Origin of the sequence: Haloterrigena sp. KLK7 (genome assembly GCF_037914945.1) — an archaeon.
Taxonomy (GTDB): Archaea; Halobacteriota; Halobacteria; order Halobacteriales; family Natrialbaceae; genus Haloterrigena; species Haloterrigena salinisoli.
Genome location: NZ_CP149788.1, coordinates 114,424 through 229,766, shown reverse-complemented (window position 1 = coordinate 229,766; position 115,343 = coordinate 114,424). Strand labels below are relative to the sequence as shown.

The following is a 115,343-nucleotide window of genomic DNA, read 5'->3' as shown; positions in this document are numbered from 1 at the left end:
GGCTACGATCCGAAAGACGACGGGAGCGAATGGGACTCCCCGCCGGAATGAGCTGACGAATATTTCCGGAACCGGTATCTTTTTACCTTGCAACGCTAAGTTACGATGTATGCCAGATTCGGGAGAATTAGAGATATTTCGGCACTCACTCAAGAGTATCGTCGAAGAAATGGGCACGACGCTCCAACGAACGGCCTACTCAACGAACATCAAGATCCGCCGCGATCACACGTGTGCGCTTTTCGATTCGGAGCTCCGTCACATTTCTCAGCACGATATCGCTCCGCAGCATATCGGCTCGCTGGTTTCGGTCGTTCCGAAGAACATCCCTGACTGGGAAGACGAACTTTCGCCCGGGGACGGGATCCTCATCAACGATCCGTACAAGGGAGCCGTTCATCTCCCAGACGTGATGCTGATCTCACCGCTCTTTCACGACGACGAGATCATCGGGTACGCCGCTAACTCAGCACACCACGTCGATATCGGTGGCGGAACTCCCGGCGGTATTCCGAACGACAATACCGAACTGTACGGAGAGGGAATGGTCATTCCGGGCGTCCACGCGGTCGAAGACTGGGAGTACGACGAAAACGTCCTCTCGTTCATCCTCCGAAACGTCCGCGAACCGAAAATGCGACGCGGGGACTATCAGGCGCAGCTCGGGGCGAACCGCATCGGTGAAAAGCGGTTCGTCGATTTACACGAAACGTACGGACGGGAGCGAACCAACGACTATCTCGACGAACTCCTCGATTACACGGAACGACGTGTTCGCGCAGCGATCGAGAAGTTGCCGGACGGATCCTTCTCAGCGTCGGACGAAATGGACGGAGACGGGATCGTCGATGAACCCGTCCAGTTGACGCTGACAGTCACGATCGAAGGCGACGAGATGACCGTCGACTTCACCGGAACGGCGGAGGAGAACAGGGGTCCGCTCAACTGTACCCCCGCAATGGCGTTCGCAGGAGTGATGTCCGTTGCGATGGCGTTCATCGGTGAAGATCTACCGAAGAACGACGGTTTCTATCGTCCGTTCGAAGTCATCACGCCGGAAGGGACGATGGTGAATCCGACCCAGAACCGTCCCGTCGCAGCGGGCTGGGAAATCCCGATGCGTGCAGCGGACCTGATGACGAAGGCCATGGCCGAGCCGGTTCCCGAACAGACGATCGGCGCCACGAAGGGGATCGTCTGTAATACCGCATTCGGCGGACGTGATCCGCGAGACGACGAAGAGTACGTCTATTACGAGACGGTGGCCGGTGGCTACGGCGGTCGGGCCGAAAAAGACGGGATGGACGCAGTTCAGACTCACTTCCAGAACACGGCGAATAGCCCGATAGAGGAACTCGAAACCGAACTGCCCGTCTATGTTCGAAAATACGCCCTCATTCAGGACTCCGAGGGTGCCGGGCGCCAGCGCGGCGGCCTGGGCGTTCGGCGAGACCTCGAGTTCTATGACCACGAGGCGTCGTTCTCGTTGCTGACGGACCGGACGAAGTCACAGCCCTGGGGCGTGTTCGGCGGTAATCCGGCACGAGCGGCACGGTTCTACCGGAATCCGGAGACAGACGAGGAAGAACCGCTACCGTCGAAGTCGACGACGAAGTTAGAACCGAACGATGTCGTGAGTATTCAGACTCCCGGCGGTGGCGGATACGGAGATCCGCTGGAGCGCGATCCGGACGCGGTACTCGAAGACGTCCAAAATGACAAAGTATCGGAAGAGAAAGCCCGAACCGAGTATGGTGTTGTCATCACACAGAACGATGTCGACTACGAAGCGACCGAAGAACGACGCAGAGAGTTGTCTGAAAACGGACCGGCGAACGGAGGTGACCACGAATGACTATTCGTATCGGCGTTGACACCGGTGGGACGTTCACGGACGTCGTTCTCTACGACGACGAAACGGGAGAGATTCACACCACAAAGACTCCGTCAACGCCCCCGGAGTTCGACCGAGGCGTGCTCAACGGAATCGACAAAATACTAGAAATAACGGACACCGACGGGGAACGGACGTCATATCTCAGCCACGGAACGACGGTCGGAACGAACGCCGTCCTCGAAAGCGAGATCCCCGACCTCGGTCTCATTACGAACAGCGGACTCCGTGACGTGCTCGAGATCGGTGATCAAACGCGGCCGGAGCTCTACAATCTGCAAGCGGACAAGCCGCCGGGCCTCATTCCGCGCAAACACCGCTTCGGTGTCGAGGGCCGTCTGAACGCCGACGGTGACGTCGTAGACGAACTCGACGAAGACGACGTTCGAGACGCCGTCACGGAACTCGAGGATGAGGGAGTAGACTCCGTCGTCGTCTCGATGTTGTTCTCGTATCTGAACGACGAACACGAACGGCGTATCGGTGAGATTATCGAGACCGAGACGGATCTCGATTACGCGCTTTCGTCCGCGGTGTATCCCGAAACCCGCGAGTACGACCGCACGGTCACGACGGTGTTGAACGAGGCCGTGAAGATCACTATTCAGGACTATCTCGGACGGTTAGACGCCGGGATCGAAGAGCGGGGCATCGACGTCCCGCTGAACGTGATGCACTCGGGCGGCGGTATCTTCGGAACGGAGCAGGCGACGGACTTCGCACTCCGAACGGTCCTATCAGGGCCGGCCGCAGGTGCGGTCGCGTGTCAAGACGTGAGCGTGAACGAAGGGTTCTCCAACGCGATCGGTCTGGACATGGGCGGAACGAGCGCAGACGTGAGCATCGTCGAGGACGGGTCCATCGTTCGGTCGACGGAGGGAGAGATCAACGATCTCCCGATCAACACTCCGCTCGTAGACATTAGCACGGTTGGGGCCGGAGGGGGAAGCATCGCGTGGATCGACAATGGCGGTGGACTTCGAGTCGGACCGAAATCCGCTGGTGCCGATCCCGGACCGATCTGCTACGGGCGAGGCGGTACCGAGCCGACGGTCACTGATGCGAACCTGATCCTCAAACGAATCGACCCGGACGCCTTCCTCGACGGCGATATGCAGCCCGCGATGGAGCGTGCCCGAGATCTCTTCGAAGACAAAATCGCCGAGCCCCTCGGTCTATCGATCGAAGAGGCCGCCCTGGACGTCCTTCGAGTGGCGAACGCCAAGATGGCCCGTGAGATTCGTCGGGTAACCATCGAGCGGGGACGTGACCCCGCAGACTATACCCTCGTCCCGTTCGGGGGTGCCGGTCCGCTACAGGCACCGTCGGTCGCTCAGAATATGGACATGGACTCGATCTTGCTACCGCGGACGCCCGGCGTACTCTCTGCGCGTGGGCTTCTCTTAGCCGACGTCCGCATGGACGAGTCGCAGGCATACACCGGAAAGGAGATCGAGGCCGGAAACGTTCGCGAAGAGTTCAGTTCGCTCGAAGGAGACCTCCTGTCTCGGTTCGCTGAGCAAGGGTTCGAGGAGACCGAGGTCGAACTGACCCACCAGCTCGACTTGCGGTATTCCGGTCAGGCGTACGAGCTTACCGTGTCACTCCCCGGCGAAGCCGATAGCAGAGAAAACCTGGAGGCCGGAATCGACCGGTTCCACGAGCAACACCGTGAACTCTACGGATACGCGATGCCCGAGGAACCGGTCGAACTCGTCACGCTTCGATTGACGGGGACGGTCTCGACGGAGAAGATCACCGACGAAGTATCGATAGAGGAGCGAGATCCCGTGAAGTCATCTCGTGACGTATACTTCGAAGAACCGGGATTCGTTGAAACGCCGGTCGTCGATCGAGCGGCGCTGCTGATCGGAGAAACGCTCGAAGGACCCGCGATTATCGAGGAATCCGGTTGCACGTCGATTATTCCCCCGGAGACGACCGCAACCGTCACCGAACGTGGGAACCTTCAGATTCAGCTGTAACCGGTCAACGATCCGTTTCCCGGACAGAACGAACACTAGCGCGAAACGGCCTACTTCTTTCGTGTTGATCGACCCGTCTAGTCGAGCCCGTTTGAGAAGGAGAGGGCTACTCGTCGCAAGTGTCTCTGTGGGCCAACGAGCTCCTCAGCGGGAGCGGAGACGGGAACGGAGAAGAATCTCGAGAGAGCGAGCGGACGGTGACGGTCACCAGAGCGTTCACTGACCGACTCCTCGAGACAGGTCGTTCAACAGAGAGAGCACGTTCACAGGCGGTCTAGAACGGGGTGCATCGGCTAGCTGCCAGCGGATGTGCCCATCGACGGTCACGAGAGCAACGCTCTCGTACGGCTCGTCAGAACTCCGTGAGTTCTGCAGCCGGACCACCAATCGCGGATCGCTATCGACGAGACCGCTGCCGAGAGTAGAGCGGTCCGAGGTGTGCGCTGCGGGAGACACCGAGCCAGCGTTGCTTCTCGACGTCGCGCTGTTTGGGCGCCATGGCGCTGGACCGGCCGCTGCCTTTCTCCATCGAGTCCGTATCAAAACGTAGTGGTCGAGAGCGAGTTCCGTGTCGGCGAAACCACCGCTATCTCACGGAGTCCGTTCAATAACTGATCGCGCTCTATGCAACGTTTTTCTCTTCTATTAGCATCCCCTTCTTGAACCGATCGCTATGTAGCGGGGAGATATCGACGAGGTCCGTCTCGCCCGTCACCACGAGGTCAGTGACGATTTGGCCAGTTGCAGGGGCATGTTGGAATCCGTGGCCGGAGAACCCTACCGCGTTAATGAATCCGGGGATCGTCTCTTCGATTATCGGATGGTGGTCCGGCGTGACAGCATACAGACCGGCCCACCCGCGCTTTATTTCCGAATCAAGTCCGAAATAGGTGGAATATTCAGACACGTGCTCGATCACGGTCGCCATCCACTCGAGGTCGACTTGCTTCGAGTAGGTGTTGGGATCGACATCGGGGTCGTGGCTCTCGAAGTGCCCACCGGCTACTGCTGCACCCTCGCGTTCAGGCCGGAAATATGCGCCCGTATCTAAGTCGATCGCGTAGGGATCTGACTCCGGAACGGGCGTTTCCGGATTGATGATAGAGCACTGACGTCGACGGGGCGCAACCGGAAGAGACACGTCAGCGAATTCGGCGATACGGCCGGCCCACGCGCCGGCAGTGTTTACGACGAAGTCTGCGTTCAGCGTGGCATCTTCCGTCTCGACACCGACTACAGCGCCGTCTTCGCGAAGGACGTCTGTGACGGCTGTTTTCGTTTGTATTTCGACTCCGACCTCTTGTGCTGCCTGTGCGTAGCCTTGTAACGCGAGGTGTGGATCCGCAAAGCCGTCCGTCGGACAGTACGTCCCTAGCTTAAACAGGCTCGGTTTCAGTCCGGCACAGTAGTCGGTCATCTCTTCCGGCTCGACGATTTTGCTCTCTACTCCGAGCTCGTTTTGCATCGCGACGTCTTCTTTGAAGCCGATCGCTGTTTCTTCCTCGCGAGCGAGGAAGAGGTATCCTATCTTCCGGTACTGAATATCGACGCCGAATTCTTCTTCAAACTGGTTCCAGACATCAGCACTGATTTTCGAAAGCTCCACGTTCACCGGGGTGGAGAATTGCTTTCGAATTCCGCCCGCTGAACGTTCTGTGTTTCCACTCCCGATATTTCCTTTTTCTACCACGGTGACGTCAATTCCTTGTTTAGCGAGATAGTATGCGCTTGACAATCCGATTATTCCACCGCCAACTATCACAACATCCATAGAAGAAGGTCACGCGCTTACCATATATATTTTTTTGAAAAATACTTGTAGGATTTGGATGGAATAACTAACTCTTCTGTGCTCAGGTAGCAGACCGTATGGAGATTGTCCTAGAGGAACATTTGCATTTATCAAATTCATAGTGCGATCTGAGAACGATTCACAGCATACAGCTCAGACAGAAGAGTAAATAATTGTATGTGAACTCCTAGGCGGTTGCTGATAGTTCCCTATATTACAACTGTACATCTGTAATATCATGCCTACGTTTTGCTATGCGGTCCTGTCAATAGTATAATGGTACTGCGGTGGATTTGATATATACTATGCGTGCCTAACTCTAACACCCAGGTGTTGTCCTTACAACGTTTAAACTCGAAACGGGAGCGGATCTTCTTCATCCGAAAATCTCTCGATTCGAAGGCTATAGTTCCAATTCTAGCGTCGCCCGAACGGCGAATCTCCGCCCTGTGGGCAATCAGAAAGCCATCAAACTGTTACCGGCACTACTCTCGCGAGATGCGTCAATGACGACACGCCCCCTCAAACACTACCAATAACCTCCTCGAATAGCATACATCGGGGGTCCTCCACCGCTATAGTCCATGTGAAAACCGGCACTGAAGGCCGGAAGCGGGACCAGCCGCTGTGTCATGTGCGCGCTCGGGTGGGACAATCGCGATACCAGTACACTATGTTTTGGCGACGAGGGTTATCGGCGAATCAACGATGCCGTTCAGACTGGCCGACAGTCAGCGAGAACCGCTTCTACTGATCGGTCTTGGCCTACGAATAGGGACGAACGAGAGTTTTCTCGGAAATACGTCGGCTGTACAAGGACGAACACGTCGCTGGGAACGTGTCTGCCAATACTTTCGAGAACCACACATCACTGATGCAACGATGGTTCGTCCCACATCAAGGCGTCTGATGGCAATTTCACAGTGTATCACTGACCGATTCGACACCCTATGTTTCTGAAATTCTAATATCAGAGATTGAAACGTACGAAAGTAAAATGATAGACCGTTATCTTTATAGGGCATGGTATGGACTAACTGACTGCATGGCAAAAGACCAGTACTCACGCTGGAAAGCAATCCTAATACCAGCCATTGTAGCACAGTCAGTAACTATCGCAGGTGGCCTCGCCACGGGCCGTGAAGTTATGGAGTACGCGGGGCAGTACGGCGCATACGGAAGTATAGTCATCGCTGTCTTCGCAGTGGGAATGATAACGATGAGCGTTATCATCTATGAGTTTGCACGTATCTTCAAGACATACGATTACGGCTCATTCATGCAGAGATTGATCGGAAAGGGGTGGATCCTTTTCGAGTTCGTCTATGTCATCATCGCTCTGGTGATTTTGGCTGCCGTTGCGTCGGCAGCAGGGAGTATTTCCGCTGATATCCTAGGGGTCCCGAGTTTCCTCGCAGTCACAGCCCTGCTCGCGGTTTCAGGCGTTGTTATGTATCGCGGGCGAGAAGCGATAGAGCGATTCAAAACGGTCGGCTCAGCCCTGCTCTACGTCGGGTATATAGTGGTCGCAATCGTATCGCTATCGTATGCTCCCGGCAATGTAACGGCTGTCTTCACCTCAATGAATACCTCAGCGGTTGACGCTAGCTTAACTGATGCCGTGGTGAGCGGCTTAGTTTACACGGGCCTATTATTAACAATATTCCCGCCCGTGCTTCACACGCTCGATTACCAGCAGACGAGAAGTGAAGCAGTACTCTCGGGAGTCGTTACGGGAGTTATGGTGGTCGTCCCGTTCCTACTAGTCTATATCTCGATGATGGCGTTCTACCCCAGCAGTGAGATCGTCGGGGCTGAAGTTCCCCTGTTCAATATGCTTCAGGAAGCTAGTGGGTTTTACATTATTGTCGGCTACAGTCTCCTAATCGGTTGGACGCTTATTGAATCGGCCGTTGGCCATTCTTACGCTGTAATGGATCGTGTGGACAAAAATATAAAAGAGATCAACATTGGAAGTCTCGAGAAGATAGATGGGATCAGTCAACAACAGAAGGGGGCTCTCGGTCTCGGCTTCCTGTTGACTGCTCTCTTACTGTCTCGTGTCGGAATTATCACTCTGGTCGGTACCTACTATCGGATTTTGGCGTATATGCTCATCGCACTATTCGGATTGCCGCTACTCACAGTCGGAATATATAATATCGTCAATACCGATCCGAAAAAACAACCGGTTCCTACCAGTGATTGATGAGTAGAAATGAAACTACCTAATCGAGATTTGAGCTTTGTAAACCTCCAGGGTTACAATTAATCCGGACCTCGCTCGAGTGACGTCGTTGAACGAACGGAGGGAACGAAACCACCCATCGTTCCAGGGGAACAAATACCGACATCGGCGTACCGGCGAGTTCGGTGACACCGATGCCACAGAAGGTGACTCAAACCATCCGAGAGACGATGTCTATCCGTTGCTCTCCGCAGTGACCGAAATCGTATCTACCATCTCGTCTCAGTTGAGTTGAGCGTCGCTTCCGGTTCTGCCTTGCGGATCGATTCGGTATTTGGCTCCGTTGTTTCCGACTCGTCAAACGAGGAACCGGACGACCAGTTGCTGTATAGTGATTAGGAAGATACTTTGCTGATTACAGTGTTATACGGTAACAGAGATGTCCGTACTCTGGTTAGATGAGATTAGTGCTGGTGATCTCGAGAAGGTCGGCGGCAAAGGAGCCTCCCTGGGTGAGCTGACGGGTGCTGGGCTGCCCGTACCCCCGGGATTCGTCGTAACCGCCGGGACCTATCGATCGTTCATCGAAGAAGCCGAAATCGACGAGGAACTGTTCGCCGCGGTCGACGTCGACGTCGACGACTCGTCGGCGCTGGCCGACGCCGCCGACCGCGCCCAGGAACTCATCCTCGAGACGCCGTTCCCCGACGAACTGCGCGAGGAAATCCTCGAGTCCTACCGACAGGTCGGCGACGGGGAGGCGTTCGTCGCGGTGCGGTCGTCGGCGACGGCCGAGGACCTGCCCGACGCCTCCTTCGCCGGACAGCAGGAGACGTTCCTCAACGTCACCGAGGAGGCGCTGCTCGATCGCGTCCGGGAGTGCTGGGCCTCGCTGTTCACCCAGCGGGCGATCTACTACCGCCAGGAGCAGGGCTTCGACCACTCAGCCGTGAACATCGCGGTCGTCGTCCAACAGATGGTCGACGCCGAGAAGTCCGGCGTGATGTTCACGAGCCATCCCTCGACGGGCGATCCGACGATGATCATCGAGGCCGCCTGGGGACTGGGCGAGGCTGTCGTCTCCGGAGCCGTCTCCCCGGACAACTACGTCGTCGAGCGCGAGGACCGAGCGATCGACGTCACCGTCGCCGAGAAGAAGGTGATGCACGAAAAGGACGAAGAGACCGGCGAGACCGTCGAGAGCGAGGTCCCACAGGACAAGCGCAACCAGCGAGTGCTCAGCGACGACGAGATCGGCGCCCTGATGGATCTCGGCGAGCGCGTCGAGGACCACTACGACGAACCCCAGGACGTCGAGTGGGCCATCGTCGAGGGCGACGTCTACATGCTCCAGTCCCGCCCGATCACCACCATCGACGAGGACTCCAGCGACGGTGGGGCTACCACCACCGAGGCGACCAGCGGCGTCGATACCTCGAAGGGACTGACCGACGGCAGCGGCGGCGTCCAGGCTACCGAAGGCGGCAGCAGCGCCGGCTCGAGCGGGAGTTCGGGTGCCTCCGGCGAGGTCATCGTCGACGGCCTGGGCTCGAGTCCGGGCACCGTCAGCGGTCCGGCCCGAATCGTCACGAAACTCGACGATCTGGCCAAGGTCGGCGAGGGAGACGTCATCGTCACCGAGATGACGATGCCAGATATGGTGCCTGCGATGAAGCGGGCGTCGGGAATCATCACCGACGAGGGCGGCATGACCAGCCACGCCGCCATCGTCTCGCGCGAACTGGGCGTTCCCGCCATCGTCGGGACGACCAACGCGACGTCCGTCTTAGAGGACGGGCAGGTCGTCACGCTCGACGGCGACAAGGGCGCCGTGTTGGAGGGCTCTGCGGTCGAACCCGACGAGGAGACCGAGCCCGTCGAGGAGGTCCGCCCGCAGTCGCCGGTCAAGCCCATGACCGCGACCGAAGTCAAGGTCAACGTCTCGATCCCCGAGGCTGCCGAACGCGCGGCGGCGACCGGCGCCGACGGCGTCGGTCTCCTCCGGACCGAGCACATGATCCTCTCGCTGAACCAGACGCCCGCGAAGTTCATCGACGAGAACGGCGAGGATTCCTACATCACGGAGCTCGTCCAGGGAATCCGTGGGGTCGCTGACGAATTCTACCCCCGTCCCGTCCGCGTCCGAACGCTGGACGCCCCTACTGACGAGTTCCGCCAGCTCGAGGGCGGCGAGAACGAACCGAAAGAGCACAACCCGATGCTGGGTTACCGCGGCATCCGGCGCTCGCTCGACCGCCCCGACGTCTTCGCCCACGAACTCGAGGCGTTTCGGCGGCTCTACGAACTGGGCTACGATAACGTCGAAATCATGCTCCCGCTGGTCAATGACGCCGAAGACGTCTATCAGGCCAAGGGACTCATGAGAGAGGCCGGTATCGATCCCGAGAAGCGCCGCTGGGGTGCAATGATCGAGACGCCGGCGTCGGCGCTGTCGGTCGAGGAGATGGCCGAGGCGGGTATCGACTTCGCTTCGTTCGGCACCAACGACCTCACCCAGTACACGCTCGCAGTCGACCGCAACAACGAGAACGTTGCTGACCGCTTCGACGAACTCCACCCCGCCGTCCTGCGGCTGCTCGGCGACGTCATCGAGACCTGCCGCGAACACGACGTCGACACGAGCATCTGCGGGCAGGCCGGCTCCAAGCCCGAGATGGTTCAGTACCTCGTCAACGAGGGTATCAGTTCGATCTCGGCCAACATCGACGCCGTCCGCGACGTCCAACACGAGGTCAAGCGCGTCGAACAGAAGCTCCTGCTCGATTCACGTCTGAACGAATAGCGCGCTACGCGGGAAGCGGGGAAGTGCGTCTTTCACTGGATCGGTATCGGTGGCTACGACTCACCCCGTGTTCTTCATGCCGGCGGCGACGCCTTTGACCGTCAGCCGGAGGGTTCGTTCCTCGACGTCGGTGCGGTGGTTCTGATCGAGGAGATGGACCTGTAGCAGGTTCAGCGGGTCGACGTAGGGGTTGCGCCGCTCGAGATTCTCGCCGAGCCAGTCGCGGGTGTGGAGATCCTCGCGCCGGGCGATCTCGGTCACCAACTCCGTCGCCCGCTGGTACTCGTCACAGACACGCGGGAAGAACCGCTCGCGGAGGTCGGACTCCGCCAGACCGGCGTACTGTTCGGCGATCTCGAGTTCGGTGCGAGAGAGCGAGAGGGCGGCGTTATCGAGCGTCGTCCGGAAGAACGGCCACTCGTCGTACATCTCCTGGAGGGTCTCCATCGAGCCGCCGTCGTCCAAGTACGCGTCGATGCCGGCGGCGAGGGCGTACCAGCCCGGCAGAATACACCGTGACTGGGTCCAAGAGAACACCCACGGGATCGCCCGGAGGTCCTCGACGGTTCGTTCCCCGCTGCGGGAAGCTGGACGCGAGCCCAAATCGAGGTCCTCGATAACGGTGATCGGTGTCGCCTGCTCGAAGTACCGAACGAACCCCTCGCTCTCGAGGAGGTCGCGGTACTCCCGCCGGGCGACGTCGGCCATGGTCTCCATCGCCTCGAACCACTCCGTGGGGATGTCCTCTTCGGGCCGGTCTATCGCCTGCTTTCGCGCCCGGAGCTGGGCGTTGAGCATCTGCTCGATGTTGCGCTCGGCGATACGGGGATTACCGTACTTCTCGGCGATCGCTTCGCCCTGTTCGGTGAACTTGACCTGACCGGTGATCGTGTTGTTGGGCAGCGCGAGCAGCGCCTCGTTCATCGGGCCGCCGCCGCGGGAGATCGAGCCGCCGCGGCCGTGGAACAGCCGCATCTGGACGTCGTAATCGTCGCAGATCTCGCCCAGCCGGCGCTGGTTCTTGAACAGCGACCAGTTAGCCGCCAGATAGCCGTTCTCCTTGTTCGAGTCCGAGTAGCCCAGCATGATCTCCTGGGTCTGCCCGCGGGCCTCGAGCGCTTGGCTGTAGGCTTCGTTCTCGAAGAGCGTGCCCATGATTCGACGGGCTCCCGAGAGGGCGTACTCGGTCTCGAGCAGGGGGACGATGTCGATTCCGGAGTGTTCGGGCAGGGAGACGACGCCGGCCTGATCCGCGAGGAACAGCACCTCGAGGACGTGGCTGGGCTCGTCAGTCATCGAGATGGCGTAGGTGTCGATGGCCTCGACGCCGTACTCGGTCTGCCAGTCTCCGAGGCTGTCGAACAACTCGAGCACTCGCGCCGAGTCGTCGGACAGTCCCTCGGTCTCGCTGAGGTCGATGAGGGGATCGTCCTGCAGGACTGCGTCAGTCAGCAGTTCGACGCGTTCGTCCTCCGAGAGCGACGTGTAGTCAATTCCCTCGCGCTCGAGGGCTTCGGCGATGGCGTCGGTGTGTTTCTGCTGGTGTTCGCGCAGATCGAGGCTGGCCAGCGAGAAGCCGAAGGTGGCGACCTGTCGGCGGATCGGATCGACGTGGGCCTCGACGACGCTCTCACTGCCGTTGTTCTGTAGGCTCTGGGCGATGACCGCGAGGTCATCGAGCAGTTCCTCGACGTCGTCGTAGCCGCCGGGCCGAACGTCGCCGACGCGGTCGAGGCGCTCGCGCATGAGTTTGAGTTTCTGACGGTAGGGCTCTCCCGGGTATCGCTCCTCGGCCGTGCGGGCGCTTCCCGGCAGCCGCTCGCGATCCTCTTCGAGGGACGCCTCGAACTCGGTGCCCGTGTTAATACGGTTGCCGTCCTGACTCAACACGCCCGAGAGCCGTTTGAGCTCGTCGCGGTACTTCTCGAGGATGATCTCGCGCTGGCGTTCGAGCGTGGTGGCGGTCACCTCGGGCGTGACGTAGGGATTCCCGTCGCGGTCACTGCCCGCCCACGAACGGAACTCGAACAGTTTCGGAATCTCGAGGTCGCCGTCGATCTCCGCGTCGATTGCATCGTCGAGTTCGTCGTAGACCTCGCCGACCACGTCGAACAGCGTGTTCTCAAGGTACCACTGGACGTTGCGCGCCTCGTCTTCGGGTTCGGGCTGACGGTTGCGCACCTGCGGCGTCTGCCAGAGACTCGTCACTTCCGCGTCGATGTCCCGCCAGACCTGTTCCTCCTCCTTCTCGGTCAACAGCCGTTCGTCTAAGGTCTCGAGGGACGTCGCGATAGAGCGAAGTTTGGACTTCACGGTCTTGCGCCGGGCTTCAGTCGGATGGGCCGTAAACGTCGGCTCGATAAGGACGTCGTCGAGGATCCGCTCGACGGTCTCAGCGTCGCTCTCGCTGAGTTCGGCGGCCGCCGTCTCGAGACTGTCCTCGAGCGTTCCCTCGTCGGATTCCGTGCGGATCGTCCGGACCCGCTCGCGCTTCTCCGCGAGGTTGATCAGTTCGAAGTAGGTCGTAAACGCCCGCGCGACGATCCGCTGTTGGTGGGGCGAAAGCCCCTCGAGTCGCGAGATCAGCGGCTCTCGCGACTCGAGATCGGCCGTTCGGTACTCGATCGCCGCTTGTCGGCAGGACTCAACGGTCTCGAACGCCTGGTCCGAAGTCTGGTCGGTCAGAACATCGCCCAGTAGTGCACCGAGCTCTCTGACATCGCGCTGGATTGATCTATTATGCGGACTCATGGCACGTCTTTACACATAGATCGAAACTACGGATAAATTCATCGGTTAGTTATCGAATCACACAGCTGTCTTCTCTTCCCTGGACACAGTGCCGATAACGTCGGTCTAGTCGGGAACAGGACTTCCGCTCGAGAGAGACGAACGTACACACTGTCTGGGAACATCGACGGAGTCGCCGTAAGCGATGGTCTCGAACCCATCGGGAGTGAGAGAAAGTAGCTATATCGTGAATCCGATAAGCGGATCATGTGGGTCTTTGTAGAACGTATGTTCCGCAACGATATATGCAGACCCGGTTACCTGGGGTGTCACCATCTCGACTCCGTTGCTGGTTTCCGTTTCTAAAAGCGTTCCTTCGAATTCAGTTCCAATAACACTTTGATATGGATATGATTCGTCGAGGTCGAGATCGCCATTTTCGTATAGATAGGTCATCTTCGCACATGTTCCGGATCCACAGGGAGACCGATCAATTTGATCTCGGTTACCGTAGATAACGATATTCCGATCCGGATCACCATGTTCATAGAATTCGACTACTGAGACGTCGTGTACTGTCCCCTCGACTGGGTGCTCGATACTCGGCTGCTCGTTCAATTTCCGGCGGATAGCTCCGCCGTATTGTTGAAAGTTGTCGGCTCTTTCGGGAATGATTGGCAAGCCAATATCACTGGCATCGACGAGTGCGAAGAGATTTCCCGAATAGACAAGGTCTACTGGTATTAGTTCCCGTTCAGCTCCTATTTCTACCGGCACTTCTCGTTCTTCAACGTAGAAAGAGTCAACGTTTTCAACGGCGACCTGAGAAACCCGATCGTTTTCCAGGGTCGGACGAGCACGCACAATTCCACAAGGAGTCTCTATCTTGAATACCTCCTGTGGTTCGAGTCGACCGGTCTCAATGAATGCCGTGACGATTCCGATGGTCGCGTGACCACACATATCTACATATCCACCACCGTCCATAAAGAACGTGCCAAAGTCGGCGTCAGGATGGGAGGAATCTACGATAGCCGCCCCGTACATGTCAGCGTGCCCGCGCGGCTCTTGCATAAGAAGCTGGCGTATCTCATCGTGATTTTCAGCGAAGTCTGCACGCTTCTCGCGGATATCGCCATCGTTCACGATCGGCTCGATCTCGTCCGTGATGATGCGAGTCGGTTCCCCGGCAGTGTGTGTCTCGAGAACAGTTATCTCACGCTCAGTATGCATGCTGTGTAAACACATGACGTGCTCATATATATCGTTTGCTCTGGAGGGCTGCTGGACAGAAACCAGGCAATTACCCCGAAGGGGAAGAAGACATTCGCGCAGTACGTCACCAATGGAATCGGTGTTATCGATATGCTCGGTGAGAGTAGGAGGCTGTCCCTCCCCATGGAATCCCGAAGGTCGAAATGAATAGCAAATAAAGTGGTAGTACCACTAATCCTGTGCTGTTGAAGCGCTGACCGGCCGCTCTGTCGGCCCATCTGGCGGCCAGACAAGTGATCCGATAATTCCTGCGGCGAATCCGAGCGGCGGCGCAACGAGCCGAACAGTAACGATAGAGGTCATCCCGAGTGAGATCCACGCGATCGTTGCAGCAGGACCGACAATAAGTGCACAGATGATACCTGCTTTAGAGACGTTATCTCTCCAGAAGAACAGTAGGGTGAACGCCGGACCGAATGCCGAGAACAGCCCGGTTCCGGAGTAGCTAACTAGCATGTACACCAAGTCCTCGGCGGTCAATGCGATAGCCAATCCAGCGGCGCCGACGAAAAGCGTCGCTATCCGGGATATTCGAAGTCGAACTTTCTCGCTGAACTCCCGTTCCTTTGCGATAACCTTGTTGTAGACGTCTTGGGCAGCGGCCGAACTGGCCACGACGAGTTGCGAATCAGCAGTCGACATCATCGCGGCGAGTGCGCCAGCGAGTAGTACACCACCAAGCAGCGCTGGCATATTATTCAAAATCATAAATGGTAATACCATCTCTCGATCCGCCTGCAGAGCTTGTGGCGCACCATAGAGGGCTCGTGCTAGGAGACCGATCAGAACCGCACCGGAAGCGGCCAGCACTGTCCAGAAAGACGCAATGACGACTCCTAATCGGCGGTCCTTCTCATCCCGTAGCGCCATCATCCTCGCAGCGAGATGAGGATAGCCGCCGAGGTAAGTGAAGAACCAGCTCAGGTTCGCACCGAGTAGAACCAAGACTGCTGCACCGCTCGTACCACCGAACCACGACGCTCGATTACCGCCAGAGGCCGCGAGACGCCCCATGAGCGAGAAAGAAGGGTCAGCGGCCACCTGAGCAAATAGTGTTATAGGTAAGATAACGAGCGTGAACACCATAAGTAACGCTTGCAAGGCGTCAGTCCAGACGACTGCGAGAAATCCGCCTGCGAGCGAATATGCGATAATCAGACCTGCGATGATTACTAACCCGGTACGCGGTGCAATTCCGAAGACCTGTTGAAGAATCTTCCCACCAGCGAGGAACTGCGAGCCAACGTACCCCATGTAGAATACGAATGTGATCAACGCCGGAAGAAGGCGTAGAACTGGTGTGTCACCGGGGAATTTCTCGGCCAGTAGACCGGTCGGTGTAACCGCACCCGTTTCTTTTCGTCCCTCCATGAACGGCCGTGAATAGAAGATCCATTGAACAATTGCTCCGATCGCTGAACCAGCCAATACCCAAACAGCTGAGAGTCCCACAGACCACGCCAATCCTGGCATGCCAAGGAGAAGCCACCCTGACATCGCAGAACTTCGTTCCGAGAGCGCCAGTGCCCACCCTGGGAGCTGATCACCCCCCAGGTAGAAGTCTTCCTCTGAATCGACACGCCTTGAGCCCCAATAGCCGATAGCTGCGACTATCAGTAGGTATCCGACTAGTCCGATCGCTGTGTTTGTGCCAGCTTGCACCATGAATCTACGTCTCACAGAGTGGCTTTCTGTGTATTAAAACTAGGCATATTTCAGATTAAATGGTGGAAATACCGTTGGACAGATGCGATTTTGCAACTGGAATGCTGCTAATGGAGTGGGAGTGAAAACACGATACGGAACACCACCAGTAGGCAATTGGTCTTCCTGTCCCCACCCGAGGAACTTGTATATATCAAACTGTCCCGGGAGAATCTCGCTCCGAATTAGCGGAGTGAAACTACCTCCGTTACAATAGTACGGTTGTAATTTCCAATATCGCTCTCAAGATACGATATAGATTCAGGTGGGCTCGCTATTAGACTGACAAATTTCCTCGCAGGACCTTTGACATATACAAATGAAAATGGTATCGAACATGTGGTTCCTCATAGGTAATCTGGAGACTATGAATTAATATCTCTTCTTGGGATATGCTCACACCAGTTTATCAGAATGGATAGAACAGCAAGACGGTCAGTATCCACGGTTTCGGCGCCACGTTTACTGAGAGTTTAAATATTATCGACCATAGGTGACTAGGTATTCTCTAGTCGGGTCAGTTTGAGAAGATGAGGTATCCTTATCGAAATTATCTATGTCACTCGAAGACTTCCTCAGCAAACCGGTCTATACGGTTTAGAGAGATCACGAGCGAAGAAGCGAATAGCGACACCGATATTTTTGCTAAGGGTTCAACAGAGCGTTGCGATGAGAGACGCTTTCCGCAGCAGACAGGAACAGCCGAAGCCACGGATATAGCTGTCAAGCGGCCTCTCGGCTGGCTATACACGTGTGTAGGTGACGTGCGGCGGTTCGGCACAGCCGATTAGATACATATATATATGTGGTTGTAGCTAGCATGCACCTGTAATGAGAGTCCTCGTTACAGCGAAAGAGGTCCTGACTGTTGAAGATAAGTTCGAGGTCGAGGAGACGACAATCGCTGACCAATACCTCAATCGTGATTTGAACGAGTGGGATAGCTACGCCGTCGAAGAGGCTGTCCAGCTCCAAGAAGCTGGAATCGTCGACGAAGTCGTGGCGGTGACGATCGGACCTGAAGAGTGCGAGGAAACGATCCGTCAAGTACTCGCAAAGGGCGCTGACCGCGCCGTCCGCATCTGGGACGACTCGCTCGAGGACGTCGATCTGCTGGACGTCGGCGCGAAGACGGAGATCCTCAGCGCCGTTATCGAGGAGGAAGATCCCGACCTCGTTCTGACAGGCGTTCAGGCCGGCGACGACAGCTTCGGTGCGACGGGCGTCTCCGTCGCTGAGGAAATCGGCTACCAGTGGGGTGCCGTCGTCAACCACCTCGAGCACGACCTCGAGGACGCCGCCTCGGTGCGACGCGAACTCGAGGGCGGGGTCGAGGAGCTGACTGACATCGAGCTCCCGGCCGTGCTGACGATCCAGACGGGGATCAACGAGCCGCGTTACGCCAGCCTGCGGGGTATCCGTCAGGCCCAGCGCAAGGAACTCGACGTCAAGGCGCTCGCCGACCTCGACGTCGACGAGAGCGTCATCGAATCCGAACTCGAGCTGACCGACATGTACGAACCCGAAAGCGAGAGCGACGTGACGACCTGGGAGGGCAGTCCCGAGGAGACCGCAGCCGAATTAGGTGACCTGCTTCGCGACAAGGGGGTGGCACCATGACGGACGTCCTGGCAGTCACGGACCACCGCCGCGGCGAGCTGCGCGACGTCAGCTACGAGATCATCACGGCGGGCCGCCAACTGGCCGACGAGACCGGCGGCGACCTGCATCTGGCGGTCGTCAGCGGCACTGTCAACGAGTTCGCGGAGGAACTCAACCGCGAGGGCGTCGACGCCATCCACACCGTCGACCACGGCAAGGAGTTCAACCACGACGTCTACACGCAGGCGATCACGCAGCTCTACGACGAGCTCGCACCTCAGTACGTGCTGGCGCCCAACAGCGTCAACGGCCTCGACTACGCCCCCGCCGTCGCCACCGAACTCGAATTGCCGATCGTCACCGACACGATCGACCTCGAGACCGACGGTGACACCCTCATCGCCACCCGCGAGATGTACGGTGGGAAGGTCGAAACCACCAACGAACTCGAGGGCAGTGCGGTGGTCACGATCCGCGGTGCCGAGTGGCCCGCTGCGGAGGGCACCGGCGACGCTTCGATCGAGACCTTCGACGCGACGATCGACGAAGACGCGATCGGCTCGACCGTCAACGGCTTCGAGGAGGTCGGCGGCGGCGACGTCGATATCAGCGAAGCGGACGTCCTCGTGAGCGTCGGTCGCGGGATCGAAGAGGAAGAGAACCTCCCGATCATCGAGGAACTCGCGGACGCGCTCGACGCGACAGTATCGTCCTCACGGCCGATCGTCGACAACGGCTGGCTGCCCAAGAACCGGCAGGTCGGCCAGTCCGGAAAGGTCGTCACGCCCGACGTCTACATCGCGATCGGTATCTCCGGCGCGGTTCAGCACGTCGCCGGCATGAAGGGCTCCGATACGATCGTCGCGATTAACACCGACCCCAACGCACCGATCATGGACATCGCTGATTACGCCATCGTCGACGACCTCTTCGACGTCGTCCCCGCGCTCACCGAAGAGTTCCAGTAGGTGAACAGGGGCATCGAACGGTCTGACGTGCACGAGAGCCGCGAAAAACCGCCTGAACGAAGTCCCACGGGTAGCGAGAGTGGGAGAAACGATTTTCGCGATTTGAAACGCAAACCGTTTCATAGTATTTTTGAAATAGCCGTTCTATATGCTATTGGAACACTGATACCGGTCCACTAACGGAATGTAAGCCCTACGACATCTGTAATAAGAGTTAAATTATCCGGCCATGTGCAATAGCATATGAGTGATGTGGCAGTAGCGGCATCAGTTACTCGTGAGACCTATGAGCCGATCGGAAGTACCGAATATGTGATGTTCTACTTACTCGTATCGATCGCGGTTGCTATCTTCGCGATCGGTGTCTACCGTCGGATCGCCCGTTACAGGAAGGGTGACGACGATGAGTTTCCCCGGCTGAACGAGTTAGGCGGACGAATCATCAGTGGGACGAAGGTCGTTCTGACGAACGAGAAGCAGTTCGATCGAGACCTCTACGGGGGACTGATGCACACGTTCGTTTTCTGGGGCTTCCTGACGCTGTTCATTGCGACGTCGATCCTCATGGTCGACGAATACGGCACCCAGCTACTTCTCGGAGAGTCGTTCTGGGTCGGTGACTTCTACCTCGTCTATCAGTTTATGGTCGATGCGATGGGGCTACTGTTCATCGTCGGACTCGGGATGGCGGTGTACCGGCGGTACTGGGTCCAGAATCGGCACCTGATCGGTCGACACACCTCGCTCGAGGACGACCTCTTCATCTGGACGCTCTTCTTGCTGGGCGTCGGTGGGTTCTTCCTCGAGGGCGTCCGCATCCTGGTGAACGAGTTCCCACAACATGAAGTCGTGAGCTTCGTCGGGTGGGGAACGGCACTGGCGCTCGAAGCACTGGGCGTACCGGCCGGTGAGAGCGCTCTCGGAGGCGCCCTCCACTGGATGGCCTGGTGGGGTCACTCGCTGCTCGCGCTCTTTTTCATCGCGTGGATCCCCTACGCCAAGCCGTTCCATATGCTCTCCTCGTTCGTCAACATCGTCGCCCGCGATGAGAAGGCCGGCAAACGGCTACCGAACGTTCCGTCCGATCTCGACGCCACCAACGCCGAATCCATCGACGACTTCACCTGGAAAGAGATCCTCGATCAGGACGCCTGTACCAAGTGCGGTCGCTGTTCGTCGGTCTGTCCCGCTAACGCCGCCGATCGGCCGCTAGATCCGCGTAATGTCATCCTCGATCTGAAGTCGTATCGAGAGAGTCTCGAGGCCGACGGCGAAGAACGACCCATCATCGCCGACGGCGGTGGCGCGAGCGCAGCGAGAGGTACGTCATCGGGCGGTCCGTCCGACGGAAGTACGAGCGTCATCGACACCGAGACGATGGAATCATGTATGGCCTGCATGGCCTGTATGGACGCCTGTCCCGTCGAAATCGAGCATCTCAAAAGTTTCACTCGGCTCAATCGGCAGATGACTGATCAGGGAGACATCGACGCAAGCATGCAGGACGTCTTCCAGAACGTCATGCAAAACGGCAACACGTTCGGAAACTCGCCGCGTAATCGGGGCGACTGGGCCGACGAACTCGCGTTCGACGTGCCCGACGCTCGCGAGGAAGAAGTCGATTACCTCTGGTACGTCGGCGACTTCCCGAGTTACGACGAACGGAACAAGCAGGTCGCCCGCTCGCTGGCGACGATTCTGCAGGAAGCCGACGTCAGCTTCGGGATCCTCTTCGACGACGAGAAATACGATGGCAACGATATCCGACGGGTCGGCGAGGAGTTCCTCTACATCGAACTCGCCGGTCACCACGTCGAGACCTGGGAGGAGTGTGAGTTCGATACGATCATCTGTACCGATCCACACTCCTACAACACGTTCGAGAACGAGTATCCGGAGCTCAACTTCGACGAGTTCGCCGACGATCCGATGATGCCCTTCGAGTACGACGAGCAGTGGAACGAAGACGGCGAGATCGACGTCTACCACTGGACCCAAGCTGTCGAGGAACTCGTGACTGAGGGCAAACTCGAGCTTTCGGGTACCGAACTCGACTACACGGTCACCTACCACGACCCCTGTCATCTCGGCCGATACAACGACGAGTACGAGGCTCCGCGCGAACTTATCAAGGCCACGGGCTGTGAACTCGACGAGATGCCGCGCAACCGCGCGGATTCCTTCTGTTGTGGCGGCGGCGGTGGCGGCCTCTGGATGGACTTCGAGGAAGACCCGAAACCCAGCGAGGAGCGGCTTCGAGAGGCTCTCGAGGACACGGATAACGGTCCCGACGTGGAGAAGTTCGTCGTCGCCTGTCCGATGTGCATGACGATGTACGAGGACGGCCGCAAGACCGGTGGCTACGAGGACGAGATCGAGATCGTCGACGTCGCTGAACTCATCGTTGAGGCCATCAGCAAAGAAGAGAAGACGAAGTCTCCTCTGCAGGTCCGTTAGGAACACCGACTCAATCGCAGTGAACTGCCTCGGTGTCAAGTGGTTCGAGAGAGCAAAGCTCTCTCATCATCACGGAAGACGGTTGGTCTTCCGAACAACCCCGAGGCACTCGGCTGGCTCCGGCTGCAGATTAATACTCAATAGCATCTCGGTAACCTGTCTCTTTCGAATACTAGTCGAGAGTGAAATAGTTCAGTACTGAGTTCAATGGAAAACGGGTCCACGATTGGGTCGACGAATGCGATCGACAGTCAGTGATTGATGAAGATCGAAACCACATCACGCACAACAAAATAGTAGTTCTAGTTGATAAATGCCGCTATTGGCGCGTGATGTCGTTGATCCTCAGACGGGAAAATCCCAATATACGAGGCCATTCGACGACTACAACCGCTTTGATAGAGCGGTTCTTAGAAGTACTCACTGAGAGATATGATTGAGACGGCACTATATTTTCGTCGGTGAAGCAAGATATTTCCGGACTATACTCTCTCGAGTAGGATTCTGATCCCAGTGCGAAATAGGGAGGGTTGAAACGAATACCAACACATAATATATGGAATGATAATCTGAACAACTCATTTTAAAATCATTTCAGAACTCAGAACACTCGATGGACAAATCGAGACACGGAGCCAGTACTGCAGTCCAAAAGACTGAACACGATATCGATGGATAGAGAACCTCCGCAATCACACTCTTGATCCGCAATCTCACCACAGTGATCGAAGGGTATTGACCAGCTACGAGGAATAGCGAAGGCACTAGCAGTTTCTGGTTCCGTGATTCACTGTTCAAAACGAGGCAAGGGACTATTATAGTGGCGCTCGAAGTCGAACGTAATGAGTGAAACTGTCGACGTCTCGCAGCAGTGTGCGTTTCCGTCGGCGATCGACGTCACCGCCGTCTTAGACCGCCTCGAGATCCAGTTTCTGGACGTTCACGAACGTCGCGTAATCGTCATCTTTGCCGGCGCGATTCTCAACCTCGAGTGCCAAGAAGGCGAACTAACTGCGCTCGAGCGGGCAGAAATAACTGTTTACGATCTTCCAGTCAACAGCGGTAGTACGTCCGAAAGCGAGTACGATACAGCGATGGAACTCATCGATGATTTCGTCGATCAACTCCACACAACGTCTCAGTCGATGTAGGCAGTCCTCTCGACTACAGTACTACAGTAGCGCTACTCGGATTCACGCTTCTCGACGTCTACCTACCCCTGAGGCCCGCTAGGCCTGTGTCATTGCAGCTCGTTCTTCGCTCTCCGATTAAGGGCGGAACTTGAAGAGGAGGGGGCATTGAGATCGAACGACACGGGATACACCCACCCCACGTTTCCGACGTATCGAGGCAAGATTCGAACAGTTCCGAGACCGAGACAACGGTAGATGACAGCGGTGAACCCACACCCCCCACGTTTCCGTCGTTTCTTCAAGAGAGAGGGTGGGGGTGTCAGATGTCGGTTTTTCTTGCCGGTTCCAGATTGCGTTTCCTCGTTTTAGATAGCTAGATTAAAGAGGCTAGGTTGACTATAGTCCACTAAGCTAATTTCGTTTATTGGCAAAACGAATGTGTTTCGTTTTGTCGGCTGAAACGGAGGCTGTCTAGAATCCTCCTCTAACTGTTCTAGTTAGTTCGCATAGCCGGATTTCTCGTCCAATAGGTCTGGCTTCTGCGGATTCTCTCTGACAATTCCTCTCAGCACCCTTCCTTCAACTGCACCCAACCCCTCTCATCGAATTACGACGGAAACGTGGGGTGTGGGGGTGACGAAGAGAATCTTCCTCGATCGTCTCTATCGTCCCGCTATCGCCGGTATTCCGATTTACGTCGGAAACTTGGTAATCCTATCATATATCTTATTTCCCCTCTTCAATCTCTATAACCCCCTCTTGCGACTGAATTACGACGGAAACACGGGGTGTGCCCTCCCACTAGTTTTATACCCCCGCCGCTCACATTATGGTCTATCAAATGACGCCTGACTCCTCGTCCGGTTCCGTCGACGATCCACTCTTCGAGTCGGGGCATCGAATCTTCTCGAACAAGGATCTCCTGAAGATCGGTCACGTTCCCGACGCCGACCGGATCGTCGGTCGCGATGAAGAAATCTCGAAGTTGGCGAAGCGTCTGAACGGCGCCGTTCACGGGTACTCTCCGGAAAACGTGATGATTTACGGAAAGACGGGAACGGGAAAATCGTTGGTCTCGAGGCACGTCTGTCAACGCGCGCAAAGTGCGGCTCAAGAGGGGATTACGATCGGAACGGCGTATATCGACTGCGCTGAGGATAACACGGAAACACAGGCGATATCCTCTCTCGCCGCGAAATTAAACGACGAGTCCGTCACCGATATAACCGTCCCGCACACCGGTCTCAGTACGTCGAAATACTATAAACTGCTCTGGAACACGCTCGATGCGCAGTTCGACTCCGCCATCATCATCCTCGACGAGATCGATCTGATGAACGACGATAGTCTTCTCATGAAACTCTCACGAGCCGAGGAGGCGGGGAAAATCGACTGTAGCATCGGTGTCATCGCGATCAGTAACAAAATCCAGTACGTCGACAACACGAACGAACGCGTCAAGAGCAGCTTCCAGCACAAGGAGTTGTTCTTCAAACCCTACGATGCGAACCAGCTTCGAGAGATCATGCTCAACCGCGCGGACGCGTTTCAGGAGGGAGTTCTTTCCGACGATGTGATTCCGCTTTCCGCCGCATTCGCCGCACAAGAGCACGGCGACGCTCGGAAGGCGATCGATATCCTGCGACACGCCGGCGAGGTCGCCTACGAGGACGGCGCCGAGAAAGTTCAGGAGAAACACGTTCGACAGGCCCAGCAACACGCCGAAAAGGATCGCTTTCGGGAACTCGTCAACGGCGCACCGACACAGGCGAAAGCCGCACTGCTCGCGTTGACTGAACTCAGCGTTCATTCCGATGACGACGCCTTCCTCACGAGTCGCGTGTACGACCAGTACGAGCAAATCTGTGACCACCTCGATATGGACGTGCTCTCGGTTCGCCGGTTCCGAGACATTCTGAAGGAGCAGGCGTTCCTCGGTGTCGTCGAAATCGAGAAGATCAACAAGGGGAGCGCAGGCGGGATCCACCTCCAGAATCGATTGATCGAAGACCCGCAAGTCGTTCGCGAGACCATCCTGGAGGATAGCCGAATGCAGAACTGGGAGCAAGACTAAGTTTTCAGATCATCGAACCCAAATATACGACGGAAATCCGGGGTGGGCGTCCGGAAACGACGGAAACGTGGGGGGTCGGAATTTACGACGGAAACGAGGGGTGCGACGAGGGTATCGTTCACTCGGACACGCCGGAAACGACGGAAGCCAGGGGTGGGGGTCCGGGAGGGTCGGAAGTCAGATGGAGGGTGCTCGGAAACGATGGAAGTCTGGGGTGGGGTGTCCGGAAACGACGGAAACGTGGGGGGTGGGGTGGAAACTACGACGGAAGCCAGGGGTGGGGTGCTGCGAGAAACGGGGAACTTCGAACGATCCCGGGGTACTCGGCCTTCTCCGCCTGTAGAATAGCAGCTTCGTCTCTCTGAACGAATGGTTCGGGAGTGACGATACCTCTTCCGTCACTCTTCGAGGAATTGGCGCGTTAGCGCACTGATCTCGGAGCGGAACGTCTTCATGTCGACCGGTTCGTCGGTGTGGTAGAGCTGTCTGTGCTCTTCGCGAACGATATCCTCGAGGACGCGCTCGTAGAGCGTCTCGAACGTTACGGGACGGTCCCGCGCTTCGAGTTCGCTCGAGAGTTTTTCGAACCGCCCTCGGGTCGCATACTCCGCGGCTAGCTCCGCTGCGGATGCGTCGACCGGAACCGTCTCCTCGACCTCGCGAAACGACGGATGCAGGAACTTCGCTCGCTGGCCCCGTTTGTTTCGGACGATAACCCCTTCGGCGGGTCCGTCGTACCACGCAGACCGAGGCACGGAGTACGTGTCGGGATCGAAGTCTCGAGCGCGACGTTCTCGGTCGAACACGTTCACCGATTGGAGACCGAGTCGATCGAAGATTCGCTCGACGGTATCTACCGGATAGAAACGATCCTTTTGAGCGGACCAGACGTCGAAGCCGAGAAACGACGGCGTGCGGTCCCAGTCGTAGTCGATCGTATGCCGGTGCATCGCCTCGCCGAAGAAGACGAGCGCTTCGACGTCGTCGACGGCGTCTCGGAGCGCTTCTCGATCGAGATTCGTTCTCACGTGGCGGACGGCGTGCTGGTACGGCTCCGGGACGGCGTCCGGATCGTCGTAGACGCGGTTCCGGTCGCCGAAGCGAATCAGTCCCGACTCCTGGAGTTGAAAGCGGAACTGCGCCCCGTCGACCTTCTCGATGAGCCACAGATGTCCTTCCTTGAGGAGGCCCTCGGGAGCATCTGCGACTCGTGGTATTGATGGGAATGTCTTCATTCGTTATCGGTCACTGTCGACCAGTTCTTGAACTGTCCATTAGTAGTACCGTTCCATTATCTGTATACTGCACCCCTAATTGTTATCCTGTTGTCGATACTTCCAGGACCTATTACCGCTCAGTCGGCCGTCATTTCAGCTCTCGGAACGTCCGGGGTTCCGGTCCAGTGCCACAGCGTCGCGACGGTCGCGAGGAGAGCGAGCGCAATGCAGACCGTCGACCACAGCGCGCGACCGATCCCGTACGTCTCGGCGAGCAGTCCCACGATGGGCGGGGCGATCGCGAGGCCGGCGTACGTCGCCCCGGTCGTCAGGGCGTTGAGCGGACCGCTGTACTCGGGGGCGGTCTCGACGGCGTAGGCCGCTAGTGTCGGAAAACCGCCGGAGATCGAACCACCGGCGACGAAGACGGCGAGGAACAACACTGGGCCAGTGACGCCTGAGAAAGCGACCGCGAGTGCCGGCACCGCGGGAAGCGTCACCGCGGCTAGCAGTGCGAGATAGGGCACCCGCTCGATAGCGAACGTATACCCGAGGCGTGCGGGCACGTACGCCAGGAGATAGGCCGACAACACGAGATTCGCCGTCGTCGTCCCGTAGAACGTTCCCGCGTAGTAGGCGAGCCACGTGAAGAGGATTCCCTCGAGCGCGCCGACGAAGACCATCCCGGTACAGGCGCCGACGACCGCCGGCCGACGGAACAGCGCCCGCAGATCGGTCCGGGATAGCGATCGCTCCGCGTCCATCGACGGCAACTCGGAGCGGGCCGCGATGGCGGCCGTCGGCAGGAAACACAGCGAGATGACGACGAAGACGGCACGCCAGTCCGCGACCGCTAGCACGCCGGTGACGAGTTGCGGACCGAGAACGGCACCGATAGCCCAGACGAAGGCGTACCCGGTGAACATCCGCCCCCGCCGGTCGGCGTGGAGATGACTCAGCACGACGCGGTCGACGCCGCGAAACACGCCCGCAGCGCCGCCCTGAACGAGCAACGCACCCAGAAAGACGGCATAGCGAGGTGCGACCGCCATCGCGATCAGTGCACAGGCGGTGAGGGTAGTTCCGAGGAACAGCGCTCGCCGGACCCGAATGCGCCCGGCGAGGAGTCCCACGGTGACGACGACCGCGAGGAAGCCGATAGTCCCGGCGGGCGCGACCAGCCCGAGTGCGGCCTCGGAGACGCCGAACGCCGCCTCGAGATTCGAGAGGATCGGGCCGCGAGCCTGCATCGCGATCGCGTCCGCGAAGACGAACAGGAAAATAGCCATCGTCCACGCGCGACGTCGGTTCATACCGACGCTGCCACTGTCGGCGAAAAAAGGATACCGGTATCGGTACTCGGCCCGGAGCGACGCTCAGAGGCCGCACACGCCGACCCCGTTCGCTCGTCCAGGTGGTGGGTAGCGAGGTGGGTGCGACCTCGCGGTCGGCGTCTGTACAACTCTCTACTATTGGAGAATATATAGTAGATCTAATTCTCCTATCTTAGATTCTCAGATAAGATTATATGGTGGCGTTTCTGGAGGACAGCCAGACTCGTGGGAATACCGGCAACAACGGCTAGACGAACGATTTTGCTCTCGGACAGTAGCTGGTAGTGGAGCGGGTCTCCTATGGGCTATCGAATACCTCGAGAGTACGAACAGTACCCCGAAGCGAGAGGTCGTGTATGAATCGAATACGCTCCGATACTCGCTGCCGTAGTGGTTCTTCACGCTCCGTGAAACACGAGTCGAACGAGAGAGGGCTCTTTCCGGAGCGGTTGGCCCCCGAGACCGGAATTTCAGTTTCGGGCGGATTCAACGGCGTCGACCATTCGGCGCGCGTTTTCGGTGATCGTCGCGTACTCCTCGTTCGCGACGGCGTCGTCGTCGACGATCGCACTGCCGGCGCCGACCGCGACGGCTCCCGCCTCAATATACGCCTCCGCGTTCGATGGACCGACGCCGCCGGTCGGGACGAGCGGAATCTGCGAGAGTGGGCCACCGATCGCAGCGACGTGTTCCGGACCGCCGGTTTTCGCCGGGAACACCTTCACGAAGTCGGCGCCCGCTTCGTAGGCTCGCAGTGCTTCGGTCGGCGTGAACGCGCCCGTCGCGATGGGCGTCCCGTAGCGGTTACTTACCTCGATGACGTCGGTGTCGACGGTCGGCGTCACCAGAAACTCCGCACCGGCCAACTGCACGGCCCGCGCCGTTTCCGCGTCCAGGACGGTTCCGGCACCGACGAGGACGTCGTCGAACCGACTCGAGAGCGTATCGATCGTTTCCACGACGTTCTCCGTGTCCGCCGTTACCTCGAGCGCCGTGACACCGCCGTCGGCGACTGCGGAAGCGACATCGATTGCAGCGTCCGGCTCGACGCCTCGAAGAATTCCGATTACACCACTATCCACGATCTGCTCGATCTCTTGTAGACTCATACGGAGTACCGACGGACGGTACCTACTAAATGTCACTGATATTGAGCAGTCCACGGTACGGATACTTACCTGTCGATTTCGGACCCCCCTTCGGCGATGACTGCCTCGACTTCGTCTTCGGTGATCACCGCTAGATCGCCCTTGATCGTTCGTTTCAGCGCTGCTGTCGCCGCTGCCCATGTCAACGCGTCCGCAATAGACGCGTCGCGGACGTACCGCGAGAGGAACGCACCGACGAACGCGTCGCCGGTTCCGATCGGATCGAGCGTTTCGGTGTCGAACGCGGACTGGCTCACGCTCCCGTCGGCGGTGCTCGCGACTGCGCCGTCCGAACCCCGCGTTACGACAACGAGCTCACAGTCGAACCGCGTGCGGAGTTCGTCGGCGATCGCTTCGCCCGTTCCGTCGACGTCGAGAATCGACCGCGCGTCGCGTTCGGGGGCGAACAGCAGATCGACCTTCGGGAGGAACTCCTCGTACGCCGACCGCGCCGTCTCTCGCGACCAGAGTTTACTTCGATAGTTGAGGTCGAAGGCGGTCGTAGTGTCGACGTCCAGCAGTTCGCCGGTCGTGTCGTACAGCGTTTCGGACAGCGCCGGCGTGATGCCCGTGGTAAAGAACACGTCCGACGATCGAATCGCGTCGATCGGCACGTCGTCGGGCTCCGCCGTCGTTATCGCCGCGTCGTGCCGGTCGTAAATGACGTTCGTCCCGCGCGGCTCTCCTCCCTCTTCGATATAGTACGCTCCCTGTCTCCCCTCGTCGCTCCAGGTGACCGCCGGCGTAACGCCGTGCGACCGTACTTCGGTGGTCACGCGCCGACCGAGCGACGTCTCCGGAAGCTTCGATATCCAGACCGCATCGGCGCCGAGGCGACTCGCCGCGATTGCGACGTTGCTCTCGGCACCTGCCGTCCGGAAGTCGAGCGACTCCGCCGTCTCCAGTCGCTCTCCGCGTTCCGGCGACAGCCGGAGCATCGTCTCGCCAAACGTCGTAATCTCGGTCGTCGTCTTATCGGTGAAATCCGTCATACTGGACAGTTTGCAGTTCCCGGCGACGAACATAACTCTGGGGAATTGTTCGGATTCGCTGGTTCCAGTAGTATGATCGCTCCGCAAGCGAGAACCGCTCAGCCACGCCACTGGAGCGCGAGCGCGCCCGTCGAGGCGCTGAGCGGACCCCCTCACGGTAGATCACGAGCACGGCGTCCGCGAACACGCCGACCCCCCTCGTCGATAACCCGATGCACGCTCCGTGCGTCGTGCAACCGCGGTTTACCCGTTCGGCCGGCGGAGAAACGAAAACACGACAGCGCGGCGTCGGCGCCAGGTGCCTACTCGTCGGCGTCGGGTAGCCGTCGGTTCGCCAGCGCCATCGGGTCCGCCTCGTCGGGATCGAACGGCCGGAGTACCACGCTGAATGCGGTCGGCTCGACCTCGACCTGGTAGCGCTCGATCGGGTCGGTCGGCGTCCCGCCGACGCCGGTCACGCGGTGGTCGAGGTTGAACCCGACCGAACCGCGCTCCTCCAGTTCGTACTGGTGCTCGGCTTCGTCGAGGTTTGACCACTGCTCGAGGCTGACGTTCGCGTCCTCGTCGCCGGGTATCCCGAGCAGCGAGACATCGCCGTCCGAGAGCGTCGCCCAGCGCGTCTGAGCCTTGTTACCGTTGTCCGTCGGCGGCAGGTATGGGACGTACTGCTCGTCGACCGCCCCCTCGTAGCGCCCGATCGGGACGCCCCACTTGCGGTCGGGGTAGGTCTCTAACTCGCCGCGGCCGTACCACTCGAACTCCTCGAACCGCTCGGGCAGTTCCAACTGGACACCGACTTTCGGGAGCCAGCCGCTCACCGTGTTGCGCAGTGGCTCGTTCGGATCGGCTTCGACGCTCATCTGCACGTCGCCGCTACCGTAGATCCGGTAGCGGTACTGCGTCTCGAAGCCCATCTCCGTCGACTCGCCTTCCTCGAACTCGTCCAGTTCGTACCACAGCACCGCGCTTTCGGGCGGTTCGTCGAAGCCGGACGAGATCTCGCTCGCCGACAGCGCGCGGTCGTACATCCGGACCTCGTCGATCGTCGTCTCGGTGTACCGGTTCGCGTTCTCCGCGTTGTGACCGACGTGCACCGGGAACGCCGACTGATTGATGCTTGTCGCGTCGTGGCTACTGCTTCCCAGTAGCTCCCCATCCAGGTACAGCTGCAGTTCGTTCTCGGTCGCGACCCCAGTCAGTGTATGCCACTCGTCCTCGGCGAAGTCCGACGGCACCGGCTCGTTGAGCGTGATCCAGGTGTTCTGATAGACGAAGAACTGGAGCTGATTACTGTCGGAGACCTTCAGCGCGTACTGGTGGTCGCCCTTGCTGACGAACGGGTTGTGCGTGCCGTTCGTCGGCAGGCCTTTGAACCGCGCCTGGATCGTGAAGTCCGGCGCACCGAAGTCGACGCTGGCGTCGTTGCCCGCGTTGACGTACTGGGACTCGCCGTCGAGCGCGACGGCCTGACCGCTCTGACCTGAGACGATGTCGGGATCGCCGACGACCTCGCCGTCGTTACCTTCGCCCGAGGCGTCCGGCGTCAGTAGCGGCGGCGGTAGTTCGGTCCCCGCCGTGAAGCCGTCGACTTCGACCTCGACCAGCGAATCGTCGACAGCGCTCGTCTCGACGGACTCGATCGTGTGCGAGAGGTCGTCGAGTCCGGCGTCGTACCAGGTCGTCGCCGGGTTCGATCCCCACGCCTGGATCTCGTTCATGATCGGCGCGCGCCAGGCGTTAAACAGGGGTCCGCGATCGAGCAGTTCGCTGCCGTCGTACTCCATCGAGGAGAGCGTCCCGGCGTCAGCGTCGACGACGTACTCGAAGCCCTCGCCGGAGATTGCGACCTCGACATCGTCCTCGTCGACCGACAGCGACGGCATAGCGTCGAGGCTCTCGGGCGCGGGCTCGGGCGCGTCGACGGGCACCTCCAGTTGCTCGAAGGCGACCTCGTGGCCGGCGTCGGCGTAGTCAGTCTCCTCGGCCAGGGCGAACCTGACCGTCAGGCGGTACTCGACGCCCGGCTCGGGGTCGTCGGGCGCTTCGACGCCGACGTCGATGCGGCGCGTCTCGCCGGGGTCGAGATCGAGGTGGAGCTCGCCCGTTTCGACTGTCTTGTCGTCCGCAGTCAGCTCCCACGACCCCTCGACGGCCTCGAGGGTAGTGAAGTTGAACCGGTTCGAGACGTAGATCTCGCCGTCCTCGACGGCGGCGTCCGCGACACCGACCGGCTGGTGGGCGTGCTTGAGCTGCCACATCTCGGGCTGGGGGTCGCGATCGGACCAGACCAGCCCGTTCAAACAGAACGCCCCGTCGGGGCCGTCGCTGTGGTAGAACTGGAACTCCTGGCCGTCCTCGGTGACGTCGTTGAGGTCCTGGTTGACCCAGTCCCAGATGAAGCCGCCGACGAGGCTCTGATCCCGGATCAGATCTCCGAAGTCGTAGGCGACGACGGCGCCGTCCGTGAGCGTGCCGTCGGCGTCGCCCGCTTCGTCGGCGCTCACAGCGCGGTCGTAGATCCCGACGCCGTCGACGGTGACGCTGACGTCGCCGTCGACGCCGATCCGGACGGGCCCGTCGCCCGCCGGCAGGTCAGAGACCGAGTGGCTCGTCGCGGCGATCTGCTCGCCGTCGACGTAGAGCCGGAGTTCGTCGTCGTCCGCGACGGCGACGACGGTCGTCCAGCCATCGATTCCGCCCTCAGGGAGCGGCGCCGAGGTCGAGTCGGATCCGATCGAGAGCACGAACTCGCCGTCGGACAGTTCCAGCGAGTAGCGGCCCTCGTCGACCAGCGCCGCATCGGCGTCCGCGTCGACGTTCGAGACGGTGGCGCCGACGCTGAAACCGACGTCGACGTCGAGGCTCTCGTCGCGTCGGATCTCGATCGCGTCACCCTCGCCGAGGACGACCGCGCCGTCGGGGTCGCCCGGTTCGTCGTCGGGCCCGGGGATGAGCTCGGGCGAGCCGACGAGCGAACCCGGATTGTCCGAGCCGCTCCGATCGGTCGCCTCTCGGACGGGCGGTTTGATGTACTCGTTCCACATCTCGTGGACCAGCCCCAGGCTGTTGCCCATCGCGTGGTTGTACTCGCCCATCACGACCGGTCGGAGCCCCTCGCCGATGTAGGAGCCGTCGCCGACCGACAGCAGCGTCCCGATGCCGGCGTACCGCGGCCCGAGCATGTCGCTGTACTCGACGTTCCAGCCGCCGCCGTTGGGCTGGTGATAGAGTAACCGGTCCGGCGCGAGCCCTTCCGTCGAGCCGTCGTACGATTCGACGTTGCCGACGCCGCTGACTTCGGAGGTGTCGTCCGGGATGTACTCGTCCGAGTCGGTCGCGAGCGACGCCATGTTCAGGTGCTCGGCGCCGGTGCCGGCCTCGTTACCGGTCGACCAGCTGAAGATCGACGCGTGGTTGCGGTCCCGGAGCACCATCCGGCGGAACTGCTCGACTGCCTGGTCGTGGTAGGCCTCGGTGTGCTCGAGCAGCTCGCCCCACCAGTGGGTCTCGACGCAGACCTCGTCTTGCACGTAGATCCCGTACTCGTCCGCGAGGCGGTACATCGACGGGTCGTTCGGGTAGTGGGAGGTCCGGATCGCGTTGACGTTGAACCGCTGCATCGTCTCGATGTCCTCCCGGACCCGATCTACCGGCACCGTCCGCCCGAAGTCGGGATCGGTCTCGTGGCGGTTCACGCCCTGGATGTCGACCGGCTCGCCGTTGACCAGGACTTCGGCGCCCTGCTGACCACGGGTCGTCTCGTAGGTGCGGAAGCCGACCTTCTCGAGCATCGCCTCGGTCGTCTCGCCACGAGCGTCGACGAGTTCCAGCGCGAGCTGGTAGAGGTTCGGATGCTCAGCCGACCATTTCGCGGGGTCGTCGACGTCGGCCTCGAGAGTGACGACGGCGCCGTCCTCGTCGACGGTCGCGGTCGCCTCGACTGTCGTCACCTTGCGACCGCGCGGCGGGTTGTCGCCCGGGCCGCGGCCGTTCTTTTTCTTCTTGCCGTGGCCCTTCTTTTTCCCATTGCCCTTCGCCGCCGCGTTCTCTTTCCCCTTCCCGCGGGGCGGACCGCGACCCGGCTTCGTTCGATCGGTCTCGTAGAGGTGCGCGCGGACGGTGTACTTCCCCGCCGGAGCGTCGCCGTAGTTCGCGATCTCGGCGTCGATCCGGAGGCGGCCGTCCTCGTAGTCGTCGTCGAGGTCGGTCCGCGCGTAGAAGTCCCGGAGGTGGACCGTCGGCGTCGCGAACAGGTAAACGCTCCTGAAGATGCCGGCGTACCGGAACATGTCGATCGTCTCCAGGGCTTCGCTGTCGCTCCAGCGGTACACCTGCACCGTGACCTCGTGGTCGCCGCCGGCTTCGACGTGGTCGGTGACGTCGAACTCGGCGGGCGTCATCGACCCCGTCCGGAAGCCGACGTACTCGCCGTCGATCCAGACGAAGAAGGCCTGCTTGACGGCCTCGAAGTGGAGGAACATCTGTCGGCCGTCCCAGTCTCTCGGCACCGAGAACGTCCGCCGATAGGTCCCGACGGGGTCGATCCCGTCGTCGCCGACGCCGGGGACGTCGACCGTACCGTCTTCGCTTGGCGTGAGGTCGCCCTCTTGTCCCGGATCGTAGTGTTGCCACGTGATCGAGTTGTTCGCGTAGATTCGCTGGCCGTACCCTTGGGTCTGCCAGACGCCGGGAACGTCGATCGATCCCCAGTCGTCGGCCGCGAGGTCATCGTACGAGTCGGGGAGTTCGGTGGGGGCCTCGTGGAACGCGAACCGCCACTCGCCGTTGAGTAGCCGGACGTACTCGGACTCGGCGAACCGCGACTCGAGTTCCGTGAACGGCTCGTCCGCCTGACGGGCCGCCCGCACCGACCCGTAGGGAACCGCGGTGGTGACGTGAGTCGGCTCGACGTTCTCCGCGACCATTTCGGGGTCTTCTAGGTACGCCGCGAGGTTCGAGATACGGCCGGGGCCGCCCGGTCCATCGGACAGTGCCGCGGCGCCGGACTGGGTGCCGACCCCGGTCACTAGCGCGGCCATCCCGGTCGCCTGCAGGAACTTCCGTCGCGTCGGCGAGAGCCGACCGCGAGGTGTCTGTTCGGTCTCCGTCTCCCGTTTCTGTGAGTCGCTCATGATGATAGTATGATCGCTAGGGCAGCCCACGGCCGGTGTTCACTGAACGCACAGTCGTGGAACCGCACTCATCCCATCGTGACTATCTTTACTATATTAATATTTTACCAGACTTTCATCACGTGTGAACGTTAATGATCGCTACCGACTATTGGTGTTTGCTGCCGAATCTTTGGGTTCTCTCATGAATCATTTATTTATAATGACAAATGGATGGAGTAGATCCGGGTGAACGACGGACGGAGGACTCCTCGATACCAAAATTTTACTGATTTGTTGACGTTTCCTCGGACGTCGATCGGTTATCCCTGACACTGAGAGGTGCGTCGTTTTGTCTCCTGAAAGAGACGTTCGATAGCGTCCTGAGTTCCATGTTTTCGTATCGAAATCGGAGTCCACGGTCGTGAAGCGTAGTTTCGAGCCACGGTGCTGAATCGACGAAAAACGCGGATAACAGATATCACCGTCTCGTCGAGCGCAACGTGATCCGGCCGGTTCCCAACTATCGGCTGCAAATCGGCTTGGTGGTCCTACTGATAGATGGTCGATCCCGCCCGATCGATACCGAATCTCTCTGTACCAGAAACAGTATCTGAAAGTGATACTCTAGGTAGATGGAGCCGGATACTCAAAGACGACCCGCACCTACGTCGCACGCATCACGAACCATAGTCAGGTTCGTGACGATCTCAACCAGTGCGGGTTCTCCGCATCCAAACTGTGGAACGTCGGACACTACTACGTCCAACAACGGTGGGACGAAGACGGTAAGATACCCGACGAAGCCGAGCTCAAATCGGAGTTGAAAGACCACGAACGCTACAGTGACCTGCATTCTCAGTCAAGTCAGCGAGTTCTCGAAGAACTTGCTGAGGCGTTCACCGGCTGGTACAACTCCGACGAGGGCAACAATCCACCGGGCTACCGAAAGCGTGGCGACGACCACCCGCGCTCCACCGTGACGTGGAAGCAGGAAGGCATCAAACACGACGACAAGCACAACCGTGTTCGTCTCTCGAAAGGCTGGAATCTGAAAGACGGATGGTCGGACTTCATCCTCGCTGAGTATGAAACGCGTCCTGACGTAGAAGTCGAGAACATCCAGCAGGTACGTGCCGTCTGGAACGGCGACGAGTGGGAACTGCACCTCGTCTGCAAGAAAGAGATTCCTGTCGAGGATGCACCCGGCGACAACACGGCTGGTATCGACCTCGGTATCGGCAACTACCTCGCTATCGACTACGAAGAGGGAGCGAGTGAGTTGTATCCGGGGAACGTACTGAAAGAGGACAAACACTACTTCACCCGTGAGGAGTACCAGACCGAAGGCGAGAACGGGCCGTCGAAGCGTGCGCTGAAGGCTCGCCGGAAACTCTCCCGACGCAAAGACCACTTCCTCCACACGCTCTCGAAACACATCGTTGAGAGATGTGTCGAAGAAGGCGTGGAGAAGATAGCGGTTGGCGACCTCAGCGACATCCGCGAAGACGAGAACGGCGACTCGCGGAACTGGGGCCAGTCGGGGAACAAGAAACTCCACGGATGGGAGTTCGACCGATTCTCCCGTCTACTTGAATACAAGGCGGAGGAACACGGTATCCTCGTTGACCGAGTAGACGGGGAAAACACCAGCAAGACGTGTTCGTGTTGCGGGCAGGTTCGTGACAGCAACCGCGTGGAGCGTGGGTTGTACGTCTGTTCGTCGTGCGAAACGACGATAAACGCAGATGTGAACGGTGCGGTGAATATCCGACGAAAGATAACTCAAAGTCCCCCGACCGGGGATATGAGTAACGGCTGGTTGGCATAGCCCGGAGTCTTCCTGTTCGACCGCGAGAGCGGGACGTTCAAAACGAGAAAACAGGGAGACTGCAAACCCTAATATCCCAACGCTAAGCAAATCGGAGATTTGCGAGGGACGCGAATCTTTGATTCGCTTGACTCGGGATTCCTCCGGCTTCAGCCGGAGGAGGATGTCAAGCCGTGAGTGGCCAGTGAGAGCCCGAGAATGGCGAGCATTGAGTACTATTCCGTAAGAACGATACTCCGTCGCCGTGGAGATAGGGCTACGTCAATACGTACCATATGACTACCGACACGACGATCAGGGTCGGCGTTCGCACCCGATCCCTTTCGAACCCGCGGCTCAAGTACATTCGCCAGCTCGGCGCGACGGACATCTTCGTTGATCACGCGGACGTCGACGAGGAACCCGACGAGTTCAACGACCGCGACGCGGATGCCACGCTCGCGGTCGGACGCGACGCGATCCCCTCGGTCGCGGACCTCGAGGCGGCCAGAGACCGCGTCGAGGAAGCCGGTCTCACCCTGACTGGGATCCAGTCGCTGCCGTACTCGCTGTACGGCGACATCATGTTCGACCGCGAGGGAGCGGACGAGGCGCTCGAGCAGATCACGACGCTCGTTCGGAACCTCGGCGAAGCGGACATCCCGATTCTCGGGTACCAGTGGAACCCGCGGGGTGTCGTGCCGATGCGGACCGGTACGGCCGACCTCCGCGGCGGTGCGCAGGGAACGGCGTTCGACTACGAGGAGGTCGACGATCCCGACGAACTCGCGCCGGGCCTCGAGCGCGAGTACACCGAAGCCGAGTTCTGGGACAACTACGAGGCCTTCCTCGAGCGGGTGCTGCCGGTCGCCGAAGAGGCCGGCGTCGAGCTGGCGTTGCACCCGGTCGATCCGCCGGTTATCGAGTCGATGTGCGGGATCCCGCGACTCTGTCGGAGCGTGGAGAACTTCGAGAAGGCGATGGGGCTCGTCCCGAGCGACAACCACAGCTTGAAGCTCTGTCTCGGATGCTTCTCGCAGATGGGCGAGGACGTCACCGACGTCCTCCGGACGTTCAGTGAGCGCGATCAGATCGGCTTCATCCACTTCCGCGACGTCGTCGGCACCGTCCCGCGGTTCCACGAGACGTTCGTCGACGAGGGGAACTTCGACACGATCGAGGTCGTCGAAACGCTCGACGAGATCGGCTACGACGGCGTCGTGATCCCGGATCACGTCCCCGAAATGACGGGCGACACCGATTGGCGACACCGCAGCCGAGGGTACACCGTCGGCTATCTCCGCGGTGTCGTCGATACCGTTCAGACTGGCTCCTCGTAGTTCGCAGACGGGCGGGTTTCTCGTAGTTCGGTGAGGTCACACGAAAGCCTCTCGTGTTGCCGACCAACGAGACAGTCATCACCGTCAACCCGGATCCACTCGGTAGCCACGGTACCTGCGATCGAGCCTCGGTGTCGGGATATCTGGAGTAACCCGTCTTTCCGACGACGGAAAACCAAACAGATCGCTCTATCGCATCTGAACGCGATCAGCTGAGACTGACCGAGTCGTACTTGTTGGCCAGGTATTGGTGGATCTGGCTGATCTCGTCTTCGGACAGTTCACGATCGAACACGAGAACCTCTGCGAGATTGCCATCCCAGAATCCTCTGCCTCGCCCCTTAGACCCGAGCGATAAGTCAGTCGGGTATTTATCGGTTGCCGTGTTCTCCTCCTTCATATCTGGTGCTTTTTCACCGTCGAGATACACGTTCATCGAGGAGTCTTCGACGAAGACGTGGGGCTCGGTGTCCGGAGTACCGAACTCTACGTTGCCAGTGCCGACGCGCCAAGTGAATTCGTCTGTCCCGTCCCAGTTACCGTAGTTCGCAATGCGGTATCGAGCGCCCTCCACTCCAAGACCCTTATCTTGTCCAACGATATATTCTCCGTTGTCAAGGCCGCCAGTAAACTGACCGACGGCGATAAACGTGGTGCTGCCGACAGTAGCCATTTCATCGTAGAGCGCCAGCCGCGTTTCGTCGGTGTGAGAGAACTGGACTACCGGATCGCCGTTCATAGCGTCGGGAGAGTAGGTGGGTCGGTTTTCTGCCGAGTCCTGATAGGCATAGTTGCCCGCCTCCGAGCGGTCCGGCCACGTCTCGATGGTGTCCCCGTCGCTGAGGTAGTCGAGCGTGGTGGCGTCTAAGTGCATCTTCAAACCATCGGTGACTGGCAGATCAGTGGCAGGCACGTCCTCGGTGCCAATGTCACTAACGTAATCTTTCCCGGGGTCCTGCGGGTAGCGCCCGATGTTGGCCTGTGGCCGGTCGACGATGTAGTCGACAGTGAGACTCTCGCCGGGGTCGGTCACCCACTCGAAGACGAGGTCCCACTGGCCGCCCGTCCATTCGAAGTGGTGGTCGTACTGGAATGCCGACGACGGTCCCTCAAACGTCTTTGACCGCAGATCCAGCGTGACGTCGGGATGGTCGTCGACGCTTTCAACGCGCGCCGCCGGATCTGACCCCGACGAGAGCGTCACCATCCCCTGGGCGACCCCCGCTCCGACGTTGTCCCGGACCACCGTCGTGGGCGAGGCAGTGTTGATGATTGCGTCCGTTCCGCCGTCGCGGAGGTCATTATCGACGAACTGGTTGTTCAGGGCATTCCCGCCCTCGTCGATCGCTTCGGTCTGCGTCCGTTCGCCTTCGGGCCGGTCGTCGTAGATCCGCATGTTGGTGATCTTCACCCCCTCGGCTCGTCGCTCCGGCGTTAGTTTCGGATCTGTGGTGCTGTACAGATCGACGGCTTCGCCCTGGCAGTTCTTGATGATCCCGCCGTTGAGGATGGTGTTGGGCGGGGCGTTGATGACCGCGCCCTTGTTTCTGGCGCCCTCGATGTACACGTTGTTGATGACGATTTCGCCGGACCCCCTGTGGATATGCAGACCGCGTCCGGCCTGGTGGCTCACGATGTTGTCTGCCGTGACCCGTCCGTCCTGAAACGTGGTCCGGAACGTCGCGTACTTCCAGTCGTCGGGGATGTCCGGGCTGTACTCGATGATATCACCGATGGTCGCGTCCGAGGAGTCGTTGAGCAACACGGCACAGCCCCCGACGTTCTTCGCGAGCACCTGGTTGATCTGGATACGGTCGACGGCGGCCGTCTCGAAGAGGTGATAATCCGTTCCCACCCCGTAGACGCGATCGACCTGTATATCCGTAGAGCGGTCCTCCGAGTCGCTCTCGTTGTCGATGCGGACGCCCTCCCCGGTTGGCATGTGTAACCTGATGTTACCGAGGACCACGTCCGTGACGCTGTGCAAGAGGATTCCGTAGTCCGCCGGCCCGTGGAGGGTGAAATTCGGGATCTCGATGTGTTCGGCATCAGATGCCTCCACGAGGGTCAGGCTGCTGTCCTCGGGGAGATTGATGGGTGCTGGGACGTCGAAAATCGTGTAGCTGGGGATCTCGATGCCCGTTCCGTCGGTCTGCGTGACCTCGCCGGGCGAGGCGATCACGACCTTTTCCTTCCAGTCTCGATCGTCCGTGAGGCTGTCGACGGCAGCCTGCGTCACGCCGATGAAGTCCTCGCTGCTCGCTACGTGCCCGTCTGCACTATCGGCGTGGTAGACTCCCTCGTCGTCTTTCCAGACGATCACATCCGCGTCACGGGCGGCCTTGCCGCTTCCACTAGAGTGACTCGCGCTCGAGGAGCCGGCCGCGCTGCCCGCGAGGCCACCGATTCCGAGCAATGACATCGCATTGCGTCTCGTCAACGTCAGATCCGACGATGGTGATTGGTTCTCCCCCACTCGTTCAAATGAATCGTCCTCTGACATACAGGATTACCAATAGCTAATTATATTTATATGTTTTGTTAACGACCGGTCAATAATGTTTATTACAATCCGTTCGAGATACTGGTGTATTCGTTCGGCAGCAGCGGACGATCAGTTATAGAGTGAATCCCGGAAAGTATGGGTTAACATAGCACGTGAGTGGTTTTCAGTATTCATGCGCGAGTGATCGTACCGCTTATCCGAATTGTCCGTCCGACTTCACCGGACGGGTTTCTCACAGCGAGCTTTCGCGACCGACAATCAGCGGATCCCGACACGGCGTTCGGTCGCGATACGGAGAGCCTGACTCCCCGGTTTCGATCGCGTTTCGGCGAAGCGGGACCGACCGTTTTCGCTCTATAAATACGAGCGTATGGCTGTAAAATACTGTGCCGGTATCTCTCTCCCGAACCGATTCCGTGCTACTATTGCCCGAACGTGTCCGATAGCGCCGGACAGTTCATTCCGGTGCGCGGTCATCGAGTAGCCAGCATGGTACATCGACGGTCCCGAGTACGGGATCCTCGCCCGTTTCTCTGCTTCGGTATACGAGATTCCGTCGATATCACAGCCATCACTCGAGGCGTCGATCCCGCGTCTCCCGCGGCCCGAGATACGATTGACGGACGTCGCCGTCGGTGTAGACGACCACTCGATCGACGACGACGCTCGGGTCCATCGCGTACAGCGACAGCGTGTGGCGACCGGACCGCTCGAGTTCGTGGCCCGTCGTCGAGTGGACGCTCGAGCGGAGCACGTTCCGCTGCCACTGCGGGTCGTGCTCGCCGCCGTTCGCGTCGAAGTCGACGACCGTCGGCTCGGCGTCGTCGATCGCGATCGCGTACCGGTGGGGCGTCGACTCGGTCGGCGCGTGGGTCGGCAGCAGCTGGACGTCGACGCGAACGTCGCCGGCACCGGCCTCGAAGTCGTACTCGAGGCGTGCCGCCCGCTCGCGAACTGCGTCGGCGTCGCCGTCGACGCGGGGGCCATCGATCGGGCGCCCGACCATCGCGGTCCCGGTCGTTCGGCTGAGGCCGTCGACGGGTTCCCAGCGCGTCTCCGCCTGGTTGATAGCCGTCGGGTGGTCGGCCTCGATCGCGACGCGACCGTTCGATTCGACGAAGACCGGCGTTCGCTCGACGCCCGACTCGGACCTGCCGTCGGTCTCGCTCGCGGTCGGCAACTCTCGCGGTCGGATCGGCACCGCGACCTCGAGTTCTCGGCCGGCGCCCGAAATCCGAACGTGGCCGGTTGTCGCCGAATCGGGCGCGGCGTCCCAGTCGACCCACAGTCGCTCGTCTCCCTCGAACGTCCCCGACGTTCGCTCAAGATCGATCCAGTCGTCGTCAGTCGTCGCCGTCCACTCGATCTCGCCCGTCCCGCGGTTGTAGCAATCGACGAACCGCGATCGATCGACGCCCTGCACGATCGTCGGCAACTGGCGGGTTCGCGGCCCGGTGCCGGCGACGCCCGACGTCCCCTCGACGGTGACGTCCAGCGTCGGCCCCTGCTCGTCGGTCACGCGCGCGGTCGTCGGCTGGTCGAACACCGGGAGATCACGCGGGCTCGCTGACATCATCCCGCGCCACTTCCCGTCCGACGAGGCGTTGTATCGCGCCGTCGCCGCGTCGATGCGTTCGAGCGCCGCTCGCGACCGTTCTGCGTACTCCGCCGCGCTCGTCCGTCCCTGGCCCGCGTAGAGCCGGCTCCGCATCGCCTCGAGGGCCCCCTCGTTCATCGCCCGCGCACACCGGATCGGGTACTCGACGAGGTGGAAGTACGCCGTTCGCGACTCCTCGGGTAGCGCCTCGCCGATCTCTCTGGCCGTCTCGTCGATTCGCTCGTAGGCCTCGAGCCGTCGCCGGGCCTCGTCGCCGTGGTGGACCGCGCTGAACGTCGGTTCGTTCTTCTCAGTGTTCGGGTACACCGCGTTCCAGCCCACGTGCTCCGGCTTGCGGGCGAGCGCGAGTCGGTAGTACGCCGCGAGCACGTCGGCGATGTCGTCCGCGTGGGCGGGACCGAACTCGCGGGCGGCCCACTCAGTGAGCCAGTCGCTCGTCGACCGCTCCGCGACGCCCTCAACGTCCCAGGCCAGCTCGAAGAAGTACTCCGTCTCCTTTTCCGCCGGCTTGAGGTCGCCGACGTTGGCCATCCACAGCGTGTCGACACCGTGTCGATAGGCTCGGTGCAGTTCCTCGCGAATCAGTGCCGGCGGGATCGAACACAGCCACTGGTGGTCGTGCGGACGCCCCCAGTACGAGAGGTGGTAGTAGACGCCGTGGCCACCGGCTCGCGCTCGCTCCTCGCCGGTCGGCAGCCGCCGGAGGTAGCCGAAGTTGTCGTCGGGCCAGACGACGCAGACGTCCTCGGGCACCTCGAGGCCGTTCCGGTAGAGGTCGAGCGTCTCCTTGTACGGACAGAAAATCTGCGGGACGGTCTCGACCGGCGGCTTGAGGTGTTCCTCGAGAATCTCGCGCTGATCGTCGATCACCCGCTGGAGCAGGTCGACGCGTTCCGTGAGCGTGTCGCCGCCGGGCATCCCCGAGTCGTGGATCCCGCGCATGCCGACCGTGAACAGGTTCTCGTGGCCGGCGACCTCGTCGACGCGGTCAGTCCAGTACTCGCGGATCCGCTCCGCGTTGGTCGCGTAGTTCCACTCGCCGTCTTCTTCCGAGTCCCACTCGTCGACGTTGTTCCGATGCATCGGCTCGCAGTGGGAGGTGCCGACGACGATGGCGTACCGCTCGGCGGCCTCGCGATTGCCGTCGCACCGGTAGAACGCCTTCGTCCCGTCGTGCATCGCCGGCCAGATCGTGTTCCCCCTGAGCCGCAAGAGCAGTTCGAACAGTCGCTCGTAGGTCTTCGGCCCGATTCCGTCCGCCGTCGCCGGATCGTGCGTCTCCTGTGCCCACTCGCGGAATCCGAAGTCCTCGTCGTTGACGAACACGCCGCGGTACCGAACCGATGGCGGACCCTCCCGCTCTACGCCCTCGGTCATGTAGAGAGCGTCCCGGTCGGGCGTCGGGACGTCGGCCCACCAGTACCACGGCGAGACGCCGATTCGCTTCGACAGCTCGTACGCCCCGTAGGCCGTCCCGCGGCGATCGCTCCCAGCGATCAGCACGCACGACTCGAGGCCCGGGAGCGGTTCGTCGACCGTTCCGATGACGAAACTCTCCCGCTGGTCCGTCAGCGTCGCGACGTCGACGTCGCTCGACTCCAGGCATCGATCGACGCCCTCGGAGCGACCGATCGTGCCGACGATCACGGCGGTCTCTGAGAGGTCGGCGAGCGACCCGGTAACCGCGGGCCGGCGTCCGGTGACGCGTTCGATATCGTCGCCGAGGTCGGTCGCCGCGACGGTCGCGACCTCGTGATCGTTCCCGTCGACGTAGATATCGGCGATCGCGTCCTCGGACACGATCGGGACGTCGCCGTCTGAGGGGCTGTCGGTTATCATCGTAACCACGTCGCTGCTGCCAGTGTATCCGTAGTACGTGGCATGTTGACGCACAGTGTGTCGCATCGAGGCATAAAACCACCGTTCCCTCAGGTAGCTCGAATCTATGCGCCGTTCGCCATATCGAAACCGGTCGGCACTGAACCGAACGGCGTGCAGCTCTCAGCGCCGATCGGTCGCTGCGCCCTCATCTGCAGTGAACGGGTGTAGCTCCATACGGAACGAGGTCGGCTCTGGCTCGAGTCGGTACTCCTCGAGCGTTGACGGCCCGCAGCTTCCGGTTCCGAGCCCGCAGTGGCCGTCGTCGAGCGAGACCCAGACGCCGTCCCGATCCGGAAGTTCGTGCGTGTGCTCGGCGTCGTCGAGATCGGTGGTGCTGAAGGGATGGGCGCTGAAATCGAAGGTGGTCTCGCCGGTGACGAAGAGGCCGACCCCGCGCTGGTCGGTGAACGTCACCCAGCGGGTGTCAGTTCGGTTCCCGCTCTCCTGCGGAGCGACGTAGGGCGTCTGAAGATCGGCGACCGATCGACTGTACCGGCCGAGCAGGGCGGCCTCCTTGCTGTCGACGTACGACTCGCCCGGTCCCCGTCCGTACCACGTGACCTGCTCGAGGTCGTCCGCGAGCATGAGGTCGAGCCCGACTCGAGGGAGCGAGGGAAGCAGCGACAGGTCTCCTTCGGGCTCGAGCGCGGTGTCGACGGTTATCGCGCCGGTGTTCTCGATCGCGTACGTCTGCTCGATCGCGAACCCGTGGTCGTATATCGGCGGCGCGAGGCGGCCGTCGACGGTGATCGTGACGGGATCGTCGTCTCGCTCGCCCTGACCACACGTGACGTCGTCGACGCGGAACTGCAACTGATCGAGCCCGTACTCCCGCCAGAGCTGTTCGAATCCGACGGTCGCGAGATCTCCCGCCTGAACGAGCTCCTCGTTCTCGTAGCGTTCGGTGAACTGCGACAGGAGCGTCCGCGAGAGCGGGAGCCCCCCGTCGTTGTCTGTCGGCGCGCGCCAGATTCCGACCGAGGGGCCGTTCTCCAGCAGCGACCGGTTCCGATACGTGAGCGAGTCGATGACGCCGAACGTGCGATCGAAGACCAGTTCGAACTGCCCGTTCGAAACGCGGATCTCCGCTCCGGCCGCGTCACACGTTAGCGGCGCGGCGACGCCGGTCGTCGGCCGCGAAGCGGAGCCGGCCCTGGACTCGCTTTCCGGAAGCTCGAACTCGCCGGTCGCGACCGTGTGTCCCTCCGGCGCCCACGCCGTTTCGCGAGCGAGCGAGACGTCGACGGTGAGGACGTGCTCGGCGTCCGTGTCGAGTCCGTCTGTCCCGAGTCCGTCCGCGTCGACGGGAACCGCGACCGTCGCGGACTCACCGGCGTCGACGGACGGCAACGGAAGCCGCCCGCTCTGAACGACGCGGCCGTCGGACAGCACGCGCCAGGAGGCCCGGAGGTGCTCGAGCGACCGGAAATCGTACCGGTTCTCGACGGTGAGCTCCCCTTGCTCGAGATCCGCTTCGCGCAGGACGACCGGCTCGATGACCTTCTTGTACTCGGTGAGCCCGGGCGAGGGCTCCCGATCGGGGAAGACGAGCCCGTTGATGTTGAAGTTCGCGTCGTTCGGTTCGTCGCCGAAGTCGCCGCCGTAGGCGAACCACTCCGTCCCGTCGTCGGTCGTTCGCCGGAGCCCCTGGTCGATCCAGTCCCAGACGAAGCCGCCCTGCAGTCCCTCGTGTTCGTAAAAGAGGTCCCAGAACTCCCGGAGGTTCCCCGGCCCGTTCCCCATCGCGTGGGCGTACTCGCAGAGCACGACCGGATGCTCGAGGTCGGTCTCGGCCCACTCCTCGAGCTGCTCGAACGGCGGATACATTGGCCCGATGATGTCCGAGACCGTCTGCTCCGTATCGGGCTCGTAGTGGATCGGCCGCGTCGGATCGCGCTCGCGAGTCGCCGCGGCCATCCGCTCGTGGTGGGCTCCGAGGCCGGACTCGTTGCCCAGCGACCAGCAGATGACGCTGGGATGGTTCTTGTCGCGTTCGACCATTCGACTCATCCGATCGACGTAGGCCTCCTCCCAGCGCGGGTCGTCACTAAGGTGCTCCGTCGTCTCCGCGTGGATCATCCCGTGGCACTCGAGGTCGGTCTCGTCGAGCACGTAGAGCCCGTACTCGTTACAGAGCTCGTAGAACCGCGGATCGTTCGGGTAGTGGGCCGTCCGGACCGCGTTGATGTTGTGCCGTTTCATCATCTCGATGTCCTCCCGCATCGCCTCGAGCGGGACGGCGCGGCCGCGGTCGGGGTGGAAGTCGTGGCGATTGACGCCGCGGATCGTCACCGGTCGGCCGTTGACCAGCAACTGTCCGTCGGTGATCTCGACCTCGCGGAAGCCGACCGTCTGCGAGACGATCGTTTCGTCGTCGCCCTCGTCCCGAGCGACGCCGAGGACGAAATCGTAGCAGGTGGGCGTCTCCGCGGTCCACTTGCGGGGCTCCTCGACGGTCGTCTCGAACTCGAGGGTCGTCGTCTCGCCGGCCTCGAGCGACACGGACCTGGCCTCGAGCGTCGTCGAGACCGACACGTCGTCCGCGTCGCGCAGCGTCGGTTCGATTCGGGCCGTCCCGTCGTCGCCGACGTTGCGCACGTCGACGGACGCACGCAGAACGGCGTCCTCGTATCGCTCGTCGAGGTCGGTCCGGACGTCCACGTCCGCGACCTGTACCGTCGGATGTGCCGAGAGGGTGACGTCGCGGAAGATCCCGCTGAGCCACCACATGTCCTGGTCCTCGAGGTAGCTCCCGGTCGACCACTTGTAGACGCGGATGGCGACCGTGTTCTCGCCCGGCGAGACGTAGTCGGTGACGTCGAACGCCGACGGGAGGCGACTCCCCTCGCTGTACCCGACCTCTTCGCCGTTGATCCAGAGGTGGAACGCGGAGTCGACGCCGCCGAACCGGAGTCTGAGCTGGCGCCCGTCCCAGTCGTCGGGGACGTGGAACGTCCGGCGGTACGACGCGGTCGGATTCTCGGTCGGGACGTTCGGCGGATCGAGGGGGAACGGGTAGACCACGTTCGTGTAGTGGGGATCGCCGTAGCCGGCGGTCTGCCAATGCTGAGGCACCTCGATACGGTCCCAGTCGCTCACGTCCGTGGCCGGATCGTGAAACGATTCGGGGGCGGCGGCCGGCGTCTCCGACAATTGGAACCGCCACTCCCCGTTCAGTACCGAGATCCAGGGCGACGCCCCCCGATTCCCGGCGGTCGCGTTCCTCGTCGCCGCGTACGGGAGGAGATACGCGTGCGGATCGATCCGATTTCGACCGACCGTCTCCGGGTCGGCCCAGTCTCGAGTCATCGACCGATAGTGCCCGACGAATTATTATTAATCCTCGGACGCGGGCGATCGAGGCCGATCGAGAGCGCGGACGGCGGGTCTCGATTGGGCAAACGTTTTCTCACTCGTACCGCATTCACCGAGTATGAATCCGGTCGCGGGGAACCCGCTTCGGACGCGAACCGACTTCGAACAGGCGGTCGAACAGCTCGTCGACCCGTTGTACGATCATGCCAGTCCCGGCGGCGCGCGGGTGCGACCGATGGCGACCGGCGCTCACTTTCCCGCCGTCGCCGCCGAACTCGAGGGGTTCGCACGACCGCTGTGGGGGCTCGTTCCGCTGAGCGTCCACGGGACGTCCGAGCAGTGGGACCTCGTTCGACGCGGTCTCGTCAACGGCACGGACCCGAGCCACGACGAGTACTGGGGCGAGGCGGACGACTACGCCCAGAAACACGTCGAGATGGCCGCGATCGGGCTCGGACTCGCGCTGACGCCCGAACGAATCTGGGACCCGCTCTCCGAACCGGAGCGGGAGCGACTCGTCCGCTGGCTGAACCAGATCAACGACGCCGAACTCCACGACTGCAACTGGCTGTTCTTCCGGGTCATGGTCAACATGGGGCTCCGGTCGGTCGGGGCGGACCACGACTGGGAGCAGACACAGGCGTCGCTCGATCGACTCGAGTCGTTCTATCAGGGCGGGGGCTGGTACACCGACGGTCCGAAGGGGGACGGGAGTCCGGTCGACTACTACCTGCCGTGGGCGATGCACTTCTACGGGCTCGTCTACGCCGCCGTCTGCGGCGACGAGGACCCGGAGCGGGCCAGCCGGTTTCGCGAGCGGGCCGCCGAGTTCGCGACCGAGCACGTCCACTGGTTCGACGACGAGGGACGCGCGCTCCCCTACGGACGGAGCCTCACCTACCGCTTCGCGCAGGCCGGGTTCTGGGGCGCGCTCGCCTTTGCCGATCTGAACCCGCTCCCGTGGGGCGTCCTCAGAGGGCTCTGGGCGCGGAATATCCGCTGGTGGCTGAACCAGCCGATCTTCACGGACGGCGGCCTGCTGTCGGTCGGCTACCGGTATCCGACGCTCAAAACGTCGGAGGTGTACAACTCGCCGAACTCGCCGTACTGGGCGACGAAGGCGTTCCTGCCGCTCGCGCTCGAGCCGACGCACCCGTTCTGGCAGGCCGACGAGGAACCGCTCCCCGACCGACCCGAGACGGTCGTCCAGTCCGAGCCCCGGAAGGTCATCTGTCGGGACGACGACCACCTGTTCGCGCTCTCGCTCGCCCAGGACAGCATCTACGGGCCGGAGAAGTACGGGAAGTTCGCCTACTCCGCGACCTTCGGGTTCTCCATGGCCGGGCAGAACGTGGGCCTCGGGGAGGCGGGACACGACAGCTCGCTCGCGCTCAGCCCGGACGGAGACCTGTACAAAACCCCCGCCCCCGAGTCGGTCGCCGCGACCGACGTCGACGGGACGACCCTCAAATCGCTGTGGACCCCGTGGGACGACGTCCGCGTCGAAACCTGGCTGGCGCCGGCGCTCCCCTGGCACGTCCGGGTCCACCGCCTCGAGACGTCGCGACCGCTTCACAGCGAGGAGGGCGGGTTCGCGCTCGATCGGACGGGCGACGACGACCCGACGCAGTTTACCAACGAGACCGAGGGAGCGACCGCCCGCGCCGCGTATCCGAACGGGACGAGCCTCGTCACCGACCTGCGCGGCGACCGCCGACCGGAGATCGTCCCGGAGGAACCGAACACGAACCTCATGCACCCGCGTACGGTCGTCCCGACGCTCCGAAAGCAGTACGACGCCGGTGAACACTGGCTGGCCACTGCCGTCCGAGCGACGGCCGAGGGGCCGGTCGATTTCGATCGGACGCCGGAACTCGTGACGGCCGACGGCGACGACCGCGTCGCGATCGAGACGGCCGACGGCGACCGACTCCTCGAGTGTACGGCGGGCGAGATTTCGGGGGCCGACGGGACGGAGTAGTCGGACTCGAGTCGACCGCTCCGTCGAGTAGCTTTTTGCGTTTCGACCACGTTCCCCGAGCCAGATGGCAGACGAATTACGACAGGGGCCGAACGCCGGTCGAACGCTACCCGCGGAGCGCGACCGATACGCGGATCCGGAGACCGGCGCGCAGGTTACGCGGTTGACGAGCGATCCGGACGCCGACAGCCGACACCTGTACTTCACCGAACCGGGGTGGTACGACGACGGCCGCCGGCTGCTCGTTCGCTCGGATCGAGACGGAACGCAGCAGCTCTACTCGATTGCTCTCGAATCCGGCGAGATCACACAGTTGACCGATCTCCCGGCCGAGATCAGTGGCGTCACCCGCGTCGCGACCGAACCGACGGCGCTGTGCTGGTGTGCCGATCGGCTCGTCGCGCTCGACCTCGAGTCGCTCGCGGTGACACCGCTGTACGAGCTCCCCGACGGCTATACCGGAAGCATCGCTGCGGGAACGGCCGACGGAGCGCGAGCCGTCGTCGCGCTCTCGGAGGAACTCGACCTCGAAGGGCGGTCGAACGATCGCGAACAGTGGATCGCCGACCGAATGCGCGCCGGCCCGCACTCGAGGGTGATCTCGGTCCCGCTCTCCGGCGGCGAGCCGACCGTTCACGTCGAGGAGGACCGGTGGCTCAACCACGTCAACGCGTCGCCGACCCGGCCCGAACTCGTCACGTACTGCGAAGAGGGCACGTGGGAGGACGTCGACCGAATCCGGGCGCTGAACCTCGAGACGGACGAGACGTGGCTCGTCCGGCCGACCGACGATGACGAGGCCGTCGGCCACGAGTACTGGCTCGCCGACGGCGAGACGATCGGCTACCACGGCTGGCGGGGCGGCCGCGACGACCCCGAGGCGTTCTTCGGTCACGTTCGGTACGACGGCGCGGACTGCCGCGAGTGGCCGGCGCCGGACATCTACACGCATTTCCACGGCAATACCCGCAAACTGGTCGTCGGAGACGGTACGTACCGCAGCGCTCCCTTCGATCTTCTCTGGGAGTGGGACGACGACGCCGACGAGTACCGGACTCCACGCAAGCTGGCCGCACACGGCTGGAGCGGCGACGACGACGTTCACCCCCACTCGAGGCTGAGCCCCGACGGGAACCGCGTCGTCTTCGACAGCAGCCGGGGCGGCACCGGCAGCGACGTCTACCTCGTCGAGATTCCCGACGACCGCGACGAACTCCCGGCATTCGAGGGCGTAGCGGAGTAGTCCCGCGCGAGCGAGCGATCGCGACACGGTCGTCAGGACAGCCTTGCAACGGGGAACATCTGTGATCCGACTACGGAGTCGTCACGGACGCTTCACATCCCACGGAACCTGCGTCGTCCTCAGAAGTGTGAGACGGCTCAAAGCGCTCGAGGATCTGTGCTACGATTCTCGAGCGCATTCCGTTTGCTCGCGGCTGTAGCGATTCGTTTGTCACGTTCGTCTCGTCCGTCGCGAACGTTCTCCTGCCAGTGGGTTAGTGGGGGTTCACCCACTGGCGGGAGACGTACGAGAATAGGCTTGCCAGAGGCTATTCCGTGTACCGCGCACGTTTCAGTGCGCAAATCGATATACTCGATGGACGAATATCAATATTTGGGTTGTTACAACATATCATTGTCTCGCAGTCGATCGGTGATCGACGCGAACGCCCGAGCGGTTTCGAGCGCGAACAGAACGGAGCTACCCGTCCTCGGGATCCTGGAACTTCCAGAGCTGGTTGCTGCCGTTCGTCACGTTCCAGTGGCGCAGGTCGGCGCCCGGTTCGGGGTCGACCTCCCAGACGTCGATCGCGAGATCGTCCGCGTGGGTCGGCTCGAGCGTGTATCGGTCGGGTGCGACCGGATTCGCCTCGAACTTCTGGTGGTCGGCGTCCTCCCACGCGCCCAGTTCGAGGTTCGTGCCGGTGTCAGTCCCGCCGTCGGCCGTCTCGAGCGCGAGCCCGTCGGCGTCGACCGGGCTGATGCGGAAGACGCCGTCCTCGAGTTCAGTGACGTCCCACACCTGGCCGTTCGCCTCGCCCCAGGTGTCGTTGTAGACGTTCGCGCCGTCGGCGAGGTCGCCGTCGACGCTCATCACGATCTCGTCGCCGTTGAGCGCCGAGGTGAGTCGGTAGGTCCCCGCCTCGAGTTCCGTGAGCTCTCCCCCGCCGGCCATCGACTCGTGGGTACCGAGGTTCGCCCGCGGATTGTCGACGACGTACTGGACGTCCACGTTCTGGCCGGGGTCGCGCTTCCACTCGAAGTGGAGATCCCATTCTCCCGTGTCGGCGTTCCAGAGGAAGTAGTGATCGTACGCGAACGTCGCGCCCGCGGCCTCGACGGGATCGGCCCGCAGCGACGGCTGCTGGTAGCCGAACGGACTGACGCCCGCGACGGTCGCGGCGGGGTCGGCCCCGGACTCGAGAGTAACGGTCCCCTTCGCGAGCCCGCCGCCGTGGTTGCCCCGGAGGATCGTGTCGTCGGCGTCGACGCGGATGTTCCGTTCGGTGCCGCCGCCGCGCACGTCACAGTCGATGATCCGCACGTTCGAGGTCTGTCCGCCGGAGACGTAGATGCCGTAACTCTGTTCGCGGTCTTCCTCCGGCCGATCGTCGTAGGTTCGGAGGTTCGAGATCGTCACGCCGTTCGTGGGATCGTGCTGGTAGTCCGACCGCGAGTGGATCCGCACGGCCTCCGCGGCGCAGTTCTTGACGACGCCGCCCTCGACCGTGAAGTTCTGGTTGTCCTCGATGAAGATCCCGGTGACGTCCATCTCCGAGACGTTCGCCTCGCCGATGGTGACGTTGTGCGACCCGGAGACGCCGAAGATCCCGCGGGCGCCGCCGCGGACGACCACCTGATCGCAGGTGACGTCGTGGGTGCCGTTGGCCACGCGGAAGCCGGCGTAGCCCCCGCCGGGATCGATCTCCCTCCCGACGACGGAGCCGACCGTCGCGTCGGTGGTCTCGTTGAGCAGGACGCCACAGCCCGACTCGACGCCGTTCGCGATTACCTGTCCGACCTGGATGCGATCGACCGCGTACGTCTCGAATGCGTGGCCGCCCGAGTTCTCGACGTAGACCGAGTCGACCTGGATATCCGTACAGCGAACCGTGTCCTCGCCGCGACCGTGAGCGAAGCCGTCGATGCGGACGCCGATGCCGCCACGGGGGCTGTCGCCGGTCATCTCGACGTTCACGTTCCCGAGTCGGAGGTTCCGAACGCTCCGGAGGAACATCCCGAACCGGGGGTTCCCGACCACTCTGAAGTTCGGAATCTCGATGTGTTCGGCGTCGTAGGCCGTGACCGGAACGACGAGCGCCTGATCGCCCTCGTCTTCGACGCGCATCGTCGCGGGCATATCCAGCACGGTGTAGCTCGGCAGTTCGATCCCCCTGATGTCGCTCGAGCCCTCGTAGGTCGGCACGTCGCCGCTTCCGTCGACCGGCCCAACGGTACTCGGCGAGACCACCGCGACCGTCTCCTTCCAGTCGCGACCGTCGGTCAGGCTGTCGACCGCCGCCTGCGTGACGTCGATCACGTCCTCGCCGCTCGCGACGTGTCCATCGGTTCCGTCGGCGTGGAAGACGCCGTCGTCGTCCTTCCAGACGATCACGTCCGCGTTCCGCGCCGCGGTGTAGACGTTATCGACCTCGAGTGACCCCAGATTCGAGAGGTCGTGTCCCTGCGCGTCGATGTCCTGGTTCCACTTGCGTGTCGGACCTGACTCACCCCCTCCTGTGACGGATCGGCCGCCGTCGGCTCGCGCCGTCCCACTTCCGTACGCTGCGGCGAGACCGCCGACACCCAACAGACCGAGGATCGTCCGTCGATCGAACGTCAGACCGGATTCGTGTGCGCTCGCGTTGCCACTTCCCTGTGATTCGGTATCTCGTACCACGATACGTTGAACCATTCCCTTTCATAAATATTTATTGTTGGTAGTCATACAATCGTGGTTTCTGAAAGATATCGTCGGATCTCGAGCGTCGGAGCAGCTGTGTCGGTATTTTTACGGTCTCCGGACGAGATAGCACACGAACACGACGATGTCAGGGAACCAGCCAGTAGACCTGCGAACCGAGTACGCGTCGAATCCGATCGGGATCGACGCTTCGACGCCCGACCTGCGCTGGCGGGTCGACACGGATCGCCGCGGGGCGCGCCAGACCGCGTTCCGAGTGCTCGTCGCGTCGACGCCGGACCGCCTCGAGGACGGTGAAGGGGACCTCTGGGACACCGGAAAGCGGTCGTCGGACCGTCCGGCGGTGACCTACGACGGCGAGTCGCTCGAGTCCGGAACCGAATACCACTGGGCGGTTCGCGTGTGGGACGAGTCCGACGAGCCGAGCGCGTGGAGCGATCCAGCCCGGTGGGAGACGGGACCGCTCGAGCCCGCCGACTGGGAGGCCGCCTGGATCCGTCGCCCGGGAGACGGCGCGTTCGAGCGCGGCCGATTCACCTATCTGCGTCGCGAGTTCTCCCTCGAGGGGGAAATCGAGCGAGCCCGAGCGTACGTCTCCGCCAGTCATCAGTACGAACTCTCGGTCAACGGCGACGTGATCGACTGGGGCCAGTCGGCGTCCTACCCGGACTATCAGTACTACAGGACCATCGATCTCACAGACGCCCTCGAAACGGGCGAGAACGCGATCGGCGCGCTGTGCAACTGGAGCGGCGCCGGACAGGGACGGCCCGCCGCCGAACCCGGCTTCGTCTGCCAGCTCGAGGTGACGTTCGCCGACGGGACCGAGCGCACCGTCGTCACCGACGGGTCGTGGCGCGTCCGCGAGGCCGAGTGGCGAGAGGACGCGCCGCTGCGAAACGACGAGATCGCGGAGCCGGTCGAGATCGTCGACGGTCGGCGGGCCCCGCTCGGCTGGAGCGAGCCGGGATTCGACGCGGGAGCGTGGGACCCCGCGACCGTCGTCGGCACCCATCCCACGGAGCCGTGGGAACGGCTCGTCGCCCAGCAATCCGAAGTCGTTCGGTCGCCGATCGAGCCCGTCTCGATGGACCGACTCGAGGACGGGACGTACGTGGTCGACTTCGGGCGGGTCTACGCCGGACTCCCTGAGGTGCACTTCGCGGACGGAACCGACGGACACCGGGTCGCGCTCAGGGCGGGCTACCGGCTCGCGGACGACGGCTCGGTCGACGAGACGGAGGGGACCCAGTGGACGGACATGCGCTACGAGTACGTCCAGCGAGGCGGCGAGGAGACGTTCCGTCCGTTCAACTACCTCGGCGTCCGCTACCTGCAGATCGACGATCCGGGCGAGGAACTCGAGCCCGAACAGGTGCGGCTGCTGGCGACGCGCAACGCCGTCCCCGACGAGCGGGCGGCGACGTTCGAGTCCGGCGACGAGACGGTCGACGCGGTCTTCGACCTCGCGCGCCACTCGGCGCTGTACGGCTGTCAGGGGCAGTTCGTCGACACGCCGACCCGCGAGAAAGGCCAGTTCCTGATGGACGGCTTCAACGTTTCGCGGACGACGACTCGAGCGTTCGCGGAGCGCACGCTGAGCCGCCAGGCGATCGACGAGTTCTGCCGCTCGCACTACCGGTACTGGGCCGGCGAGGGCCGGCTGAACGCCGTCTACCCGAACGGCGACGGCAAGCGCGACATCCCCGATTTCACGGTCTCGTTCCCCGAGTGGGTCTGGCGGTACTACCGCACGACCGGCGACCGGGCGACGCTCGAGCGCGCCTATCCGGTCATCACGGCGATCGCGGCGTACGTCGAGCGCCACGTCGACGGCGATACCGGGCTCGTCGCGAACCTCTCGGGCGGCGAGGGCGGCCCCTACGAGGAGGGGATCGTCGACTGGCCGCCCGAGATGCGCTACGGCTACGACCGCGACTGGCCCGTCAGGACCACGGTCAACGTCCTCTGTACGAGCGCGCTCGGACGGGCGGCCGACGTCGCGGCCGCGCTCGACCGTCCGGACCGCGAGCGAGCGCACTACCGCGACCGACAGCGCGCGCTCGAGGCGGCGATCGACGATCGTCTCCGGCAGGGCGACCGCTACGTCGACGGCCGCGACGCGACCGACGCGAGCGACTCCGCGTCCCAGCACGCCAACGCACTGCCGCTGGCGTTCGATCTCGTTCCCGACGCGCGCGTCGACGCCGTCGCCGAGCGCGTGGCCGAGCAGGGGATGTCGATGGGGCCGATGATGGTGCCGTGGCTGCTCGAGGCCCTCGAGACCGCCGGTCGCCCCGACGCCGTCGTCGACCTGCTGACGAACGCCGAGGACGACGGCTGGGCGAACATCCTCGAGCGGGGCGGCACGTTCACCTGGGAGACCTGGCACTGCCGCGACTCCTCGCTGCCGGACGACCAGCGGCACAACCGCAGCGAGTCCCACGCCATGGGCGCGACGGTGCTGGTGTACATCCTCCGGACGCTCCTGGGCGTGCGCCCCGACGGCGTCGCGGGCGACCGCGTCGAGATCCGTCCGCCCGAGGCGGGACTCGAGTCGGCGTCCGGTCGGATCCCGACCGAGCGGGGCACCGTCGAGGTCTCGTGGAGTCGCGAAGCGGACGGGGACCGCGAGGACGGCGCGTCGTTCCGACTCGAGGCGACGATCCCGTGGAACGCGTCGGCGACGGTCGCCCTCCCGATAGGGGAGCGAGACGCCGTCGCGACGGTGAACGGTGAGCCGGTTCGGGACAGTGAGGGAGCGGCGACGCTCCCCGACGGCGTCTCGGCCGTTCGGGAGGGCGATCGGCTCGAGATCGACGTCGAATCGGGGACCTATCGGTTCACTTTCGGTGACTCCGCGGACGTGCCGCGGTAGACCGGTCAGACTCAGCGGCTCGGTACCGTTTCCGGCGTCAGTCCTCGAGCAACGGCTCGAGTTCGGCGGCGAGCGTCTCGCCCATCGTGATCATCGCGTTGTCACCGGGGTGGACCAGATCGGCAGTGAGCCCGCCGATAGTCGGTAGCAGATCAGGACCCTCGAGCAGTGACACGTTCCCGTGGGGCGTTTCGGCGACGATCTCGCGGAGTTCCTCGCGGAACCGCTCGCAGCGTTCGGTCTCCCCGTTGCTCCGACAGACGTCCCGAGAGTGAGGGAAGATGGTGATGGCGACGACAGGCTTCTCGGGGTGGGCGCTCGCCACGCGGTCGATCATTCGCTCGGCACGGTCGCGGAACGCCTCGGGGTCGAACGTACCGATCATGTTCACCGAGATCGCGAGCGTCGCGATATCCCAGTCGTCGCGCTCGGCGATGTGGTCGGTCATCTCGGCGTCGCAGTAGGCGGTGCCACAGGAGCCGAGGTTGATCGGGTCGGCGGCGAGCCGACGGGCCGTCTGGCTGACGTAGGTCAGGTGCTCGGCCAGCGGCGACGCGCCTTCGGTGATCGAGGTACCGTACGCGAGGTAGCGCCGGTCGGGCAGTTCCTCGTCGCGGGGCGGCCGGACGTCGCCCTCGAGCCCGTGATAGGCTATCGGCCCGCTGCGGTGCTCGCCCGATAACTGGATTCGACAGACCCGCGGATCGAACGCGAGGTCCTCGACGGCCGACGGCTCGAGGTCGGCGAGTTTCTCGGGCAGCGAGACCTCGATCGCCGTCGGCTCGGGACCGACGACGACCTCGGTCGAGCCCTGAACCGGGCCCCAGAAGACCCGGACGGTGCTCTCCTCGGCGTTTTCGTTGGGAATTATCGAGAGCGTCACCCTCGCGGTACCGTCGGGAACGAACCGGAGTTCGACGCCCGCGGGATGACGCATTCGCGACTGTGCGCCGTCGTTGAGTTCCGTTCTGACCGTTTCCGGAACGCGCTGCAGTAACTGTCCGTCTCGACCCTCGATCGATCGCACGTCGCCGACGTTGTGAAACTGGATCCCGTCGCGGTGCATAGCGGATACGTTACCCCGTTTTCGTATCAACTATTCGGTGGCTCGAGCCGCGGTCGTTGTTCGTTCTCGCGCTCGTGTGATACGAGCGACGCGTACTGCTCTCAGACCGCTTCGAACGATCAGTCCCCATGGTCTCCGCCGTCGTGTGATCCGTCTTAGCCGCAGTACGAGTTCCCGCTGACGTCCGTATTGTTCGCGTACGTCTCGACTGCTCCGCTGGCGTTGTTACAGAAGTGGTTGTCGACGATCGCGTTCGATTCCGTGTCGGGTCCGGTCTCGTAGACGCCGTACTCGGCGTTGCCCGTGAGCTCGAGGTTGCGGACCGTGACGTCGGACGTGTGCGGATGGGTATCGCTGTCCCGCGAGTCGATGCGGATCCCGCTGCTGCCGGTGTTCGTAACGGTCCCGCCGTCGATGAGTAGATACCGGGTGTCTTGGACGAGGTTCCCGCCGTTGCCGTCGAGGTAGACGTCGTAGATCTCGATGCCCTCGCTCCCGGAGACGGTGAAGATCCCGCGTCCGCAGTCGACGGCGTCGACCCGATTGACGACGATCTCCGGCCCGGCGCCGTTCGCACACCGGAAGCCGGCGTAGCCGCCGCCCTGGTCCGCTCGCGTGGCGTTGACGTAATCGACCGTCGCGTAGGCCGTGTCGTTCAGCAGCAGTCCGCAGCCGCCCGTGTCGACGGTCTCGACGGTGCCGATATCGACGTCGTCGACGCCGTACGTCTCGACCGCGTGGTGCTGGGATCCCTCGACGGAGGCGTACTCGAGCGAGACGTTCTGACTCCGTCCGCCGTCGCTGTCGTCGATCCGAACCCCGATTCCGACGGTCTCGGTGTCCCACAGCGACATGTCGACGGTGCCCAGCTGAACGTCCGAACAGCTCTGGATCCAGATCCCGTAGCGCGGGTTGCCCTCGATGGTAACGTTCTGAATCTCGATCGATTCGACGCTCCGTGCGCGAAACGGAACGATCAGGTCCTCGCCGGTGTCTTCGACGGAGATCGTCCCGTTGTGTTCGATCACGGTGTAGCTCGGCAGATCGACGGCCTTGAGGTCGCCGTCCCACGAGTGGGGACCGACCGATCCGGAATTTTTGACCAGGACCTTCTCCTTCGAGGTTCGACCGGCGGTGAGGCTATCGACGGCCGCCTGAATCGCGTCCATGTGGTCCGGTCCCTCGTAGACCGTTCCGTCGTTCGCGGCGTACCAGGTACCGTCGGTCTGCCAGACCTCGGCGTCGTGGTCGCTCGCCTGCGCGGTACCGATCGCACCCGCTGTCAGCCCCGTCGCTGCGAGTGTCAATGTGCGGCGACGTGTTACGCGCGGAGTCGCAGTGCTCGAGTCGGGACACCCGGTCTCTTCGCTATCGCGTTCTGGCGTGCTACCTTGTGGCATATTTCCATCAGTAGCTATCGAGAACAATATTATTAAACTTTATTTCTAGAATATAATTATTATCCCTTCAGTAAAGCTGTGCCGACTCGATCGTAAACACAACGCTACCGAGCGAGAGGGCTCGTCCCGCTCGATCGATCGAGTGAGGACTCGAGGAATGGGTTTTCCGCGATGACAGTCAGAACGAACACCGACCGAGTGTCGGTTTCGTCGTCTCCAGTCGAACGCCACGGTGGTTCGTCGTCACCGGCTTCGACGACACGGAGAACAGCCGTTGTGGTCTCCAGTTCTGCCCCGCAACCGTCCCGCCGTCAGTCCTCGAGGACGTCGGCGCCCTCCAGATCGTACGCTCGGAGGTAGTCGCGCTCGAGGTCGACGAGTTCGGCGAACAGGTCTCGGGCTTCGTCGCGTTGGACGGAAACTAGCGGTTCGTTGAGGAACGCCTGGAAGGCGAGGTCCAGATCGCCGGCGAAACCGGCCTCGATGAGCGTCTCCTGATTGTGCACGGCCGTCAGTACCATCGACCGCACTTCGCGCGGGAGTTCGCCGGCGGTGATCGGCGCGACGCCGCCGCCGGTGATGACGGCGTTAGTCTCGACGACGGCGCCCGTCGGCAGGTCGGGCGTCTGCCCCCGATTCGGGTGGTTGACGTGCGTCTTGATCGGCTCGAGTCCCTCGAGCGCGCGCATGATATCGACGACCTCCTCGCCGGACTCGGTGAACTCGAACTCCTCGTCGCCGGACAGATATCGTTCCATCTTCGCCGGACCTTCGCTGTCGCCGGTACGGGCGGAACTGGGCGTCAGCCGAACGCCCCAGCGCTGGATCTCCTCGGGCTCGTCGATGTCGAGGTACCAGGGAACGAACTCGGCGAGGTGGCGGTCGCCCGCCGCGCCGAGTAGCCCGAACCGATCGTAGAGATCGAAGGCGATCTGGTGGTGGTTCGTCCAGTAGGACTCGTCGTTCAACTCGCCGGGTTCGAACCCCGGAATCGGTTTCCGTTCCTCGAGTTCGCGGTCGAGGTACTGGAAGAGGTCGTGTCCGTTCCAGTACGCCTCGTCGACCCACGTGAAGTGGTTGATCCCCTTCACGTTCACGTCGATCTCCTCGCGGGCGACGTCCTCGGTGCCGTCGACGTACCGCTCGGCGATGTCGGCCAGCAGTCGCTGCGTTTCGAACACCTCGTGACAGAGCCCGATCGCGTTGATGTCGGGGTACTCCTCGTAGAGCGCCCGCGTACAGACGGTCATCGGGTTCGTGTAGTTGATCACCCACGCGTCGGGGCACTGTTCGCGGACCGTCGCCGCGATCTCGCGGTACTGCGGGATCGCTCGCAACGAGCGCAGGACGCCGCCGGGGCCCACCGTGTCCGCGACGGTCTGGTAAATCCCGTACTCCTGCGGGACGTCGATGTCGTGGACGAACGTCTCCGCGACCGGATCCTGAATCGAGCAGATGACGAAGTCGGCGTCCGCGAGCGCGTCGTCGACGTCCCGATGCGCCTCGAACGTCCACGCTCCGTTGGCGTCCGACCGGTCCGCGAGGCCGTTCGCCAGTCTCGCGTTCTGCTCAGCCGCTTCGTAGTCAACGTCGTAGAGCGATACCGTCCCCGCGAGATCGTCGCACTGGAGCAGGTCGTTGATGAGCGTGTGTGCCCACCCGTGACTGCCGCCACCGATATAGCCGATTTTTATCGACGAACGCGACTGCGACGAAGATCTCTCTTCGAGTCGATGCATACGAACTGTACGGAGATCGGAGTATATAGTAGTTGTGTCGGTTGCGGTTCGGTACCGACGGAATGAGCGCATCGCATCCCCGTTCCCAGACACCACCATGACAATGACACGCATGTGGCGTCCGGTCTTACCGGACGATACCTAAACTCGTCTTTCCGTCCCTGTCTCGGACGAATTCGTTTGCTCGAGCGAAACCGGATCGACCGATCGAAACAATTTACGGCGGTACGACTGTAACAGATGGCCCGGGAACAACTGGTTGGACTATCCTCGCGTCCGGCCATGGCGGACGCCCTCTCGAGAGAACTCGCCGGAGCGAGCCGAGGAGAATCTTCTAACGGCTACGTTCGTCCGTCTCTATCGGTCTCACGGTGATGTCCGGCTAGAGCGGACGCTGGGATGGAACCGCTCGAGAGCCCGAACCGGGACCGACACGAGAACTCGCTGCCGAGTCCAGTGCAGACGCTACCCCGAGGACGATGAGAACGAGCGAGAGAACTCACACCGGCGGACACCGACCGAATACCCGCCGCGTTACACGTGGATTCCCGCGTCTTTAGGCGCGGGGAGATGTCAGTGGCCGTCCGTTACCACTCGGCGACGCTGCCGTCGTCGTGTCGCCAGACGGGGTTGTGCCAGTCGTGGCCGACGTCGGCCTGGTCGCGGACGTGGTCCTCGTCGATCTCGATGCCGAGCCCCGGCTCGTCCGGGATCTGGACGTACCCGTCTTCGTAGTCGAAGACGGACGGATCGGCCAGGTACTCGAGCACGTCGCTGGTCTCGTTGTAGTGGATGTTCAGGCTCTGCTCCTGAATGAACGCGTTGTGAGAGCTGGCGTCTACCTGGAGACAGGAGGCGAGCGCGATCGGACCGAGCGGGCAGTGCGGGGCCATCGCCACGTCGTACGCTTCGGCCATCGCGGCGATCTTTTTGACCTCCGTGATCCCGCCGGCGTGGCTCAGATCGGGCTGAATCACGTCGACGGCCCCGTTCTCGAACACCTGTTTGAAGTCCCACCGGGAGAACATCCGCTCGCCGGTGGCGATCGGGATCGTGGTATGCGACGCGATCTCCGGCAGCGCGTCGTTGTGCTCCGGCAGGACGGGCTCCTCGACGAACATCGGCTCGTGAGGTTCCAGCTTCTCGACGAGCCGCTTCGCCATCGGTTTCGAAACGCGACCGTGGAAGTCGACGCCGATGTCGACCTCGTCGCCGACGGCCTCGCGGACCTCGCGGAGTCGAGTGACCGCGGCCTCGATCGTCGCGGGATCGTCGACGCGCTCGATCTCTTCCGTCGCGTTCATCTTGAGCGCCGTAAAGCCCGCCTCGACCTGCGCTCGAGCCTGTTCGGCCACGTCGGAGGGGCGGTCGCCGCCGATCCACTGATAGACACGGATCCGGTCCCGGGTTGCACCGCCGAGCAGTTCGTGGACCGGAACGCCCAGCCGCTTGCCCTTGATGTCCCAGAGGGCCTGATCGATCCCGGCGATGGCGCTCATCAACACCGGGCCGCCGCGATAGAAGCCGCCGCGGTACATCGCCTGCCAGTGGTCCTCGATCCGGTCCGGATCCTCACCCAGCAGGTAGTTGTCGAGGAGTTCCTCCACCGCGGTCCGAACGGTCTTCGCGCGCCCCTCCACGACCGGTTCGCCCCAGCCGACCGTTCCGTCGGCCGTCTCGAGACGCAGGAAGAGCCATCGCGGCGGGACCTCGAACAGTTCGTAGTCGACGATTTCTGTCATGGTAGCCCTCTTTCCCTCCGTCTCATTTAGTGGTTGCGGGAACTCGATCGGATTCGCCTCCGTCAGCAGTCCAACGACGCGATAGACAGTACACTTATTTCGATGTCTGATCAAAACGGTGGCATGGATAACGCACTGGTCGTCGTCGACGACACCGATATGCATCGAGCGTTGCTCGCGGAAGCCGGACGCCTCGCACACGATACCGGCGCAAAGCTGACCGTCCTCGCGTGGATCACGCCGGATCAGGTCGACGAGACGGCCGACAATCTGGAAGCGATCGAACAGGTAGAGGGAACGTCCTACAGCGAGCCCGAACCGACCGCCACCGCGGCGCAGTTCGCCCGACAGTTCGCGGAGGACGTCTTCGAGTCGTTCGACGAGTCGATCGAGTTCACCGCCGACGGGATCGTTACCACGGAGAATGAGCGCGCCGACGCGATCATCGACACCGCGGAGCGACTCGACTGCGACCACGTCTTCATCGTCGGCCGACGGCGCTCGCCGACCGGGAAGGCGCTGTTCGGCGACGTCGCCCAGCGTATCCTCCTCAACTTCGACGGCACCGTGACGCTGAAAATGGACTGACCGCGCCGGTTCGGGCTCTCCGTAGCGATATAGCGATACAGGGGTCCGACGGCGTCGCGTCGTCTCCGACCGTGATCTCGAGTCCTCGAACCTGGTCTCGAATCACTCTCGAATCCGTACCGAGAGGCCGTCAACCGCGTCGGTCTCGGCGATTGCGAGATCGAACGGGTCGATCTCCGGACCGCCGAGTCGCCACGACGCGTCCCCCTCGAGCGTCACCGCGATCGGATCGCTCCTGAAGTTCAGCACCCAGGTGTGACCGTCGCGCCGGGCGACGCGAACGCCGTCTGGGAGCACCGCCGTACGGCGGACGCCGGCGCGGTCGAGGAGCGAGCCGACGAGCTCGTTCGCGAGGTCGGTCTCGGGCCAGACGCCGCAGTAGACGACGCGTCCATCGCCGACCGCGTTTCGAACGGCCGCCGTTCGTCCGCCTTCGACGTCGTCGCCCGCGTACTCGAGTAGCGGCTCGGCCGCGTCGACGTCGAGCCACTCGGCCCATGTCCGGAACGCGTAGTCAGTATTCGTCTCGTCGGTTCGGCCGACGGTCGGCTCGAACTGCGTCGGAAGCGTCTCGTGCTGGTCGACGCTCGCGCCGACGAGATCCGACAGCGGACCGGGCTGGGGCTCGGGTCGGAGTTTATTGTACTCGTCTTTGACACCCGTCCGCGGGCCGAGCAGCAGTTCGCCGCCGGACTTGACGTACGCAGTCAACCGGTCGGCCAGCGATTCGGTCGCCAGGTGGAGCGTCGGCGCGACGACCGCGTCGTACGACTCGAGGTCGCTTTCGGGATGCACGATGTCTACCTGCACGCCGTGCGCTCGGAGCGCTGCGTAGAACGACTGTAACAGCTGCCAGTAGTCGAAGTCGGGCGCATGGGGCTGTTCGCCGAGCGCCCACGCGTTCTCGTAGTCGTGTAGCAGGGCGACGGGCGCGTCGACGTGGTCGAGGTCGAACAGCTCCTCGGCGGCCCGCGTCGCGTCGTCGTAGCCTCGGTCCGGCGACCCGTCCTGCTTGCGGAGCCCGGCGTGGTACTGCTCCTGACCTTCGAGGCAGCGCCGCCAGCGGAAGTAGACGACGGCGTCGGCACCGTGGGCGGTCGCGTGGTGGGCCCACAGCCGCATCGCCCCCTCCGCGGGCTGGGTCGAATGGGGCGGCCAGTTAACGTCGCCCGGTTGCTGTTCCATCACCCAGAACGGTCGGTCGAGCACGCTTCGGTAGAGGTCGTGGTTGAACGAGAGCAGATCGGGATTCCCCGCGCGGAGCTCGTCGGTCGTCGTCTCGTCGCCGGCCTGCTGGACGTGACCCGTCGGGTACGAGTCCCAGGCGATCAGATCGAGGTCCTCGTCGAAATCGTATGTGTCCACCGACTCGAACAGGTTCATGAAGTTGTGCGTGACGAACCACTCGTCGTTCGCCTCGCGAAGCAGGTCCGCCTGCAGCCGATTGTACTCGACGACGCTGTCGCTCGAGAAGCGGGCGAAATCGAGCATCATCGACGGGTGATCCTGTGCGGGCGTCGGCCGCGGGAGATCGACCTGTTCGAAGTCGTCGTACTGTTGACTCCAGAACGTCGTTCCCCACGCCTCGTTGAGCGCGTCGACGGTCCCGTACTCCTCGCGGACCCAGTCCCGGAACGCGGCGGCGCAGTCGTCGCAGTAACAGCGCGTCGTGCCGTGACAGCCGTACTCGTTGTCGGTCTGCCAGCCGACGACGCGCGGGTCGTCGGCGTAGCGGTCCGCCATCACCCGGACGACGCGTTCGGTCTCCTCACGATAGGCCGCAGAGTTGAAACAGTAGTGGCGCCGGCTCCCGACGTCTCTGACGGTCCCGTCGCGGTCCCGCTGGAGGATCTCGGGCCGTTCCTCGACGAGCCACCGCGGCGGCGCCGCCGTCGGCGTACACAGAACCGCCTGCATCCCGTGCTCGCCGATCAGGCCGACGATCTCGTCGAGCCACTCGAAGTCGAACTCGCCGCGTTCGGGTTCGAGGACCCGCCACGAGAACTCGGCCATGCGGACGTACTCGATCCCAGCGTCGGCCATCTGCCGGATATCCGTCTCCCACCGTTCGCGCGGCCAATGCTCCGGAAAGTAGCACACTCCGATTGACATAGGTGAACGTTCGCACCGACCGTTGTAAACGTTGTCATGCAGGGTGGAGCGTTGTCTCCGGTCGCATTCGTCCGCTCTCGCTCCCGCGATTCAGCAGCCGAGTACTGAACCGCAACACCGCTCGCGATCCTGTCACGCTCCACAACGCTACTCGAGTCTCCGTGTTAGAATCGCTCAGGGGGTGGATCTCGGGATCGAGACCACGAACTCCACCACCTCGTTCTGTCAGACTCTACACTGAACGGCGCCGTAGCGGTCCCACGACGGAACTACCGATCAATCGCGATCCGCTGAGACGGGTTCGATGTCGGGCTTCGGCGGGTCGTCCATCCCGTGCCCGAGGAAGTAACTCGGCCAGGGCGGCTGGTTGTAGCCGGCGTTCTGCCACGCGAGCGCGGTCCGATACTGTGAGTCGTGCAACAGCGTGTACAGCCGGTGATCGGTCTCGTGGGGCGTCGCGTACAGACGCAGCGCTTCGTCGTCCTCTCGGCGCCAGATCACTTCCTCGCGCCAGTCCCCGAGGATGTCGCCCGAGAGACACGGCGTCCCCTTCGAGCCGTTGTTCGACCGCGTGCCGTCGAAGGACTTCAACAGCTCCAGTTCCTCGGTTTCGGGGTTCCACTTCTTGAGCCAGCCGTGGCCGTATCCCTCGTCCCAGCCGAGGAAGTCGTGATCCAGCAGCTCGCGGTGCAGGTCGCCGGTCCACCAGATCCCGAAGTTCATCGAGTTGACGGCGTTCTCATCGATCTGCTCGCCCCGAGCGGACCACAGGCCGATATCGTTGTCGGACAGGGGAATGCCTGCCCACGCTTCGGCACCGTCGTAGTTCGGATCGATATCCGCGATCATCCCTCGGCCGATGTCGCCCTCCGCCTCGACGCCCCACAGTAACTCGCCCGTTTCCGCGTCGCGGAACGTCGCGCCGTACGGTCCCCACTCGTGGGGCATGAAGACCTCGAGTCCGTCTCGACTGGGATCGAAGTCGCTCACGTGGAGTGCGTCGCCGTGATTCCAGCCGGTCGAGTAGAGCCCGGTGCCGTCGTGATCGATGACACACGAGCCGTAGACAACCTCGTCTTTTCCGTCACCGTCGACGTCGGCGGTGGCGAGCTGGTGGTTACCCTGGCCCTCGTACTCCTGGTTTCCGTCGTCGCTATCGAAGATCCAGCGAGTCTCGAGTTCGCCGTCGCGGAAGTCCCAGGCGGCCAGCATCGATTTCTCGTAGTAGCCCCGCGTCATGAGGATACTCGGGCGCTCGCCGTCGAAGTAACCGACGCCGGCGAGGAACCGATCGGCACGGTTGCCGTAGCAGTCGCCCCAGTCGCAGATGTCGCCGCGCGCGGGTTCGAAATCTTCCGTCGCGAGCGCTTCGCCCGTCTCGCCGTCGAAGACGGTGAGATACTCCGGCCCCTCGAGGATGCGACCTTCTTCATTCGCGTAGTCGGCGTCCGGATCTCCGATGACCGTCCCGGTTCCGTCCGTGGCACCGTCGGACGTCCGCACGGCCAGTTCCGCTATCCCGTCGCCGTCGAAGTCGTAGACGGCAAACGGCGTGTAGTGTGCGCCGGCCCGGACGTTCTGCCCGAGATTGATTCGCCAGAGGTGCTCGCCCTCGATCGTGTACCCGTCGATCAGGACGTCGCTCGTGTGCCCCTCGTGGGCGTTGTCCTTCGCGTTCGACGGCGTCCACTTCTGGACGATGTCGAGCGTTCCGTCGCCCGTGAGGTCGGCTACGCTCGCGTCGTTCGCGTGGTACGTGACCGTTTCGCCGTCCTCGCCTTCGACCGGGTCGGGCTTGTTCAGCGGGATCTCCTTGTACTGCTCGTCCCACACCTCGACCGACTCCGACATGCCGGGTTTCCGGCCGCCGCCTTTCCTGCCGCTGGCTCGACCGTTTCCGACCGCTCGAACCGCGTACGTCGAGTCCGTCGTTCCCTCGGGATCGAGGTAATTCGTGCTGTCGGTGATCGGTTTGTTATTCACTCGTTCACCGTCGCGATACACGTGGAATCCCAGATCGGCGGGCTCGGTCCCGAGCAGTCGCCAGCGGACGAGTACCCCGTCTTCCGCCGGAACGGCCACGAGTCCCCGGTCGAGTGCCTCCATCTGCCGTGTCGACCCGTTCTTCTCGCTGTCGTTTCCGTTTCCGGCGGCGGATCGGCCGTTCCGACCGCTGGCGGTCGCTGCACCGCTAGTTGCGAGCGCTGCCGTCCCGGCCGCCACTCCGCTCAGAATCTCGCGTCGGTACCGTCGCAGTCGTGTCTCATTCGTGTCTGGATTAGTCATTGTCTTTCACACCGCATCTTCTCCGTCCAGATCGCGCTATATAAATATTTTTGACAGTGAATATAGCTTACCGTAGATACTATCCGGGACAGTATTAACGTCGATTTCGCTGGCAGCCGACCTCGGGACCCGCGCACTAGACTCGAGCGAGTCGCGGCCGCGGACTCGAATCGCCGATAGCCGAACGGGACCGAGCTGCTGGTCCCACGCTTTCATGTCCCGCACTGGCTACTTAGACGCGTGACGTTGGCTGCCGGTAGATCGTGATGCGAGGATACGCGTCCCACTCAGTCATCGTCGGCGGAGACGAGTTCGATGTCGGGTTTCGGCGGCTCGTCCATCCCGTGTCCGAGGAAGTAACTCGGCCACGGCGGCTGATTGTAGCCGGCGTTCTGCCGCGCGATTCCAGTCCGGTACTGCGGGTCGTGCAACAGCGTGTGCAGTCGGTGGTCGGTCTCGTGGGGCGTCGCGTACAAGCGCAGCGCCTCGCTGTCTTCGGTCCGCCAGATCACTTCCTCGCGCCAGTCGCCTACGATGTCTCCCGAGAGACACGGATTGCCCTTCGACGAGTTGTTCGAGCGAGTTCCCTCGAAGGATTTCAGGAGATCCAGTTCCTGGGTCTCGGGGTTCCACTTCTTGATCCACCCGACGCCGTACCCCGCGTCCCAGCCGAGGAAATCGTGATCCAGCAGTTCCCGGTGCAGGTCGCCCGTCCACCAGACTGCGGAGTTGATCGAGTCGACGCTGGCCCCGTCGATCTGCTCGCCGTGAGCGGTCCACGTGCCGAGTCCGCCGTCGGACAGGGGGATCCCCGCCCACGCTTCCGCACCGTCGTAGTTCGGATCAATGTCGGCGATCAGCCCCCTGCCGATGTCTCCCTCACCTTCCTTGCCCCACAGTAACTCGCCCGTGCCGGCGTCGCGGAACGTCGCGCCGTACGGTCCCCACTCGTGGGGCATGAAGACCTCGAGTCCGTCTCGACTGGGATCGAAGTCGCCAACGTGGAGGGCGTCGCCGTGGTTCCACCCGGTCGAGTACAGCCCGGTGCCGTCGTGGTCGATGACCGCGGCACCGTAGACGATCTCGTCCTTCCCGTCGCCGTCGACGTCGGCGGTGGCGAGCTGGTGGTTTCCCTGTCCCTCGTACTCCTCGTTGCCATCGTCGCTGTCGAAGATCCAGCGGGTCTCGAGGTCGCCGTCGCGGAAATCCCACGCGGCCAGCATCGACTTCTCGTAGTAGCCCCGCGTCATGAGAATGCTCGGTCGCTCGCCGTCGAGGTAGGCGACGCCGGCCAGGAATCGATCGACGCGATTCCCGTAGCAGTCGCCCCAGTCGCAGACATCTCCGCGCGCAGGCTCGAAGTCCTTCGTCGCGAGCGCCTCGCCCGTCTCGCCATCGAAGACGGTGAGATACTCCGGTCCCTCGAGGACGTATCCCTCCTCGTTCGTGTAGTCGGCGTCGGGGTCCCCGATGACCGTCCCGGTTCCGTCCGTAGCACCGTCGGACGTCCGCACGGCCAGTTCCGCCGTCCCGTCACCGTCGAAGTCGTAGACGACGAACGGCGTATAGTGGGGTCCAGCCCGGATGTTCTGTCCGAGGTTGATACGCCAGAGGTGCTCACCCTCGATCGTATATCCGTCGAGCAGGACGTCGCTCCTATGACCTGGCAGGTTGTCCCCCGCATTCGATGGCGTCCACTTCTGGACGATATCGAGCGTGCCGTCGCCGGTGAGGTCGCCGACGCTCGCGTCGTTCGCGTGGTACGTGACCGTCTCCCCGTTCTCACCCTCGACCGGGTCGGGTTTGTTTAACGGGATCTCCTTGTACTGGTTCTCCCATACTTCGACGGCCTCCGACATGCCCGGTTTGCGGTTACCACGGTTTCCGCCGTGTTCCCTTCCGCCGGCCCGTCCGTTGCCCACCGGTCGAACCGCGTACGTCGACTCCCTCGTGCCCTCGGGATCGAGGAAGTTCGTGCTGTCGGTGATCGGCTTATTGTTCACCCGCTCACCGTCGCGGAACACGTGGAATCCCAGATCGGCTGGTTCAGTCCCGAGCAGTCGCCAGCGGACGAGTACTCCGTCTTCCACCGGAACGGCCACGAGGCCTCGGTCGAGTGCCTCCATCTGACGCGTCGAGTCGCTCTTCTCGTCGCCGTTTCCGTTCCCGACGGCAGACCGGCCGTTTCGACCCGCGGCAGTCGTCGCACCGCTAGTTGCGAACACTGCTGTCCCGGCCGCTACTCCACTCAGAATCTCGCGTCGATACCGTCGAAGCCGTGTCTTATTCGTGTCTGGATTAGTCATTGTCTTTCACACCGCACCTTCTCCGTCCAGATCACTCTATATAAATATTTTCTATTATAAATACAGTTGCCATAGGTATTATGCGAGCCGGTATTAACACCGCTTTTGCCGACAACCAACTTCGGGATCACTCGCACTACTCTCGAGAGCGAGTCGCAGCGGTAGCCCTTGATCGTCGATACCTGAACGGGGACCGAGCCGATGGTCCCACGCCTTGTGTGCCGTCCCGGCTACTCAGGCGCGTGACGTCGGATGTCGGTAGATCGTGACGCTACGGTACGCGTCCCGCTCAGTCATCGTCGGCGGAGACGAGTTCGATATTGGGTTTCGGCGGGTCGTCCATCCCGTGACCGAGGAAGTAACTCGGCCACGGCGGTTGGTTGTAGATCACGTTCTGCCACGAGAGCGCCACCCGGTACTGCGGGTCGTGCAACAGCGTGTACAGCCGATGGTCGGTTTCGTGGGGTGTCGCGTACAGACGCAGCGCCTCGCTGTCGTCGGTCCGCCAGATCACTTCTTCGCGCCAGTCGCCGAGGATATCTCCGGAGAAACACGGCGTCCCCTTCGAGCCATTGTTCGACCGCGTGCCGTCGAAGGACTTCAGCAGCTCGAGTTCCTCGGTTTCGGGGCTCCACTTCTTGATCCAGCCGTGGCCGTATCCTCCCTCGTCGTAGCCGAGGAAGTCGTGGTCCAGCAGCTCCCGGTGCAGGTCACCGGTCCACCAGATCCCGAAGTTCATCGAGTTGACGGCGTTCTCATTGATCTGCTCGCCCTGAGCGGACCACAAGCCGATATCGTTGTCGGACAGGGGAATGCCCGCCCACGCTTCGGCACCGTCGTAGTTCGGATCGATGTCCGCGATCATGGCTCGGCCGATGTCTGCGTCCCCGTCGCCCTCGCTCCAGAGCAACTCGCCCGTTCCGGCGTCGCGGAGCGTCGCTCCGTATGTCCCGTACTCGTGGGGCTGGAAGACCTCGAGGCCCTCTCGGTCCGGGACGAAATCGCTCACGTGAAGGGCGTCGCCGTGACCCCAGCCGGTCGAGTACAGTCCGGTGCCGTCGTGGTCGACGACCATCGCGCCGTAGACGATCTCGTCCTTCCCGTCGCCGTCGACGTCGGCGATGGAGAGTTGGTGGTTGCCCTGCCCCTCGTACTCCTCGTTGCCGTCGTCGCTGTCGAAGATCCAGCGGAGTTCGAGGTCGCCGTCGCGGAAGTCCCACGCGGCCAGCATCGTCTTCTCGTAGTAGCCGCGACCCATGACGAGGCTCGGTCGCTCGCCGTCGAGGTAGGCGGGCGTCGGGAGGAAATGATTAACGCGATGGCCGTAGCAGTCGCCCCAGTCACAGACGTCTCCGCGTGCGGGCTCGAAGTCTTCCGTCGCGAGGGCTTCGCCCGTTTCCCCGTCGAAGACGGTGAGATACTCCGGCCCCTCGAGGATCCGTCCGTCCTCGGTTGCGTGGTCAGCGTCCGGATCACCGATAACCGTCCCAGTTCCGTCAGTGGCACCGTCGGACGTCCGCATCGCCACTTCCGCCGTCCCGTCGGCGTCGAAGTCGTAGACGGCGAACGACGTGTATGCCGGCCCGGCCTGAATGTTCTGCCCGAGATTGATTCGCCAGAGGTGTTCGCCCTCGATCGTGTACCCGTCGATCAGGACATCGCTCGTATATCCGTCGAGCGGGTTTACCTTCGAGTCCGATGGAGTCCACTTCAGGACGATGTCGAGCGTCCCGTCGCCGGTGAGGTCGCCGACGCTCGCGTCGTTCGCGTGGTACGTGACGGTCTCCCCGTCCTCACCCTCGACCGGATCGGGCTTGTTCAGCGGGATCTCCTTGTACTGGTTGTCCCACACCTCGACGGACTTCGACATGCCCGGTTTGCGGTCACCACGGTTTCCGTCGTGTTTCCTTCCGCCAGCCCGACCGTTTCCGACCGCTCGAACCGCGTACGTCGAGTCCGTCGTTCCCTCGGGATCGAGGAGGTTCGTGCTGTCGGTGATCGGTTTATCGTTCACTCGCTCACCGTCGCGGAACACGTGGAATCCCAGGTCGGCGGGGTCGGTCCCGAACAGTCGCCAGCGGACGAGTACCCCGTCTTCCACCGGAACGGCCACGAGGCCCCGGTCGAGCGATTCCATCTGTCGCGTATACTCGCTCGTCTCGGTACTGCCTCTGTTTCCGCCGGCGGACCGGTGAGTCCGATCGCCAGGGGTTGCCACACCGACGCCGCTGGCCGTGATCGCCGTCGTTCCGGCTGCTATCCCGCTCAGCAACTCGCGTCGGTATCGTCGATATCGTGGATTATTCGAATCTGAATCAGTCATTATCGATCACACTACAGTTCCTCAATTTATCATCTGTTATTAGAAGTTTATGCCGAGAAGCGCATTCTGCAATTCCTCTCGTGTTCGAGGCGTCTCCAAATCTCGAGTGTGACTGACCGTAGCGTCGCCGTCCGGTCATACACGTCCCCGGAACTGAACCGTCTCAGAGCGCCATTCGACGGACTCGTCTCTCGGTCGAGCGTGAGTCCCGTGCTACTGTACCACACAGTAACACTTGTATCGGACGAGCGAAAACAGGGCCTGATATGGCAGAGGAAACCCTCGTCGACGCGTTCTGTCGGTTCCGTCATCACTACCGGTTGCTGTTTATGGTCTCGCTGCTATCGCTGATCGTCCTCGGCGCCGCCTTGGGGGTCATCGAGCGGGGGACCGGAACGTACGTCATTACGATCGTCCAGCTCGTGACGTTCGCCGTGATCGGCGCCTTCTCGTTCGGAATGATGGTCGTCTGTGCGCGACGCGCCGATTGACGGCGACCGCTCGGGCGATCGGAGCCGCGTTCTCGCAGTCCGCTTCGATCGAACGGGCTCCGAGCGCGCCGTCACCTGGTACTAGTCAAAAAATACATATAGATAGATAGCAATGGTGGAATCGTAGTCATATGAGACACAATCACACTCGGGTGAATAGACGGCAGTTTATCGGCGCGAGCGCTGGCACGGTCGCCGCCACGCTCGCGGGCTGTCTCGGGGGCAGCAGCAACTCGACGGAGTTCGTTACGGCGTTTGCAGGCGGCCGCCAGCCGACGCAGGTCCACTTCAATCCGTGGAACGCGTCGGACTACGCACAGACCTACAGCATCTACTGGCTCCAGGGGACGGTCGTGACACACGCCGACGGGACCGTGTCGACCGAGTTCTTCGAGGATCTCAGCGTCGACGGTCGGGAGGTCACGCTCGAGTTCTCGGACGAGTGGAGCTTCTGGAACGGCAACGACATCACTGCCGAGGACTATCTCATCGAACAGGAGATCTGGCGCTACCAAGATCCGGAGGCCTCGCCGATCGAAGGCCACGAACTGGTCGACGATTACACCGTCAAGCGGATCTACAAGGACGATATCTCGCCGACGATCGCGAAATCGAACGCGGGCGCCGGGACATCTGCACCCAAGTCGGTCTTCCGCGAGTACTACGAGCGCTACGAGGACGCCACCACGGCGAGCGAGCGGGAGGCCGTGACCGATGACCTCCTCCAGATGACGATCGACACCCAGGAGTTCGTCGACGAGGGGTACGGAAGCTCGCTGTTCAAGATCGAGGACTTCAATTCCTCCGAGACGCTGGCGACCAAATGGGAGGATCACCCGTGGTCGGACCGGACGGACATCGAGCAGATCCGCGTAAAGCCCACTGAGGGGACCCAAGTCGAGCAACTCGAGAAGAGCGACGAGCTCGACATGACCCAGTACATCACCGAGAATCAGCGCTCGGACTACCCCGACAACATCGAGAACATTTACGAGCTAGACCACTACAGCTGCCGGAAGTACATCCTGAACTGGAACAACAAGCACCTCGCGCGGCGGCCGGTCCGGCGGGCGATCATCTCCGCGATCGACATCCCCTCGATCGTCGACGCCGCGAACCAGACCGGGTTGATGGCGAGTCCGACGCAGGTCCAGACGGGGATCCGAGCGTCCATCGAGGAGAAGTACCTCGGCGAGGACTTCGTCGATAACCTCATCGACTACCCCGTCGAGGCTGACGAGGAGACGGCCGTCGAGTACATGCAGGAGGCCGGCTACTCCAGGGAGGGCGGCGAGTGGATCGGTCCCGACGGCGACGCGACCGACTTCACCGCCATCACGCAGGCGGGCGTCAGGAAGTCCCAGCCGATGAAGGTCCTCACCGACCACCTCAGCGAGTTCGGCTTCAACGTAGAGATGGAGGCCGTCGGGCAAGACTACTACTCCCGGGTTCAGGAGTGGGAGTTCGACATCGCCTGGATGTGGCACGTCGCGCTGCCGTACTGGCATCCCGTGGCGTACTTCTCGAACGACTTCTACGGCCTGCTGGCCGGCGACGTCAACAGCGACAGCGACACCGGTCCGACCGGCGTGCCGTTCTCGCTTGAGATTCCCGGGGAAGTCGGCGCGACGGAGGTCGGGAGCAACGGCGAGGAGATCAACCCGGCCCAGCTCATGGTCGACCTCGAGGGAGCGTCCTCCGAGGAGGAAACGATCGAGATCACGCGAACCCTCGCCCAGTGGGTCAACTTCGATCTGCCCGTGATCGTCCACCTACAGGAGAAACGCGGGTTCGCTGGCGACACCGAGAACTTCGACTTCCCGAGCGAGGACGAGTTCCGGATGGATCGTTCCAATCCGGGGCCGAACGCGCTGCTGAACGGCCATATTTCGGTCAACTGAGTCCGTCTGAACTCGATGGAACTCGAACGAGGGCAGACGTCGCTCGGAACTCGTCCGAGCGCAACAGCAGGCGGACTAGTCCAAACATACATAAGGATAGATGGTTATGGAGGTACTGTAGTCATATGAGACACAATCACACTCGGGTGAATAGACGGCAGTTTATCGGCGCGAGCGCCGGCACGCTCGCCGCTACGCTCGCAGGCTGTGTCGGCGGTGGGGATAACGCGGCAGAGTTCGTCACGGCGTTCGAAGGCGGTCGCCCGCCGACGGAGGTCCACTTCAATCCGTGGAACGCCTCGGACCACGCACAGACGTACAGTATCTACTGGACGCAGGAAACGCTCGCGACGCATTCCGACGGGACGGTGTCCACGGACTTCTTCGAGGACATCAGCGTCGACGGCCGCGAGGTCACGATCGAGCTCAAGGACCAGTGGAGCTTCTGGAACGGCAACGACATCACAGCCGAAGACTACTTCATCGAGGCAGAGCTCTGGCGCTATCAGGACCCGGAGGCCTCCCCGTTCGAAGGCCACGAACTCGTCGACGACTACACCGTCAAGCGAATTTACAAGGACGAGGTTTCGCCGGTTATCGCGAAATCGAACGCGGGCCTCGGGACGGGTGCCCCGAAATCGGTCTTCCGCGAGTACTACGAGCGCTACGAGGACGCGGGCGGAGAGAGCGGCCGTCAGGCGGTCACCGAGGATCTCCTCCAGATGACGATCGACACCCAGGAGTTCGTCGACGAGGGATACGGAAGCTCGCTGTTCAAGATCGAGGACTTCAACTCCTCCGAGACGCTGGCGACCAAATGGGAGGACCATCCGTGGGCGGACGAGACGGATCTCGAGCAGATTCGGGTCCTCCCGAACATCGAATCGGGGACGCAGGTCGAGCAACTCGAGAAGAGCGACAAGCTCGACATGACTCAGTACATCACCGAGAGTCAGCGCTCGGAATACCCCGACAACATCGAGAACATCTACGAACTGAGTCACTACAACTGCCAGAAGTACATGTTGAACTGGAACAACGAGCACCTCGCGAACCGATCGGTTCGCCGAGCGATCATCTCCGCGATCGACATTCCCTCGATCATCGACGCCGCGACGCAGACGGGGATGCTCGCGAGTCCGACGCAGGTCCAGACGGGGATCCGAGAGACCATCGAAGACCAGTACCTCGGCGAGGACTTCGTCGACCAGCTCATCGAGTATCCCGTCGAGGCCGACGAGGAAACGGCGATCGCCTTCATGGAAGACGCCGGTTACTCGAGGGAGGACGGTGAATGGATCAGTCCCGACGGTAACGCGACCGACTTCACCGTCATCACGCAGTCCGCCGTTTCGCAGTCCCAGCCGACGAAAGTCTTCACCGACCACCTCAACTCGTTCGGGCTGAACGCGGAGATGGAGGCCGTTGGGCAGGACTACTACTCGCGGGTCCAGGAGTGGGAGTTCGATATCGCCTGGATGTGGCACGTCGCGCTGCCGTACTGGCATCCCATGGCGTACTTCTCGAACGACTTCTACGGCCTGCTGGCCGGCGACGTCACCAGCGACAGTGACACGGGGCCGACCGGCGTGCCGTTCTCGCTCGAGATTCCCGAGGAAGTCGGCGCGATGGAGGTCGAGGGCAGCGGCGAGGAGATCAACCCGGCCCAGCTCATGGTCGACCTCGAGGCCGCGTCCTCCGAAGAGGAGACGATGGAGATCACGCGAACGCTGGTTCAGTGGGTCAACTTCGACCTGCCAGCGATCATCCACCTGCAGGAGAACCGCGGCTTCGCCGGCGACACCGAGAACTTCGACTTCCCGAGCGAGGACGAGTTCCGGATGGACCGTCCGAACCCAGGTCCGTTCGCGCTGCTACGAGGACGTATCTCGACGAACTAGCACCCTCTCGATCACCAAACTCCACACAACAGGATATAGGCCATGCAAGGGAACTATTTCGCAAAACGCGTTGGACAGGCAGTGCTGACGTTCTTTGCGACAGTAACGTTGACGTTCGTTCTGTACCAACTGATGCCGGGCGGTCCCGCCCAGGCACTTCGAAACCAGATCCTCAGCCAGCAGATGGGCTCGTCGAACACGATCAGTCCGGCGCAGATCGAACAGTTGGTCGAGAACTACACGAATCTCGAGAGCGATGCGCCGATTTACGTCCAGTACGTCCAGTACATGAGCAGCGTCTTCCTCGAGTTCGATCTCGGCGAGTCGCTCTACGAGGACGCTTCCGTGACGTCGCTGCTCGCCGAGCGGCTCCCGTGGTCGATGCTCATCAGCGTTTACGCGATGGTCATCGGTTACACCGTGAGCATCGTGCTCGGCGCAGTGATGGCGTTCAAGGAGAAGTCCCGATTCGACTCCGTGTCGTCCGTCGTCGTTATCGGGCTCAACTCCACGCCGTACTACGTTGCGGGGATCCTGTTCATTTTCTTCTTCAGCATTCGGAACACGATCTTCCCGACCGGCGGACGGGTCGGACTCGGCGTGGAAGAGGGATTCAATCTGGCGTTCATGCAAAGCATCGCCCTCCACGCCGCGCTCCCGATACTTTCGATGAGCGTTCTCGGACTCGGCACGGCGCTGACGATGCGGGGTAATTCCATCCGCGTCCTCGGAGAGGACTACCTCCGCGTCGCGGAGCTACGCGGACTGCGAAACTCCCGTATCGCGACCCAGTACGTGGGACGGAACGCCATCCTGCCGATGTACACGCAGTTCATGATCGGTATCGCCGGCGTGCTCAGCAGCTCCGTCATCGTCGAGGAGATCTTCTCCTACCCGGGCGTTGGACTGCTGGTGTACGACGCCATCCAGGTGCGCAACTACCCCGTCCTCATGGGATCGCTCATCGTCTTCACGCTCGTGACGATCGTCGCGATCCTGATCGCGGATCTGACGTACGGTTTCATCGACCCCCGAATCTCATCTGGAGGTAACAATGAGTAACGAACAACCTGACGACGAACTCGAGACGCTCTTCGACGCGGATATCGACCGAGAGCCGACGCCGCGATCGCAGCGGCTCAAGCGGCAGTTCGACCTGTACGTCCTCGCCCCCGCCCGGGTGGCGATGACCGACTGGCGAGCCATCGTCGGGACGGCGATCATCACGATGTTCGTCCTGATGGGGACCGTCGGCGTCTGGCTCGTCGACAGACCGACGAGCGGCGACGCGCCCGTTCTCGCACCGCCGTTCCAGAACCCGAACTACATTCTCGGGACGGACACCTTCGGGCAGCCGATCGGGGCACAACTCATCCACGCGACGCCGGACATGTTCCGAATGGTGTTCGCCGGGGCGGTCGTGAGCATCGGGTTCGCGGCGCTGGTCGGCATCCTTTCGGGGTTCCTCCGGGGGTCGAAGATCGACACGATTCTGATGTCGATCACCGACATCATTATCACCATCCCCGGACTCCCGCTGGTCATCGTCCTCATCGCCATCTTCCAGCCCGGAGACCCGTACGTCATCGGCGTCTTGCTCGGGCTCGACAACTGGCCCGGGCTGGCGAGGACCGTGCGCTCACAGGTGCTCAGCATCCGGGAGGAGTCGTACGTGGAGGCGTCGCAGATCATGGGCATCTCGACGGGGACGATCCTCCGTCGGGACGTCCTCGCCCAGCTGATGCCCTACATCACGGTGAACTCGGCGCTGGCGTCCCGACGCATCATCTTCGAGTCCGTCGGACTGTACTTCCTCGGGATCCTCCCGTTCACGACGCTCAACTGGGGCGTCATGATGAACATCGCCTACGAGGGGAACGCGCTGAGTAAGCCGGACATGTACCACTTCCTCGCGTTCCCGTTACTGACGATCTTCCTGATGTCGTTCGGACTCGTGCTGTTCTCCCAGGGGATGGACAGCGTGTTCAACGTCCGGCTTAGGGCGCGTCACTCGTCGACGATCGACGACGACGGAGGGCCCGAAACATGAAACGATCAACGAATAGATATAACGATAGTACTATACTACTGTCCGCAATTCACTCCGACAAGACAACGCATGAGTAACTCAGACACGATCGTGGAGGTCCGCGACCTCAACGTCACGTTCGAGATGAATCGTGGGCAGTCGCGCGTCGTCCGCGACGCCGATATCGACGTCGCTCGCAACGAGACGCTCGGCATCATCGGCGAGAGCGGGAGCGGGAAGTCCATGCTCGCCTCGTCGTTTCTCAACGCCGTCGTCGAACCCGGCGTCTCGACCGGCGATGTCACGTACTACCCGGAAGACGGCGAGCCGATCTCCGTGCTGGAACTCTCCGAATCCGAACTGAATCGGTTCCGCTGGGAGGAAGTCGCCATGGTGTTCCAGGGGGCGATGAGCTCGTTCAACCCCGTCACGAAGATCCGAACGCACTTCAGGGAGACCCTGCAGGACCACAACCGCGACATTCCCGCCGGGATGGATCGCGCGCGAGAACTCCTCGAGAGCGTCTACCTCGATCCGGATCGGATCCTCGACTCGTACGCGCACGAGCTCTCGGGCGGGATGAAACAGCGCGCGCTCATCGCGCTCTCTCTGGTGCTCGAGCCGGACCTCCTCGTGCTCGACGAGCCGACGGCCGCGTTGGACCTGCTGATGCAGCGTTCGATCGTCACGCTCCTGCGCGAGCTCCAGGAGGAGTACGATCTGACGCTCGTGTTCATCACGCACGACCTCCCGCTGTTGACCAAGCTCGCCGATCGCATCGCCGTGATGTACGCGTTCAACATCGTCGAGATCGGGACGACCGACGATCTGCTTTACAACGCGTCGCACCCCTACACGCGCGCGCTCCTCGACACGACGCCGGATCTGAACGTGCCGGTCGAGGAGATGAACATCATCGAGGGGAGCAAGCCGGATCCGGTCGATCACATTCCGGGCTGTTCGTACCACCCCCGGTGTCCGATGGCCGACGAGCAGTGTCGATCCGACGACCCGCCGATGATGACAGTGAGCGACTCCCACGAGTCCGCGTGCTTCTACTACGACGAGGCCGATGACGCGGTGCCGATCAGCGCCGCGCCCGATACTCCCCCGACGACCAGTCAAAGCGCCGCGACCGACGGAGGTGAAAACTGATGGCGCCGTCCGAGCCGATGCTCTCGATGGACGGCGTCTCCGTCGAGTTCACCGACGACGGGGGACTGCTCGATCTCTTCGGCGACTCGGAGACGGTCCGCGCGGTCAACGACGTCTCCCTCGAGCTCGGCGAACAGGAGACGCTCACGCTGATCGGCGAGAGCGGCTGCGGGAAATCGACGCTCGGGAAGACGGCGATCGGCGCCCAGAAGCCGACCAGCGGCACGGTCAGCTACCGCGGGCAGGACATCTGGGAGGCGCGAAACGGCTCCGGCGACGTGTCGATCCCGTTCGACGAGATCCGCCACTCGCTCCAGATCATTCACCAGGATCCGGGGAGCGCGCTCAATCCGAACCAGCGGATCCTCACCTCGCTGCAGCTCCCGCTGAAGAAGTGGTATCCCGACCTCGGCCGCGAGGAGCGAGAGGAGCGCATCCACACGCTGTTCGAACGCGTCGGGATGTCGCCGCCGAGCGATTACCTGAACCGGTACCCACACCAGCTGAGCGGCGGGGAGACCCAGCGCGCGGTCCTCGTTCGCGCGCTGTTGTTGAACCCCGACCTGATCCTGGCCGACGAGGCCATCTCGGCGCTGGACGTCTCCCTGCGCGTCGAGATGATGGATCTCATGCTCGAGCTCCAGGACCTGTTCCAGACCTCGTACCTGTTCATCTCGCACGACCTCTCGAACGCGCGGTACATCGCCGAGAAGTCCGGCGGCCGGATCGCCGTGATGTACCTCGGCGAGATCGTCGAGATCGGTACCGTCGATGAAATCGTCGAGAACCCGCAACACCCCTACACGAAGGCGCTGCAGTGGGCGACGGCGAACCTCTACGAGGACGAGGACGACGAGGAGTTCCCCCTGCGGAAGATCGACGTTCCCGATCCGACGAACCTCCCCTCCGGCTGCAGCTTCCACCCGCGCTGTCCGAACGCGCGCGAGGTGTGCAAACGCCAGCATCCGGGGCGAATCCACGCGGGCGGCGACGAGGAGAACTACGCCCGGTGCTTCCGGGCGGACGACACCCACGAGTACTGGAACAGCCCCGAGATAGCGGACGAGCCGCCGGTCGACTCACCGTGAAGCACACACCACAGCCATGTCAGATATGACCGACAACACGACGATGGAACCGTCCACCGAATCGAACTCCGGCCGGCGTCGATCCGTGAGCCTCCCCGGTAGTCGAGCGTCCCAGATCTCGGTCGCGATCGCGATCCTACTGCTGCTCGCCGGACTGTTCCTCTTCGACGGGCCGATGGCAGGCGTGCTCGGGCTGTGGGGGATTTCACTCCTCGCGACCACTGTCGTCGGTTCCGTCGCGTACCGGATCTGGTATCACTACGGCTCGTAGTCCCGGCCGTCCGTTCGATCACATGGCGCTTTGTCGTGATCGCGAACAGTCGCTCTCTGCGGTGTTGTAACGTCGACGCAGCGGGTACAGTCTCCGACTGTGAGTTCGACGAAACCTCGCCGACAGGGCAGCGGTCCAGTTCTCGTGTTCGGTCCAGCGTCGAAGGGTATTGATGACCGCCGGTAGCAGCTAGCAGCAGGCGATCAGGAATAGGTCATGTTCACTTCGATGACGTTCGCAGTGCTCAGCACGGTCTTCGGGATCTCGGTCGTGAACGTCTCGTCGTTAAATCGGTTCGTCGGTCCCGAGACGCTGATCGCCCCGATGGGATTCTCGTCGCTGTCACAGATCGGCGCCGCGACACACCGCATTCCGGCGACCCGTTCCTCGTCGTCGATCGCGTATCCCCGCTCGCGTATTTCCGCCAGTTCACTCTTCAGTTCCTCGGCGTCCGTGATCGTCTTCTCGGTCACGCCGGGGAGGCCGTGGCGGTCGATAATTTCGTCGACGGCCGCTTCCGACCGTTTCGAGAGGATCGCCTTCCCCATGGCGGTGGTGTGGAGGTGAACGCGCTTGCCGATGTGCGTATCGAGGTTCACGGCGTCCCGGCCCTTCGCCTTGTTGAGGAAGATCCCCTTGCCGTGCTCTTCGATCATGAGGTTCGCGTGCTCTCCGGTCTCCTCCGCCAACTTCTCGATTTCCGGGGAGGCGATCTGGTACAGTTTCATCTGGCTTCGAGCGAACCCGCCTAACTCGAGGAACCGGGCACCGACGTGGTACCGTCCGTCCCGTTTGACGAGATACTCGGCTTCGGTCAGCGTCTGGAGGTGGTCGTGGACCGTGCTCTTGGGCATCTCGAGTTCGTCCGCGAGTTCGGAGACGCCGGCTCCGTTGAGCTCGTGAAGCGTCTCGATGATCCGAAACGTCGTCGCGGCGGCCTGGACCGGTTGGCGTGGTTTGCTCGACATACTCTCCCATACGAGTAAGATCTATTTAATAGTTGTCCGGCCACGCCGGACATGTCCGTCCGGTGCTCTCGCTCTCGATGGATGGGAGCCGCCAGCCGTCCCGACCGTTCCCTCGAGAGCGGCGATGAGGGCGTTTCCGCCAGTACCGATATCGAAGCGTCCGCCGGCTCGTCGCGCCGAATATCTTCGGTGTTACCGGACGGACCCGCGCCGCGTACTCGAGTTCCAGCGAACTCGACCCGGGATCGACGACGACCCGTCACGCGATGTGGTGGTCAATGGCAAGATCCAAATCCCTGGCATCGGTTAGTCACGACCGCGCAATGGAGACACAGCTAGAGACGTTCGAAACGAACCTCGGAAGCGTCCGGACCGCCGTCACCCGAACCTCGCCGGCAGCGTTTCAGGAGACGCTCGCCGACGTCATCGACGAGTCCGCGATCGGTGCGCCGCTCCCCTTCGAGGACGTCACGCTCGAGGGGACAGATGTCGTCCTCGAGCCGACGCCCGACCAGCTCCGCGAGGCGGCCTGTGGCGTCACGGCCGCCGCGCTCGGCGTCGCCGACTACGGGACGGTCGTCCTCGAGTCGACGCCGGACGGCGCCGAGCTCGCCGGGCTCTTCCCCGACCGACACGTGATCGTCGTCCGCGAGCGGGACCTCGTCGACGACATGGCCGCGGTCTTCGAGCGCCTGGGCGAGCGGTTCCGTGACGGCAACGGCGACGCCGTCCTCGCGACCGGCCCGAGCGCGACCGCCGACATGGGCGAACTTGTCTATGGTGTACACGGACCGAGAGAGACCCACGCGGTCGTCGTGGAGGACGCGGAGGAATAATGTCGAGCGAGCGATCCCGGAAGGCCGAGCGGATCCGGCACGTCATGGAAACGGAGGGCGACAGCGTCGAGCGCAACGCCCGCGGATTCAACGAGGGCCGATACGAGTCCGTCGCCCGACTCGAGGACTACGACGCGTACAAGGACCGAGCGCGGGCGATCAAGGAGGACGCGATCGAACGCCTTCCCGAGCTGATCGAGCAGGTGCGCGAGGCGGTCGAGGCGAACGGCGGAACCGTCTACGTCGCCGAGGACGCCGCCGACGCGAACCGGTACGTCCGCGAACTCGCCCGCGAACGGGATGCCGAGACCGTCGTCAAGTCGAAATCGATGACGACCGAGGAGATCGATCTCAACGAGCACCTCGAAGACGAGGACTGCGAGGTCTGGGAGACCGACCTCGGCGAGTTCGTCCTGCAGGTGGCCGACGAGGCGCCCAGCCACCTCGTCGCGCCGGCGATCCATCAGTCGCGCGAGGAGATCGCCGCCCTGTTCAACGAGTACTTCGAGCCCGAGGCGGAACTCGAGACGGCCGAGGAGCTGACCGCGTTCGCGCGGGAGTACCTCGGCGAACGGATCGAGGACGCGGACATCGGCGTCACCGGCGCGAACTTCGTGACCGCGGACACGGGGACGATGGCGCTCGTCACGAGCGAGGGCAACGCTCGCAAGACCGTCGCCGTACCCGACACGCACGTCGCGGTGGCGGGCGTCGAGAAGATCGTCCCGACGTTCGAGGACCTCCAGCCGTTCGTCGAACTGATCGCGCGCTCGGGGACGGGCCAGGACATCACTTCCTACGTCTCGCTGTTCTCACCGCCGGTCTCGACGCCGCCGGTCGACTTCGACGGCGACGAACCGATCGCCGACGAGCCGAACGATCGGGAGTTCCACCTCGTCCTGCTCGACAACGGCCGGATGGACATGCGCGAGGACGACCAGCTCCGGGAGACGCTGTACTGTATCCGGTGTTCGGCCTGTGCCAACTCGTGTGCGAACTTCCAGTCCGTCGGCGGCCACGTCTTCGGCGGCGAGACCTACTCGGGCGGGATCGCGACCGGCTGGGAGGCCGGCGTCCACGGCCAGGAGTCGGCCGACGAGTTCAACGACCTCTGTACCGGCTGTTCGCGCTGCGTCAACCAGTGTCCGGTGAAGATCGATATCCCGTGGATCAACACCGTTGTCCGCGATCGACGCAACCGCGGCGCCGAGGACGGCCAGTTCGACTTCCTGGTCGAAGGGCTCACGCCGGACGAGGAGCCCGCGGGGCTCGACCTGCAAAAGCGGTTCTTCGGCAACTTCTCGACGCTGGCGAAGCTCGGATCCGCGACCGCGCCCGCGTCGAACTGGATCGCGGACACGCTCCCCTCGAGAGCGCTCATGGAACGACTCATCGGTGTCGACCGCCGCCGCGATCTGCCCGAGTTCGAGCGCGAGACGTTCGTCGAGTGGTTCCGAACGAGAGACGTTCCCCGGCCCGTCGACGCCGACTACCATGCGGTCGTCTATCCCGACCTCTACACGAACTACATCCGGACCGACCGCGGGAAGGCCGCCGTCCGCACGCTCGAGGCGCTCGGCGTCGCGGTCGAAGTCCCCGACGTCGCCTCCTCGGGCCGCGCGCCGCTCTCCCAGGGGATGATCGCCACCGCGGAAGACCACGCTCGCGACGTCGCCGCCGACCTCGAGCCCTACCTCGAGGCAGGCTACGACGTGGTCGCCATCGAGCCCAGCGACCTCGCGATGTTCCGCGGAGAGTACGAGCGCCTCCTCGACGCGGAGCGCTACGAGGCCCTCGCCGAGCGCAGCTACGAGGTCTTCGAGTACGTCTACGGCCTACTCGAGAACGGGGCCGATCCCGCGCCGCTGGGACGCGCCGACGATGCGGGCAGCGTCGGCTCCGATATCGCCTACCACTCCCACTGCCAGCAGCGGACGCTCGAACTGGAGACCTATACGACGAACGTTCTCGAGCGACTGGGGTACGACGTCCTCACCTCCGACGTCGAGTGTTGCGGGATGGCGGGGAGCTTCGGGTACAAGAGCGAGTACTACGAGCTGAGCGTGGACGTCGGCGAGAGACTCGAGGAGCAGTTCGAGGCGTCCGACGCCGCCGATCGAACGGTCGTGGCGAGCGGGACGTCGTGTCTCGAGCAACTGGACGGACTGTTGGCCCGCCGGCCGCGGCATCCGATCTCGCTCGTCGCGCCGGACAGCTCCGGGTGATCGAACGGGTGCGGTTCGTCTCCCCCCCGCAGCCGAGAGAAAGATTCAAGATCCAGGACAGGAATTTCGACACGATGCAATTCGTTCGATTCGCGACCGACGGCGGCGTCCGCTGGGGCGTCACCGTCGACGACCGGACGTACGCGCTGGACCGCTACGGAGAACCGTCGCTCGAGGACCTCGCGACGCCCGGCTACCGCCGCCGCGTCCGTCGCGCCGTCGAGACCGGCGAACTCCCGGAGATCGACGAGCCGGAGACGTATCTGGTACCGATTCCGTCCGTCGAGCAGATCGTCTGCGTCGGCCTGAACTACTACGACCACGCCGAGGAGCAGGATGAGGAGATCCCCGACACCCCGATGCTGTTCGCGAAGTCGCCCTCGAGCGTCACCGGGCCCGACGCGCCGATCGTCCACCCCGAGGACGTCGAGCAGGTCGACTACGAGGTCGAGCTCGGCGTCGTCATCGGGCGGACCGCCTGCGACGTCTCGGCCGACGAGGCTGAGGAGTACGTCGCGGGCTACACGGTCGTCAACGACGTCAGCGCGCGCGACGCCCAGTTCGAGGACGGCCAGTTCTTCCGCGGCAAGAGTTACGACACGTTCGCCCCGATGGGCCCGGCGCTGACCGCGCCCGACGCGATCGACGCCAACGACGTCGACGTCGAGCTCCGGGTCAACGGCGAGGTGAAACAGGAGTCCTCGACGGCCGAGTTCATCTTCGACGTCGGCGACACCATCGAGTTCCTCAGCCACCGAATGACGCTGCAGCCCGGCACCGTCATCTCGACCGGCACCCCGGGCGGCGTCGGCATCTTCCGCGATCCGCCGGAACTGCTCTCGCCCGGTGACACGGTCGAAGCCGAGGTCGAAGGGATCGGAACGCTCGAGAACCACGTCGTCGAAGAGTAGCGCTCACATCCCACACAGCTCTTCCATTGCCCGACCGGTGAGCCACTCACGGTCGGTCTTCGAGAGACAGTCGACGTGCTCGAGCCACCGCAGACTCTCCTCGTAGCTCGCCTCGTCGCTGACGTTCGGAAAGTCCGAGCCCCAGACGACCCGCTCGCGCCCGAAGGTCTCGAGCAACCAGCGGACGTGGTCGTGCATATCGCGGTAGGGGAACCCCTCCTCGGAGCGGTGGACGACCTCGGAGATCTTCACGGCCACGTCGTACTCGTCGCCGGCGAGGGGCTCGAGCGCGCCGAGCGCCGCTTCGGGCGGGACGTCGGGGCCCGCGTGACAGAAGTGATCGAGCGCGTAGGAGAGCTCGGGATAGGCCTCGACGAGATCGATCACCTGCTCGAGCTGGTCGACGTGGGCCAGGATCTGGACCAGCGCGTCGGTCTCGCGGGCGGCCGTCCAGAAGTCGCTCTCGTCGATCGCCTCGCGAAGCCACTCCACGCTGGGATCGAACGTCTCCCACATGCGGTCGTACGGGCAGATCGCACCGAGGCGGAAGCCGAGCACGCCGTCGACGGCCATCGACTCGCGCAGCTGGTCGGCCGCGTCGTCGGCGAACTGGTCGAGCATGACGACCCCTGAGAGCCCGTCGTGATCCTCGACGCAGTCGATCGTGTACCGGTTGTCGGTCCACTCGCAGATCGGGTAGCCGACGACGACCGCCTCGTCGACCCCGACGGCGTCCATATCCGCGAGGAGTTTCTCCGCGGTGTAGACCGCGTCGACGTCGAACTCGTCGACGGTCTCGACGAGCGGGCCGTTCACCCAGGGGTGGTCCCGGTTCGGTCGCGTCCAGGCGTGGGTATGCGTGTCCAGCACCATCGTTCACGAGCGATGATGTGTCGAACGCTACTAAACCTTGCGAGGAAAGCGGCGGCCGCTCGCGGCGAGGAGAGCGGTACCCGACGATCGGCCTCAGAGCCGAACGACGAAGCCGCCGTTCTCCGCGACTGACACGCGGAGCGATTCGTCCGGCGACACCGCGCGTTCGCACTCCTCGAGACCGGTGCCCTCGTCGGCGTCGGTCGCGACGACGGCCGTCGTCTCCCCGTCGAGAAACGAGAGCGGCACCTCGATCGATCCCGCCGGACCGGCGGTGATCGAGCCGACGAACCAGTCGTCGTCCGTCCGCCGCGCGAACGTGGCCTCCGACCCGGGTCGTCCGCGGAGGAACCTCGTCTCGTCCCAGGCCGCCGGAACGGACTCGAGGACGCGCTCTGCGATCGGATACGACTCGTAGGTCTCGATCCCGTCGGCGTAGTGCTGGAGTCCGGACTCGTAGACGACCGACAGCGCGAGTTCGTGACCCGCCGACGTCGAGCGTCGCTCGGCGGAGAACGTCACGGGCGTGTAGTCCATCGGACCGACGACGTTGCGGGTGTACGGGAGCGTCGCGTTGTGCTCGGGCGTGTTCGTCGTCCACTTGTAGTACTCGGCGCCGCGAACGCCCTCGTACGTCATGACGTGGGGCCAGCGTCGACGGAGCCCCGTCGGGACGGCCGACCCGTGGAAGTTCACGAGTAGTTCGTGTTCGGCGGCGGCGCGAGCGAGGTCGTCGTAGAACTGCATCCGCCCCTGGTCGTCGCTGTCCATGAAGTCGACCTTGATGCCGGCGACCCCCCACTCGGCCCACTTCGAGAGGCGCTCTTCGCGCTTGGACTCGGTGTTCAGGTCGATGAAATGGGACCAGAGTTCGACGTCGACGCCGACGTCGTTCGCGTACGCGACGAGGTCGGGGAGCCACTCGTCGTCCCAGCCGGCGTCGACCAACACGTACTCCCACCCTCGCTCCGCGGCGTAGTCGACGTACGCCCGCTGCTCCTCGAGCGATCGGACGCTCGAGTCGCTCGACCACCACGACCACGCGACGCGACCGGGTTCGACCCAGTCGCCGTCGATCCGCGGTCCGTCGACGAGATCGGTCGGGAGGGTCGACTCGACCACGGTCGCGAGGTCGCCGATAATCGCGACACGCCACGGCGTCGTCGCGGGATCGTCGGTCCACACGTGTGACGTCGGGTGGGACTCGGGAAATCCGATGTCGACGCCCGGCGCGTCGTCGCGCGCCCCGACGAGTCGGCCGGCCATCCAGTCGCCGTCGACGCCGGCCTCGCACACGAGCGCCCAGGTGTCGTCAACCTGAAAGAGGCCGGGGAGATTGTACTCCCCGTCGACGGCGGTTACCGGGACCTGCCGGCTGTGTCCCTCGTGGTTGGCCTGATAGTCGGAGAGCCACGCGACGGCGCCCGTGGGGAATCGAAAGCCGGACTCGTCGCCCGGGTGGAGGTACTCGTCCCGTTCGCCTCGCAACCGATATCGGTATGCGATGCCGTCGTCCGCGGCGCGGACCTGAAAGTCCACCGAGCCACCGTCGCCCTCGAACGAGAGCGTCTTCTCGACCGCTCGGTGGCGCGGGCTCGACCGTTTCCCGTGAACGAGCTCGTACGATTCGTCGATCGTCCGGGTTCGCACGTCGTCGAGCTCGAATTCCTCGGGAAACGAGCCGTACGGCGTCGGAAGCCCGTAGGGAGACGGTTCGAAAACAGTCTCTCCGGATCGGTCGACGCGCAACGTCCCGTTCGGGTCCACGTCGATCGAGATGGTACCGTCGGGATCCGTGATCTGAACCATACGCACCGTCCGCGAGTCATCTATATCAAAGACTCGACTCGTGTGCTGTAGACGTAGAGACGGTACTGCCACCTTGGTTGGACGCCGCCGATGACGGTCGATGCGACCGACGAGCGGGCGCACCTGTCGGAGGAGCCGAGCGCTCAGCTCTCTGCAAACGAGAAGACCGGCTTGCAGGTCTCCGACTCGAGGAACGCCTCGAACGCGGCGGTCGGGTCGTCGACGCTGAAGGAGCGATCGATGATCGCGTCGGCGTCGATCGCGCCGGCCGAGAGGAGTCGAATGGCCTGTTCGAAGTTCCGCCAGGTCGAGCCGTAGGACGTGTTCACGTCGACCTCGCCGCGGACGACCGGCGTCATGAACACCTCGCTGGGGGAGCCGGGGAGCCCAACGACGACGACCTGTCCGCCCTTCCGGACGTGGTCGATAGCCATCTCGACGCCGCTCGAGTGGCCGGTCGTATCGAACACCGCGTCGAAGCCGACGCCGTCGGTTCGCTCGTCGACGATATCGGAGAGGTCGGTCGTCTCGACATCGACCGTTTCGATCCCGAGCTCTTCGACTAGCGGCAGTCGATACGCCGTGTCCTTGCCGAGTCCGGAGACGAGGACGTTAGCACCCATCGAGTCCGCGACGGCTGCGACGAGCACACCGATCGGACCGGGGCCTTCGACGAGAACGGTGTCGCCCGGCGTCACCGCGGACTGATCGAATACCGCCCGCGTCGCGATGCTGAGCGGTTCGGTGATGCTCGCGTGTCCGAGCGGCACGTCCTTCGGGATCTGGTGCAGATCGCGCGGACGGACCGTCGTGTACTCGGTGTACGCGCCGTCGTTGTGCATGCCCGTGATCTCGAAGTTCTGGCAGACGTTCGGCTGCCCGTTCTTGCACTGGAAACACGAGCCGCAGTCGTGGATGGGCTCCTCGACGACGTGGTCGCCGACCGCGAAGTCGGTGACGTCGTCGCCGACGTCGACGACCTCGCCGGAGTACTCGTGGCCCATGGTCCGCGGGATCGGGATCCACTCGTAGCCGTCTTCGTACTTGTACGCGTGCGCGTCGCTGCCGCACAGACCCGCCGAGTGAACGCGAACGAGGACTTCGTCGTCGTCGGGGACTGCCTTCTCGCGTTCGCGGATCTCGATGGCTCTGGGACCGGTATGTACTATGGCCTTCATCTGGGGTTACCTCGCTCTGGTCGAGCTATCAATACGTGGGGGACTCTCACATATATAACTTTAGGTGGACACACCGCCGACCGGGACGGCGACTCCCGGACTCGCCAACCGTGGGAACTCGAGCCCTCGCCGAGAGGGAACGGAGCGGTCGTCTCGTGGGTAGGGCGCGCCGTGCCATCACAAACACTTATGTGGCTAATGAACACACGTCAGGGTGAGTCCATCGGAAGTGAACGTCAATTCATGGAGATAACGAACATCAACGTCACGAAGGTCAGTACCGATTCCTGGGGCGAGTTCGTCGAATTCCCGCTCGTCACCGTGATGAGCAAGTTCGACGAGTACAACAACGCCGACGGTGACAATCCGCAGGCCCGCCGGAAATGGATGGGTCCAGTGGGCGACGTCGTCGTGGAAGTCGAGACGGACGCGGGCATCACCGGCGTCGGCGTCGGCAACTGGGCGACGGGGTCGATCGAGACGATCGTCGACGAGACGCTCTCGAAGCTCGTCGTCGGCGAGGACCCCCACGAGCGCGAACGACTCTGGGACATGATGTACCGGGCAACGATTCCCTTCGGGCGGAAGGGGGCGGCCATCGAGGCCATCAGCGCGGTCGACCTCGCGCTCTGGGACATCGCCGGCAAGGAAGCGGAGAAACCGGTGTACGAACTGCTGGGCGGGCCGGTCACGGACGAGATCCCCTGCTACGCCAGCAACCTCCACCCGGTCGACCACGAGAAACTCGAGCGGGAGGCCCAGAACTACGCGGAACAGGGCTTCGACGCGATGAAACTGCGGTTCCGCTACGGGCCGGAAGCGGGCCGCAAGGGGATGAAGGAGAACGAGAAGATCGTCGAGACGGTCCGCGACGCCGTCGGCGACGAGATCGCGATCGCCGGCGACGCCTACATGGGCTGGGACGTCCGCTACGCCAAGAAGATGCTCAAGCGCCTCGAGCGCTACGACATGGAGTGGGTCGAGGAGCCGGTCATCCCGGACGACATCGACGGCTACGCTGAGGTCCGCGAGGCCTCGAACGTCCCCATCTCGGGCGGGGAACACGAGTTCACCCGCTGGGGCCACAAGGAACTCCTCGAGCGCGAGGCCGTGGACATCCTCCAGCCCGACATCCACCGCTGTGGCGGGCTGACCGAACTCCAGCGGATCGACGCCATGGCCAGCGCCCGCGACGTGCCGGTGATCCCCCACTCCGGAACGAACCCGACGCTGCACTTCATCGCCGCCTCGACCAACGCGCCGATGGCGGAGTACTTCCCCATTCCGGAGTGGTACAAGGAGCGCCAGGGCGAGCAGGAGTCGACCTACGCCGACGCCATCTACGCGAACCCGCCCCAGGCCGAGGGCGGCACCATCCCGCTTCCCGAGACCGTCGGCCTGAGCTCGGCGACCAACCCTGAGGCCCTCGAGCACTACAGCGTGGAGTAACCGATGACCGACGTCACCTTCGAGTACAACGTGCCGGTGTTCGCGGGCGCACCGAAGTCGGGAACGGATCCGACCCACCGCGACACGCCGTGTTACGAGCGACTCGACTGGGAGACCACGAAGGAGAGCGTCCTGAAAGCCGAGGAACTCGACTTCGACGCCGCGTGGGCGCCGGACCACCTCATGCTGGGTCGCGACAACGCCGAGTACGAGTGCTGGACGCTGCTGTCCGCGCTGGCGGGGCTCACCGACGACATCAACCTCGGCTCGCTCGTCCTCTGTAACGACTACCGCAACCCCGCGCTCGTCGCGAAGATGGCCGCGACGCTCGACGTCATCTCCGGCGGCCGCCTCGAGCTCGGGCTCGGGGCGGGCTGGCACGAACCCGAGTACGAGGCCTACGGCTGGGAGTACCGCGATGGCTTCGAGCGGCTGATGCGCTTGGACGAGAGCATCCGCCTGATGAAGGAGATGTGGACCGCTGATTCCGGCGACGGTGCCTCCTTCGCGGGCGATCACTACGAGATCGACGGCGCCTACTGCGAGCCCGGACCGGTACAGGATCCACACCCGCCGATTCTCGTCGGCGGCCAGGGCGAGGACGTGACGCTGAAACTCGTCGCGAAACACGCTGACGTCTGGAACACGGACGTGTTCAAGGGGACGCCGGAGACGCTCGAGCACAAGATCGGCGTCATCGAGGACCACTGCGAGACGGTCGGTCGCGATCCCGACGAGATCGAGTACTCCTGGGACGGCCACGTCATCTGTACGCGCGACGAGGAGACACTCGACGAACTGCTGGACCTGATGTTGCCGATCCAGTTCGAGGAGGAGTACGTCGATCAGGCCGACATCGAGACCGAGGACGACGCCCGCGACTACTTCGTCATGGGCACGCCCGAGGAGTGCGCCGAAGGGATCCAGCGGCGGATCGACGCCGGTGTCACGAAGTTCCAGTGCTGGTTCGTCGACTTCCCCGACACCGGCGGCATGGAACTATTCGCTGACGAAGTCATGCCGCAGTTCCGGTAGCACCTCGCTGCAGCCACCACACAACGGTCACGAATTCCGTTTTGACTTTCGTTCACTGCCTTTCCCCTCTTCCTTCGGATCGATGTTACCGCGTACGGACGCGTCCGGCGCTGCCGGTCGGCAGCTACCGACTCGAGTCCCGTTCGCGCGGTCGAAAGACAGGGGAATAGCTATGGGACTTCCGTCCGATTTCCCTCTCGTATGGCACGCATTGCGTTCCATCTGGAAATCGCCGACGGACAGCGCGAGGCGTATCGCGAGGCCCACGAGGACGTTCCCACGTGGCTCGAGGAGGCGTATCTCGAGTCCGATGCCGGCCTCGAGACCTACAGCGTCTTCGAATCGGACGGCCACGTCTTCGGGTTCATGGAACTCGACGATCCGGACGCGATTCGCGACGTGATGGAGACGAGCGACGAGCAGGCTCGCTGGGCCGAGGAAATGGACGGCATCCTCGTCGACGACGACACCGATCAGTGGATGGACGAAGTGTATCGAATGATCTGACGGGCACAGCGGGTCGCTCGTTGCGTAAATCGATCGTTTCCGGATCGCCACGCTCCAGTGGTCCTGTCTTGGTAGTGTTTATCACGGGCGTCCGGTGATGCCGGACAGTAGTGGACTCCAGTTGTGCACCCTTCTCCCTCTCTGACTCGGCCGTTGGAACGATATTCTGACGGCATTCGCGGATTTATTTACAATCATACGAACGTAATCGAACGCGTCAGAGAACGGCCAGTGATCGCAGTGATGTGTCCGGTGTCACCGGACGGCCGACTGCGGTCGTTCGTCGGAGCGCGCCGAAAACGAGTTCGAAGCGCCGGGTACCGGCTGACTGCTCCCATCTGTCATCTTTTTCCGCCGATGGCGGACGCTGAGAGCGGTACCGTTCGAGACGAACCTGCGATCCCCGCACCCGCTCGTCACGTCCGTCTCATCGAGTCATCGTCCGCCATTGTCGCCTCGAGATTTCGTGTTCGAGCGGTTGGTCTCGCTGAAACCGCTCGATGTCCTCGATGACGGTCTCCGTTAGCGGTCCACGGATCTGGGACCCGCCGACGTGAGGGGTGAGCAAGACGTTATCGAGTTCTCGGAGGTCGTGATCGGCGGGAAGCGGTTCCCGATGGTAGACGTCGAAGACGCCGGAGAGCCGACCCGACCGCAGTTCCTCCATGAGCGCCGCTTCCTCGACGATTTCGGCGCGTGCAGTGTTGACGAACAGCGCCCCGTCGGGGATCCGTGCCAGGCGATCCGCGTCCAGCATGCCGATCGTCTCTTCGGTCCGCGCAGCGTGGACGGAGACGACCGCCGAGTCCAGCGCCGTCTCCAGATCCGTCAGCGTCGCGAACGGATACTCCGCGATCTCCGCCGCGTCCACGTAGGGATCGTAGATACTGGCGGACACGTCGAACGAAGCCAGGTGGTCGAGCAGTTTCCGGCCGATGGTTCCCAGCCCGACGAGTCCGACGTCCTTCCCGTGGAGGGTCCGAATGTCGACGTCGTCGGCACTGAACCCGCCCGCTTTCATCGACGCGTCGAGTTCCGGAACGGCGCGCAGTTTCGCGAGGATCGAGCCGAGCGTGTGTTCCGCCGTGTAGTCGGCCATCACGTCGTTGGCGCTCACGACGCGGATCTCCGCGTCGTAGACCGCTTCGGAGACGAGCGTCCCGACGCTCCCGCCGGTGTGGGCGATCAGTTGTAGATCGTCGGCCGCCTCGAGGACGTCGGCGGTGACCCGCGGACTGCCCCACCCCGTGACCAGTACGTCGACGCCGTCGATGCGGTCACGGAGGCCGTCCTCGGAGAGATCGTCGGTCGACGGGTTCCAGGCGACCGTGCCCAGTGACTCGAGTCGGTGGCGAACCTCGTTCGGAAAGAAGTCGTCCCGGAGTTCCCCGTCCGGTAACGTGACGAAAATTTCCATATCTCTCGTAACTCCTCCGATACTATAAACGCAGGGATCCGTCCGCTCACCGCTGGTCGCGGAACCACTCGACGAACGCCGGCAGGGCGACTTCGGGGTCGGTGATCGAGGGGTGCCATCGCTTCTCGTGTTCGAAGACGAGCCAGCCATCGTAGCCTCGCTCGCGGAGCGCCGCGACGACGTCGGCCATCGGCAGCTCGCCCTCGCCGGGGACCGCGTACACGTAGCCGTCGGCGGTCGCGTCGTGGTGGTCCGGGTCGTAGACGGCGTCTTTCAGGTGCACGTACTCGATCCGATCGCCGAGTGCGTCGAGGGTCTCGCGCGGGGATTCGTCGGCGAGGCGGACGGTGTGCGCGGCGTCCCACAGGACGCCGACGTCGTCCGCGGGAAGCTCGTCGAGGAGTCGCCGGCAGTCGGCCGAGGCGGTCCAGGCGTCGTGGGTCTCGAGAACCCACCGGACGTTCTCCGCGCCGTCGATCGAGAGGATCTCCCGCATGGTTTCGCCCCCGGAACGGGCGAGTTCGGCTCTCGAGTGGGCGTCGAGGTCGCCACCGCCGAACACGCGGATGCGGTCGACGTCGAACGCGTCGGCGACCTCGAGCAGTCTGCGCGCCTCCGCCACGCGGTCCGACCGGTCGCCGGGTTCACAGAGAGTGATACTCGAGCTGAGGGCGCTGATACTCAGCCCGGCGTCGTCGAGTCTCGACCGCGTTTCGTCGGCTCGGTCGGTGAACAGGGGATGGCGCGTGACGTCGATCTCGTCCCGGTACCCTCGGAAGTCCACGCCGTCGTAGCCGGCGTCCCGACCGACGGACAGTATTCGCTCGAGGTCCCAGTCGGGGCAGCTAAGCGTCGACAGTGCGAGTTGCATGGATGACACAACTCGCCGATCACACGTAGGTTTTGGTGAAACGGCACTGATTGGTCGCAAGTCCGGTGTCTCCCGACCGATCGTACAGCGGTGCCGGTCCGCCCATACTCGTGGCCGACGGAGCGACTATCACCACGAGGTTTATTGCCATACCGCCGGTCCTATCGCGTATGCCGACGGCGCACGACCACGACTACCCGCCGTGCGAATGGACGGTCGGCGGCCTCCGAGACGCCCTCGATGGCCCCGGGAAGGCGTTCACGCTTCCGACGTACGAAGACGAAGCGGCGTGGACGGCCCTCCGCACGGACGAACTGACCCGCGAGCCGGTCGAGGCGCTGCTCGACGACGCCGAATCGGCTCGTGACGGCGACATCCCGTCACTCAGGGCCAGCCGGTATCTCGACTACGAGCGAACGGGGACTCGGAAGCGCTACGAAGCCGCTGCACGCGAACGCCGGCGTCGCCTCTCCGCGCTCGTCGTCGCCGCGTGCGTCGAACGCGACGACGACTTCGATCCGATTCTGGACTACGCGTGGGCGCTCTGCGAGCAGGCGACGTGGACGTGGCCCGCACACCTCGGGGACGACTCTCGAGAGGGGCTCCCCGGCGCCGTCCCGAGCGAAGAGCGGACGGTCGCGCTCTTCACCGTCGGTGCGGCGCTCCTCCTCGCGGAGGTCGACGCGATTCTCGGCGACCGTCTCCATCCCGCTCTCCGCGAGCGCATCCGTTCCGAAGTCGACCGTCGCGTCTTCACCCCCTACGAGGCGCGCGACGATCTCTGGTGGACGACGGCGACGAACAACTGGAACGCGGTCTGTAGCGCGGGCGTCGCGCTCGCCGCGCTCTACCTCCTCGACGACGCCGGCCGACAGGCGCGCATCGTCGCACGCGTCGCCGACAGTCTCGGCTACTATCTCGACGGCTTCGGCGCCGACGGCGGAACGCCGGAAGGCGTCGGCTACTGGAATTACGGCGTGGGCAACTACGTCGCGCTCGCGGACGCCCTCGAGAGCGCGACCGACGGCTCGTACTCGCTGTGCTCGCCCCTGAAACTCGAGCGCCTCGCTACGTATCCCCTCGCCGTCGAACTCAGCCCCGGACACTTCGTTCCGTTTTCGGACTCGGACGAGGAGAGCGTCGTCGCACCGCGCGCGGCCGCGTGGCTCGGACGTCGCCTGGACGAACCGGGACTGGCGGCTCGCGGACGATGGGAGATGGCGCGCCGTACGGACGCGTTCGCAGGCCCGAACGTCGCATCGCTCCCCGAGATCGTCCGCGACCTCCACTGGACGCGGACGGTGCCCGCGTCGTGGTCGCGTGCCACCCCACCGACCCGTCGATACTTCGAGGGCTGTGAGTGGTGGATCACGCGGGCGAGCCCGGCCGACCCGGACGGGCTCGTCGTCGCCGCGAAAGCCGGCCACAACGGCGAGCCACACAACCACAACGACTGTGGCTCGTTCGTCGTTCACGCGAACGGCGAGTCGCTCCTCACCGATCCGGGGCGTCCCGAGTACGACCGAGACTACTTCGGCCCGGCCCGCTACGAATACCTTACCGCGCGCTCTCTCGGCCACTCCGTCCCGTACGTGAACGGCGTCGAACAGGCGTCCGGCGAGGAGTTCGCCGCGACGGTACTCGACCGTCGCTCCTCGTCGACGGTCGACGCGTTCGAGGTGGATCTCGCGGACTGCTACCCTGAGGACGCTGGTCTCGAGTCGCTTCGCCGGACCGTAACGCTCGACCGAACCGACGGCGTCGTCACGGTCGGCGACGACGCGGTGTTCACGAACGCGGACAACACGTTCGAGTCCACGCTCGTCTCCACGTTCCCGATTCGAAACGACGAGCGAAGTCTCATCGTCACTGGCGAACGCGGTCGCGTGCGAGTGACGCCGAACGATCCGGATGCCAACCGCAGCGTCGAACGGCTTACGGACGCTATCGAGACGGCCGACGGGACACGCGACGTCTGGCGCGCTCGCATTACGCAGACTGTCAGTAGTTGCGTGACATCGCTACAGCTACGGATGACATTTCCCTCGCCGTAAACGTCGAGGTCGGCCGAGAGCACCTCGCTCTCTCGTGATCACAACGAATTGAAGCTCTTTCGAACGACTCCCCGTCCCGCAGGCACGCTCTTCGGGTCATCGACTACGATCCCTTGCCCCTGCATTCGCCCTGTAAGCGGACGATAAATCGCCGGGATCATTCGATTTTGAGAATGATGGTTCTACGTGACTGTCTAGTTGACTTTGGTCGCAGATACGTCCGTAATCTCCATCGTATACTTTCTATAGTCTAGTCGTCAGTGCTAAAATCTTTCATCGGCCGAGCAGCAGACGACTCGTCGCGATCCCGCTGTCGCTCCTTCGGCCGTTCGAACGTCGCGGGCTAGTCTCAGTCCGAGAACTGGAACACAGGTTTGCAGGTCTCGGACTCGAGGAACGCCTCGAAGGCGGCCGCCGGCTCGTCTGCACTGTAGGACGTATCGACGATCTCGTCGACGGCGATCTCGCCGCGTTCCATCAGTCGGAGCGCCTGTTCGAAGTTCGTCCACGTCGAGCCGTACGAGGTGTTGACCTCGAGCTCGCCGCGGACGGCCGCCGTGAACGTGACCTCGCTGGCGGCGTTGGGGATCCCGACGACGACGACCTGGCCGCCCTTTCGGACGTGGTCGAGGGCGGTCCCGAGGCCGGTGTGGTGGCCCGTTGCGTCGAAGACGACGTCGAATCCGATCCCGTCGGCGTACTCCTCGGCACACTCTTCGAGGTCCGCTGACTGGGCGTTGATCGTCTCGATACCGAGGTTCTCGAGCAGCGGGAGACGGTACTTCGCGTCCTGCTCGAGGCCGGAGACGAGAACGTTAGCGCCCAGCGAGTCGGCGACAGCGGCGACGAGGACGCCGATGGGGCCCGGCCCCTCGACAAGGACGTTGTCCCCCGGGGTCGTCGCCGACTGATCGAGGACGGCGCGGGTGGCGATGCTCGTCGGTTCCGTAATCGCCGCGTGATTGAGCGGAACGGCGTCGGGGACGGCGTGGAGGTGTTGGGTTTCGACGGTGACGTACTCCGTGTAGGCTCCGTCCTTGTGCATCCCGGTGATAGAGAAGTTCTGACAGACGTTCCCCTGACCGTTCTTGCACTGGAAACAGGTCCCACAGTCGTGGATCGGTTCCTCGATGACCTTCTCTCCGACGTCGAACTGATCGACGTTTTCACCGACGTCGGCGACCCGACCCGAGTACTCGTGGCCCATGATACGCGGGATCGGTATCCACTCGTATCCCCCGTCGTATTTATACGCGTGCGCGTCGCTGCCGCAGAGACCCGCCGAGTGAACCGCGACGAGTACCTCGTCCGGACCGGGAGTTGGTTTCTCGCGTTCCTGTACTTCGACTTCTTCGGCTCCCGTCTGTACGATCGCCTTCATTTGTACTGCTACCTCAGGCTCTCCCTGATAACTGATCTATTGGATATGTCCAGATATAAATTTTTGGACGGCGCTTCGTCGTGCTCCGGCTCGCACTTTCGTTCTGGTTCCGGTGATACCATACTCAAACAGCGACCGTCGGGAACGCCTCGGATCGAAGACGAATGTGGTATTCAATAACGTGTATTTCTGCCGGCTATTTACACGGATATGGCTGTAAGTAACGATCTTCCGTTATTACCGAATACGCAGGTTAAACGCCTCGAGCATCGCGTTACCGACGGATTGGTTCGGGATCGCCGACCGACGGCGTGCGAACCAAAACTAAGTGGTGATGTCGCACCACGTTCCGTATACTGATGACTGCCAGAGAGTCGTCGCTTGAGGTCAACGACGCGCTGGAACGGGACGGCGCCGACGTTATCGAGACCGACCTCGGCCGAGCGGGTGCTCTAGGTGGCCGACGAAGCCCCCTCGCACATCGTCACCCTGGCCATCCACAAGTCTCGCGAGAGCATCGCTGACCTGTTCAACGAGCGGTTCGATCCGGAGAAGCCCTCGAGACGGCCGAGGAGTGACCTGCTTCGCCCGCGAGAAGCTCGGCAGCACTACGGCCCCGCTCTCGAACTGGGTTGCCGACGCCGACCTCTTGCGGTGGCTCATGGCGCGGCTCCTCGATATCGATCCCCGTCGCGAACTGCCGACCTTCGAGCGCGAGACGCTCGTCGACTGGTTCGACGACCGGGAGTCGACGATCGAGAACGGCGAGAACCCCCGACGACGGGCCCGTTCTCTATTCCGCCCTCTATCCGAACCACGTTCGGGTCGAGCGCGGGAAGGCCGCCGTCGGGGTCCTCGAGGCATTGGGCGTCGACGTCGTCGAGCCCAGTGACCACGCGATGTTCCAGCGGGAGTACGAGAAGCTCCTCGACGAGGCGACGTTCACCGCCCTCGCGGAGAACAATTACGAGGTGCTCGAGTACGTTTACGGCCTCCTCGAGACCGGCGCCGACGCGTCGGCGCTTTCCGCCGACGGCGGCGAGATCGCCTACCACAGCCACTGTCAGCAGCGCATGCTCGGCCTCGAGACACACATGGTCGCCGTCCTCTAGGAGTGCGACTACGACGTGGTCACCTCCGACGTCGAGTGTTGCGGGATGGCCGGCAGCTTCGGCTACAAGGGCGACTACTACGAACTGAGCATGGACGTCGGCGACCGCCTGCGCGAGCAACTGCGGGACGAGGGGGTCCTCGAGCGGCCGGTCGTCGCCAGCGGTCCCTCCTGTCTCGAGCAGATCGATTCGCTGCTGGAGCGCCGGCCGCGGCATCCGATCGAACTGCTCACCGAGTAACGCCGGCCCCGTTTTCGGCACGAAGCAGATTCGTGATCGGTCGTCTCCCCGTCCGAGTTCGGAGTCGGTAATCGGTCGAACGCGACGAGCGCTACGTGACGACGGCGATGGTGATTGCGCCGAGGAGACCGAACGCCGAGAGGATCGCCTCGCTCAGCGTGTAGGTCTTCAGTCCGCCGGTCACCTCGAGGCCCGTCAGTTCGGTCACGACCCAGAAGCCGCTGTCGTTGATGTGGCCGATACTCATCCCGCCCGAGAGCGATGCTAACGCGATAGCCGAGCCCGCGACGCTCGTCTCGACGCCGCCCATGATCGTCATCGCCGTGATTCCGGCAACCGTTCCCGAGCCCTGCGCGACACGCATGATGAGTCCGATCGCGAACGCCAGGAGGACGATGACGACGCCGTCGCCGCTGACGCCGATGAGGTTCACGAGGGTGTCGGCCGCTTCGGTCTCCTGAATGACGAACCCGAATGCGCCCCCGGCACCGGTGATCGCCAGGACAACGCCGGCCGGTCGGGTCGCCTCGGAGAAGGTATCCGAGAGTTCTTCGCGGCCGACGGTCCGAACGTACACGCCGATCGCGATCAGGAGCCCCGCAAGCAGCGCGATGATTCGGCTGCCGAGGAACTCGAGGTAGACGTTCGGTTCGCCGGTGACGGCCTCCGTCGTGGTCTGGAGGAGGATCAAGAGGATCGGCGTCGCGATCGGCAGCACCGACGCGACGAACGAGGGACGATCGGTCCGCCCGTCATCGTCCTCTTCGAACGGAATGTCGTCGACGTCGGCCGCGTCGTCCCACAGCCGATCGACGACGCGGACGTAGACGGCGATCGCCAGCGCGACCGCGGGGAAGCCGACCAGCAGTCCGGCGATCATCATCTCGCCGAGTCCGAACCCGAGCAGGTCCGGCGCAGCGAGAGGGTTCGGCGTCGGCGGAACGAACGTGTGTGCTCCGGCCGCACCGATGACGAGCGATCCGATGACGACGGGGTAGGAGTGTTCCGTCTCGTGCCAGAGCGCGATGACCATCGGGATCAGGACCAGAAACGCGACGTCGAAGAACACCGGTACCGCGACGATGGCACCGGACAGTCCGAGTGCGTAGGGAACGTACCGCGACGGCACCGCGTCCGTGAGCGTGGTCGCGATCCGCGTGGCCCCTCCACAGCGAGCCAACAGCATTCCGATCATGATGCCGAAGATGATCGGAATGCCGATCCCCTGCATGAGATTGCCGAATCCCTCGCCGATACTCGAGACCGTCTCGGTGAGTCCCAGACCGGACGCGATACCCATGTACAACGATCCGATGATGAGCGAGACGGCGGGATCGATATCGAGCAGGATGATCAACGAGAGCACAATCGCTACGGCGATGCCAATATTGGCGGCTAACATGATTTCACTGACCATAGCAATCAGAACATAAAGAAAGACAATAATAAAAATTCGGGTTAGTTATCACCGGAGCAACTGCTGTTGACGAGCCGGACGCGTCAGGAGAGCCCCACGTGGCGTCGGAACGCCTTCTCGGTGAGCCAGTCGCGGTCGGTCTCGGAGACTGAGTCGACTTCTCGAAGCCAGTTGTACGACTCGGCGTAGTCGGCGACGTCCCTGACGTTCGGATAGTCCGAGCCCCAGATAACGCGCTCGCGGCCGAACGTCTCGAGGAACCAGCGCACGTGGTCGTGCATGTCCTCGTAGGGGAACGTCGTCTCGGACATATGCGGAATCTCCGAGACCTTCACGGCGACGGTGTCGTACTCGGCGAGGTCGGCGAACCGTGCGAACGTCCCCTCGTCGGTCGGCGTCTCCGGGCCCGCGTGTGCGAAGTGATCGAACAGGTAGGTGAGCTCAGGATAGGTTTCGACGAGTTCGAGGGCCTGATCCAGCTGCCGATGGTCACAGAGGATCTGCACGGCGGCGTCCGTCTCGAGGGCCGCCTCCCAGAACTCGGTTTCCTCGATCGCGTCGTGGAGCTAGGTGACGTCGGAATTGAACTGCTCCCACATCTCCTCGTAGTGATAGGCCGCGCCGAGGCGGAATCCGACGACGCCGTCGGTGTCCATACAGCGGCGAAGCTGTTCGGCCGCGTCGTCGGCGAACGGATCGAGCATGACGATGCCGTACAGCCAATCGTACTCCTCGGCGGCCTGCAGCGTGTACCAGTTGTCCGTCCAGTCGCAGATGGGATAGCCGACGACGACGGCCTCGTCGATCCCGTTGCGGTCCATGTCTGCGAGGAGCCGATCGGTCGTGTAGACGGTGTGGACGTCGAAGTCGTCGACGACGTCCAGCAGTGGGCCGTCCACTCAGGGATGGTCTCAGCTCGCTGCACCCCATGCGTGCGTATGGGTCTCAAGCATATTCGACCAGTTATCGAGGCCGCATAGTAAATCTTCGCGACAGCCAAGACTACGGATCGACACGATCACTGACTCCAATTGATTTGACGACGACGTGGCTTAGAACCTCTTCTGAAGAGAACGAATACGAGACGTCCTCACTGAGATGTGAGATCGGGGACGACTCAGTTCCCGATCCGTTCGAGTTCGAAGCCGTACTCGCCCGACGCCACCTCGACGACGACGGCCTCGTCCGTTCGCTCGATCGATTCGATCCCGGGGTGGTCCTGTTTCGTCCGGTGGCCGTTGTTCCAGACGTTGGTTCCGCTTTCACAGACGCGGACCTTCTCGCCGCCCAGCGTCGGAATCTCGACGGTCGCCGTCGCGTTCCCGGGGATCGTCACGTCAAGACGGATACCTTGGCCGTCCCGACCCTTCCCTGGCGATTCGACGAGTTCCCAGCTGGACTCGACGACGCCTCTGACCGTGTCTGTCTTCCCGCTGGCCCACTCGAGGTCGCCGGCGGGCTTCGGGGCGATCCGGACGTGTTCGAAGCCGGGCTCGCCGACCTGGATGCCCGCGAGGTGCTTGTAGAACCACTCGTCGGTCACCCCGAGGAAGTGGTGGTTCCACGAGCGGGAGTCGAGTTCCCAGAACTCGAGCAGCGACGTACGGCCGTTCGCGATCCAGTGGCCCCAGCTCGGGTAGTCGGTCTGGGTCGCCACGGTGTAGGCAGCGTCGTGGTGACCGTGTTCGGTGAGGACGGGGAGAATGTACTTCGACCCCAGCGTCGCGGTATTGAGGTGACCGTCGTGGGTTTCCATGACGTTCTCGACTAGGTTTTCCACGACGACGTCTTCGTACTCTTCCGGAACCATGTCGAACGCGAGCGGAAGGAGGTTCGAGGTCTGGAGGTACGCCTCGTGCTGGCCGGTTCGATAGTACCCCCGCTCCGTATCGAGGAACTCGTCGTTGAAGTCCTCGCGGATCTCCTCGGCGAGAGCGTCCCACTCGGCGGCCTCCTCGTCCCGGCCGATGAGTGAAGCGGTCTCGGCGAGCACCTGCGTGAAACGGTAGTAGTAGGCCGTGGAGGAGATCGGTACCTCGTCACCGCCGCCGCCGTACCCGTCGTCCGTATCGGTCAGCGGCGCACCGCCCCAGTCACCGAGCCCGACCGGGAGGACGTGGCTGTCCTCGAAGGCACGGATGACCTCCTCTTGGTCCGAGACCGACTCGGGGAGGTCCTCGAGGATGTCTCCTTCGGACCAGAGCTGGATCCACTCGATGTACTGCGTCCAGTTCTCGTAGTGCGTTTCGAGGATCCGCTCGTCGCCGTAGTACTGGTAGACCCACCACGGGATGAGGATGAACGCTGCGTCCCACCCCGGCGTCGGGCCCTGAACGGCATCGAAGTTCGGTTGGAAGTCGACGAAACTGTACTCCGTGTTGTTGGGAACGACGGTCGGCGTCTCCCCGTCGTCGCGCTGGGCGTCGGCGAAGTCACGGAGCCACTTCTTCCAGAACCGGGCCATGTCGTAGTTGTATATCCCAGTCTCCGCCGTCAGCTGGGCGTCGCCCGTCCACCCGTTTTTCTCGTACTTCGGGGTGTCCGTCGGTAGCCCCTGCATGTTGTTCCGATACGCCCACAGTGTGTTCTCGTGGAGCTGATTGAACAGGTCGTTCGAGGACTCGAAGCCGCTCTCGACGTCCTCGTCGAAAGCGGTGTAAATGTGCTTCGCCTCGAGCGCATCGGGCTCCGGCTCGCCGGGATAACCCTCGATCTGTACGTACCGGAAGCCCTTGTAGCTGTAGCTCGGCTCCCACTGCTCCGTTCCGTCGCCGCCGAGGATGTAGTGGTCCCGTTGCATCGGGGCGGCGACGAGGAAGTTCGAGTTGTCTACCGTGCCGTCGTCGTTGAGCTTTTCGCCGTAGCTCACCGTGACTCCGGTCCCTGCGTCGCCCTCGACCGTCAGCTCCGCCCACCCGGTCATTACCTGTCCGAAGTCGAAGACATAGACGCCGTCCTCCGGTTCGGTGATCTCGATGGGGTCCAGGGTATTCCGGACGCGCATCGGCTGGACGTGCTGGGGCGTCAGGTCAACGCCCGGATCGTCTGCGGTCGGCGCGGTCTCCCAGTCGCCGTCGTCGTAGTCCGGCTCGGTCCAACCGGGCTTCTCCTCGCGGGCGTCGTATACTTCCCCAGCGAACAGGGAGTCGAATCGCGTCGGCCCGTCGGTCATCCGCCAGTCGTTGTCAGTGACGATCGACGCGCTCGTCCCGTCGGCGAACTCGACGTTCAGTTGGACCAGCAGTTGCGGATCGCTCCACCATGGAGCGTGGCTCCATCTCCAGTCTCCGTTGTCCGCGACCATCTCGCCGAAGCGGAGACGACCTAACGCGGTCGCGATCGCGTTTCGACCCTCGTTTACGTGCTCGGTCACGTCGTACGTCGAGTAGAGCGCACGCTCGTTGTACTGGGTCTGAGCGGGATCGAGGACGCGGTCCCCGACGCGTTCACCGTTAATGTACAACTCGTAGCATCCCAGGCCGCTGATGTGGATGCGCGCTTCGACGACGTCCCTCTCAAGGTCGAACTCACGGCGGAGAAGCGGTTCGGGACGGTCGTCGTAGTCGCCCTCTTCGAGGAAATCGTAGTCGATCGGGTCGTCTTCGTCCCACTCGCCATAGTCGGGGCCGATCCACTCGCCCTCCCAGTGCTCGTCGTCGGGCAACGCCGTCACGAACCGAGTCGCTTCGCTCCAGTCACTGGCCTCGTCGCCGTCCCAGAGCCGGACGCTCCAGTAGTAGGTCGTGTCGGCCTTGAGCGGCTCGCCGTCGTACGGGACGTGGGTCGATTGCGTCGACTCGACCACGCCGCTGTCCCAGACGAGATCCTCGCCACTTTCGAGCGGGGTGCTCTCCTCCGCGACGCGGATTCGGTACGCGGACTGGGCGACACCTCGCGGTCCGGCTACCTCCCAAGAGAACCGCAGGTCCTCGAGTTCCCCGTCGTCGGAGTCACCGTCCGCGGGAAGCACCGTGTTCGGCTCCTCAGCGTACTCGACTCGAAGGTCCGCTGGGGCGATCGACCCGTTCTCGGTTGGCCCGCTGCCGCCGGCCGCAGCCGTCTGCACACCAGTGCCGGCGACTACTGAGGCGCCTGCAAGGGCGCCCGTGTATCGCAGGTACTCCCGTCGATCGATGTATCCGTTCTCGTCTGTCGCGTGCGATTCTGCTGTCGTCGATTCGTCGTATCCATCACTCATGGTCCACTCGCTGTCGTACAGCCCGTTCTCCCTACCGTTCGGGGATTGCTGCATCGATACTTGGCATCACATACCAAGTGTGGGTTACTAACAATGCAGTCTGATAATAACGTGGCCCACCGATTCAACAATTGAGAACATCCGAAAGCGGATAAATACGAGATTTCGGGAAAATCCAACTACCAGAACGCACTCAAAATCGATAACCGAAGGTTCCAGACCGGCCCTCTGCCGGTGGAGACGACGAATTCCTCACCGCCAGAATCTGATATCCGTCGTGGCGCTCGTCGCGTGTTCGTCCGGGAACAGCACGTCAGAGACAGGGATCGTCACAGCGTAATCGTCCTACTGTGAGGCCGAACCGCGAAAACCGCTCGAGATCGATCAGCTCGGCGTCAGCAGGTCGTCTCGCTTCTGTTCGCGGTAGCGGTTGATGATGATCGCGACGATCACCAGCACCCCGAAGAAGATGTTGACCTGGTTCCCGCTCAGACCGGTCTGCACGAGCCCGGCGTCGAAGACCCCAATGAGCAGTGCACCGCCGATCATGTTGACGATCGATCCGCGGCCTCCCGAGAGGCTCGCACCGCCGATGACCGCGCCGGCGAACGCCATGAACAACGCCCCGTCGGCCATTCCCGGCGTCGCCGAGTAGAGGAACCCGGTGTAAAGGAGCCCCGAGAACGCGCTTAGCATTCCGGAGAGAACGAAGACGAGGAAGACCGTCCGCGTCGTGCTGATCCCGACGCGGCTGGACGCTTCCGGATCGCCGCCGACGGAGTAGACGTTACTCCCGAACCGCGTGTGACGAAGCAGGACGTGCAGGAGGACGGCCGCGACGACGAGCAGGAAGATAGCGATCGGGACGCCGGCGACCGTGTCGCCCCCGAGCGCGAGGTACGCATCCGCGAGCCCGCTGATCGGGTTGAGGCTGATCTCGAGCGTCGCGTACTGGAGGATGAAGAACGTCCCGAGTGTCACTAGGAACGGATTGAGATCCATGTACGCAATGAGGAACCCGTTCGTCGCGCCGATCACGGCGCCGACGAAGAGGATCGTCGCAACGCCGAGATACCATGGCATCCACGGCGCCCAGCTCGTCAGCAACATCGCGTTGAACATTCCTGCGAAACCCGCGGCCTGACCGACCGAGAGATCGAAGTTCCCGCTCAGGAGACAGATTCCCTCCGCCATGACCAGAAAGCTGAGCATCACGCTCGAAAAGACGATGAACTGAAGGTTCGAGAGGTTAAAGAACTGCGGCCCGTTGATTGCGCCGAACATCAGCGTTGTTAGCACCAGCAGTACCCAGATGAAGTTATCTACGAGGAACAATTTCGTCCGGGCCGATGCCTCTCCATCTGATAGTCCGCTGATCACTTTCAAATCTAGTTGCATCTCGGATCCTGAGTAAGCGATCCAGACCATCATAAATAAATGTTATCATATGTGTGGGTTGGACACACACTGAACGGGACCATCATATAACTGGCAACAAGACGCAGACCGAGATACCGGTCTTGAGTCGACCTGTGCCGATCCCTAGTGGCTTCGCCTCCCTTCAGGACTCAGTCGCCCGCTTCATCGGCGAAGATGACGCCCCAGTTGGCAGAGTCGTTGTAGTTATCGGGCGTCAACAGTCGTCCGTTCGTCTGGAACCAACGATGGCCGTGCCGTTCCTGAACTTCGGCCGGTGCCCAGTCCTGTTCCGTCCAGATATCCGTTCCCATGTGCTCCTCGCCGGTGATCTCGAGATCGTCGGTGGTGACCTCATCGCCGACTTCGGGCAGCGCGTCCTCGCCCTCTGTTCGGACCTGTTCCAGGTAGTACATCGCGATCGGGAGGTAGTACTGGGTCGGCTGCGAGAAGCCGCGCTGGACCCATCCCTCGTCCATATGGTCGATCAGTGCCGGACTGCCGTCCATGGACGCAATAAACACGTTCCCGGGGTCCATCCCGTACGTGTCGAGGGCGTTTGCGGCGCCGATCGCCATTTCGCTATTGGCAGCGAAGATTGCGTCGATCTCCCCATCTTCGGACTGGAGCAAGGAGTACGTGTTCTCTTGGGCCTCTTCGCGGCTAAAGTTGGCGCTGACGTCGTGGACGTTGATACCGTCCTGTCCCTCGACGGCGTTCTTGAAGCCCTGTTCTCGTTCAACACCGATGCTCATTCCAAGGTCGCCTTGGAGGTTGAGAACGGTTCCGTCAGATTCGACTTCCGTATTGAGGTAGTCGACGATCTCCGCGCCCAACTCCTCGCAGGCAGGCTCGTTCCCGATGTAGACACTCATCGTGAGCGCATCTGTCTCGATGTCCGAGTTCGCGGCGATGACTGGGATGTCGTCGTCGACCGCGGCTTCGACTTGGCCCACGGGTGCGGTCGCGGAGACGGGTCCAACGAGGATGCCGTCAGCCTGCTGCTGCCTGAAATTCTGGATGTGCGAGATCTGCTCGTCGTCGTTTCCTTGGGTGTTCTGATTTTCGAAGTCGTACCCATGGTCCTCCGCATAGAACTCGCCGCCCTGAACGTAGGCTTCCTCCCAGGCGCCGTACATTCCCCAGATTGTATGAGGGTAGTATGGTTCGTCGCCACTGTCGCCGCCTAGACAGCCGGCTACCCCTGCTACACCCGCCGTACCGATACCTTTCAAGAGGTCGCGTCTCTCTACTCGCACATTGCTATCATCTGCCATGGATCCGTTTGACGGATTCAGGCAAGAGGGTAAAAACCTTTCCTATTTATTAATATATTATTTATTAAGAAACTAAACATATTAACGACTGAGCAGAACGAGTTCAGTAAGGTCTGCGAAACCGTTGGTTCTGCCTCATGACAAGACACTTTTGGCGTCTCGAACCGTTTGACCTTGAGGCGGTTCACTCGTCGGGAAGCCCCGCTTGCATGTTCTCCAATTCGTCGATATTAGTCTCCTCCTTCATGACGTCGCCGACCTTGTCGCCCCGAGAGAACACGACAAATCGGTCGCAAACGTCGTAGGCGTGGGGTAAGTTGTGCGAGATGAAAATCACGGCCGTCCCGGACTCCGCTAACTGCTCGATGAAGTCGAGGACTTTGCGAACACCGGAGATGGCGAGCGCGGTCGTCGGCTCGTCCAGAATAACGAGCTCCGCGTCGAAGTACATCGCTCGAGCGATGGCGACGCCCTGTTTCTCTCCGCCGGAACAGAATCGGACCTCCTGTTCAGGCGAGGCGATATCAAGGCCAAGACTCTGCGTTACGGTCTCTGCTTCCTCGCGCATCCGCTGTTTGTCCAGTACTTGAACTGGTCCAACACCCGTGGTCAGCTCCCGGCCGAGAAAGACGTTCTGTGCGACGCTCCGGCTCTCGACGACCGCCTGGTCCTGAAAGACCGTCTCGATGTTCAGATCTCGGGCATCATCGACTGACGTGATTTCTGTACGCTCGTCCTTCCAGAAGACATCGCCTTCCGTCGGTTCGTGAACGCCGGCGATCATCTCGATCAGCGTCGACTTCCCGGCGCCGTTGTCGCCGAGGAGTCCGAGGATTTCGCCCGGGTACACGTGTAGATCGACACCCTTCAGCGCGTGAACCGAACCGTACCACTTGTGGATGTCTTCCATTCTCAACAGTGGTTCGCCGGAATCAGAGTCAGTCGCCATTGTATAGTTCTAATTCTGTGTTCTGCTATCATATCTAATAAAGATTTCGGCAGTTGGTAACATGGGAATGGTCTTACGGTCAACTCGTTGCGAACGACGCGGTTCCGTGGGGATGAAGCGAGTACCAGCCTGGCGAAGCTGTGGGACCGGTGAATGAAATTTCTGACCGACACAGACCCACCAGTAGCGATTTCCTCGGTACCAACCATCCGGCCGTATAGCTGAGTTGAAAGTCGACGCTTGAGTCCGACGGAGCGCATACAGCATGTAGTGACTGTCATCGAGGCACCCTATTCGAGTATTGGTAACGTTAAACGTCCGGTGTTACCGGACGAATTGCGGAATCGATCGATCGAATCAATCCTCGCGGCATTAAATGGGATAGGAATCACTCGAAATATCGACGATCTGAGGCTACGAATACTGAACAGACACTGTTTAAATATTAAGATCTCAGTATGATTAGGGTCGAGAAAATAGCTCTTGTCCGATCCATCCGCTATCATCGGAAGGCACTCACGAGAATACTAGTTCTACTAACCCTCTGAAAACAAGACGCGTTTTACAATCATATGGATGTAAATAAATATGGTTTATACACTATTAATGGTATTTGGACCTTATTGAAGAATAATCGCTAATCAATAGTGTCCGGTGATGCCGGATACAAGTGAAAGGATGCACCGATGGTGTTCATTCCAATCGATTTCAGTGAGCTGAAGGCCAGTGCTGCCTCGCGGCCGCCGGCGTAGGTCCGGCACGGCGATCGCTGTCGGACGCCTTGAACCGGAACAATGATCGTCGGGGACCGAAATCACCCGAATATGCGTATTGGTAGATTTAAGGCGGATGGGCGGACCCGTATCGGCATTTTCGAAGATGACGTTCCGACGTGACGAGCGAAGCCTCGTCGTCACTGGCGAACGTCGTCGCGTGCGAGTGACGCCGAACGATCCGGATGCCAACCGCAGCGTCGAACGGCTTACGGGCGCTATTGAGACAGCTGACGGGACGCGTGACATCTGGCGCGCTCGCATTACGCAGACTGTCAGTAGTCGCGTGACATCGCTACAGCTACGGATAGAATTCGACGGCGAGGCGTAATTGGAAGTGGTATTCGGGCACTGCGAGGTCGCTTACGCTGGTATCCCTTTATTCGCTTGCCCTCTCGGTCACCTTCTAACCCCCGTATCTATGATACAAACATTAGATTCTTAGATATGAATATAAGATATGGTTCTCATGGAGGCGGTCCCGCTGGCGAACTTCTCGAAAGCGCGTACTCGAGGAACGAATCACCCTCGCAACGGTCTCCGCGTGGAAGCAGCTATCGGTTTCTCGTTCGGAGACGGCAATCGGTGTGTCGTATCACCGGTAGCGTCATCGTGGCGTTCGTCAGCGTCTGACCGCGACCGGATGGTCGGCAGCGATGAACGGCTCGTTCTCCTCGTCGGCGAACGCCAGTCCGCCGCACTCGGTTCGGCAAACGCGCCACGGCGGTAGATCGGGGATGTCGTACGCTTCCGGCTCGCGGAACGCGCCGGCGATCGCCCACTCTCGAGCGCGCATTCACCGATCACCCGTGATGATCTCCGCAACCCGCTGACGATCGAACAGTTGTTCGTCGTCGGGAATCTCCGGATACGGCCCCTCGGTGTACGTCGGCCACTCGCCGAAGACGTCGGGGTACAGTTGTTTCGCGGTCATCTCCAACTGGAATAGGTTCAGGATCGGGCCCTGGTAGCGGGCGCCCTGCGGATAGACGCGCCCGTTTTGGACCGCGGAGAGCTTCTGTCCGGCGGCATGATCTCGCAGCGACGATCGAATCCTGATCATATCGGTTTCGGGGTGTAGCCCGCCCAGCGAGAAGATCACGTCGGGATCGGCCTCGAGCAGGACTTCCATATCGACCCTGTCCCCGGAGGAGATGTTGTCGCTCAGCGCGCCGACCGGGCTGAGCGGGCGTACGTGCGCCGTCAGGAATCCGGGGGTGTCCAGCGTGTAGACGTAGATGCTATCGATGTCGCTCATCCCCGCCAGCACCGCAGTCGGGCGATCCTGCTCGGGTGGGAGATTCTCCTCGATTGTCTCCAGTAGGTTCGCGTGTATCTCCGCGAGCGCCTCGTACCGCTCCTCCTCGCGGAAGACCTGAGCGACCTTCTCGAACATCTCCCAGAGCGTGTAATACTCGTAACGGTCGGCCCACTCGGCCGGCGGCTCGTCGTGTCTGTCGCTGAACTTGTTCCCGAACCACGGGGCGACGGTATCCCGAATCTCCTCGACGTCCGACAGGTTCTTGCTGTCGAGAGCGTTCACGCTCGCCGGATCGGCGAGGTGGACGTCGCTGTTAAGGTCGTAGAGTTTCTCCTTACTCGGATCCCAGGACGAGTACAAGCCCGTCCAGTCAAGCGTGACGCCGGGGAGCCGTTCAGTGAACTGATTCCACAGCTGGTCGTAGTACTCGGGCGCGTGCATCGCGTTGACGTCGTCGCCGCGTCCGAGAGCGAACGCCATGCCGGCGTGGTGGGTGAGCCGCGTGAAGATGCTCTCCGGCGGCGAATCGAACGACACCTCCCCTATCGGGGCCATCGTCACCGAATAGGCGCCGTCGGATTGGCCGTCCCCGTTATCGCTCTGTCCGACGAGCTCCGAACAGCCCGCCACAGCGGAACTGGTCACGAGGGCACCGCCGTACTTTAGCGCGTCTCGCCGTGTCGGCGTCCCGGTCGTGCTGTCGTCGGTGTTTCTCATTCGTCTCCCTCCGTTATCAGTTGGTATCCGCGTCGGCGAACGCGTCTCATCTCATCTCTCATCATGACTTTAGGCTGGCCTAAAATATAATAAAATCACCGATTGTTAGGCGAGCCTAAGAAATGTTGTCGGTCGATCGGTCCGCGAAAGAGTGAGTATGAACGCCTCGACTGAACCATCGATATAGACGTCCGTTGCCCCCTCAAGAGTCGAGGTCCGGTGGCGGTGGTGGCAATCTCCCCGAAGTGCAAGTTACTCTACGGCCCGGCGAGAAGCGCACGCTCTGGTATACGGGGTCAATTGCCGGTTTCTCCACGAGTAACGATACTCTCAATATCGGAATCACAAACCGTCCCGATTGACGCGCGTCTCGTCCGAATACGTTCACTTTTGCGAAGAGTCGCGTTGGCCGAGGCAGATGAACGGCTTCTCGAGGCGGCAAATCAACCAGAATGATGCCGGCCACCCACGAGCGGCCGATGGTGGTACGCGGTCGATCCGCGATTGGCGTCACGGGGCCCGTCCGGCATCTTGCATATACCCGTCGAGCGTCTCCACCAGTTTCTCCGCGAAGGCCTCGTCGTTGACGTCGGTCTCTACCTCGAGGAGTTCGACGTCGTCGTCGAGCGACGACCGCAGCGCGTCGAACAGCGCCGCGTCGGCCTCGGGGTCGTGGAAGTCCTCGCCCTCGACGTCGAGCGCCGAGACGCCCTCGAGGGGGAGGGCGAGCGCGGTGGGTTCGGTCGCAGCGTTGAGTTTCTCGGCGATGATCTCCCCGAGTTCGGCGTTCTCTTCGGGCGTCGTCCGCATGAGCGTTACCTGCGGATTGTGGACGTGGAACTGTCGTCCGTCGAACTCCTCAGGGACCGAATCACGCGGCCCGAAGTTGACCATGTCGAGCGCGCCCGTTGAGACGACCTGCGGGATCCCCTCGTCCCCCGCCGCCTCGAGTCGGTCCGAACCGGCGCTCAAGACGCCGCCGACCAGTTCGTCGGCCCATTCGGTCGTCGTGACGTCGAGTACGCCGTCGATGACGCCCTCCTCGACGAGCGACTCCATCGCGCGCCCGCCGGTCCCGGTCGCGTGGAAGACGATCACCTCGTAGCCTCTGTCCTCGAGTCGCTCGCGAGCCGCCTGTACACAGGGCGTCGTGACGCCGAACATCGTCACGGCGATCGTCGGCCGATCTTCGACATCGACGTCGGGGTCGTTCGCGACCATCCCTACCATCGCCAACGCGGCGTTGGAGATGATCCGCCGTGAGAGCTGGTTCAACCCCTCGATATCCGCGACCGAGTACATCATCGTGACGTCCCGGGCCCCGACGTACGGTTCCGTATCGCCCGACGCCATCGTCGAAACCATAACCTTCGGCACGCCGACGGGCAGCGCCCGCATGGCCGCCGTCGCGATCGAGGTGTTGCCAGACCCGCCCAATCCGAGGACGCCGTCGAGGATGCCCTCCTCGTGGAGTCGCTGAGCGATTTCGGTCGCGCCCTCCCCCATCGCCTCTATCGCCTCGCCGCGATCGGCCTCCTCGCGGAGGTGCTCGAGGGTCGTCCCCGCTGCGTCGGCGACTTCGCTCGCGGACGTCTCCGGCTCGAACCCCGGCTCGCCCATCACGCCCGCGTCGACGACGTGGACATCGACGCCCTGGGCTTCGAGAACGTCCCTGGCGAAGCCGATCTCCTCCGCTTTCGTGTCCAACGTCCCGATAATGACGACGCTCATGGGTCTGATTCACTCGGGGTGTCGTTTTCCGCGGTCGGCAGTTCGCCGGCGGGGACGACCTCACACTCCGGCAGCTCCCGCAGTTCGGCTTCCGGTCCCGGCGGCGCGTAGACCGCGAGGAGGAGCAGCGGCTCCCAGCCGGTGTTCACCGTCCCGTGTTCGACACCCTCCGGAACGAACACCAGTTCGCCGGCCGTGATCTCGCGGGTCTCCTCGCCGACCTCCTGTCTCCCCTCTCCGCGCAGGACGTAGAGGATCTCGTCGCTCTCGGGGTGCGTGTGTCGCTCGTGGCCCGTTCCCGGCTCGAGTTTCACGACGCCCGCGCTGAAGCGGTCGCCGCCGGTGACGTCGGGGGTGTGCAGCCACTTGAGGACGCCCCAGTCGAACGCCAGGCTCTCGACGTCGTCCGGTTCGACGAAGTGCGTCCCCGTCACGGTCGGAACTCGATCGATTTGAACTCGCGGGCCTGGTTCTCGATGGCCTCCTCGGTCGGCAGCCGCTCGAGGCTGGACGCACCGAAGAAGCCGACGACGCCCTCCGTGTTGTTGAGGACGTATTCGGCGTCGTCCGGCCAGGCGATCGGGCCGCCGTGACAGATGACGAGCACGTCTTCGTTCACGTCTTTGGCGGCGTCGTGGTGGGCCTGCACCCGGTCGGCCGCCGCGTCGAGGTCCAGCGCCGTTTCGGCGCCGATGTCACCTGACGTCGTCAGCCCCATGTGCGAGACGATCACGTCCGCACCGGCCTCGGTCATCTCGCGGGCCTGCTCCTCGGTGAAGACGTACGGACACGTAAGCATGTCCTGCTCGGCGGCCTCCCGGATCATCTCGACTTCCTTGTCGTAACCCATCCCCGTCTCCTCGAGGTTCCGGCGGAACTGGCTGTCCTCGTCGATGAGCCCGACAGTGGGGAAGTTCTGGACGCCGGAGAACCCGCGGCGCTTGAGATCCTCGATGAAGACGTCCATCTGCCGGAAGGGATCGGTTCCGTTGACCCCCGCCAGTACCGGCGTGTCCTCCACGACCGGCAGCACCTGTCGCCCCATGTCGACCACGATCTCGTTGGCGTCGCCGTAGGGCAGCAGGCCCGCCAGCGAGCCGCGGCCGTTCATCCGGTACCGGCCCGAGTTGTAGATGATCAGCAGGTCGACGCCGCCGCGCTCGGCGAACTTCGCCGACATCCCGGTCCCGGCTCCGGCGCCGATGATCGGCTCGTCGTTCGATACCGTCTCCTCGAGTCGTCGCATCGATTCGTCGCGTGTGATCTCCATGCCTGGTGCTATCGATCACGTGACATCTATTCAAGCTTTCCTCGAACGAGCAACTCGGCGGACGGTTTCAGAACGAATCGGTGTCCCTTCAGTACGAACCCGTCCGCGTTCGGAGCGAGTGGGGTGGTCGGAGCCGGTTCAGACTGTCCGGTCCGGTGGGACGAACAGACGATCGCGGGCGGGATCTAGGTCTCGCTGTGAGTGATCCTCGGCATCGAAGAGGTGACGGGGCTGCTGTCGGGCTTTCTGGGTGTCGGCGGCTTCATCCGGATGCCCTCGATGTGCTACCTCATCGGGGCCCCGTCCCGGTGGCGGTCGGGACTAACCTGTTCGAGATCGTCTTCTCGGGCGGGTTCGGCGCGTTCATCTACGGGCTCAACGGCGGCGTCGACCTCTCGACCGTCGCGGCGCTGCTCGCGGGGAGTACGTGGGCACCCGGGTCGGCTCGGCCGCGACCAACATCGTCGACGGAGACGTCATCATGGTCTACTTCGAACTGATGTCCCTCGGCGGGTCGATCACCGTGGCGTTCCAGCAGGCCGGCGACTACTTCGGGATCGAGGCCTTCGACGCTTCGCCCTTATCCTGCTCTCTGCGTTCGGGGTCAGCGGCGCCGTGATCTACAGTCCGGTCGGACGATGCGAACCGAGTCGAACTCGGCTGCGATGTCCACGGACTGACGTCATTGACGCCGCTGAATCCGTTTCAGTGCCAGCTCATTGGAATTGCACAATATTCACACAACCCTTATACCGGCACGGCCCCTATCACGCGATAGTAACATGGCTGACTCAATGGCGGAGCAACTACAGCAGGACATGGAGTGCGAGGGGCTGCTGGAATGTATCCACGGGCTCAAGCAACTCGACAAGGACTGTTTCCGCGTGATGGTCGAGAGCGAGGAAGCGTTGACGATCGACGAGGTCGCCGAGCAGGTCGACCGCGAGCGCTCGACCGCGTACCGATCGATCCAGCGGTTGCTCAAGAGCGGATTCATCCAGAAGGAGCAGATCAACTACGACCAGGGCGGCTACTATCACGTTTACTATCCGACGGACCCAACCCAGATTGCAAACGACATGCAGCGGACGCTCAACGACTGGTACGCGAAGATAGGCCAACTCATCCAGGAGTTCGAGGACAAGTACGAACACGCCGAGGCCGACACCGAGATTCCCACCCAGAGCTAATCGTCTACCGGCCGATACTCGCTCTCGCTCTCGTTCTACTCTCACTCTCTTCGAGCCGTTCTCGAGGTCGTCTCACCGACAGAAGCCTCCCTACCACTCAGCGGTTCGTAGTCGAATCACCGTCACCGTCGCTATCGGCGTCTCCGTCGCTGTTCGGCAGGACGATGAATGGCTGTGTTAGGGCGTAGTCCGGCCCATTCCGACCCACTGAGCAGATGA

The 115,343-nt window shown here is 62.5% G+C and carries 69 protein-coding genes and 6 pseudogenes (1 of these 75 running past the window's edge); 35 read left to right on the top strand and 40 right to left on the bottom strand.

Annotation, left to right across the window (positions count from 1 at the left end; genetic code table 11):
- From WD430_RS19895 to WD430_RS19875, 4 genes and pseudogenes are all read left to right on the top strand, one after another.
- On the top strand, positions 1–51 hold the final stretch of the coding sequence (locus WD430_RS19895) for an NAD(P)-dependent oxidoreductase (protein ID WP_339106168.1). Its footprint begins 819 nt before the window's first position; the window shows 51 of its 870 coding nt (coding positions 820–870); its start codon lies off the left edge, out of view; its stop codon occupies positions 49–51.
- Positions 52–109: 58 nt separating this feature from the next.
- Positions 110–1,855: a hydantoinase B/oxoprolinase family protein gene (locus tag WD430_RS19890; protein ID WP_339105864.1), complete on the top strand. Its 1,746-nt coding sequence runs from the start codon at positions 110–112 to the stop codon at positions 1,853–1,855.
- Positions 1,852–3,879, top strand: a complete 2,028-nt coding sequence (locus WD430_RS19880) for a hydantoinase/oxoprolinase family protein (protein ID WP_407067149.1) — start codon at positions 1,852–1,854, stop codon at positions 3,877–3,879. Before WD430_RS19890 ends, WD430_RS19880 begins: the two co-directional genes overlap by 4 nt.
- A gap of 387 nt (positions 3,880–4,266) precedes the next feature.
- A pseudogene (locus tag WD430_RS19875) lies at positions 4,267–4,408 on the top strand (IS6 family transposase); the annotation flags it as partial.
- 93 nt (positions 4,409–4,501) lie between these two features.
- Here WD430_RS19875 and WD430_RS19870 read toward each other — a convergent pair.
- Entirely contained in the window at positions 4,502–5,650 is a 1,149-nt protein-coding gene (locus tag WD430_RS19870) for an FAD-dependent oxidoreductase (protein WP_339105863.1), read from the bottom strand.
- Positions 5,651–6,716: 1,066 nt separating this feature from the next.
- Between WD430_RS19870 and WD430_RS19865 the strand changes: the two genes are divergently transcribed.
- Positions 6,717–7,880, top strand: coding sequence for a hypothetical protein (locus WD430_RS19865; RefSeq protein WP_339105862.1), 1,164 nt, complete (start codon positions 6,717–6,719; stop codon positions 7,878–7,880).
- Positions 7,881–8,298: 418 nt separating this feature from the next.
- Complete coding sequence (gene ppsA, locus WD430_RS19860) at positions 8,299–10,662, top strand: phosphoenolpyruvate synthase (RefSeq protein ID WP_339105860.1); 2,364 nt, start codon at positions 8,299–8,301, stop codon at positions 10,660–10,662.
- Between the two features lie 60 nt (positions 10,663–10,722).
- Here ppsA and ppc read toward each other — a convergent pair whose 3' ends face one another.
- From ppc to WD430_RS19845, 3 genes are all read right to left on the bottom strand, one after another.
- The gene (gene ppc, locus WD430_RS19855) at positions 10,723–13,413 is read right to left on the bottom strand and encodes a phosphoenolpyruvate carboxylase (protein ID WP_339105859.1); all 2,691 of its coding nucleotides are present in this window, start codon (positions 13,411–13,413) and stop codon (positions 10,723–10,725) included.
- A gap of 219 nt (positions 13,414–13,632) precedes the next feature.
- Complete coding sequence (locus WD430_RS19850; protein WP_339105858.1) at positions 13,633–14,625, bottom strand: proline racemase family protein; 993 nt, start codon at positions 14,623–14,625, stop codon at positions 13,633–13,635.
- A gap of 213 nt (positions 14,626–14,838) precedes the next feature.
- Complete coding sequence (locus tag WD430_RS19845) at positions 14,839–16,332, bottom strand: sodium/proline symporter (protein WP_339105857.1); 1,494 nt, start codon at positions 16,330–16,332, stop codon at positions 14,839–14,841.
- A gap of 870 nt (positions 16,333–17,202) precedes the next feature.
- Here WD430_RS19845 and WD430_RS19840 point away from each other — a divergent pair.
- The 5 genes from WD430_RS19840 (at position 17,203) to WD430_RS19820 (ending at position 24,605) form a co-directional block, all read left to right on the top strand.
- Entirely contained in the window at positions 17,203–17,991 is a 789-nt protein-coding gene (locus tag WD430_RS19840) for an electron transfer flavoprotein subunit beta/FixA family protein (RefSeq protein WP_339105856.1), read from the top strand.
- A complete protein-coding gene (locus tag WD430_RS19835) occupies positions 17,988–18,941 on the top strand; it encodes an electron transfer flavoprotein subunit alpha/FixB family protein (RefSeq protein WP_339105855.1) in 954 nt (317 codons plus the stop codon). The genes WD430_RS19840 and WD430_RS19835 overlap by 4 nt, the downstream gene beginning before the upstream one ends.
- Before the next feature lie 243 nt (positions 18,942–19,184).
- A complete protein-coding gene (locus WD430_RS19830; RefSeq protein WP_339105854.1) occupies positions 19,185–21,398 on the top strand; it encodes a (Fe-S)-binding protein in 2,214 nt (737 codons plus the stop codon).
- An 842-nt stretch (positions 21,399–22,240) separates the two neighbouring features.
- Positions 22,241–22,549, top strand: a complete 309-nt coding sequence (locus tag WD430_RS19825) for a hypothetical protein (RefSeq protein WP_339105853.1) — start codon at positions 22,241–22,243, stop codon at positions 22,547–22,549.
- 823 nt (positions 22,550–23,372) lie between these two features.
- Positions 23,373–24,605 carry an orc1/cdc6 family replication initiation protein gene (locus tag WD430_RS19820; protein WP_339105852.1) on the top strand — a complete coding sequence of 411 codons (1,233 nt, stop codon included), beginning with the start codon at positions 23,373–23,375 and terminating at the stop codon, positions 24,603–24,605.
- A gap of 398 nt (positions 24,606–25,003) precedes the next feature.
- Here the strand turns inward: WD430_RS19820 and WD430_RS19815 are convergent, their stop codons facing one another.
- From WD430_RS19815 to WD430_RS19790, 6 genes and pseudogenes are all read right to left on the bottom strand, one after another.
- Positions 25,004–25,840: an RNA ligase family protein gene (locus tag WD430_RS19815; protein ID WP_339105851.1), complete on the bottom strand. Its 837-nt coding sequence runs from the start codon at positions 25,838–25,840 to the stop codon at positions 25,004–25,006.
- A gap of 119 nt (positions 25,841–25,959) precedes the next feature.
- Entirely contained in the window at positions 25,960–27,135 is a 1,176-nt protein-coding gene (locus tag WD430_RS19810) for an MFS transporter (protein WP_339105850.1), read from the bottom strand.
- Positions 27,136–27,626: 491 nt separating this feature from the next.
- Complete coding sequence (locus WD430_RS19805) at positions 27,627–28,265, bottom strand: bifunctional 4-hydroxy-2-oxoglutarate aldolase/2-dehydro-3-deoxy-phosphogluconate aldolase (protein ID WP_339105849.1); 639 nt, start codon at positions 28,263–28,265, stop codon at positions 27,627–27,629.
- A 65-nt stretch (positions 28,266–28,330) separates the two neighbouring features.
- Positions 28,331–29,296, bottom strand: coding sequence for a bifunctional 2-dehydro-3-deoxygluconokinase/2-dehydro-3-deoxygalactonokinase (kdgK1, locus tag WD430_RS19800; RefSeq protein WP_339105848.1), 966 nt, complete (start codon positions 29,294–29,296; stop codon positions 28,331–28,333).
- Positions 29,297–29,598: 302 nt separating this feature from the next.
- Positions 29,599–34,428: a glycoside hydrolase family 2 TIM barrel-domain containing protein gene (locus tag WD430_RS19795; RefSeq protein ID WP_339106157.1), complete on the bottom strand. Its 4,830-nt coding sequence runs from the start codon at positions 34,426–34,428 to the stop codon at positions 29,599–29,601.
- A 458-nt stretch (positions 34,429–34,886) separates the two neighbouring features.
- Positions 34,887–35,060: pseudogene (locus WD430_RS19790) on the bottom strand (IS6 family transposase); the annotation flags it as partial.
- 26 nt (positions 35,061–35,086) lie between these two features.
- Here WD430_RS19790 and WD430_RS19785 point away from each other — a divergent pair.
- Together WD430_RS19785 and WD430_RS19780 are read left to right on the top strand one after the other, a co-directional pair.
- Positions 35,087–36,310, top strand: a pseudogene (locus WD430_RS19785) (RNA-guided endonuclease InsQ/TnpB family protein).
- 203 nt (positions 36,311–36,513) lie between these two features.
- Positions 36,514–37,557, top strand: a complete 1,044-nt coding sequence (locus WD430_RS19780) for a mannonate dehydratase (protein ID WP_339106156.1) — start codon at positions 36,514–36,516, stop codon at positions 37,555–37,557.
- A gap of 208 nt (positions 37,558–37,765) precedes the next feature.
- On the opposite strand, the gene WD430_RS19775 is transcribed toward WD430_RS19780, so the two are convergent.
- The 3 genes from WD430_RS19775 to WD430_RS19765 form a co-directional block, all read right to left on the bottom strand.
- Positions 37,766–40,060, bottom strand: coding sequence for a LamG-like jellyroll fold domain-containing protein (locus WD430_RS19775; protein WP_339106155.1), 2,295 nt, complete (start codon positions 40,058–40,060; stop codon positions 37,766–37,768).
- A gap of 574 nt (positions 40,061–40,634) precedes the next feature.
- On the bottom strand, positions 40,635–43,520 hold the full coding sequence (locus tag WD430_RS19770; RefSeq protein ID WP_339106154.1) for a glycosyl hydrolase 115 family protein: 2,886 nt from the start codon (positions 43,518–43,520) through the stop codon (positions 40,635–40,637).
- A 162-nt stretch (positions 43,521–43,682) separates the two neighbouring features.
- Positions 43,683–46,871, bottom strand: a complete 3,189-nt coding sequence (locus WD430_RS19765) for a glycoside hydrolase family 2 TIM barrel-domain containing protein (protein WP_339106153.1) — start codon at positions 46,869–46,871, stop codon at positions 43,683–43,685.
- A 124-nt stretch (positions 46,872–46,995) separates the two neighbouring features.
- Between WD430_RS19765 and WD430_RS19760 the strand changes: the two genes are divergently transcribed.
- Both WD430_RS19760 and WD430_RS19755 read left to right on the top strand, forming a co-directional pair.
- Positions 46,996–48,858 carry a DUF2264 domain-containing protein gene (locus WD430_RS19760; protein ID WP_339106152.1) on the top strand — a complete coding sequence of 621 codons (1,863 nt, stop codon included), beginning with the start codon at positions 46,996–46,998 and terminating at the stop codon, positions 48,856–48,858.
- A gap of 64 nt (positions 48,859–48,922) precedes the next feature.
- Positions 48,923–50,101 (top strand): oligogalacturonate lyase family protein, encoded by a 1,179-nt coding sequence (locus WD430_RS19755; protein WP_339106151.1) that lies wholly within the window; start codon positions 48,923–48,925, stop codon positions 50,099–50,101.
- Between the two features lie 459 nt (positions 50,102–50,560).
- Here the strand turns inward: WD430_RS19755 and WD430_RS19750 are convergent, their stop codons facing one another.
- The gene (locus tag WD430_RS19750) at positions 50,561–52,759 is read right to left on the bottom strand and encodes an RICIN domain-containing protein (protein WP_339106150.1); all 2,199 of its coding nucleotides are present in this window, start codon (positions 52,757–52,759) and stop codon (positions 50,561–50,563) included.
- Between the two features lie 148 nt (positions 52,760–52,907).
- Between WD430_RS19750 and WD430_RS19745 the strand changes: the two genes are divergently transcribed.
- On the top strand, positions 52,908–55,661 hold the full coding sequence (locus WD430_RS19745) for a family 78 glycoside hydrolase catalytic domain (RefSeq protein ID WP_339106149.1): 2,754 nt from the start codon (positions 52,908–52,910) through the stop codon (positions 55,659–55,661).
- A gap of 37 nt (positions 55,662–55,698) precedes the next feature.
- Here WD430_RS19745 and WD430_RS19740 read toward each other — a convergent pair whose 3' ends face one another.
- The 4 genes from WD430_RS19740 to dgoD all read right to left on the bottom strand — a co-directional run bounded on the left by WD430_RS19740 (position 55,699) and on the right by dgoD (position 61,608).
- Entirely contained in the window at positions 55,699–56,727 is a 1,029-nt protein-coding gene (locus tag WD430_RS19740; protein ID WP_339106148.1) for an SGNH/GDSL hydrolase family protein, read from the bottom strand.
- Between the two features lie 155 nt (positions 56,728–56,882).
- Positions 56,883–58,034, bottom strand: coding sequence for a right-handed parallel beta-helix repeat-containing protein (locus tag WD430_RS19735; protein ID WP_339106147.1), 1,152 nt, complete (start codon positions 58,032–58,034; stop codon positions 56,883–56,885).
- Between the two features lie 404 nt (positions 58,035–58,438).
- Entirely contained in the window at positions 58,439–59,866 is a 1,428-nt protein-coding gene (locus WD430_RS19730) for a glycoside hydrolase family 4 (RefSeq protein WP_339106146.1), read from the bottom strand.
- A 587-nt stretch (positions 59,867–60,453) separates the two neighbouring features.
- Positions 60,454–61,608, bottom strand: a complete 1,155-nt coding sequence (gene dgoD / locus WD430_RS19725; protein ID WP_339106145.1) for a galactonate dehydratase — start codon at positions 61,606–61,608, stop codon at positions 60,454–60,456.
- Positions 61,609–61,731: 123 nt separating this feature from the next.
- On the opposite strand from dgoD, the gene WD430_RS19720 reads away from it, so the two are divergent.
- On the top strand, positions 61,732–62,196 hold the full coding sequence (locus WD430_RS19720) for a universal stress protein (protein WP_339106144.1): 465 nt from the start codon (positions 61,732–61,734) through the stop codon (positions 62,194–62,196).
- A gap of 102 nt (positions 62,197–62,298) precedes the next feature.
- Here WD430_RS19720 and WD430_RS19715 read toward each other — a convergent pair whose 3' ends face one another.
- From WD430_RS19715 to WD430_RS19700, 4 genes are all read right to left on the bottom strand, one after another.
- Positions 62,299–64,308, bottom strand: a complete 2,010-nt coding sequence (locus WD430_RS19715; RefSeq protein ID WP_339106143.1) for a beta-galactosidase — start codon at positions 64,306–64,308, stop codon at positions 62,299–62,301.
- 276 nt (positions 64,309–64,584) lie between these two features.
- Positions 64,585–66,414 (bottom strand): rhamnogalacturonan lyase, encoded by a 1,830-nt coding sequence (locus WD430_RS19710; RefSeq protein WP_339106142.1) that lies wholly within the window; start codon positions 66,412–66,414, stop codon positions 64,585–64,587.
- Between the two features lie 467 nt (positions 66,415–66,881).
- The gene (locus WD430_RS19705; protein WP_339106141.1) at positions 66,882–68,720 is read right to left on the bottom strand and encodes a rhamnogalacturonan lyase; all 1,839 of its coding nucleotides are present in this window, start codon (positions 68,718–68,720) and stop codon (positions 66,882–66,884) included.
- Between the two features lie 469 nt (positions 68,721–69,189).
- A complete protein-coding gene (locus WD430_RS19700; RefSeq protein WP_339106140.1) occupies positions 69,190–71,037 on the bottom strand; it encodes a rhamnogalacturonan lyase in 1,848 nt (615 codons plus the stop codon).
- A gap of 452 nt (positions 71,038–71,489) precedes the next feature.
- Here WD430_RS19700 and WD430_RS19695 point away from each other — a divergent pair, with 452 nt between their 5' ends.
- The 8 genes from WD430_RS19695 to WD430_RS19660 all read left to right on the top strand — a co-directional run bounded on the left by WD430_RS19695 (position 71,490) and on the right by WD430_RS19660 (position 80,059).
- Positions 71,490–71,714 carry a hypothetical protein gene (locus tag WD430_RS19695; protein ID WP_339106139.1) on the top strand — a complete coding sequence of 75 codons (225 nt, stop codon included), beginning with the start codon at positions 71,490–71,492 and terminating at the stop codon, positions 71,712–71,714.
- A gap of 131 nt (positions 71,715–71,845) precedes the next feature.
- Entirely contained in the window at positions 71,846–73,615 is a 1,770-nt protein-coding gene (locus WD430_RS19690; protein ID WP_339106138.1) for an ABC transporter substrate-binding protein, read from the top strand.
- A 125-nt stretch (positions 73,616–73,740) separates the two neighbouring features.
- A complete protein-coding gene (locus tag WD430_RS19685) occupies positions 73,741–75,516 on the top strand; it encodes an ABC transporter substrate-binding protein (protein ID WP_339106137.1) in 1,776 nt (591 codons plus the stop codon).
- A gap of 42 nt (positions 75,517–75,558) precedes the next feature.
- Positions 75,559–76,578 carry an ABC transporter permease gene (locus WD430_RS19680; RefSeq protein WP_339106136.1) on the top strand — a complete coding sequence of 340 codons (1,020 nt, stop codon included), beginning with the start codon at positions 75,559–75,561 and terminating at the stop codon, positions 76,576–76,578.
- Positions 76,571–77,566 (top strand): ABC transporter permease, encoded by a 996-nt coding sequence (locus WD430_RS19675; RefSeq protein ID WP_339106135.1) that lies wholly within the window; start codon positions 76,571–76,573, stop codon positions 77,564–77,566. Before WD430_RS19680 ends, WD430_RS19675 begins: the two co-directional genes overlap by 8 nt.
- Positions 77,567–77,635: 69 nt before the next feature.
- The gene (locus WD430_RS19670; RefSeq protein WP_339106134.1) at positions 77,636–78,700 is read left to right on the top strand and encodes an ABC transporter ATP-binding protein; all 1,065 of its coding nucleotides are present in this window, start codon (positions 77,636–77,638) and stop codon (positions 78,698–78,700) included.
- Entirely contained in the window at positions 78,700–79,788 is a 1,089-nt protein-coding gene (locus tag WD430_RS19665) for an ABC transporter ATP-binding protein (RefSeq protein ID WP_339106133.1), read from the top strand. Before WD430_RS19670 ends, WD430_RS19665 begins: the two co-directional genes overlap by 1 nt.
- 25 nt (positions 79,789–79,813) lie before the next feature.
- A complete protein-coding gene (locus tag WD430_RS19660; RefSeq protein WP_339106132.1) occupies positions 79,814–80,059 on the top strand; it encodes a hypothetical protein in 246 nt (81 codons plus the stop codon).
- A gap of 203 nt (positions 80,060–80,262) precedes the next feature.
- Here the strand turns inward: WD430_RS19660 and WD430_RS19655 are convergent, their stop codons facing one another.
- Positions 80,263–81,027 (bottom strand): IclR family transcriptional regulator, encoded by a 765-nt coding sequence (locus tag WD430_RS19655; protein WP_339106131.1) that lies wholly within the window; start codon positions 81,025–81,027, stop codon positions 80,263–80,265.
- Positions 81,028–81,350: 323 nt separating this feature from the next.
- On the opposite strand from WD430_RS19655, the gene WD430_RS19650 reads away from it, so the two are divergent.
- From WD430_RS19650 to WD430_RS19640, 3 genes are all read left to right on the top strand, one after another.
- The gene (locus WD430_RS19650) at positions 81,351–81,863 is read left to right on the top strand and encodes an LUD domain-containing protein (RefSeq protein ID WP_339106130.1); all 513 of its coding nucleotides are present in this window, start codon (positions 81,351–81,353) and stop codon (positions 81,861–81,863) included.
- On the top strand, positions 81,863–84,088 hold the full coding sequence (locus WD430_RS19645; RefSeq protein ID WP_339106129.1) for an LUD domain-containing protein: 2,226 nt from the start codon (positions 81,863–81,865) through the stop codon (positions 84,086–84,088). Before WD430_RS19650 ends, WD430_RS19645 begins: the two co-directional genes overlap by 1 nt.
- Positions 84,089–84,162: 74 nt before the next feature.
- The gene (locus WD430_RS19640) at positions 84,163–84,999 is read left to right on the top strand and encodes a fumarylacetoacetate hydrolase family protein (RefSeq protein ID WP_339106128.1); all 837 of its coding nucleotides are present in this window, start codon (positions 84,163–84,165) and stop codon (positions 84,997–84,999) included.
- Positions 85,000–85,002: 3 nt separating this feature from the next.
- Here the strand turns inward: WD430_RS19640 and WD430_RS19635 are convergent, their stop codons facing one another.
- The 3 genes from WD430_RS19635 to WD430_RS19625 all read right to left on the bottom strand — a co-directional run bounded on the left by WD430_RS19635 (position 85,003) and on the right by WD430_RS19625 (position 88,859).
- On the bottom strand, positions 85,003–85,869 hold the full coding sequence (locus tag WD430_RS19635) for an amidohydrolase family protein (protein WP_339106166.1): 867 nt from the start codon (positions 85,867–85,869) through the stop codon (positions 85,003–85,005).
- Between the two features lie 96 nt (positions 85,870–85,965).
- The gene (locus WD430_RS19630; RefSeq protein ID WP_339106127.1) at positions 85,966–87,681 is read right to left on the bottom strand and encodes a glycoside hydrolase family 97 catalytic domain-containing protein; all 1,716 of its coding nucleotides are present in this window, start codon (positions 87,679–87,681) and stop codon (positions 85,966–85,968) included.
- 143 nt (positions 87,682–87,824) lie between these two features.
- Positions 87,825–88,859 carry an alcohol dehydrogenase catalytic domain-containing protein gene (locus tag WD430_RS19625; RefSeq protein WP_339106126.1) on the bottom strand — a complete coding sequence of 345 codons (1,035 nt, stop codon included), beginning with the start codon at positions 88,857–88,859 and terminating at the stop codon, positions 87,825–87,827.
- A gap of 243 nt (positions 88,860–89,102) precedes the next feature.
- On the opposite strand from WD430_RS19625, the gene WD430_RS19620 reads away from it, so the two are divergent.
- The 3 genes from WD430_RS19620 (at position 89,103) to WD430_RS19610 (ending at position 91,850) form a co-directional block, all read left to right on the top strand.
- On the top strand, positions 89,103–90,308 hold the full coding sequence (locus WD430_RS19620; protein WP_339106125.1) for an enolase C-terminal domain-like protein: 1,206 nt from the start codon (positions 89,103–89,105) through the stop codon (positions 90,306–90,308).
- A 3-nt stretch (positions 90,309–90,311) separates the two neighbouring features.
- The gene (locus tag WD430_RS19615) at positions 90,312–91,343 is read left to right on the top strand and encodes an LLM class flavin-dependent oxidoreductase (protein WP_339106124.1); all 1,032 of its coding nucleotides are present in this window, start codon (positions 90,312–90,314) and stop codon (positions 91,341–91,343) included.
- Between the two features lie 201 nt (positions 91,344–91,544).
- Positions 91,545–91,850, top strand: a complete 306-nt coding sequence (locus WD430_RS19610) for an L-rhamnose mutarotase (protein WP_339106123.1) — start codon at positions 91,545–91,547, stop codon at positions 91,848–91,850.
- A gap of 427 nt (positions 91,851–92,277) precedes the next feature.
- On the opposite strand, the gene WD430_RS19605 is transcribed toward WD430_RS19610, so the two are convergent.
- Together WD430_RS19605 and WD430_RS19600 are read right to left on the bottom strand one after the other, a co-directional pair.
- Positions 92,278–93,267 (bottom strand): hydroxyacid dehydrogenase, encoded by a 990-nt coding sequence (locus tag WD430_RS19605; RefSeq protein WP_339106122.1) that lies wholly within the window; start codon positions 93,265–93,267, stop codon positions 92,278–92,280.
- Between the two features lie 46 nt (positions 93,268–93,313).
- On the bottom strand, positions 93,314–94,138 hold the full coding sequence (locus WD430_RS19600) for a sugar phosphate isomerase/epimerase (protein WP_339106121.1): 825 nt from the start codon (positions 94,136–94,138) through the stop codon (positions 93,314–93,316).
- A 170-nt stretch (positions 94,139–94,308) separates the two neighbouring features.
- Between WD430_RS19600 and WD430_RS19595 the strand changes: the two genes are divergently transcribed.
- A complete protein-coding gene (locus WD430_RS19595) occupies positions 94,309–96,192 on the top strand; it encodes a heparinase II/III family protein (RefSeq protein ID WP_339106120.1) in 1,884 nt (627 codons plus the stop codon).
- Positions 96,193–96,541: 349 nt separating this feature from the next.
- Here the strand turns inward: WD430_RS19595 and WD430_RS19590 are convergent, their stop codons facing one another.
- On the bottom strand, positions 96,542–97,573 hold the full coding sequence (locus WD430_RS19590; protein WP_339106119.1) for an alcohol dehydrogenase catalytic domain-containing protein: 1,032 nt from the start codon (positions 97,571–97,573) through the stop codon (positions 96,542–96,544).
- Positions 97,574–98,168: 595 nt separating this feature from the next.
- On the opposite strand from WD430_RS19590, the pseudogene WD430_RS19585 reads away from it, so the two are divergent.
- Positions 98,169–98,925: pseudogene (locus WD430_RS19585) on the top strand ((4Fe-4S)-binding protein); the annotation flags it as partial.
- Positions 98,926–99,016: 91 nt separating this feature from the next.
- On the opposite strand, the gene WD430_RS19580 reads toward WD430_RS19585, so the two are convergent.
- The 11 genes and pseudogenes from WD430_RS19580 to WD430_RS19530 all read right to left on the bottom strand — a co-directional run bounded on the left by WD430_RS19580 (position 99,017) and on the right by WD430_RS19530 (position 113,934).
- Entirely contained in the window at positions 99,017–100,342 is a 1,326-nt protein-coding gene (locus WD430_RS19580) for a GntP family permease (protein ID WP_339106118.1), read from the bottom strand.
- Positions 100,343–100,425: 83 nt separating this feature from the next.
- Positions 100,426–101,241 (bottom strand): annotated as a pseudogene (locus WD430_RS19575) (amidohydrolase family protein).
- A 218-nt stretch (positions 101,242–101,459) separates the two neighbouring features.
- The gene (locus WD430_RS19570; RefSeq protein WP_339106117.1) at positions 101,460–104,540 is read right to left on the bottom strand and encodes a family 78 glycoside hydrolase catalytic domain; all 3,081 of its coding nucleotides are present in this window, start codon (positions 104,538–104,540) and stop codon (positions 101,460–101,462) included.
- Positions 104,541–104,924: 384 nt separating this feature from the next.
- Entirely contained in the window at positions 104,925–105,824 is a 900-nt protein-coding gene (locus WD430_RS19565) for an ABC transporter permease (RefSeq protein ID WP_339106116.1), read from the bottom strand.
- A gap of 284 nt (positions 105,825–106,108) precedes the next feature.
- Positions 106,109–107,233, bottom strand: a complete 1,125-nt coding sequence (locus WD430_RS19560; RefSeq protein ID WP_339106115.1) for a sugar ABC transporter substrate-binding protein — start codon at positions 107,231–107,233, stop codon at positions 106,109–106,111.
- A gap of 184 nt (positions 107,234–107,417) precedes the next feature.
- Positions 107,418–108,143, bottom strand: a complete 726-nt coding sequence (locus WD430_RS19555; protein WP_339106114.1) for an ATP-binding cassette domain-containing protein — start codon at positions 108,141–108,143, stop codon at positions 107,418–107,420.
- A 1,434-nt stretch (positions 108,144–109,577) separates the two neighbouring features.
- Positions 109,578–109,751, bottom strand: a complete 174-nt coding sequence (locus tag WD430_RS19550; RefSeq protein WP_339106113.1) for a hypothetical protein — start codon at positions 109,749–109,751, stop codon at positions 109,578–109,580.
- Positions 109,752–110,933, bottom strand: coding sequence for an ABC transporter substrate-binding protein (locus WD430_RS19545; RefSeq protein ID WP_339106112.1), 1,182 nt, complete (start codon positions 110,931–110,933; stop codon positions 109,752–109,754).
- A 510-nt stretch (positions 110,934–111,443) separates the two neighbouring features.
- Positions 111,444–112,664 (bottom strand): Tm-1-like ATP-binding domain-containing protein, encoded by a 1,221-nt coding sequence (locus tag WD430_RS19540; RefSeq protein ID WP_339106111.1) that lies wholly within the window; start codon positions 112,662–112,664, stop codon positions 111,444–111,446.
- On the bottom strand, positions 112,661–113,098 hold the full coding sequence (locus tag WD430_RS19535; RefSeq protein ID WP_339106110.1) for a cupin domain-containing protein: 438 nt from the start codon (positions 113,096–113,098) through the stop codon (positions 112,661–112,663). The genes WD430_RS19540 and WD430_RS19535 overlap by 4 nt, the downstream gene beginning before the upstream one ends.
- Positions 113,095–113,934, bottom strand: a complete 840-nt coding sequence (locus WD430_RS19530) for a phosphoenolpyruvate hydrolase family protein (protein ID WP_339106109.1) — start codon at positions 113,932–113,934, stop codon at positions 113,095–113,097. Before WD430_RS19530 ends, WD430_RS19535 begins: the two co-directional genes overlap by 4 nt.
- 201 nt (positions 113,935–114,135) lie before the next feature.
- Between WD430_RS19530 and WD430_RS19525 the strand changes: the two are divergent.
- Positions 114,136–114,614: pseudogene (locus tag WD430_RS19525) on the top strand (TSUP family transporter); the annotation flags it as partial.
- A 102-nt stretch (positions 114,615–114,716) separates the two neighbouring features.
- Positions 114,717–115,124 (top strand): helix-turn-helix domain-containing protein, encoded by a 408-nt coding sequence (locus tag WD430_RS19520; protein ID WP_339106108.1) that lies wholly within the window; start codon positions 114,717–114,719, stop codon positions 115,122–115,124.
- The last annotated feature ends 219 nt before the right edge of the window (positions 115,125–115,343 follow it).

What these genes read in the sequence shown, in the direction of transcription:
- WD430_RS19890 (WP_339105864.1), top strand. Translation starts at nt 110, where the DNA reads ATGCCAGATTCGGGAGAATTAGAGATATTTCGGCACTCACTCAAGAGT.
- WD430_RS19880 (WP_407067149.1), top strand. Translation starts at nt 1,852, where the DNA reads ATGACTATTCGTATCGGCGTTGACACCGGTGGGACGTTCACGGACGTC.
- WD430_RS19870 (WP_339105863.1), bottom strand. Translation starts at nt 5,650, where the DNA reads ATGGATGTTGTGATAGTTGGCGGTGGAATAATCGGATTGTCAAGCGCA.
- WD430_RS19865 (WP_339105862.1), top strand. Translation starts at nt 6,717, where the DNA reads ATGGCAAAAGACCAGTACTCACGCTGGAAAGCAATCCTAATACCAGCC.
- ppsA (WP_339105860.1), top strand. Translation starts at nt 8,299, where the DNA reads ATGTCCGTACTCTGGTTAGATGAGATTAGTGCTGGTGATCTCGAGAAG.
- ppc (WP_339105859.1), bottom strand. Translation starts at nt 13,413, where the DNA reads ATGAGTCCGCATAATAGATCAATCCAGCGCGATGTCAGAGAGCTCGGT.
- WD430_RS19850 (WP_339105858.1), bottom strand. Translation starts at nt 14,625, where the DNA reads ATGCATACTGAGCGTGAGATAACTGTTCTCGAGACACACACTGCCGGG.
- WD430_RS19845 (WP_339105857.1), bottom strand. Translation starts at nt 16,332, where the DNA reads ATGGTGCAAGCTGGCACAAACACAGCGATCGGACTAGTCGGATACCTA.
- WD430_RS19840 (WP_339105856.1), top strand. Translation starts at nt 17,203, where the DNA reads ATGAGAGTCCTCGTTACAGCGAAAGAGGTCCTGACTGTTGAAGATAAG.
- WD430_RS19835 (WP_339105855.1), top strand. Translation starts at nt 17,988, where the DNA reads ATGACGGACGTCCTGGCAGTCACGGACCACCGCCGCGGCGAGCTGCGC.
- WD430_RS19830 (WP_339105854.1), top strand. Translation starts at nt 19,185, where the DNA reads ATGAGTGATGTGGCAGTAGCGGCATCAGTTACTCGTGAGACCTATGAG.
- WD430_RS19825 (WP_339105853.1), top strand. Translation starts at nt 22,241, where the DNA reads ATGAGTGAAACTGTCGACGTCTCGCAGCAGTGTGCGTTTCCGTCGGCG.
- WD430_RS19820 (WP_339105852.1), top strand. Translation starts at nt 23,373, where the DNA reads ATGACGCCTGACTCCTCGTCCGGTTCCGTCGACGATCCACTCTTCGAG.
- WD430_RS19815 (WP_339105851.1), bottom strand. Translation starts at nt 25,840, where the DNA reads ATGAAGACATTCCCATCAATACCACGAGTCGCAGATGCTCCCGAGGGC.
- WD430_RS19810 (WP_339105850.1), bottom strand. Translation starts at nt 27,135, where the DNA reads ATGAACCGACGTCGCGCGTGGACGATGGCTATTTTCCTGTTCGTCTTC.
- WD430_RS19805 (WP_339105849.1), bottom strand. Translation starts at nt 28,265, where the DNA reads ATGAGTCTACAAGAGATCGAGCAGATCGTGGATAGTGGTGTAATCGGA.
- kdgK1 (WP_339105848.1), bottom strand. Translation starts at nt 29,296, where the DNA reads ATGACGGATTTCACCGATAAGACGACGACCGAGATTACGACGTTTGGC.
- WD430_RS19795 (WP_339106157.1), bottom strand. Translation starts at nt 34,428, where the DNA reads ATGAGCGACTCACAGAAACGGGAGACGGAGACCGAACAGACACCTCGC.
- WD430_RS19780 (WP_339106156.1), top strand. Translation starts at nt 36,514, where the DNA reads ATGACTACCGACACGACGATCAGGGTCGGCGTTCGCACCCGATCCCTT.
- WD430_RS19775 (WP_339106155.1), bottom strand. Translation starts at nt 40,060, where the DNA reads ATGTCAGAGGACGATTCATTTGAACGAGTGGGGGAGAACCAATCACCA.
- WD430_RS19770 (WP_339106154.1), bottom strand. Translation starts at nt 43,520, where the DNA reads ATGATAACCGACAGCCCCTCAGACGGCGACGTCCCGATCGTGTCCGAG.
- WD430_RS19765 (WP_339106153.1), bottom strand. Translation starts at nt 46,871, where the DNA reads ATGACTCGAGACTGGGCCGACCCGGAGACGGTCGGTCGAAATCGGATC.
- WD430_RS19760 (WP_339106152.1), top strand. Translation starts at nt 46,996, where the DNA reads ATGAATCCGGTCGCGGGGAACCCGCTTCGGACGCGAACCGACTTCGAA.
- WD430_RS19755 (WP_339106151.1), top strand. Translation starts at nt 48,923, where the DNA reads ATGGCAGACGAATTACGACAGGGGCCGAACGCCGGTCGAACGCTACCC.
- WD430_RS19745 (WP_339106149.1), top strand. Translation starts at nt 52,908, where the DNA reads ATGTCAGGGAACCAGCCAGTAGACCTGCGAACCGAGTACGCGTCGAAT.
- WD430_RS19740 (WP_339106148.1), bottom strand. Translation starts at nt 56,727, where the DNA reads ATGCACCGCGACGGGATCCAGTTTCACAACGTCGGCGACGTGCGATCG.
- WD430_RS19730 (WP_339106146.1), bottom strand. Translation starts at nt 59,866, where the DNA reads ATGCATCGACTCGAAGAGAGATCTTCGTCGCAGTCGCGTTCGTCGATA.
- dgoD (WP_339106145.1), bottom strand. Translation starts at nt 61,608, where the DNA reads ATGACAGAAATCGTCGACTACGAACTGTTCGAGGTCCCGCCGCGATGG.
- WD430_RS19720 (WP_339106144.1), top strand. Translation starts at nt 61,732, where the DNA reads ATGGATAACGCACTGGTCGTCGTCGACGACACCGATATGCATCGAGCG.
- WD430_RS19715 (WP_339106143.1), bottom strand. Translation starts at nt 64,308, where the DNA reads ATGTCAATCGGAGTGTGCTACTTTCCGGAGCATTGGCCGCGCGAACGG.
- WD430_RS19710 (WP_339106142.1), bottom strand. Translation starts at nt 66,414, where the DNA reads ATGGAGGCACTCGACCGGGGACTCGTGGCCGTTCCGGCGGAAGACGGG.
- WD430_RS19705 (WP_339106141.1), bottom strand. Translation starts at nt 68,720, where the DNA reads ATGGAGGCACTCGACCGAGGCCTCGTGGCCGTTCCGGTGGAAGACGGA.
- WD430_RS19700 (WP_339106140.1), bottom strand. Translation starts at nt 71,037, where the DNA reads ATGGAATCGCTCGACCGGGGCCTCGTGGCCGTTCCGGTGGAAGACGGG.
- WD430_RS19695 (WP_339106139.1), top strand. Translation starts at nt 71,490, where the DNA reads ATGGCAGAGGAAACCCTCGTCGACGCGTTCTGTCGGTTCCGTCATCAC.
- WD430_RS19690 (WP_339106138.1), top strand. Translation starts at nt 71,846, where the DNA reads ATGAGACACAATCACACTCGGGTGAATAGACGGCAGTTTATCGGCGCG.
- WD430_RS19685 (WP_339106137.1), top strand. Translation starts at nt 73,741, where the DNA reads ATGAGACACAATCACACTCGGGTGAATAGACGGCAGTTTATCGGCGCG.
- WD430_RS19680 (WP_339106136.1), top strand. Translation starts at nt 75,559, where the DNA reads ATGCAAGGGAACTATTTCGCAAAACGCGTTGGACAGGCAGTGCTGACG.
- WD430_RS19675 (WP_339106135.1), top strand. Translation starts at nt 76,571, where the DNA reads ATGAGTAACGAACAACCTGACGACGAACTCGAGACGCTCTTCGACGCG.
- WD430_RS19670 (WP_339106134.1), top strand. Translation starts at nt 77,636, where the DNA reads ATGAGTAACTCAGACACGATCGTGGAGGTCCGCGACCTCAACGTCACG.
- WD430_RS19665 (WP_339106133.1), top strand. Translation starts at nt 78,700, where the DNA reads ATGGCGCCGTCCGAGCCGATGCTCTCGATGGACGGCGTCTCCGTCGAG.
- WD430_RS19660 (WP_339106132.1), top strand. Translation starts at nt 79,814, where the DNA reads ATGACCGACAACACGACGATGGAACCGTCCACCGAATCGAACTCCGGC.
- WD430_RS19655 (WP_339106131.1), bottom strand. Translation starts at nt 81,027, where the DNA reads ATGTCGAGCAAACCACGCCAACCGGTCCAGGCCGCCGCGACGACGTTT.
- WD430_RS19650 (WP_339106130.1), top strand. Translation starts at nt 81,351, where the DNA reads ATGGAGACACAGCTAGAGACGTTCGAAACGAACCTCGGAAGCGTCCGG.
- WD430_RS19645 (WP_339106129.1), top strand. Translation starts at nt 81,863, where the DNA reads ATGTCGAGCGAGCGATCCCGGAAGGCCGAGCGGATCCGGCACGTCATG.
- WD430_RS19640 (WP_339106128.1), top strand. Translation starts at nt 84,163, where the DNA reads ATGCAATTCGTTCGATTCGCGACCGACGGCGGCGTCCGCTGGGGCGTC.
- WD430_RS19630 (WP_339106127.1), bottom strand. Translation starts at nt 87,681, where the DNA reads ATGGTTCAGATCACGGATCCCGACGGTACCATCTCGATCGACGTGGAC.
- WD430_RS19625 (WP_339106126.1), bottom strand. Translation starts at nt 88,859, where the DNA reads ATGAAGGCCATAGTACATACCGGTCCCAGAGCCATCGAGATCCGCGAA.
- WD430_RS19620 (WP_339106125.1), top strand. Translation starts at nt 89,103, where the DNA reads ATGGAGATAACGAACATCAACGTCACGAAGGTCAGTACCGATTCCTGG.
- WD430_RS19615 (WP_339106124.1), top strand. Translation starts at nt 90,312, where the DNA reads ATGACCGACGTCACCTTCGAGTACAACGTGCCGGTGTTCGCGGGCGCA.
- WD430_RS19610 (WP_339106123.1), top strand. Translation starts at nt 91,545, where the DNA reads ATGGCACGCATTGCGTTCCATCTGGAAATCGCCGACGGACAGCGCGAG.
- WD430_RS19605 (WP_339106122.1), bottom strand. Translation starts at nt 93,267, where the DNA reads ATGGAAATTTTCGTCACGTTACCGGACGGGGAACTCCGGGACGACTTC.
- WD430_RS19600 (WP_339106121.1), bottom strand. Translation starts at nt 94,138, where the DNA reads ATGCAACTCGCACTGTCGACGCTTAGCTGCCCCGACTGGGACCTCGAG.
- WD430_RS19595 (WP_339106120.1), top strand. Translation starts at nt 94,309, where the DNA reads ATGCCGACGGCGCACGACCACGACTACCCGCCGTGCGAATGGACGGTC.
- WD430_RS19590 (WP_339106119.1), bottom strand. Translation starts at nt 97,573, where the DNA reads ATGAAGGCGATCGTACAGACGGGAGCCGAAGAAGTCGAAGTACAGGAA.
- WD430_RS19580 (WP_339106118.1), bottom strand. Translation starts at nt 100,342, where the DNA reads ATGGTCAGTGAAATCATGTTAGCCGCCAATATTGGCATCGCCGTAGCG.
- WD430_RS19570 (WP_339106117.1), bottom strand. Translation starts at nt 104,540, where the DNA reads ATGAGTGATGGATACGACGAATCGACGACAGCAGAATCGCACGCGACA.
- WD430_RS19565 (WP_339106116.1), bottom strand. Translation starts at nt 105,824, where the DNA reads ATGTTCGGCGCAATCAACGGGCCGCAGTTCTTTAACCTCTCGAACCTT.
- WD430_RS19560 (WP_339106115.1), bottom strand. Translation starts at nt 107,233, where the DNA reads ATGGCAGATGATAGCAATGTGCGAGTAGAGAGACGCGACCTCTTGAAA.
- WD430_RS19555 (WP_339106114.1), bottom strand. Translation starts at nt 108,143, where the DNA reads ATGGAAGACATCCACAAGTGGTACGGTTCGGTTCACGCGCTGAAGGGT.
- WD430_RS19550 (WP_339106113.1), bottom strand. Translation starts at nt 109,751, where the DNA reads ATGCGCGCTCGAGAGTGGGCGATCGCCGGCGCGTTCCGCGAGCCGGAA.
- WD430_RS19545 (WP_339106112.1), bottom strand. Translation starts at nt 110,933, where the DNA reads ATGAGAAACACCGACGACAGCACGACCGGGACGCCGACACGGCGAGAC.
- WD430_RS19540 (WP_339106111.1), bottom strand. Translation starts at nt 112,664, where the DNA reads ATGAGCGTCGTCATTATCGGGACGTTGGACACGAAAGCGGAGGAGATC.
- WD430_RS19530 (WP_339106109.1), bottom strand. Translation starts at nt 113,934, where the DNA reads ATGGAGATCACACGCGACGAATCGATGCGACGACTCGAGGAGACGGTA.
- WD430_RS19520 (WP_339106108.1), top strand. Translation starts at nt 114,717, where the DNA reads ATGGCTGACTCAATGGCGGAGCAACTACAGCAGGACATGGAGTGCGAG.